The 111016-nt window shown below is 58.3% G+C and carries 120 protein-coding genes and 1 tRNA gene (2 of these 121 cut by a window edge); 67 read left to right on the forward strand and 54 right to left on the reverse strand.

All coding sequences use genetic code 11. The features are described 5' to 3' along the window. From mutS to sppA, 9 genes are all read right to left on the reverse strand, one after another. Positions 1-1183: the beginning of a DNA mismatch repair protein MutS gene (mutS, locus tag ACQZ5Y_RS04175; RefSeq protein ID WP_236762823.1), read on the reverse strand. 1469 nt of this gene lie to the left of the window's left edge; only the first 1183 of its 2652 coding nucleotides appear in the window; it begins with the start codon at positions 1181-1183; the stop codon falls past the left edge of the window. A gap of 190 nt (positions 1184-1373) precedes the next feature. After that, the gene (gene olsB / locus ACQZ5Y_RS04180) at positions 1374-2255 is read right to left on the reverse strand and encodes a l-ornithine N(alpha)-acyltransferase (protein WP_080799664.1); all 882 of its coding nucleotides are present in this window, start codon (positions 2253-2255) and stop codon (positions 1374-1376) included. Between the two features lie 96 nt (positions 2256-2351). Continuing rightward, positions 2352-4583 (reverse strand): hybrid sensor histidine kinase/response regulator, encoded by a 2232-nt coding sequence (locus ACQZ5Y_RS04185; RefSeq protein ID WP_174049150.1) that lies wholly within the window; start codon positions 4581-4583, stop codon positions 2352-2354. A gap of 55 nt (positions 4584-4638) precedes the next feature. Beyond that, entirely contained in the window at positions 4639-5127 is a 489-nt protein-coding gene (gene lspA / locus ACQZ5Y_RS04190; RefSeq protein ID WP_003514769.1) for a signal peptidase II, read from the reverse strand. Then, on the reverse strand, positions 5127-5987 hold the full coding sequence (locus tag ACQZ5Y_RS04195) for a TrmH family RNA methyltransferase (RefSeq protein ID WP_003514768.1): 861 nt from the start codon (positions 5985-5987) through the stop codon (positions 5127-5129). Before ACQZ5Y_RS04195 ends, lspA begins: the two co-directional genes overlap by 1 nt. After that, positions 5984-7117 (reverse strand): class I SAM-dependent methyltransferase, encoded by a 1134-nt coding sequence (locus ACQZ5Y_RS04200; RefSeq protein WP_174049149.1) that lies wholly within the window; start codon positions 7115-7117, stop codon positions 5984-5986. Before ACQZ5Y_RS04200 ends, ACQZ5Y_RS04195 begins: the two co-directional genes overlap by 4 nt. 93 nt (positions 7118-7210) lie before the next feature. Continuing rightward, complete coding sequence (locus ACQZ5Y_RS04205; protein WP_003514766.1) at positions 7211-7552, reverse strand: LapA family protein; 342 nt, start codon at positions 7550-7552, stop codon at positions 7211-7213. A 65-nt stretch (positions 7553-7617) separates the two neighbouring features. Then, positions 7618-7944 (reverse strand): integration host factor subunit beta, encoded by a 327-nt coding sequence (locus tag ACQZ5Y_RS04210; protein WP_219256707.1) that lies wholly within the window; start codon positions 7942-7944, stop codon positions 7618-7620. A 2-nt stretch (positions 7945-7946) separates the two neighbouring features. Further along, the gene (gene sppA, locus ACQZ5Y_RS04215) at positions 7947-8900 is read right to left on the reverse strand and encodes a signal peptide peptidase SppA (RefSeq protein ID WP_013635364.1); all 954 of its coding nucleotides are present in this window, start codon (positions 8898-8900) and stop codon (positions 7947-7949) included. Positions 8901-9149: 249 nt separating this feature from the next. Between sppA and lptC the strand changes: the two genes are divergently transcribed. The 6 genes from lptC to ptsN all read left to right on the forward strand — a co-directional run bounded on the left by lptC (position 9150) and on the right by ptsN (position 14278). Next, entirely contained in the window at positions 9150-9815 is a 666-nt protein-coding gene (lptC, locus tag ACQZ5Y_RS04220) for an LPS export ABC transporter periplasmic protein LptC (RefSeq protein WP_003514764.1), read from the forward strand. Between the two features lie 13 nt (positions 9816-9828). Further along, positions 9829-10395, forward strand: coding sequence for an LptA/OstA family protein (locus ACQZ5Y_RS04225; RefSeq protein WP_003514763.1), 567 nt, complete (start codon positions 9829-9831; stop codon positions 10393-10395). A gap of 9 nt (positions 10396-10404) precedes the next feature. Then, on the forward strand, positions 10405-11214 hold the full coding sequence (gene lptB / locus ACQZ5Y_RS04230) for an LPS export ABC transporter ATP-binding protein (RefSeq protein ID WP_003514762.1): 810 nt from the start codon (positions 10405-10407) through the stop codon (positions 11212-11214). A gap of 153 nt (positions 11215-11367) precedes the next feature. Next, positions 11368-12918: an RNA polymerase factor sigma-54 gene (gene rpoN / locus ACQZ5Y_RS04235; RefSeq protein WP_026330653.1), complete on the forward strand. Its 1551-nt coding sequence runs from the start codon at positions 11368-11370 to the stop codon at positions 12916-12918. A 234-nt stretch (positions 12919-13152) separates the two neighbouring features. Beyond that, entirely contained in the window at positions 13153-13734 is a 582-nt protein-coding gene (gene hpf / locus ACQZ5Y_RS04240; protein ID WP_003514759.1) for a ribosome hibernation-promoting factor, HPF/YfiA family, read from the forward strand. 82 nt (positions 13735-13816) lie between these two features. Continuing rightward, positions 13817-14278, forward strand: a complete 462-nt coding sequence (gene ptsN, locus ACQZ5Y_RS04245; protein WP_003493488.1) for a PTS IIA-like nitrogen regulatory protein PtsN — start codon at positions 13817-13819, stop codon at positions 14276-14278. Positions 14279-14408: 130 nt separating this feature from the next. On the opposite strand, the gene grpE is transcribed toward ptsN, so the two are convergent. Continuing rightward, positions 14409-15044 carry a nucleotide exchange factor GrpE gene (gene grpE / locus ACQZ5Y_RS04250; protein ID WP_003514756.1) on the reverse strand — a complete coding sequence of 212 codons (636 nt, stop codon included), beginning with the start codon at positions 15042-15044 and terminating at the stop codon, positions 14409-14411. A gap of 113 nt (positions 15045-15157) precedes the next feature. Next, a complete protein-coding gene (hrcA, locus tag ACQZ5Y_RS04255) occupies positions 15158-16249 on the reverse strand; it encodes a heat-inducible transcriptional repressor HrcA (RefSeq protein WP_003514754.1) in 1092 nt (363 codons plus the stop codon). A gap of 136 nt (positions 16250-16385) precedes the next feature. Between hrcA and rph the strand changes: the two genes are divergently transcribed. From rph to hemW, 3 genes are read left to right on the forward strand one after another with little or no spacing between them, the layout of a single operon-like run. Continuing rightward, complete coding sequence (gene rph, locus ACQZ5Y_RS04260; RefSeq protein WP_003514752.1) at positions 16386-17102, forward strand: ribonuclease PH; 717 nt, start codon at positions 16386-16388, stop codon at positions 17100-17102. Between the two features lie 17 nt (positions 17103-17119). Beyond that, positions 17120-17764, forward strand: coding sequence for an RdgB/HAM1 family non-canonical purine NTP pyrophosphatase (gene rdgB, locus ACQZ5Y_RS04265; RefSeq protein ID WP_003514751.1), 645 nt, complete (start codon positions 17120-17122; stop codon positions 17762-17764). 5 nt (positions 17765-17769) lie between these two features. Further along, positions 17770-18969 carry a radical SAM family heme chaperone HemW gene (gene hemW / locus ACQZ5Y_RS04270; RefSeq protein WP_174049354.1) on the forward strand — a complete coding sequence of 400 codons (1200 nt, stop codon included), beginning with the start codon at positions 17770-17772 and terminating at the stop codon, positions 18967-18969. Positions 18970-19042: 73 nt separating this feature from the next. Here the strand turns inward: hemW and dnaA are convergent, their stop codons facing one another. From dnaA to mutM, 4 genes are all read right to left on the reverse strand, one after another. Continuing rightward, complete coding sequence (gene dnaA, locus ACQZ5Y_RS04275) at positions 19043-20506, reverse strand: chromosomal replication initiator protein DnaA (RefSeq protein WP_003514748.1); 1464 nt, start codon at positions 20504-20506, stop codon at positions 19043-19045. An 871-nt stretch (positions 20507-21377) separates the two neighbouring features. Continuing rightward, positions 21378-21644, reverse strand: coding sequence for a 30S ribosomal protein S20 (gene rpsT, locus ACQZ5Y_RS04280; protein ID WP_003493474.1), 267 nt, complete (start codon positions 21642-21644; stop codon positions 21378-21380). A 194-nt stretch (positions 21645-21838) separates the two neighbouring features. After that, positions 21839-22612: an enoyl-CoA hydratase gene (locus ACQZ5Y_RS04285; protein ID WP_174049148.1), complete on the reverse strand. Its 774-nt coding sequence runs from the start codon at positions 22610-22612 to the stop codon at positions 21839-21841. Positions 22613-22643: 31 nt separating this feature from the next. Beyond that, a complete protein-coding gene (mutM, locus tag ACQZ5Y_RS04290) occupies positions 22644-23546 on the reverse strand; it encodes a bifunctional DNA-formamidopyrimidine glycosylase/DNA-(apurinic or apyrimidinic site) lyase (RefSeq protein ID WP_111782858.1) in 903 nt (300 codons plus the stop codon). Positions 23547-23689: 143 nt separating this feature from the next. On the opposite strand from mutM, the gene ubiE reads away from it, so the two are divergent. From ubiE to olsE, 3 genes are all read left to right on the forward strand, one after another. Next, positions 23690-24466 carry a bifunctional demethylmenaquinone methyltransferase/2-methoxy-6-polyprenyl-1,4-benzoquinol methylase UbiE gene (ubiE, locus tag ACQZ5Y_RS04295; protein ID WP_080799684.1) on the forward strand — a complete coding sequence of 259 codons (777 nt, stop codon included), beginning with the start codon at positions 23690-23692 and terminating at the stop codon, positions 24464-24466. A gap of 36 nt (positions 24467-24502) precedes the next feature. Next, complete coding sequence (ubiB, locus tag ACQZ5Y_RS04300) at positions 24503-26077, forward strand: 2-polyprenylphenol 6-hydroxylase (RefSeq protein ID WP_003514736.1); 1575 nt, start codon at positions 24503-24505, stop codon at positions 26075-26077. 163 nt (positions 26078-26240) lie between these two features. Beyond that, positions 26241-27155 (forward strand): ornithine lipid hydroxylase OlsE, encoded by a 915-nt coding sequence (gene olsE / locus ACQZ5Y_RS04305; RefSeq protein WP_111795115.1) that lies wholly within the window; start codon positions 26241-26243, stop codon positions 27153-27155. A 23-nt stretch (positions 27156-27178) separates the two neighbouring features. Here olsE and ACQZ5Y_RS04310 read toward each other — a convergent pair whose 3' ends face one another. From ACQZ5Y_RS04310 to ACQZ5Y_RS04320, 3 genes are all read right to left on the reverse strand, one after another. Beyond that, positions 27179-27538, reverse strand: a complete 360-nt coding sequence (locus ACQZ5Y_RS04310; RefSeq protein WP_019564441.1) for an MmcQ/YjbR family DNA-binding protein — start codon at positions 27536-27538, stop codon at positions 27179-27181. Then, on the reverse strand, positions 27535-28740 hold the full coding sequence (gene coaBC / locus ACQZ5Y_RS04315) for a bifunctional phosphopantothenoylcysteine decarboxylase/phosphopantothenate--cysteine ligase CoaBC (protein ID WP_065659814.1): 1206 nt from the start codon (positions 28738-28740) through the stop codon (positions 27535-27537). Before coaBC ends, ACQZ5Y_RS04310 begins: the two co-directional genes overlap by 4 nt. Positions 28741-28810: 70 nt before the next feature. Next, a complete protein-coding gene (locus ACQZ5Y_RS04320; protein WP_003514729.1) occupies positions 28811-30394 on the reverse strand; it encodes a peptide chain release factor 3 in 1584 nt (527 codons plus the stop codon). Between the two features lie 90 nt (positions 30395-30484). Between ACQZ5Y_RS04320 and dut the strand changes: the two genes are divergently transcribed. The 3 genes from dut to cysK all read left to right on the forward strand — a co-directional run bounded on the left by dut (position 30485) and on the right by cysK (position 32774). Next, the gene (gene dut, locus ACQZ5Y_RS04325) at positions 30485-30955 is read left to right on the forward strand and encodes a dUTP diphosphatase (RefSeq protein WP_038489632.1); all 471 of its coding nucleotides are present in this window, start codon (positions 30485-30487) and stop codon (positions 30953-30955) included. Positions 30956-31031: 76 nt separating this feature from the next. After that, positions 31032-31649, forward strand: coding sequence for a LysE family translocator (locus tag ACQZ5Y_RS04330; protein WP_019564444.1), 618 nt, complete (start codon positions 31032-31034; stop codon positions 31647-31649). A gap of 156 nt (positions 31650-31805) precedes the next feature. Further along, positions 31806-32774: a cysteine synthase A gene (cysK, locus tag ACQZ5Y_RS04335; RefSeq protein WP_003514725.1), complete on the forward strand. Its 969-nt coding sequence runs from the start codon at positions 31806-31808 to the stop codon at positions 32772-32774. Between the two features lie 116 nt (positions 32775-32890). Here the strand turns inward: cysK and ACQZ5Y_RS04340 are convergent, their stop codons facing one another. The 10 genes from ACQZ5Y_RS04340 to rsmI all read right to left on the reverse strand — a co-directional run bounded on the left by ACQZ5Y_RS04340 (position 32891) and on the right by rsmI (position 42765). After that, the gene (locus tag ACQZ5Y_RS04340; protein WP_174049147.1) at positions 32891-34423 is read right to left on the reverse strand and encodes a YifB family Mg chelatase-like AAA ATPase; all 1533 of its coding nucleotides are present in this window, start codon (positions 34421-34423) and stop codon (positions 32891-32893) included. Between the two features lie 185 nt (positions 34424-34608). Further along, positions 34609-35568, reverse strand: a complete 960-nt coding sequence (gene gshB, locus ACQZ5Y_RS04345; protein ID WP_003514721.1) for a glutathione synthase — start codon at positions 35566-35568, stop codon at positions 34609-34611. A gap of 244 nt (positions 35569-35812) precedes the next feature. Next, positions 35813-36325 (reverse strand): cupin domain-containing protein, encoded by a 513-nt coding sequence (locus ACQZ5Y_RS04350; protein WP_174049146.1) that lies wholly within the window; start codon positions 36323-36325, stop codon positions 35813-35815. A gap of 110 nt (positions 36326-36435) precedes the next feature. Further along, on the reverse strand, positions 36436-37536 hold the full coding sequence (locus tag ACQZ5Y_RS04355; protein ID WP_174049145.1) for a sn-glycerol-3-phosphate import ATP-binding protein UgpC: 1101 nt from the start codon (positions 37534-37536) through the stop codon (positions 36436-36438). Between the two features lie 11 nt (positions 37537-37547). Next, positions 37548-38390, reverse strand: coding sequence for a sn-glycerol-3-phosphate ABC transporter permease UgpE (gene ugpE, locus ACQZ5Y_RS04360; protein WP_174049144.1), 843 nt, complete (start codon positions 38388-38390; stop codon positions 37548-37550). An 11-nt stretch (positions 38391-38401) separates the two neighbouring features. Next, positions 38402-39376 (reverse strand): ABC transporter permease subunit, encoded by a 975-nt coding sequence (locus ACQZ5Y_RS04365; RefSeq protein WP_174049143.1) that lies wholly within the window; start codon positions 39374-39376, stop codon positions 38402-38404. 84 nt (positions 39377-39460) lie between these two features. Then, a complete protein-coding gene (locus ACQZ5Y_RS04370) occupies positions 39461-40759 on the reverse strand; it encodes an extracellular solute-binding protein (RefSeq protein ID WP_003514712.1) in 1299 nt (432 codons plus the stop codon). Between the two features lie 133 nt (positions 40760-40892). After that, positions 40893-41453, reverse strand: a complete 561-nt coding sequence (locus ACQZ5Y_RS04375; RefSeq protein ID WP_174049142.1) for a sugar O-acetyltransferase — start codon at positions 41451-41453, stop codon at positions 40893-40895. Between the two features lie 12 nt (positions 41454-41465). Beyond that, the gene (locus ACQZ5Y_RS04380) at positions 41466-41834 is read right to left on the reverse strand and encodes a YraN family protein (protein WP_003514708.1); all 369 of its coding nucleotides are present in this window, start codon (positions 41832-41834) and stop codon (positions 41466-41468) included. Further along, the gene (gene rsmI, locus ACQZ5Y_RS04385; protein WP_174049141.1) at positions 41824-42765 is read right to left on the reverse strand and encodes a 16S rRNA (cytidine(1402)-2'-O)-methyltransferase; all 942 of its coding nucleotides are present in this window, start codon (positions 42763-42765) and stop codon (positions 41824-41826) included. The genes ACQZ5Y_RS04380 and rsmI overlap by 11 nt, the downstream gene beginning before the upstream one ends. A gap of 267 nt (positions 42766-43032) precedes the next feature. Between rsmI and dnaN the strand changes: the two genes are divergently transcribed. From dnaN to ACQZ5Y_RS04415, 6 genes are all read left to right on the forward strand, one after another. After that, a complete protein-coding gene (gene dnaN, locus ACQZ5Y_RS04390) occupies positions 43033-44151 on the forward strand; it encodes a DNA polymerase III subunit beta (protein WP_003514704.1) in 1119 nt (372 codons plus the stop codon). A 197-nt stretch (positions 44152-44348) separates the two neighbouring features. Next, positions 44349-44942: a phospholipid N-methyltransferase PmtA gene (gene pmtA / locus ACQZ5Y_RS04395; protein ID WP_174049140.1), complete on the forward strand. Its 594-nt coding sequence runs from the start codon at positions 44349-44351 to the stop codon at positions 44940-44942. 95 nt (positions 44943-45037) lie between these two features. Then, positions 45038-45634: a histidine phosphatase family protein gene (locus ACQZ5Y_RS04400; protein ID WP_174049139.1), complete on the forward strand. Its 597-nt coding sequence runs from the start codon at positions 45038-45040 to the stop codon at positions 45632-45634. Between the two features lie 4 nt (positions 45635-45638). Then, a complete protein-coding gene (pyrF, locus tag ACQZ5Y_RS04405) occupies positions 45639-46346 on the forward strand; it encodes an orotidine-5'-phosphate decarboxylase (RefSeq protein ID WP_065659807.1) in 708 nt (235 codons plus the stop codon). A gap of 20 nt (positions 46347-46366) precedes the next feature. Beyond that, positions 46367-46654: a DUF1330 domain-containing protein gene (locus tag ACQZ5Y_RS04410; protein WP_003514697.1), complete on the forward strand. Its 288-nt coding sequence runs from the start codon at positions 46367-46369 to the stop codon at positions 46652-46654. Positions 46655-46775: 121 nt separating this feature from the next. Then, positions 46776-47756: a complex I NDUFA9 subunit family protein gene (locus ACQZ5Y_RS04415; RefSeq protein WP_174049138.1), complete on the forward strand. Its 981-nt coding sequence runs from the start codon at positions 46776-46778 to the stop codon at positions 47754-47756. Positions 47757-48364: 608 nt separating this feature from the next. On the opposite strand, the gene ACQZ5Y_RS04420 is transcribed toward ACQZ5Y_RS04415, so the two are convergent. Next, positions 48365-49171, reverse strand: coding sequence for an undecaprenyl-diphosphate phosphatase (locus tag ACQZ5Y_RS04420; protein ID WP_174049137.1), 807 nt, complete (start codon positions 49169-49171; stop codon positions 48365-48367). A gap of 157 nt (positions 49172-49328) precedes the next feature. Here ACQZ5Y_RS04420 and ACQZ5Y_RS04425 point away from each other — a divergent pair, with 157 nt between their 5' ends. From ACQZ5Y_RS04425 to ACQZ5Y_RS04490, 14 genes are all read left to right on the forward strand, one after another. Then, a complete protein-coding gene (locus tag ACQZ5Y_RS04425; RefSeq protein ID WP_003514689.1) occupies positions 49329-50021 on the forward strand; it encodes a glutathione S-transferase family protein in 693 nt (230 codons plus the stop codon). Between the two features lie 79 nt (positions 50022-50100). Continuing rightward, positions 50101-51252: a tRNA epoxyqueuosine(34) reductase QueG gene (gene queG, locus ACQZ5Y_RS04430; RefSeq protein WP_035252005.1), complete on the forward strand. Its 1152-nt coding sequence runs from the start codon at positions 50101-50103 to the stop codon at positions 51250-51252. A gap of 3 nt (positions 51253-51255) precedes the next feature. Then, a complete protein-coding gene (locus ACQZ5Y_RS04435) occupies positions 51256-52128 on the forward strand; it encodes an SDR family oxidoreductase (protein WP_145166448.1) in 873 nt (290 codons plus the stop codon). Between the two features lie 427 nt (positions 52129-52555). Beyond that, positions 52556-52924 carry a septal ring lytic transglycosylase RlpA family protein gene (locus ACQZ5Y_RS04440; RefSeq protein ID WP_013635343.1) on the forward strand — a complete coding sequence of 123 codons (369 nt, stop codon included), beginning with the start codon at positions 52556-52558 and terminating at the stop codon, positions 52922-52924. 61 nt (positions 52925-52985) lie between these two features. Then, positions 52986-54275 (forward strand): RsmB/NOP family class I SAM-dependent RNA methyltransferase, encoded by a 1290-nt coding sequence (locus ACQZ5Y_RS04445; RefSeq protein ID WP_112290956.1) that lies wholly within the window; start codon positions 52986-52988, stop codon positions 54273-54275. Between the two features lie 155 nt (positions 54276-54430). Continuing rightward, positions 54431-55708, forward strand: a complete 1278-nt coding sequence (locus ACQZ5Y_RS04450; RefSeq protein WP_003514680.1) for an imelysin family protein — start codon at positions 54431-54433, stop codon at positions 55706-55708. 41 nt (positions 55709-55749) lie between these two features. Further along, positions 55750-57282 (forward strand): di-heme oxidoreductase family protein, encoded by a 1533-nt coding sequence (locus tag ACQZ5Y_RS04455; protein ID WP_174049136.1) that lies wholly within the window; start codon positions 55750-55752, stop codon positions 57280-57282. Continuing rightward, positions 57282-58403 carry an imelysin family protein gene (locus ACQZ5Y_RS04460; protein ID WP_174049135.1) on the forward strand — a complete coding sequence of 374 codons (1122 nt, stop codon included), beginning with the start codon at positions 57282-57284 and terminating at the stop codon, positions 58401-58403. Before ACQZ5Y_RS04455 ends, ACQZ5Y_RS04460 begins: the two co-directional genes overlap by 1 nt. Before the next feature lie 4 nt (positions 58404-58407). Beyond that, positions 58408-59502, forward strand: coding sequence for a DUF1513 domain-containing protein (locus ACQZ5Y_RS04465; RefSeq protein ID WP_174049134.1), 1095 nt, complete (start codon positions 58408-58410; stop codon positions 59500-59502). Between the two features lie 51 nt (positions 59503-59553). Next, complete coding sequence (locus ACQZ5Y_RS04470) at positions 59554-60006, forward strand: TspO/MBR family protein (protein ID WP_003514671.1); 453 nt, start codon at positions 59554-59556, stop codon at positions 60004-60006. 80 nt (positions 60007-60086) lie between these two features. Next, entirely contained in the window at positions 60087-60536 is a 450-nt protein-coding gene (locus tag ACQZ5Y_RS04475; protein ID WP_003514669.1) for a PaaI family thioesterase, read from the forward strand. Then, a complete protein-coding gene (locus tag ACQZ5Y_RS04480; RefSeq protein WP_174049133.1) occupies positions 60533-61171 on the forward strand; it encodes a 5'-methylthioadenosine/S-adenosylhomocysteine nucleosidase in 639 nt (212 codons plus the stop codon). The genes ACQZ5Y_RS04475 and ACQZ5Y_RS04480 overlap by 4 nt, the downstream gene beginning before the upstream one ends. A gap of 82 nt (positions 61172-61253) precedes the next feature. After that, positions 61254-62831 carry a glutamine-hydrolyzing GMP synthase gene (guaA, locus tag ACQZ5Y_RS04485; RefSeq protein ID WP_003514664.1) on the forward strand — a complete coding sequence of 526 codons (1578 nt, stop codon included), beginning with the start codon at positions 61254-61256 and terminating at the stop codon, positions 62829-62831. Positions 62832-62935: 104 nt separating this feature from the next. Further along, complete coding sequence (locus ACQZ5Y_RS04490) at positions 62936-63652, forward strand: 2'-5' RNA ligase family protein (protein WP_174049132.1); 717 nt, start codon at positions 62936-62938, stop codon at positions 63650-63652. Positions 63653-63712: 60 nt separating this feature from the next. Here ACQZ5Y_RS04490 and ACQZ5Y_RS04495 read toward each other — a convergent pair whose 3' ends face one another. Then, positions 63713-63880, reverse strand: coding sequence for a hypothetical protein (locus tag ACQZ5Y_RS04495; RefSeq protein WP_003503889.1), 168 nt, complete (start codon positions 63878-63880; stop codon positions 63713-63715). Between the two features lie 211 nt (positions 63881-64091). On the opposite strand from ACQZ5Y_RS04495, the gene ACQZ5Y_RS04500 reads away from it, so the two are divergent. The 3 genes from ACQZ5Y_RS04500 (at position 64092) to ACQZ5Y_RS04510 (ending at position 66254) form a co-directional block, all read left to right on the forward strand. Next, the gene (locus tag ACQZ5Y_RS04500) at positions 64092-64439 is read left to right on the forward strand and encodes an ArsC family reductase (protein WP_025592205.1); all 348 of its coding nucleotides are present in this window, start codon (positions 64092-64094) and stop codon (positions 64437-64439) included. A 12-nt stretch (positions 64440-64451) separates the two neighbouring features. Further along, positions 64452-64928: a Cys-tRNA(Pro) deacylase gene (gene ybaK, locus ACQZ5Y_RS04505; protein ID WP_111795057.1), complete on the forward strand. Its 477-nt coding sequence runs from the start codon at positions 64452-64454 to the stop codon at positions 64926-64928. Positions 64929-65015: 87 nt separating this feature from the next. Beyond that, positions 65016-66254 carry an aminopeptidase gene (locus ACQZ5Y_RS04510; RefSeq protein ID WP_003514657.1) on the forward strand — a complete coding sequence of 413 codons (1239 nt, stop codon included), beginning with the start codon at positions 65016-65018 and terminating at the stop codon, positions 66252-66254. 1 nt (position 66255) lies between these two features. Here the strand turns inward: ACQZ5Y_RS04510 and ACQZ5Y_RS04515 are convergent, their stop codons facing one another. Next, complete coding sequence (locus ACQZ5Y_RS04515) at positions 66256-67122, reverse strand: EamA family transporter (protein ID WP_174049131.1); 867 nt, start codon at positions 67120-67122, stop codon at positions 66256-66258. 81 nt (positions 67123-67203) lie between these two features. Between ACQZ5Y_RS04515 and ACQZ5Y_RS04520 the strand changes: the two genes are divergently transcribed. The 3 genes from ACQZ5Y_RS04520 (at position 67204) to ACQZ5Y_RS04530 (ending at position 69782) form a co-directional block, all read left to right on the forward strand. Next, complete coding sequence (locus ACQZ5Y_RS04520; protein ID WP_019564468.1) at positions 67204-67704, forward strand: MarR family winged helix-turn-helix transcriptional regulator; 501 nt, start codon at positions 67204-67206, stop codon at positions 67702-67704. A 113-nt stretch (positions 67705-67817) separates the two neighbouring features. Beyond that, positions 67818-68525: a FadR/GntR family transcriptional regulator gene (locus tag ACQZ5Y_RS04525; protein WP_174049130.1), complete on the forward strand. Its 708-nt coding sequence runs from the start codon at positions 67818-67820 to the stop codon at positions 68523-68525. Positions 68526-68579: 54 nt separating this feature from the next. After that, positions 68580-69782: a mandelate racemase/muconate lactonizing enzyme family protein gene (locus ACQZ5Y_RS04530; protein WP_003514648.1), complete on the forward strand. Its 1203-nt coding sequence runs from the start codon at positions 68580-68582 to the stop codon at positions 69780-69782. On the opposite strand, the gene xseA is transcribed toward ACQZ5Y_RS04530, so the two are convergent. Then, positions 69783-71387 carry an exodeoxyribonuclease VII large subunit gene (gene xseA / locus ACQZ5Y_RS04535; RefSeq protein WP_013635328.1) on the reverse strand — a complete coding sequence of 535 codons (1605 nt, stop codon included), beginning with the start codon at positions 71385-71387 and terminating at the stop codon, positions 69783-69785. A gap of 190 nt (positions 71388-71577) precedes the next feature. On the opposite strand from xseA, the gene ACQZ5Y_RS04540 reads away from it, so the two are divergent. Continuing rightward, on the forward strand, positions 71578-71820 hold the full coding sequence (locus ACQZ5Y_RS04540) for a hypothetical protein (RefSeq protein WP_003514644.1): 243 nt from the start codon (positions 71578-71580) through the stop codon (positions 71818-71820). Positions 71821-71831: 11 nt separating this feature from the next. Continuing rightward, positions 71832-72203, forward strand: coding sequence for a hypothetical protein (locus tag ACQZ5Y_RS04545; RefSeq protein ID WP_174042086.1), 372 nt, complete (start codon positions 71832-71834; stop codon positions 72201-72203). Here ACQZ5Y_RS04545 and ACQZ5Y_RS04550 read toward each other — a convergent pair. Beyond that, complete coding sequence (locus tag ACQZ5Y_RS04550) at positions 72200-73183, reverse strand: Gfo/Idh/MocA family protein (protein WP_003514640.1); 984 nt, start codon at positions 73181-73183, stop codon at positions 72200-72202. The two genes, ACQZ5Y_RS04545 and ACQZ5Y_RS04550, sit on opposite strands and share 4 nt — an antisense overlap. A 180-nt stretch (positions 73184-73363) precedes the next feature. On the opposite strand from ACQZ5Y_RS04550, the gene ACQZ5Y_RS04555 reads away from it, so the two are divergent. The 4 genes from ACQZ5Y_RS04555 (at position 73364) to ACQZ5Y_RS04570 (ending at position 76414) form a co-directional block, all read left to right on the forward strand. After that, the gene (locus ACQZ5Y_RS04555) at positions 73364-73924 is read left to right on the forward strand and encodes an isochorismatase family protein (protein WP_174049129.1); all 561 of its coding nucleotides are present in this window, start codon (positions 73364-73366) and stop codon (positions 73922-73924) included. After that, entirely contained in the window at positions 73924-74907 is a 984-nt protein-coding gene (locus ACQZ5Y_RS04560; protein ID WP_174049128.1) for a GlxA family transcriptional regulator, read from the forward strand. The genes ACQZ5Y_RS04555 and ACQZ5Y_RS04560 overlap by 1 nt, the downstream gene beginning before the upstream one ends. Before the next feature lie 111 nt (positions 74908-75018). Further along, positions 75019-75969 (forward strand): aldo/keto reductase, encoded by a 951-nt coding sequence (locus ACQZ5Y_RS04565; RefSeq protein ID WP_038492642.1) that lies wholly within the window; start codon positions 75019-75021, stop codon positions 75967-75969. Position 75970: 1 nt separating this feature from the next. Continuing rightward, positions 75971-76414, forward strand: coding sequence for a GNAT family N-acetyltransferase (locus ACQZ5Y_RS04570; protein ID WP_003514632.1), 444 nt, complete (start codon positions 75971-75973; stop codon positions 76412-76414). Here the strand turns inward: ACQZ5Y_RS04570 and ACQZ5Y_RS04575 are convergent, their stop codons facing one another. Continuing rightward, entirely contained in the window at positions 76415-77305 is an 891-nt protein-coding gene (locus ACQZ5Y_RS04575) for a LysR family transcriptional regulator (protein WP_111782880.1), read from the reverse strand. It lies immediately after the preceding gene. 117 nt (positions 77306-77422) lie between these two features. Here ACQZ5Y_RS04575 and ACQZ5Y_RS04580 point away from each other — a divergent pair, with 117 nt between their 5' ends. Continuing rightward, positions 77423-78424: an aldo/keto reductase gene (locus ACQZ5Y_RS04580; RefSeq protein WP_174002569.1), complete on the forward strand. Its 1002-nt coding sequence runs from the start codon at positions 77423-77425 to the stop codon at positions 78422-78424. 55 nt (positions 78425-78479) lie between these two features. Here ACQZ5Y_RS04580 and pheT read toward each other — a convergent pair whose 3' ends face one another. The 6 genes from pheT to infC form a co-directional block, all read right to left on the reverse strand. Then, the gene (pheT, locus tag ACQZ5Y_RS04585; RefSeq protein ID WP_174049127.1) at positions 78480-80903 is read right to left on the reverse strand and encodes a phenylalanine--tRNA ligase subunit beta; all 2424 of its coding nucleotides are present in this window, start codon (positions 80901-80903) and stop codon (positions 78480-78482) included. A 24-nt stretch (positions 80904-80927) separates the two neighbouring features. Next, the gene (gene pheS, locus ACQZ5Y_RS04590; RefSeq protein WP_003514626.1) at positions 80928-82010 is read right to left on the reverse strand and encodes a phenylalanine--tRNA ligase subunit alpha; all 1083 of its coding nucleotides are present in this window, start codon (positions 82008-82010) and stop codon (positions 80928-80930) included. After that, positions 82003-82881, reverse strand: coding sequence for a lipopolysaccharide kinase InaA family protein (locus ACQZ5Y_RS04595; RefSeq protein WP_111782883.1), 879 nt, complete (start codon positions 82879-82881; stop codon positions 82003-82005). The genes pheS and ACQZ5Y_RS04595 overlap by 8 nt, the downstream gene beginning before the upstream one ends. A 165-nt stretch (positions 82882-83046) precedes the next feature. After that, positions 83047-83451, reverse strand: a complete 405-nt coding sequence (rplT, locus tag ACQZ5Y_RS04600; RefSeq protein ID WP_003514622.1) for a 50S ribosomal protein L20 — start codon at positions 83449-83451, stop codon at positions 83047-83049. Between the two features lie 40 nt (positions 83452-83491). Then, positions 83492-83695, reverse strand: coding sequence for a 50S ribosomal protein L35 (gene rpmI, locus ACQZ5Y_RS04605; RefSeq protein ID WP_003493355.1), 204 nt, complete (start codon positions 83693-83695; stop codon positions 83492-83494). A gap of 194 nt (positions 83696-83889) precedes the next feature. Then, positions 83890-84426: a translation initiation factor IF-3 gene (gene infC / locus ACQZ5Y_RS04610; protein ID WP_060641871.1), complete on the reverse strand. Its 537-nt coding sequence runs from the start codon at positions 84424-84426 to the stop codon at positions 83890-83892. 187 nt (positions 84427-84613) lie between these two features. Between infC and ACQZ5Y_RS04615 the strand changes: the two genes are divergently transcribed. Further along, the gene (locus ACQZ5Y_RS04615; RefSeq protein ID WP_174049126.1) at positions 84614-85402 is read left to right on the forward strand and encodes an alpha/beta hydrolase; all 789 of its coding nucleotides are present in this window, start codon (positions 84614-84616) and stop codon (positions 85400-85402) included. A gap of 118 nt (positions 85403-85520) precedes the next feature. Then, positions 85521-86135 (forward strand): transglutaminase-like cysteine peptidase, encoded by a 615-nt coding sequence (locus tag ACQZ5Y_RS04620; RefSeq protein ID WP_003514617.1) that lies wholly within the window; start codon positions 85521-85523, stop codon positions 86133-86135. Positions 86136-86198: 63 nt separating this feature from the next. Here ACQZ5Y_RS04620 and mbfA read toward each other — a convergent pair whose 3' ends face one another. Next, positions 86199-87182 carry an iron exporter MbfA gene (mbfA, locus tag ACQZ5Y_RS04625; RefSeq protein WP_003514615.1) on the reverse strand — a complete coding sequence of 328 codons (984 nt, stop codon included), beginning with the start codon at positions 87180-87182 and terminating at the stop codon, positions 86199-86201. A 140-nt stretch (positions 87183-87322) separates the two neighbouring features. On the opposite strand from mbfA, the gene ACQZ5Y_RS04630 reads away from it, so the two are divergent. Then, a complete protein-coding gene (locus ACQZ5Y_RS04630) occupies positions 87323-87796 on the forward strand; it encodes a group III truncated hemoglobin (RefSeq protein WP_065661469.1) in 474 nt (157 codons plus the stop codon). A 138-nt stretch (positions 87797-87934) separates the two neighbouring features. Beyond that, positions 87935-89038 (forward strand): TRAP transporter substrate-binding protein, encoded by a 1104-nt coding sequence (locus ACQZ5Y_RS04635; protein WP_013635316.1) that lies wholly within the window; start codon positions 87935-87937, stop codon positions 89036-89038. Positions 89039-89041: 3 nt separating this feature from the next. Here ACQZ5Y_RS04635 and ACQZ5Y_RS04640 read toward each other — a convergent pair whose 3' ends face one another. After that, entirely contained in the window at positions 89042-90130 is a 1089-nt protein-coding gene (locus tag ACQZ5Y_RS04640) for a helix-turn-helix transcriptional regulator (protein WP_162696533.1), read from the reverse strand. 143 nt (positions 90131-90273) lie between these two features. Here ACQZ5Y_RS04640 and ACQZ5Y_RS04645 point away from each other — a divergent pair, with 143 nt between their 5' ends. Continuing rightward, entirely contained in the window at positions 90274-91350 is a 1077-nt protein-coding gene (locus ACQZ5Y_RS04645; protein WP_174049125.1) for an alpha/beta hydrolase family protein, read from the forward strand. Positions 91351-91359: 9 nt separating this feature from the next. Here the strand turns inward: ACQZ5Y_RS04645 and ACQZ5Y_RS04650 are convergent, their stop codons facing one another. The 3 genes from ACQZ5Y_RS04650 to ACQZ5Y_RS04660 form a co-directional block, all read right to left on the reverse strand. After that, positions 91360-91878, reverse strand: a complete 519-nt coding sequence (locus tag ACQZ5Y_RS04650; protein ID WP_174049353.1) for a GNAT family N-acetyltransferase — start codon at positions 91876-91878, stop codon at positions 91360-91362. 22 nt (positions 91879-91900) lie between these two features. Then, positions 91901-92482, reverse strand: a complete 582-nt coding sequence (locus ACQZ5Y_RS04655) for a helix-turn-helix domain-containing protein (RefSeq protein ID WP_065661473.1) — start codon at positions 92480-92482, stop codon at positions 91901-91903. A 94-nt stretch (positions 92483-92576) separates the two neighbouring features. Continuing rightward, positions 92577-92978, reverse strand: a complete 402-nt coding sequence (locus ACQZ5Y_RS04660; protein WP_003514602.1) for a ketosteroid isomerase-related protein — start codon at positions 92976-92978, stop codon at positions 92577-92579. Between the two features lie 73 nt (positions 92979-93051). Between ACQZ5Y_RS04660 and ACQZ5Y_RS04665 the strand changes: the two genes are divergently transcribed. The 3 genes from ACQZ5Y_RS04665 to lepA all read left to right on the forward strand — a co-directional run bounded on the left by ACQZ5Y_RS04665 (position 93052) and on the right by lepA (position 96426). Beyond that, entirely contained in the window at positions 93052-93660 is a 609-nt protein-coding gene (locus ACQZ5Y_RS04665) for a hypothetical protein (protein WP_003514600.1), read from the forward strand. Next, positions 93657-94526 carry a carbon-nitrogen hydrolase family protein gene (locus ACQZ5Y_RS04670; protein WP_003514598.1) on the forward strand — a complete coding sequence of 290 codons (870 nt, stop codon included), beginning with the start codon at positions 93657-93659 and terminating at the stop codon, positions 94524-94526. Before ACQZ5Y_RS04665 ends, ACQZ5Y_RS04670 begins: the two co-directional genes overlap by 4 nt. Before the next feature lie 61 nt (positions 94527-94587). Continuing rightward, complete coding sequence (gene lepA / locus ACQZ5Y_RS04675) at positions 94588-96426, forward strand: translation elongation factor 4 (protein ID WP_025592156.1); 1839 nt, start codon at positions 94588-94590, stop codon at positions 96424-96426. Positions 96427-96497: 71 nt separating this feature from the next. Here the strand turns inward: lepA and ACQZ5Y_RS04680 are convergent, their stop codons facing one another. Then, positions 96498-96905 (reverse strand): DUF2000 family protein, encoded by a 408-nt coding sequence (locus ACQZ5Y_RS04680; RefSeq protein ID WP_003514594.1) that lies wholly within the window; start codon positions 96903-96905, stop codon positions 96498-96500. 94 nt (positions 96906-96999) lie between these two features. On the opposite strand from ACQZ5Y_RS04680, the gene ACQZ5Y_RS04685 reads away from it, so the two are divergent. After that, positions 97000-97782: an AraC family ligand binding domain-containing protein gene (locus tag ACQZ5Y_RS04685; protein WP_174049351.1), complete on the forward strand. Its 783-nt coding sequence runs from the start codon at positions 97000-97002 to the stop codon at positions 97780-97782. On the opposite strand, the gene ACQZ5Y_RS04690 is transcribed toward ACQZ5Y_RS04685, so the two are convergent. Further along, complete coding sequence (locus ACQZ5Y_RS04690; protein WP_174049124.1) at positions 97783-98670, reverse strand: NAD(P)/FAD-dependent oxidoreductase; 888 nt, start codon at positions 98668-98670, stop codon at positions 97783-97785. It lies immediately after the preceding gene. Between the two features lie 150 nt (positions 98671-98820). On the opposite strand from ACQZ5Y_RS04690, the gene ACQZ5Y_RS04695 reads away from it, so the two are divergent. After that, positions 98821-99279 (forward strand): Rrf2 family transcriptional regulator, encoded by a 459-nt coding sequence (locus tag ACQZ5Y_RS04695; RefSeq protein ID WP_174049123.1) that lies wholly within the window; start codon positions 98821-98823, stop codon positions 99277-99279. Positions 99280-99349: 70 nt separating this feature from the next. On the opposite strand, the gene ACQZ5Y_RS04700 is transcribed toward ACQZ5Y_RS04695, so the two are convergent. Both ACQZ5Y_RS04700 and ACQZ5Y_RS04705 read right to left on the reverse strand, forming a co-directional pair. Further along, positions 99350-99667: a hypothetical protein gene (locus tag ACQZ5Y_RS04700; protein WP_003514590.1), complete on the reverse strand. Its 318-nt coding sequence runs from the start codon at positions 99665-99667 to the stop codon at positions 99350-99352. 88 nt (positions 99668-99755) lie between these two features. Beyond that, complete coding sequence (locus ACQZ5Y_RS04705; RefSeq protein ID WP_174049122.1) at positions 99756-101153, reverse strand: aminotransferase class I/II-fold pyridoxal phosphate-dependent enzyme; 1398 nt, start codon at positions 101151-101153, stop codon at positions 99756-99758. Between the two features lie 116 nt (positions 101154-101269). Between ACQZ5Y_RS04705 and ACQZ5Y_RS04710 the strand changes: the two genes are divergently transcribed. Then, a complete protein-coding gene (locus ACQZ5Y_RS04710; RefSeq protein WP_174059791.1) occupies positions 101270-102145 on the forward strand; it encodes a DMT family transporter in 876 nt (291 codons plus the stop codon). 11 nt (positions 102146-102156) lie between these two features. Here ACQZ5Y_RS04710 and ACQZ5Y_RS04715 read toward each other — a convergent pair whose 3' ends face one another. From ACQZ5Y_RS04715 to ACQZ5Y_RS04730, 4 genes are all read right to left on the reverse strand, one after another. Continuing rightward, entirely contained in the window at positions 102157-103254 is a 1098-nt protein-coding gene (locus tag ACQZ5Y_RS04715; RefSeq protein WP_174049120.1) for a glycoside hydrolase family 25 protein, read from the reverse strand. A gap of 177 nt (positions 103255-103431) precedes the next feature. After that, entirely contained in the window at positions 103432-103620 is a 189-nt protein-coding gene (locus ACQZ5Y_RS04720; RefSeq protein WP_003514584.1) for a YegP family protein, read from the reverse strand. 86 nt (positions 103621-103706) lie between these two features. Further along, complete coding sequence (locus tag ACQZ5Y_RS04725) at positions 103707-104405, reverse strand: type 1 glutamine amidotransferase (protein ID WP_174059790.1); 699 nt, start codon at positions 104403-104405, stop codon at positions 103707-103709. A gap of 138 nt (positions 104406-104543) precedes the next feature. After that, positions 104544-104993, reverse strand: coding sequence for a DoxX family protein (locus ACQZ5Y_RS04730; RefSeq protein ID WP_003514571.1), 450 nt, complete (start codon positions 104991-104993; stop codon positions 104544-104546). Between the two features lie 145 nt (positions 104994-105138). On the opposite strand from ACQZ5Y_RS04730, the gene ACQZ5Y_RS04735 reads away from it, so the two are divergent. Both ACQZ5Y_RS04735 and ACQZ5Y_RS04740 read left to right on the forward strand, forming a co-directional pair. Continuing rightward, positions 105139-105444 carry an Rdx family protein gene (locus ACQZ5Y_RS04735; RefSeq protein ID WP_174049118.1) on the forward strand — a complete coding sequence of 102 codons (306 nt, stop codon included), beginning with the start codon at positions 105139-105141 and terminating at the stop codon, positions 105442-105444. Positions 105445-105564: 120 nt separating this feature from the next. Further along, positions 105565-105651: transfer RNA gene (locus ACQZ5Y_RS04740), tRNA-Leu, on the forward strand. Positions 105652-105892: 241 nt separating this feature from the next. Here the strand turns inward: ACQZ5Y_RS04740 and ACQZ5Y_RS04745 are convergent. After that, positions 105893-106276 (reverse strand): pilus assembly protein N-terminal domain-containing protein, encoded by a 384-nt coding sequence (locus tag ACQZ5Y_RS04745; protein ID WP_046205577.1) that lies wholly within the window; start codon positions 106274-106276, stop codon positions 105893-105895. 445 nt (positions 106277-106721) lie between these two features. Between ACQZ5Y_RS04745 and ACQZ5Y_RS04750 the strand changes: the two genes are divergently transcribed. The 6 genes from ACQZ5Y_RS04750 to ACQZ5Y_RS04775 all read left to right on the forward strand — a co-directional run. Next, positions 106722-106913: a Flp family type IVb pilin gene (locus ACQZ5Y_RS04750; protein ID WP_065703655.1), complete on the forward strand. Its 192-nt coding sequence runs from the start codon at positions 106722-106724 to the stop codon at positions 106911-106913. Positions 106914-107008: 95 nt separating this feature from the next. Continuing rightward, positions 107009-107521 carry an A24 family peptidase gene (locus ACQZ5Y_RS04755; protein ID WP_065703653.1) on the forward strand — a complete coding sequence of 171 codons (513 nt, stop codon included), beginning with the start codon at positions 107009-107011 and terminating at the stop codon, positions 107519-107521. 125 nt (positions 107522-107646) lie between these two features. After that, positions 107647-108453: a Flp pilus assembly protein CpaB gene (gene cpaB, locus ACQZ5Y_RS04760; RefSeq protein ID WP_003514566.1), complete on the forward strand. Its 807-nt coding sequence runs from the start codon at positions 107647-107649 to the stop codon at positions 108451-108453. Continuing rightward, positions 108450-110033 (forward strand): type II and III secretion system protein family protein, encoded by a 1584-nt coding sequence (locus ACQZ5Y_RS04765; protein ID WP_111799235.1) that lies wholly within the window; start codon positions 108450-108452, stop codon positions 110031-110033. The genes cpaB and ACQZ5Y_RS04765 overlap by 4 nt, the downstream gene beginning before the upstream one ends. A gap of 56 nt (positions 110034-110089) precedes the next feature. Further along, on the forward strand, positions 110090-110782 hold the full coding sequence (locus ACQZ5Y_RS04770) for a CpaD family pilus assembly protein (RefSeq protein ID WP_065688422.1): 693 nt from the start codon (positions 110090-110092) through the stop codon (positions 110780-110782). Between the two features lie 34 nt (positions 110783-110816). Continuing rightward, a protein-coding gene (locus ACQZ5Y_RS04775) for an AAA family ATPase (RefSeq protein ID WP_003514563.1) crosses the window boundary here: on the forward strand, positions 110817-111016 show its start. The gene runs 1087 nt beyond the window's last position; only the first 200 of its 1287 coding nucleotides appear in the window; the start codon lies at positions 110817-110819; its stop codon lies beyond the right edge, outside the window.

Below are 111016 nucleotides of genomic sequence, written 5' to 3' on the forward strand. Positions count from 1 at the left end.
CAAGCTCCTGCGGCAATAGTCCCTGATCGAGAATGGCGGCAATTCTCTCGGCCGACGCCAGGCCCTGCCTGATCGCCCCGAGATCGCGCGGGCCACCGCGCTCCAGCGCAAGACGGGAGAGCGCGCGCGGCATATCGGCAACCTGTTTCAAGGCATCGCGCAGGCCATCGCAAAGGGAGACGTCATCAATGAGATAGGCGACCGCATCGAGACGGGCATTAACCCTTTCCGGATCGGTCAAGGGAGACATCAGCCGCTCGGCCAGAAGCCGCGCACCGCCGCCCGTGATCGTGCGGTTGAGGGCATGCAGGAGCGATCCGTCCCTTTCGCCCGATAGCGTCTTCACCAACTCCAGATTGGCGCGCGTCGCGGGATCGATGAACAGTGTGGAGGCAGCGCTTTCGCGTTCGGGCGCACCAAGCGGCGGGCGCTCGGCAATCTGAGTCTTTTCAACATAGGCAACCGCGGCAGCGGCAGCGGCCATTTCCACGCGCGAAAATGTGCCGAAACCATCGAGGGTCGAGACGTTGAAGTAACGCGCGATCCGCCCTTCCGCCGTAGCGCTGTCGAACAGAATGGCCGGCTGCGGCACGGCGACACGGCCAAGCATATCGAAAACCGGTCGCAACTCTTCGTCATGGAACAGACTGTCGGCAACGATCAGCTCGCGCGGATCGATGCGCCAGATATCAGCGAGGAGCCGCGTCAGCGTGGTTTCCGCCAAGCGGAAGACGCCGGTGGAAATATCAATCCAGGCAAGCGCAAACTGTGCCTCCGCACTGCCGCGAATACGAGCGAGCGCCATAAGATAGTTGGATTCCGTCGGCGACAGCAGCTTTTCTTCGGTGAGCGTGCCAGGCGTGACAAGCCGCACCACATCACGCTTCACCACGGATTTCGATCCGCGCTTCTTCGCCTCGGCCGGGTCCTCCACCTGCTCGCAGACGGCGACGCGATAACCGCGCAGGATGAGCTTCTGGAGATAATCATCGGCGGCGTGAACGGGAACGCCGCACATGGGAATATCCTGCCCCATATGCTGGCCGCGTTTCGTCAGCGTGATGCCGAGCGACCGCGAGGCTTCCACCGCATCGTCAAAGAACAATTCATAAAAATCGCCCATGCGGTAAAACAGCAGCGAACCGGGGTTGTTCGCCTTGATCTCGATATATTGCTCCATCATCGGAGTGGCCGTAGCGCGGCTCTCTTCCGAGATCAGGGAAGCGGTGGTCAAAACGTCCGTCAATGGCTTGCCGATGTCATATCGTGTTGCGGAAAGGGAGCGCCGACACTAGCGGCAATGGACGCACCAAGACAACACACACGGGACCGCTGCCCACAGGAACATCCCGCTAGATCCGAGTTAAAACCGGTCAGCCGTTGATGCGCTCGGTCTCGCCGCCGTAATAGCTGATGTAGCGGCCGGCGATAGAGGAAACCGGCAGGACCACGAGAACATCTGTCGTGTTGAAGGCATGGTCCACCACGGCGCCGGAGCCGAACATGGCGCCGAGACGCATATAGCCCTTGATCAGCGGCGGCATGGCGTTCAGCGCCTTGCGGGCGTTCAGCGCCTCAACCGGTACCAGGTCCATCTCGTGATAAAGCTCGGGAAGAGCGGAAGCCGCCCACTCGCCCTTTGCAACGCAATTGTGATGCAGGAAGGACAGAGCAAGCGCGTGGGCTTCCGGCTGCACGCCGGGGAACGAAGCGCAACCGATCATGGCATCCATGCGGTGTTTCACGGCATAGGCCCAGTTGCCCTGCCACAAAAGCTCAACCGTGCGCTTGGTGCGATATTCCGGCAGCACGCAGGAGCGGCCAAGCTCCATGAAGCGCTTGCCCGGATGGCGCGCTACCAGCCCGGCGATGTCGAATTCGCTTGCGGAATAAAAACCGTTATTCGCGAGTGCAGTTTCCTGACGTAACAAACGGTAGGTACCGACGATCTGGTCCTCGCTGTCGCCTTCAATCGCCTTGTCGAGCACGAGCAGATGGTCGCAGACACTGTCCCAGGCGTCGATGTCGCGCTTGCGGCGCATCGCGTCTGCGGGAAGGCGCGCCTTCATTTCATCAACGAAAACCCGGTAACGCACGGACTGCGCCGCGTCGATCTCCCGCTCGTTTCTTGCGAGCCGTGTTTCCAGCGAGCCGATACGGCCGAAAAGCCCCTCATTGTCCTGAGCGGTGTCTGGACGAGGATGAATAACAACTTTGTTTTCACAAATGTCGTGACTGTAGATTTCGGCAACCATGGGGAATCGCTCCGCCACCAAAAAGATTTTTCCTGTCATAAATCACTAATTGACGACAGAATAGTGACAAAATGCAGCCATTGCGAGTCTCTCAAGTCATGATGGAAACAGGCGTTTCGCCTCCAGCAAGCGGCGGATTTCCTCGACGAGTCGTCTCGGGTCGGCAGGCTTGGTCAAAACCTTGGCCGCACCGGCATTCAGCAGGATTTCGGCGGTTTCAACGCTCGCATCGCCGCTGAGCACGATGAGCGGAATATTTCTTCCGCCCTTCAGCGTGCCGAGAAGCTCCGGCAGCACCTCAAGCCCCTCGCCGCCCGGCATATTGAGATCGGATATGATGAGGTGCGGCAGGCGGGTTGTGCCGGGCGCCACGGCTTGCTGCAGGGCCTGAAAATCGTCGACACTGCGCACGATGTAACCGCTTTTTTCCAGAACGGCCCGGATGATGCGCGCATTGACGGCGTCGTCCTCGGCCACGAGGATATCGATGCCGCTTACCCCCTCCGTCACCCGTGACGAAAACCCCACATCCGGGTGGTTGTCGTTGATGGCATCGCGCCGTTCTATGCCGCGCAGACGGCCGCAGAGGACGTCAATCAGGGACTTTTCGCGCAGCGGCCGGATCAACCAGGCGTCGAAGGACGCATGCATGGTCGACGCCCGCTCTTCGGGACTGACCAGCAACGTGCGACGGACATTCTGTTGCGGCCAATCCCTTAGCGCGTCTCTGAACAGAGGCGAAATACGCCTGTCGACAATGATATCGGTGAGATCGACAACTGTACCGTGCAGCCTTTCCAAATCCTCCGGTTCGTGGATAAGAGCGCATTTACCGCCGAAAGCCTCGATCGCCTCCATCGTCACCGTTGCTGCCACGCCCCTCGGCGCGACCAGCAGGACATTGGTATGCTGCAGGCAATGGTGCCGGTCCGGGTCCGGCGTGCCGGTGGACGAACTGCCCGGACGGAATGCCAGCTTGAAGGTGCTGCCCTCACCCTTGCGGCTGAAGACCGTGAGGCTGCCACCGAATTCCCGCACGATGCGGGCGGAAATCGCGAGCCCAAGCCCTGTTCCCCCACTTTGTTGCGACATCGGGCCTGCCTGTTCGAATTCGCCAAAGATACGGGCCTGTTCCGCTTGGCTCATGCCGGGGCCGGTGTCCTCGACGGTGATATGCAATTCGCCTTCAACCATGCGCGCCCGGATGACGACCCCGCCCACCTGCGTGAATTTGACGGCATTGCCGAGTAGGTTGAACAGAACCTGACGCAGCCTTGCCGGATCGAAATCCAGATAATCAGGCACATCCGGCGTGACGAAGGAGGTGATTTCGATGCCCTTTTCGTGGGCGCGATGCGCCAGCATCTCGACAATGCTCTCGATCAGCCGGCGCAGGTTTTCCGCACGCGGATTGAGTTTGAAACGGCCCGCCTCCATGGTCGAATAATCCAGCAGGTCCTCGACCAACTGTACCAGCGACTGACCGGACTGCTTCATGCCGTCGAGATAATTACGTTGCTCTTCATTGAGCTTCGTCTGCGACAGAAGATGGTTCATGCCGAGCATGCCGGAAAGCGGCAGACGGATCTCGTGGCTAACAGTTGCCAGCAGCCTTGCCTTTTCGGCATCGGCCTTTTCCGCGCGTAACCGGGCGTTTTCCCGCTCGCCGAGTGCCAGCCGCTCCTCGGTGACATCTCTCGCGATGCTGCTGATGAGAAGACGACTGCTTGCCAGATCGCGGGTGACGACATCGTGCCAGGAGAAAATGCGCTGACCGAACGGGGTCGCGATTTCCACATCATAAGCGTGGGCCTTGTCGCCTGGTCGGAAAGCGATGCCGATTTCCTCACAGCTCAGCCCTTCGGGGGCCGAGCAGCCCGTCACTTCACGAAAAACCGCATTCGCCTCGACGATGCGCCGATCCATATTGCGGATGACGATGATATCGCCCATGGCCTCCTGGATCTCGGCAATCAGCGATCGGTTTTGAGTTTGGCGTAGCCGTACATCCAAATCATCTGCAGATAGTTTGCCGGTATACTGGAAGGATTTGCCGAACATGGCGTAGGACAGGAGACCGACCAGCACCGCACCGAAGAAGGATGCCAAGGCGACGGTGACCGAATAAGGCACCGCAAGCGCGATCAAGGCCGCGGAGAAGGCACCCACCGACAATGACGCGGCAACGTATAGCGTGATCGATCTGACATCTATCCCGCGCCCCGCACCACCATGGTGAGATGTCGTGTCGACGCGATCAGCCGGCTGCGCCGGGGTGGCGGCGAGGCCATCTGAAACTTTTTCCCGCAGTCGTGCCAGTTCGCTCATGCACAACCGCTACCACGGCAGCGGTTTTGATATGTTTGGCTCAAACGCTAAAATTTTACTTTTTAGCCGCCCGGGCGTGCAGAAACTCATCGAGAATGACGCAACCGGCACCGATTGTTATGAAAGTGTCGGCCAGATTGAAGACCGCGAACGACCATGTATCGGTGTGAAACAGGATGTAGTCGATGACGTGACCGTAGAAAAAGCGGTCGAGAAGATTGCCAGCCGCTCCAGCGATGATGAAGGCGAAGCCAAGATGGGCAAAAGTCCGATCCGCCGCCGTCTTGCGCCAGAGCCACAGAACGAAGACCACGATGACGAGCCGCATGCTGACGATGAACCAGCCGTGCATGTCCGCCAGCATCGAAAACGCCACACCGAGATTATAGGTGCGGTAAAGCGCCAGGAACGGAATGACCGGCACCATCTCCTGCAACGGCAGATAGGTCTCGACCAGTTGCTTGACGACCTGGTCCAGCACAAGGGCAGCAACGATAAGCGCGAAAGCCGGGCCAAATTTCGAAAACAACGCCGCTTTGGCCATTACTTCACCGGTGCCAGTTCGAGGAGATGTCGCCGCGCCTCGAAAAGCATGACAGCGGTTGCGATGGCGAGATTGAGACTATCGGCACGGCCCTGTTGGGGAATGCGCGCCAGTTGGTCTGCCTTGCCGGCCAGTTCAGGCGGCAGGCCGGATTGTTCGTTGCCCATCAAAAGCACGACGGGCTTTCCGGCGTAATCGATTTTTCGATAGTCCACCGACCCGGCAAGATGAGTGGCAACGACACTGACATTGGCTGATTTTTTCCATGAGAGGAATTCCTCAACCGAGGCGCGGGCAACGGGCGTAGCGAAGACCGAACCCATGGTCGCACGCACCGTTTCCAGCGAAAACGGATCGGTGCAATCGCCGACCAGAATGACACCTGAGGCACCCGCCGCATCCGCCGTGCGGATGATGGTGCCGAGATTGCCGGGATCACGCACCCGATCGAGCGCGATATAGGTCTCGCCTTTTTCCGGACGGATATCCTTCAATGGCTTCCATCTCTGGTCAAAGATGCCAACGACCATTTGCGGATTGTCGCGTCGGGTGATCGAGGCGATGACTTTTTCGCTGACTTCGAGCACCAGCCCGCCCGAAGCGACCGTCTTTACGGCCGCCTGCTCCACCAGCGGCTTGCCCTTGGCCGCCTTGGCGTAAACCAGGGTGCGGATGGTCCAGCCCAGTTCGAGCGCGTCGATAACCAGCTTCAGGCCTTCCGCCATGAAGGTGCCGGTCTCTTCCCTGCCCTTTTTCTGGGTAAGCGCCTTGATATCCTTGATGATGGGATTGGCAAGGCTGGTGACTTCCTTGACCTGGCCAACCCGGCGCGTCGTGTTTTCGCGCATGTCGTTCGTCATTTCGGCTCCCAGCGGCTGAACAGCGATGTGGAAAGCACCCGGCCCGGCGTCTTGCCATCAAGCCCGGCCTCGCGAATGACGAGCTCGCCGGATGCAACGACGCCACCGGCGCCGCGCATGATTTCGCGCATCAATTCATGCATCGAATAGAAGCTGGCCCTGATAGAATAGGCCGTCAGCACCAGACCGAGCGCTTTGGGCGACAGGATTTCCCGGCAGATATCGAGCATCAACGGAAGATGGTCGAACAATTGCCAGATTTCACCATGGGTGCCGCGGCCGAATTTCGGCGGGTCGGTGAGAATGATGTCGTAGGTGCTGCCGCGACGCTCCTCGCGCTGGATGAACTTCATCGCGTCTTCGCAAATCCAGCGTATCGGCGCCTGTTCGAGCCCGGCAAGCGCCTGGTTCTCCTTTGCCCAGCCGATCGCTTTCTTGGAGGCGTCGACATGGGTTACTTCAGCGCCTGCGGCAGCGGCGACCAAAGAAGCGACGCCGGTGTAACCAAACAGGTTCAGGACTTTCAGCGGCCGGTCAGCCGTTTCAACGGCATTTTTCAGCCATTCCCAGTGGACAATCTGCTCCGGGAAGACGCCGACATGCCGGAAGGCCGTGAAACGGCCGAGAAATTCGACGCCGAGCAGCGACAGGGGCCAGGTTTCGCCAAGTGCTGCCTTTGGAAAACGCCAACGGCCCATGCCGTCTTCATCCGTGTCGCCGGTAAAAATGGCGTCGGCATTCTGCCATACGCGGTCGGGAACCGACGGCTGCCAGAGAGCCTGCGCCTCGGGACGGACGACGCGATATTCGCCGTATTGTTCAAGCTTCAGGCCATTGCCGCTGTCGATGATATGAAAATCACCCGCGCCACTCGATTCCAGAATAACCGGAACCTGTTCTGCGGGACGTTCGCCGGTGCGATGCTTGAGGGGCCGCGCAGGCACCTGCTCAACGGCCGGTACTGGGGCTATCTTTTCCCTCGGCGCAGATTGGGGCGCGCTGCGCACCGCGTCCGGCTCGCGCTTTTTCGGTGCCGCGTCCATTCGCCGTGCCGGCTTTGCGGCAGGAACCTGTTTTTTCTCGCTCCCGGCACGCACGCGATTGCCCGACCGGCTGTCTTTTTTCTTCAATGGAAATCTTTCCGCTTCTGCCCGCGTCTTATCGCGCCAGCAAATAGCATTCCAAGCGTCGCTCGACTAGAGCCGCAACGAATGTCGGCACCATCACTTTGCCGGGAGTTGGCCCGCATTCGGAAGCTGCGCGGCTGTTGCCGCTTTGTGCCGGTTCGCCTCGTCATGCCAGCGAACGGCTTCCTTCGCCTCGATCCGGGCGCGCTTGCGATGCTTGCCCTGCGCAAACCATGTGGCGGAAGATCCCAGAAGCACACCGAAAATGACGGCCAGAAACAGGAACACGAAAAACGGCGCGGTGAAGGAAAGTACACCATCCTCCGGCCGGAACGGATTGAGCGCGAGCGTCACGGACTGACGATTGGCCACGCACAGGATGACGAGGATAATCGCCAGCGGAAGCAGGATGATGAGGTTGATGATTTTTTTCGACATCCGACATTACTCCATCGCGGCATGCATTCCGTCGGCTCCGTTTCCGAGGCGGCGGGTGAGAACGATCAATCGTCCTCTTCGTCACCCATACCGGGGTTCAGGCGCTCACGCAGTTCCTTGCCCGTCTTGAAGAAAGGCACCCATTTTTCCTCGACGAAAACCGATTCACCCGTGCGCGGGTTCCGACCGGATCGCGAAGGACGGTTCTTCACCGAAAATGCGCCGAAACCACGAAGCTCGACACGATTTCCCGCTGCCAAGGCATCGGTGATTTCATCCAGCACCGCATTGACGATATTTTCCACGTCACGGTGATAAAGGTGCGGGTTACGCGCAGCAACGATCTGCACCAGTTCAGACTTGATCACGGTTGCCCCCTGAAAGAATTGGATTTTTAATGCGGCTCAACCTGCCAAACGGAAACAAGACCGTCAAGAAACAACTTGTCCGCACCGAGCTGACCGGAGCCCGCAAACGGTATTAAATCGTCATATCCCAGAAGCTTCGCTATTTGCGCAACACTGAAAAGCGAAAAAGGCGAACTGGAAGACGGTGCGCGCCATTCCACGATCGGCAGATCCTTGGCAACACCGCGCGTTTCGAAATAGCCGCGAATTTCCTTTTCGCCGCCAAGCGTGTCGACCAGCTTGTTGGCGAGCGCCTGTCTGCCCGTGAAAATCGATCCGTCCGCCAGTTTCAACACATCCTCGCGCGGCAATTTGCGGCGATCGGCCACAAGATCGACGAACCAGCCGTAGCTGTCCATCACCATGGAACGGATCATCGTCTTCGCCTCTTCGGGCGCCTCATGGAACGGCGAAGGCTCCGCCTTCATCGGAGAGGACTTTATTTCCTGCAGCGAGACGCCGAGCTTATCCATCAGCTGGCCGATCTGGGGATATTGAAAGATCACGCCGATGGAGCCGGTGATCGAGGTTTCGCCAGCGACGATGACGTCACCTGCAGATGCGATCATATATCCAGCGGAGGCGGCAAGCGTGCGGACATCGGAGACCACCGGCTTCTTTTCCGCAACGCCGCGAATGGCCTTGAAGATGCGCTCGCCGCCATAGGTGGTGCCACCGGGCGATGAAATCGACACGATCAGCCCTTTGACATTGTCGCTCTTGGCAATCTTGTCCAGCCGCTCCAGAAGTTCGGTATTGTCCTGGATCAGCCCGGAGATCTGGACACGGGCAATATGGGGTCTCTCGCTTTGCTGCGGGGTGGCCCATAGAAACCGGTAGAGGCCGAAAATGCCGGCGACAAACAGAAAAACAGCGGCAATCCGCCAGAAAGTCAGCTTGCGGCGCAATCGTCTGCGATCCGCTATCGCCATATTATCCATCGAAAACCCCTGCCTTCCGGCATTTGAAGCGTAATGTAAGCGTCATGGCCATATGGTTCTTCTAGCGCGAAGCCGCAAGGAAACAATAAGGAAACCAGAATTACGATTAAATTCGCATTTCCCTTGCACCTTTCCAGACAAAAACCATATTGGCAGGACACAGCACTCATGCCAAAGACATCAAGATAAACATATAAGCTTCAGTTGCGCGCCAAAGTGGCGCCCAGGAAGTTTTCCGGACCCACTCTTATGCTCGAAAGACTCCGCCAACCCGCGCCAGCGTTTCCGCTGCCCAATGACCAGAACGGCGCTTACGAGCGCGCGCTGAGGCATTCCGCGCGCGTGAAGCGGCTGAAAATCATTCTGCCGCTCGGTGCGGCGATCATCTCGTTTGCCTTCGTCGCCGTTTCGCTCATTCGCACCTGGGCGCCCGAAGAGGTTTCGCTTGAAAGCGCAAGGATCGAAGACGGCAAGATCGTGATGGAAAAGCCGGCCGTTGCGGGCCGCAACGAGAAGGGGATCGACTACTCCATGAACGCAGACCGTGCGTTGCAGGATATCGCCAACCCCAACCTCATGACGCTCGAAAGGGTTCTGGCCGCGGTGCCTGTGAACGACAGCGTCGCCCAGGTGATCGCCAAGGAAGGCATTTTCGACCGGGCCACCAACACGCTGAAGATGACCGCCCCTTTTGACATCAATCTCAGCAATGGCATACAAGCGAAGTTCCAATCTGCGGATGTCGATCTGAAGGCTGGAAAAATGAGCAGCAAAGAGCCGGTTTCGATCAAAACAAACGACGGCGCCATTGTTGCGCAATCGATTGATATCGCGGATAATGGCAAAACTATTACATTTTCGGGGCAGGTACGCGCACGTATCGCTGCATCCAATATCAAGAATGAAGGCAAGTGAGAGCCCGGTCCAGATGATGCAAATTTCCCGTCCCGTTTCCCTTGGCAAATCCGCAGGCGTTACAGCCGCAGCTTTTGCTTTTTCCTGTCTTGCAACCGTGGCTTTCGCTCAGAACACCACCAGCAACATGACAGGCGTCAAGCTCTCCGGCGACCAGCCGATCGCTATCGAAAGCGATCAGCTCGAGATTCGGGACCAGGAGCGCAAGGCCTATTTCACCGGTAACGTGAAAGTTGTGCAGGGCACCACCACCCTTCAGGCCGGCAAGATGACGGTCAATTACAAGGGTGAAGGTTCCTCGCTCACCAGCGGTGACGCCAACATCGAAAAAATCTTCGTCGACAATAACGTCTACCTGACGTCCGAGACGCAGAAGGCCACGGCCGATCACGGCGAATTCGACATGGCGGCGCAGACCTTCATTCTGACCGGCAAGCAGGTTGTGCTGTCCGAGGGCGCGAATGTTTTCACCGGCTGCAAGCTCACTGTTCTGATGAATTCGGGGCAGGCAAAGCTTGAAAGCTGCGGCGGCCCTGTCCGGATCATGCTCGATCCGAAATCGCAGCAGAAGAAACAGTAGTCTCACCTCGTGAAGATAGCCTCGATCTCAAAAATATTTGGCGGTGGGCGCGACCGACCTGTGGACGCTGCGTCGCAGGCCGACAAGGCTCGCTATGACGGAACCCTGATTGCGCATGGTCTGACGAAGACCTATAATACACGACGCGTCGTCAACGGCGTCTCGCTGGTCGTGCGCCGTGGTGAAGCCGTGGGGCTGCTTGGCCCGAACGGCGCGGGCAAAACCACCTGTTTCTACATGATCACGGGCCTTGTACCCGTCGATAGCGGCAAGATCGCCATCAACGGCAACGACGTCACCACCATGCCGATGTACAGGCGTGCCCGCCTCGGTGTCGGCTACCTGCCGCAGGAAGCCTCCATTTTCCGCGGACTGACAGTCGAGGAAAACATCCGCGCCGTGCTGGAAGTGCACGAACCTGACAGCGCCAAGCGCAGCCGCAAGCTCGATGAGTTGCTGGAAGAGTTCCACATTGCGCAGCTGCGCAAATCGCCCGCTGTCGCGCTGTCGGGCGGCGAACGTCGCCGTCTGGAAATCGCCCGTGCTCTGGCGACCGATCCGACCTTCATGCTTCTGGACGAACCTTTTGCCGGCGTCGATCCGATCTCCGTCAGCGACATTCAGAACCTTGTCAGACATTTGACCGCACGCGGGATCGGCGTTCTCATCACCGACCACAATGTCCGCGAAACGCTCGGCCTCATCGACCGCGCCTATATCATCCATGCCGGTGAGGTTCTGACCCATGGCCGTGCGGACGATATCGTCAACAATCCGGATGTGCGCCGGCTCTATCTCGGCAATAATTTTAGCCTTTAAGCTCCCGGGCGCGAAAGATTCTTCATCGCGCCCCGCAGTGACGCTTGACCAAACATAATAAAAAAGCAATTTTTGGGCCAAGTTTCGTTGCCTGCGCAAAATTTATGAAATTTGTGGCGACGAAGAAGCTGTAAGGGGAGTTTCGCGTCCGCCATGGCATTATCTGCCAGCCTTTTGCTGCGTCAAAACCAGTCTCTCGTGATGACACCGCAACTGATGCAGTCCATCCAGCTGCTTCAGATGACGCATTTCGAACTGACGCAGTTCATCGCGCAGGAGGTGGAGCGCAATCCTTTGCTTGAAATTGCGGCAAACGACGGGGATTTGAGCAGCGATAGCCCTGTTGATGCGGAGAATTTCGGCGATGCCGACAGCGAAGGGTCCGACAAGTCCGCGCCGGTAACGGCCGACAGCGACGACTGGTACGGCGATCGCGCGGCAAATCTCGGCGAACAGCTCGACACCAGCTTCGAAAATGTCTTTCCCGACGATACCGAACCCAGAAAGCCCGACGCACCCGAACTGGCGGGGCAGTGGAAATCCATGCCCGGGCAGGAGTCAGGCGAGAGTTACGATCTCGACGACTTCGTTGCCGCGAAACAGACCCTCAGCGACCATCTCAATCAGCAATTGCCTCTCGCCATATCCTCTGTGGAAGACAGGATGATCGCCGATGCGCTGATCGGCCAGCTCGACGAGACCGGATATATCGCCGTAGATGCTGTCGAAGACGTCGCTGAACGGCTGGGGGCGGCGCCTTCGGCAGTGGAGCGAATTCTGGAGACGCTTCAGGGCTTTGATCCTCCCGGCGTGTTTTCCCGCTCGCTGAGCGAATGTCTGGCGATCCAGCTTGCCCAGAAGGACAGGCTTGATCCGGCAATGCGGGCTTTTATCGACAATCTGGAGCTTCTGGCGAAACGGGATTTCGCTTCTCTAAAAAAACTCTGCGGCGTGGATGAGGAAGACCTTCTCGACATGCTGGCGGAAATTCGCACGCTCAATCCGCGTCCGGGCGCTGGTTACGATTCGACCGTTTCCGAGACAATCGTTCCTGATATCATCATTCGCCCCTCCTCTGCCGGCGGCTGGCTTGTGGAAATCAACCCCGAGACCCTGCCGCGCGTGCTCATCAACCAGACCTATTTCGCAGAGGTTTCAAGGCACAAGTCGCGTGAGGGAGAGGATCAGGATTTCCTTTCCGAATGCATGCAGACGGCCCATTGGCTGACCCGCAGCCTCGACCAGCGCGCCAGAACGATCATGAAGGTGGCGACCGAAATCGTGCGCCAGCAGGACGCCTTTCTCGTCAATGGCGTGGACCACCTGCGCCCGCTGAACCTCAAGACGGTGGCCGACGCCATCAAGATGCACGAATCCACCGTCAGCCGGGTGACGTCGAAAAAATACATGCTGACGCCGCGCGGCCTGTTTGAGCTGAAATATTTCTTCAGTGTTTCCATCAGCTCGGTGGAAGGCGGTGACAGCCATTCGGCAGAAGCGGTGCGTCACCGCATCAAGGCGATGATCGCGCAGGAGGCCGCCGACGCAGTGCTTTCCGATGACGATATCGTCGATAATCTGAAAAAGAGTGGTATCGATCTTGCCCGCCGGACCGTGGCCAAATATCGCGAGGCGATGAACATCCCATCCTCCGTTCAGAGACGGCGTGAGAAGAAGGCCCTGGCCAGACTGTCGGCGTTCTGAGCGGTGGCGCTGGTCACGTTTTCAGGGCTTTCCAGCCGCACCATTGACTCTTGCTACGGCAAGGGCTAGAAGCCCGCCGCACACGTAAGCAAGGTCATTTGTAACGGATTCATCTCCACCGTCCATGGGCGTAAAATTCGAATGGGGGCTTTTAAAGGCCTTCGAAACGCTTGGATGCGCGCGCGGCTTGACGTAAGCTGGTACTCGCAAATCACTACAAAAAGGAAATTTTCCATGAGTGTGCGTGTATCTGGTAAACATATGGAGATCGGCGAATCTTTCCGGCAGCGGATTGAGGACAATATAGGTCTGGCAGTTACCAAATACTTCGATGGGGGGTATTCAGGCCAAGTGACCGTAGAGAAGTCCGGATCGCGTTTTGCAGCCGATTGCAAACTGCATCTCGATACGGGCGTTGTATTGCATGCGGCGGGTCAGGCAAATGATCCGCAAGCGAGTTTCGATGCCGCCGCCGAGCGTATCGAGAAGCGCCTGCGTCGCTACAAACGGAAGCTGAAGGACCATCACCACAATGGTTCTGCGGCGAACGGCGCGATGTCGGAAATCGCCTATACGGTAATGGATGCTGTCCCCGATGAGGACCACGAGGTTCCGGAAGACTACGCACCCACGATCGTTGCGGAAAGTTCGAAACAGATAAAGACGATGTCCGTCGCCAGCGCCGTGATGGCGCTCGACATGACGGACGAACCGGTTCTGCTGTTCCGCAGCCCCGGCAAGGAATATCTCAACATCGTCTACCGACGACATGACGGCAATATTGGCTGGATCGACGCGGAAACGATCAAGAGCTGAACAGTCTGACAAGACATGGGAGGCAGAGCGCGAAAGCGTATCTGCCTCCTGCATCGTCTCGATGGCATGAAGGAAAAAGAGAATGGCGTTGGCAGATTTGCTGCAACAAGATGCGATTATTCCCGCCCTCAAGGTGAATTCCAAAAAGCAATTGCTTCAGGAGCTGGCCGCAAAGGCAGCCAGAATTACCGGAGTCTCGGAACGGGAAGTTTTCGACGTCATCCTCCAGCGTGAGAAACTCGGCTCCACCGGTGTGGGGCACGGCATTGCCATTCCGCATGGCAAGCTGAGCAGCATCCATCAGATCACCGGCGTCTTCGCACGTCTTGAAACACCTGTTGATTTCGAGGCGCTGGATGACCAGCCGGTCGATCTGGTCTTCCTGCTGCTTGCACCCGAAGGCGCCGGCGCGGATCATCTGAAGGCGCTGTCGAGAATTGCCCGAGCTTTGCGCGACCCCGAGCTGGTGGCCAAGCTGCGTGCCACCGATTCCGACACGGCAATCTACGCCTTCCTCAATCAGGAGCAGGCGACCGCTGCCTGATCAAAGGCTGCCGACGGTCCTTTCCATGGACAAAAAAACGCGCCCTTGAGGCGCGTTTTTTATTGGAGCATTTCAAACAAAAGCGCGTCCCGGTTTTTATATCCGGACGCGCTTTAGATGAGGGAATGCCTCACGCATCCTTCTCGTTGACGGAGGCGGTGCCCGGCTCGGGCGCTGCGGCGGTCTCCACCTTCGGGCCACCCTTTGAGACGCCAACCATGGCGGGGCGCAGCACCCGGTCACCGATGGTGAAACCGGCCTGAACCACCTGCAGTACCGTGTTGTTCGGAACTGCCGTGTTCGGAATTTCGAACATCGCCTGGTGGAAATTCGGATCGAATTTCTGGCCTTCCGCATCGATCTTTTTGACGCCATGGCGCTCCAGCGTCGAGAGCATCGAGCGCTCCGTCATCTCGACACCTTCGATCAGGCCGTTGAGACCGGCTTCGCCATTGGTCTTGAGTTCGTCCGGAATGGCTTCAAGAGCGCGGCGAAGATTGTCGGAAACGGCAAGCATGTCGCGCGCGAAAGCGGCGAGAGAATAGGCCTTCGCATCCTTGACTTCGCGTTCGGTGCGGCGACGAAGATTGTCCATTTCTGCTGCAAGACGCAGGAACTTGTCGCGCAGATCGGCATTTTCGGCCCTGAGCAGTTCGATCGGATCGGGCTCGGCAGCTTCCGCCGTCTCTTCCCCTGTAAATGCGGGTTCGACAAACTCTTCGGCGACGTCCGCGTCAGGTCCGGGCTTTTTCGTATCGTCGGTCATGACGTTCTCCAGATTTGAATATTGTTGGTTGCGCCCGATATCGAGGTTTGAAGGGCAAAAATCAAGGCTTGCGGCGAAAAGCTTGCCGCATTCTCTAACCTTGCGGGCTTGTCCTATCTCTGCTTTCGGGAAAGGCGGGCCATAATTTGTGCAGTGTAGTCCACCATAGGCACGATACGGGCGTAATTTAGCCTCGTGGGACCGATGACGCCGACGGCACCCACAACGCGATTTTCCTCATCCCGATAAGGTGCCACGATCAGTGACGAGCCTGACAGCGAGAAGAGCTTGTTTTCCGAGCCGATGAAAATCCTGACGCCTGAGCCACTTTCTGCAAGGTTGAGGATCTCGATGAGGTTTTCCTTGCGTTCCAGATCGTCGAACAGCAGGCGCACACGATCGATATCTTCCTCACCGGCCAGACCTTCCAGCAGGTTGGAGCGTCCGCGGACGATGAGGCGGCCGAGCTTGCCCTCTTCATTGTCGCCCGCCCATATGGCGAGACCACGTTCAATGAGGTCCTGCGCGAGCGTGCCGAGTTCCGACTGCAATTCGGCACGCTGCGTCTGAAACTGGCCCCGCAGTTCCTGCAGCGTCTGCCCGGAAAGATGGGCATTGATGAAATTTGCCGCCTCTGTCAATTGCGATGACGAAATGCCGACCGGCAATTCGATGATACGGTTTTCGACCTGATTGTGGTCCCCTACCAGCACGGCAAGCGCCTTGGTGGGCTCCAGCCGGATGAATTCAACGTGCTTGAGAATGACGTCGCTCTTGGCCGTCAGCACCAGGCCGGCACCGCGCGACATGCCTGAAAGCATGCGGCTTGCCTCCGTCAGCAACCCTTCCAGCGATTGCTCGTGGCCGGCGACTGGACCGATCTGGCGGTCGATACTGGCTCTCTCATCGGCGGGTAGATCGCCCACCTGCATGAATGCGTCCACGAAGAAGCGCAGCCCCGTCTGGGTGGGCAGTCGCCCGGCGCTGATATGCGGCGAATAGATGAGACCCAGTTCCTCGAGATCGCTCATGACGTTGCGAACGGAGGCCGGTGAAAGCGACATCGGCAACAGCCGCGACAGGCTGCGCGACCCCAAGGGTTCGCCGGTGTCGAGATAGCCTTCGACGATGCGCCGGAAAATCTCCCGCGACCGTTCATCCAGCAACGATGCCTGATCTTTTGAAAGCGGTGCGGAAAAGCCCATATCATCCGTTCTTTATCGTCAAAACTCTGTCCGTACCAATATAATGCGTTGCACCGCTGCGGCAAAATGGAAATTGGCTTTGCAAAACCCCGGGGCGCGCCTTAGAAGGCAGGAACCAACATGGAGAGTGGATCATATGCGGCCTTCAGGCAGAAAAACCGATCAGATGCGCAAGGTTTCCTTCGAGCGCAATTTCTCGAAACATGCCGAAGGTTCCTGTCTGGTCAAATTCGGTGATACGCATGTGCTCGTCACCGCAAGCCTTGAGGAAAAGACGCCACCGTGGCTGCGCAACAGCGGCAAGGGCTGGGTCACCGCCGAATACGGCATGCTGCCGCGTTCCACCCATGAGCGGATGAAGCGCGAGGCCTCGGCCGGCAAGCAGGGCGGACGCACGCAGGAAATCCAGCGCCTTATCGGCCGCTCGCTGCGCGCAGTGGTCGACCTGCAGGCGCTTGGCGAGCGCCAGATCAGCATCGACTGCGACGTCATTCAGGCCGATGGCGGCACGCGCACGGCTTCCATCACCGGCGCATGGATCGCCTTGCATGATTGCCTGAAGTGGATGGAAACCCGCAACATGATCAAGGTCGAGAAGGTCCTGAAAGACCATATCGCCGCGATCTCCTGCGGCATCTTTGCAAAACAGCCGGTCATCGATCTCGATTATCTCGAGGATTCCTCCGCCGAGACCGATGCGAATTTCGTCATCACCGGCTCCGGCGGCATCGTCGAGGTGCAGGGAACCGCGGAAGGTGCCCCCTTCTCCGAAGAGGAATTCCTGACGCTGCTCGGTCTTGCAAAGGCCGGATGCAGCGAACTGGTCGCCCTTCAGAAACAGGCAATCGCCTGAGCCGACAGGAAAACGTCATGCGCAAGCTCGATACCAGAACGATCGTCGTCGCCAGCCACAACAAGGGCAAGATCGCCGAAATCGCCGACCTGATCGGGCCTTTCGGCTTTTCAGCCAAATCGGCTGCGGAGCTGAACTTCGTGGAGCCGGACGAGACAGGCACCACCTTTGAGGAAAATGCTGCCATCAAGGCGCTTGCGTCTGCGAAGGCATCCGGCCTGCCGGCTCTGTCTGACGATTCCGGTCTGGTCATCGATGCGCTGGATGGCGCGCCGGGCGTTTACACCGCCAATTGGGCAGAAACGGCTGACGGTACGCGCGACTTCGCCATGGCCATGCAGAAGGTCGAGGATGCGCTTGCCGAACGCGGTGCAACGAAGCCGGAAGACCGCACGGGCCGATTCGTCAGCGTGCTGTGCCTTGCCTGGCCGGACGGGCATGTCGAATATTTTCGCGGTGAGGTGGAAGGCACGGTGGCGTGGCCCCCGCGCGGAACGAGCGGTTTCGGCTATGACCCGATCTTCAAACCTGAAGGTTACGACACCACATTCGGTGAAATGACCGCAGACGAAAAACACGGCTGGAAGCACGGCGATGCGTTTGCGCTCTCCCATCGTGCCCGCGCGTTCAAAAAATTCGTCGAAACCTGTCTGGAGGCATGAACCCGATGACCGGGGAGCACCAACTTTCTTCCCCCGGCGCGTCGCTTCTGCCGGATACGGGCGATCCCGGTTTCGGGATCTATCTGCACTGGCCCTTCTGTGCGGCCAAATGCCCCTATTGCGATTTCAACAGCCATGTCCGCCACCGCCCGGTGGATCAGGAACGGTTCACTGCGGCGTTCCTCAGCGAAATGGCAAAGATGCGGGCGCTCAGCGGTCCGCGTGTCGTTACCAGCATTTTCATGGGCGGCGGCACACCTTCGCTGATGGACCCGCAGACCGTAGGCGCGCTTCTTGATGGCGTTTCGCGCTTCTGGCATGTGCCTGATGGTATCGAGATCACCATGGAGGCTAATCCTTCAAGCGTCGAGGCGGAGCGGTTTCGCGGTTACCGGGCAGCCGGCGTCAATCGCGTCTCGCTCGGCGTCCAGGCGCTGAACGACCGGGACCTGAAGTTCCTTGGCCGTCTGCATGATGTTGCCGATGCGCTTAAAGCCATCCGTCTGGCGCGGGAGATTTTTCCGCGCATGTCCTTCGATCTGATTTACGCCCGCCCGAACCAGACTGTGGCCGAATGGGACGCTGAGCTGAAGGAAGCCGTCTCCTACGCCGTCGACCATCTGTCGCTCTATCAGCTCACTATCGAGGAAGGCACGCCGTTCTACGGGCTGCACAAGGCTGGCAAGCTGATCGTACCGGATGGCGAGCATTCGGCGGTGCTTTATGAAGCGACGCAGGAAATCACCGAGCGTTACGGCATGCCGGCGTACGAGGTTTCCAATCACGCCCGCCCCGGTGCGGAAAGCCGCCATAACCTGACCTACTGGCGTTATGGCGATTATGCCGGTATTGGACCCGGTGCGCATGGACGCCTGACCAATGGCGCCTCCAAGCTCGCCACCGTCACCGAGCGCCATCCCGAAACCTGGCTCGAGACCGTAGAGCGTGAAGGCCACGGCATGGTCGATCAGGAGCTTCTCGGCGTCGACGAACAGGCAGACGAATTGCTGCTGATGGGCCTTCGCCTGCGCGAAGGCATTGATCTTGCTCGCTGGAGCGATCTCTCCGGCCGCGAGCTCGACCCTGAGAAAGAGGAATTCCTGCTGCAACACGGCTTCGTGGAACGAATCGGCAATTCCCGCCTGCGCTGCACCCCTTCCGGCATGCTTATTCTGGATGCCGTGGTCGCCGATCTCGCCTGCTGACCGGCAGCCTGCCTGGTCCTGAGCCAATGAACAACCGAGAAACCAATAAAAAAGCGGCCCGAAGGCCGCTTTTTCATGCGTTGTTTTCGTTGATCAGGCGCTTCAGCAGCTCAACCTCGTGGCCGAGCTTGGTGTCGCCGGAAATCAGATCCTCGATCTTGCGCACCGCGTGAAGAACCGTGGTGTGGTCGCGACCGCCGAAACGGCGACCGATCTCGGGAAATGAGCGTGGTGTCAGCATCTTGGCCAGATACATGGCGATCTGGCGCGGCTTGACGATGACGCGGGTGCGACGGTTGGAAACCAGCTCCTGCCGCGACACATTATAATGCCTGGCGACGATGCGCTGAATATCCTCGATACGGACGCGCTTGGCCTCCCCACTGCCGACGAGGTGCGACAGCAGCTCATCGACACGGTCAACCGAGAGGTTCGGCTCGAAAGAGCGCCGGAACATCAGCTGGTTGAAGGCGCCTTCAAGCTCGCGTCCGCTCGCCGTCACGCTTTTGGCCACGTGGGTCAGGATTTCGTCCGAAATCTCGAAAGACGGATCGTCCTGACGCGCAGAACCCATGCGACGGTTGAGCATTTCGTAGCGCATGTCGTAATCGGGACCTTCGATCTCGATAGCCATGCCACCCTGAAGGCGCGAACGGACACGCGGATCAAGCGATTCCAGCTCCCACGGCGCGCGGTCAGCGGCCACGACAACCTGCTTGGCGCTGTCGAGCAGCATGTTCAACAGGTGGCAGAATTCGTGCTGGATCATCTTGCCCTGCAGGAACTGCATGTCGTCGATGACAAGAAGGTCGATATTGCGCAGGGTGTCCTTCAGCGTCAGCGCATCATTGTCGCGGATCGCGGTCGCAAAACGCCACATGAAATATTCGGCCGTCAGATAGACCACACGCGGGTTGCGCGGGCTGTCGATGGCGGCATTGGCAATCGCCTGCAGAAGGTGTGTCTTGCCAAGTCCGACACCCGCATGAATGAACAGCGGATTGAAGCGCACAGCACCGGCACCCGCTTCAGCGATCGTCTTTGCCGCCGCAAGCGCGACGCGGTTGGACGAGCCCTCGACAAAAGTGTCAAAGGTGAAACGTGTATCGAGCGGCGAACCGAACAGCGGCCCGGAGCTACCCTGCCGCAGCGTCGCCTGCGCCGCCGCAGGCTGTGCAGAAGGTGCTGTCGCCGGCTGCGACGGAATGAAGGACTTGTTGCGCGCAACCGCGCCCATGTCCTGAACGGGCTGCACCCGTTCCTCGACCTGCGCGGGGCGGGCCGGGCGGCTGGCGGAGCGGACAAGAATTTCCACCTTCAGCACGTCCGGATCCTCGCTTTGGACGAGACTGGTGATCAGATCCATATAACGGTTGTTGATCCAAGACTTCAGAAAGGTCGTCGGAACGGTAAAACGGACGACGCTTTTCGAAACGGTGTGGAGTTTGAGCCGTGCAAACCAGCTTGCATAGACCTCGGGACCAACCTGTGCCTTCAGCCGCGCGCTAAAACGTTCAAACAGCGCATCGTGCTTCATTGCCGATTTATCCCCTGCCGCTTCTGAGCAAGCTGCATCACGAGCCTGTGGTGCGCGGTCCCCATCGGCCACCGCACCCATCGCCAAATTCAATTGCATATTGCCGCCTTTCAAATTGCCAATCATAGCCTGACGATCAAAAAACGATCGCCAGAGATCCCCCTCGTATTATTTCCCGCCTCCAGCACTCCCCTCGAAAGAGCGTCAAAGACTACTACTTGTTTGCGAGCCGGTTATCCCATTTCCCTCCCCTTCATGGAGAGGCCTGCGACACGCTAAAAACGCTCCTTTCGCTACAACTGTAAGGCGCATTCTTAAGGACAAAAAGCTCCAGCCCGTTCCGAGACCGAAACGGCACAAAAAGCTCAATGACCTGAGAAAACGGACCTCGAAAGGCCCGCCAGCAAGAAGGTGAATATCGTCGATACGATCATCGAGATAATCTGTGGACTGAGATCCGCACCCCTTGTTGAAATGCATTTAGGCAGGATCGTGGGGAGAGATCAATGGCGTTTTTTCTGCAAAAACTCAGATCGACCATTGACTCGCAATGGTCGTTTTGCATCACCGGCAAGGTCCGAAGCAGAATCGCTTATGAATCAATGAGATTCAATTTTGGCATTTTTCGATAGCCCGTTTTGGCAAAAAAATAAAAATCTTCTTGACTCAAAACTGGCTGCGACTTCCGTAGAGAAAGCTTCCCATTTTTCGGGAGACCTCCGGCAATCCATTGTTTTTATTCAGTTTTTCTTGTCGCTCATCTGACACGCGTTTGTCACGTTACGGCAGGAATGATTAACGTAGGGTTAGAATCACAAAAAGCCCGGTCAAAAGACCAGGCTTTTTGAATAGTTAATTGTGATTAGCCGGATTAGGCGGAAAGAGCCTTAACGCGCTGGGCAAGACGCGACACCTTACGGGATGCCGTGTTGCCATGCAGAACGCCACGCGTCGCTGCGCGCTGGATCTCAGGCTGAGCTGCCTTCAGAGCTTCGGTGGCTACTGCCAGATCGCCCGAAGCGATAGCTTCCTCGACCTTGCGGATGAAGCCGCGAACGCGCGAACGGCGAGCCTTGTTGACTGCGGTACGGCGAGCGATCTTGCGGGTCGCCTTTTTCGCCGAAGTTGTATTGGCCATGTATGCCTCTCTTCGAATTCAAACCAAATTCCGCAACCAGAGGATCGGGTCGTTCGAAGACCTCACTTAACCCAAGAATGCGGGAGTAATTTCGGACAAGCCGGATGGCTTTCCTTAACCGTGGGCGGGCATATACCGCTAAAGCGTACGCCCGTCAACGCGCAAATGGCGGAAAACGCCGATATTCCGAATCCTTAGCGATTCCGGAAAGCGGGTTTGCGCTTTTCAACGAAGGCCGCCATGCCCTCCTTCTGATCCGCTGTTGCAAAGAGCGACTGAAAGGATCGCCTTTCATATCTCAGCCCTTCCGAAAGAGGAACCTCGAAGGAGCGATTGACGCTTTCCTTGGCCATGAGAACGGAAGCGCGAGACAGCGAGGCGATGCGCGTGGCGGCATCCACCGCCTCATCCATGAGATTTGCCGCGGGGACGATCCGCGAAACGAGGCCGGCGCGCTCTGCCTCGGCCGCATCCATCATGCGGCCGGTCAGAACCAGATCCATCGCCTTCGCCTTGCCCACCGCCCGCGTCAGCCGCTGCGAGCCGCCCATGCCGGGAATGACGCCAAGCGTGATTTCCGGCTGGCCGAATTTCGCGGTGTCCGAAGCGATGATGAAATCGCACATCATTGCCAGCTCACACCCGCCGCCCAGCGCAAAGCCGGAGACTGCGGCAATGACCGGCTTGCGGGTCGATGCGACCTCGTCCCAGCCGCCGAGAAAGTCGCCGACATAGGCATCGACAAAATCCAGCCCCTGCATTTCCTTGATGTCCGCGCCAGCGGCAAATGCCTTTTCCGACCCCGTTATAATGATCGCGCCGATGGAATCGTCAGCAGAGAACGAGGAGAGAATGTGCCGCAGCTCCTTCAGAAGCACCGAATTGAGGGCGTTGAGCGCCTTGGGCCGGTTTAGCGTGATGACGCCCACCTCTTCGCGTTTCTCGACCAGTATCGTTTCATAATCCACGGCAGTCTCCCTCGCCATTATTCCGCCTCAGCTACTTCTGGCAGGCCGCGCAATAAAAGGTCGAACGACCGGCCTGCACTATCCTTTCAACCGTACCCCCGCAGCCGGGTGTACGGCAAGGCTGGCCTTCCTGATCGTAGACTGAAAAGGAATGCTGGAAATAACCGAGCGTTCCGTCCGTCTGTATATGGTCGCGCAAGGAAGAGCCACCGGCGGCGATTGCGTCCGCGATCACGTCCCGGATCTTCTCCGTGAGGTTGATGAGCTGCGGCTTCGGCTCTCCGGTTTTGGTCACCAGCGTTCCCGCCGCCCGCAAAGGCGAGAGATGGGCACGCCACAGCGCCTCACAGACATAGATATTGCCGAGGCCCGCAATCACCTTCTGGTCCAGCAGCGTGCTTTTTAACGGCTGGCTTTTACCCTGGAACCGGCTCGCGAGATAATCCGCGCTCAGCGCGTTGCCGGTCGGTTCCGGTCCCAGCTCCGCAAAAGCGGGGTAGAGGTCGAGCTTGTTGCGCTCCACCAGATGCATGAAGCCGAAGCGGCGCGGGTCATTATAGATGACGCAGATGCGCTCTTCGCCCTTATCCAGATGAAAGACGACATGATCGTGCTTGCCGTCCTTCGAGCGGGCATAATGAAACGCGCCGGGCGCGTTCCTATTCCCTGCCTCATCTGCCGCCGCCTCGATACGGAACGAGCCGGACATTCCAAGATGGGCAACGATCGTCAGCCCGTCTTCCAGCTCTATCAAGAGATACTTCGCCCTGCGCCCGAGCGATATGATTGTCCTGCCCTCGATCAGGCCCGCGAAGTCCTCCGGGAACGGAAAGCGCAGATCGGGACGGCCAAGATGGAGCTTGCGGATTCTTGCCCCTTCCATGGTGGGCGCGAGGCCGCGTCTAACGGTTTCGACTTCTGGCAATTCTGGCATCTGGCTTATCCGGCAGTTTATCGTTAGGACCATGTGGTCTATACAATGCACGCGAAATGTCGCGCCCAGGCGATGCGGCAACAGATAGCGTCGCCATGGCGTTTCCGCTATGGTCCGCCATGCAATTAATATGGAGACAGACGATGACCGACGCCCGTACCACTGCCCAAGGCGGCATGGAAACGTCCTATGGCTTCCACAAAGTGGACGAAGGCAAAAAGCAGGGGCTGGTCAACGATGTCTTCCACAAGGTGGCCAAGCGCTACGACATTATGAACGACGTGATGTCGGCCGGCCTGCACCGGCTGTGGAAGGACGCTATGGTGTCCTCGCTTTCACCGCGCAAGGACGCCTCTTATAAGGTGCTTGACGTAGCTGGTGGCACCGGCGATATCGCCTTCCGCATCGTGGAAGCCTCCAACCGTCTGGCGCATGCCACGGTTCTCGATATCAACGGCTCGATGCTTGCCGTTGGCGAGGAGCGCGCGGCAAAACGAAAGCTCTCCGACAATCTGACCTTCGTTGAAGCAAATGCCGAGGAGCTGCCCTTCGAGGCGAATACCTTCGACGCCTATACGGTCGCCTTCGGCATTCGCAACGTACCGCGCATCGACGTTGCGCTGAAAGAAGCCTACCGCGTGCTGAAACGTGGCGGGCGACTGCTGGTGCTGGAATTTTCCGAAGTGGAAATGCCGCTACTCGACCGCGTCTATGATGCATGGTCGTTCAACGCCATTCCGCAATTCGGCAAGATGATCACCGGGGATGCCGAGCCCTATCAATATCTGGTCGAGTCTATCCGCAAATTCCCCAATCAGGAGGATTTCGCGACGATGATCCGTACCGCCGGCTTTTCGCGCGTGACCTATACAAATTACACCGGCGGTATCGCCGCCCTGCATTCCGGCTGGAAGCTTTAAGACCATGCCCGGCAAAAGCAGGAGACAAGCATAAGCATGAGCACTTTGGGCGCATATTTCCGCCTCGCAAGGGTTGGCTGGGTTCTCGTGCGCGAAGGCGTCGTGCTGGCCTTGCCATCCGATGACCTTCCTGCCTCCGCGCAAGTGATGAAGGCATTGCTGAAGCCATTCGCCCGCAGCAAGGCCAAGCGGGCGCAGCGTAGCGACCGGCTAGCGGTAGCTGTCGAGCGGCTTGGCCCGTCCTATGTGAAGATGGGACAGTTTCTGGCCACAAGGCCGGATGTGGTCGGCGCCGACTTCGCCGACGATCTTGCGAGCCTGCAGGACCGCATGGCATTTTTCCCCGCAGCCGCGGCCAAGGCTAATATTGAAGGTTCGCTCGGGCGTTCTGTTTCGGAACTCTACAGGGAATTTGGCGATCCGATCGCCGCCGCTTCCATCGCCCAGGTTCACCCGGCGATAGTGGATACGCCGAAAGGGCCGCGCAAGGTCGCCGTCAAGGTCATTCGCCCCGGCGTTCGCCAGCGCTTCCAGAACGATCTGGAGGCGATGTATCTGATCGCCGACCTGCAACAGCGTTTCGTCCGCTCTGCCCGCCGCCTGCGGCCGGTGGAAGTCACTCGCACGCTGGAACAGACAACCAAGATCGAGATGGATCTGCGGCTTGAGGCCGCCGCCCTTTCCGAACTTGCCGAAAATACCAAAGAAGACCCCGGATTCCGCGTTCCGGAGGTAGATTGGGAACGCACCGGCCGCGATGTCGTCACCATGGAATGGATCGACGGCGTCAAGATGTCGGATATTGAGGGGCTGAAGGCTGCCGGCCACGATCTGAACAAGCTGGCTGATACCCTCATCCAGTCCTTCCTGCGGCACACGTTGCGCGACGGCTTTTTCCATGCCGACATGCACCCCGGCAATCTCTTTGTCGATCCGCAGGGCATGATCGTAGCCGTGGATATGGGCATTGCCGGGCGGCTGGGCAAAAAAGAACGCAGGTTCCTTGCCGAAATCCTCTACGGCTTCATCACCCGCGATTACATGCGCGTCGCGGAAGTGCATTTCGAGGCCGGTTATGTGCCGGGCCATCACGACAAAGCCAGCTTTGCGCAGGCGATCCGCGCCATCGGCGAACCGATCCACGGCCAGCCGGCCGAGACGATCTCCATGGGCAAGTTGCTGACGCTGCTGTTCGAAGTTACCGAGCTCTTCGACATGGAAACGCGCCCGGAACTGGTGATGCTGCAAAAGACCATGGTGGTGGTGGAAGGCGTATCCCGCATGCTCAATCCGCGTTTCAACATGTGGAAAGCGGCCGATCCGGTCGTCAGCGGCTGGATAAGGGACAATCTTGGCCCGAAACGCATTGTCACCGATCTGAAGGACGGCGTGAAGGCGGCTCTCAAGCTTGCGGAAGCGGCACCCGAGATCGCTGCCAAGACGGAGAAGCTGCATTCCGACCTGGTGTATATGAGCGAGAACGGCCTGCGTTTCGACGCCCAGACCGCGGAAGCGATCGGCAAGGCGGAAGCGCGCCACACCAGATGGGGACGGGCGGCGCTCTGGGTGATTGCGCTCACGCTTCTCTATATCGCGATCAGGATCAGCTAAACGATATTCAAACTCGGCGCTCACGCCGGTGCGGCACACTTTCGAACCGAAAATCGCCGGTCTTCCAGTTCGATAGATGCGTACCATACTGCTGCAACATATCGAGGATAATGACCTGATCTTGGTTGAAAGTTAAATGATTGCCGGACGGGAATTGAGATTGATGGCAAAAAATGAAGCCGTAAAACGGATCCTTACCTATTGCTCTTGGCCCATGGTGTTTTTTCTCGGTCTTACCGGGGCTTATTTCGCTTTTTCGAGTGAGCATCCAATCGCCACATTCCTCGCCGTCTACGCGGGTGCGGTGGCCAGCCTGTTTCTTCTTGAGCGTTACATTCCCTATGAGACGGAATGGCTTCAATCTGATGGTGAAACCGTCAACAATATCGCCCACACGCTCTTGACCAAGGGGCTTGTTCAGCTTGCTGCCACGGCAGCGGTGCTCTTTCCAATGCTGACCGCCATTTTTCTGCAACCTTTGGCGGCCATGAAATTCGACCTGTGGCCTTCTCAGTTGCCGATGGTTGTTCAGGTCACGCTCGCCCTGATGATCGCTGAATTCGGTCTCTATTGGGCGCACCGTATCGCCCATGAAACGGTGTTCTTCTGGCGTTTCCACGCGCTTCATCACAGCGTTGTCCGCCTTTGGGTCGTCAATACGGGCCGTTTTCATGTGGCCGACTCGCTGTTCAAGATCGCGCTCAGCCAGATTCCGCTTTATCTCATGGGCGCGCCGTTGCAGGTGTTTTGGTGGCTCGCGGCTGTGACCGCCTTCATCGGCATTCTGACCCATTGCAATGTGGATATGAAAACCGGGCCGCTGGACTACGTGTTCAGCACGCCCCGGCTGCACCGATGGCACCACTCCAAAGAGCTGCCTGAGGGAAATACCAATTATGGTGAGAACCTTGTCATTTTCGACCAGTTGTTCGGCAGCTATTTCAATCCCGATCGCCCTTCCTCGACCAACATCGGCATCAAGGGAGAAATTGCAAAGGGCTTTCTGCCACAGCTTTTTCAGCCTTTTACAAAAGAAGGGGTTCGCCAGATCATCGGGCGAAACACGAAAGAAAATTGAAGGGATTGGCGGTAATGCCGCCTTCAGGCCCGGAGAATTCCCAGTTCGACCCGCAGCTTCTTCGTCAGCCCTGCGGCAACGAGTTCATAGGAGCGGCGGACATAGTGTTCCAGCTCCTCTTGCTCCAGCGGCGAATGATCGGAGATCGATATCCATTTGCGCTTGGCGAAATAAGGTGCCTGGTGGATGCCTTCCAGCGAGGTGAGGATTTCGAAGCTCTCCTCCGAACATTTCACCACAAGCCGCCAGTCGTCACGCTCACCCAAAACGGAAAAGACCTTGTCTCCGACCTTGGCAACGTGGGAATCCCACTGATCGACGAAACGGACGCCCGGCCATTCTCCGAGAACCCTGTCGAATGTCTTGCGATCGAAAAGGCTCATGCGAGTTTCTCCGCAATGAGGGCCGCCAGACGTTTGGCGACTTCGGCCTTGTCCATATCAGGCCAGGCCTCGATACCCTCATTCGAAATGATCTTCACGCTGTTGCGGTCTCCGCCCATGATGCCGGTTTCCGCCGAAACATCATTTGCAACGATATAATCGGCGCCCTTGCGCTCCAGTTTGGCTCGGCCGTTTTTCTCGACATCCTGCGTCTCGGCGGCGAAACCCACCACCAGCTTCGGGCGCTTTTCGTGGTGGCCGACGGTTTTGAGAATATCGGGGTTTTCCATAAGTTGCAGCGCAGGCGGGGCATCGCCCGGCTGCTTTTTGATCTTCTGCTCCGAAGAACCCGCCACCCGCCAGTCGGCGACAGCGGCAACCATGACGGCGATATCCACCGGCAGCCTTGAAATCACCGCATCGCGCATCTCCTCGGCACGCTCGACATGGACCGTTGCAACGCCCGCCGGATCGGCAATCGTGACGGGACCCGAGACCAGCGTTACCTCCGCACCCAATTCCGCAAGCGCAGCTGCGATGGCATGGCCCTGCTTGCCAGAGGAGCGGTTGGCGATGTAACGCACCGGATCGATCGGCTCATGGGTTGGGCCGGAGGTAACGATCGCCGTTCTGCCTTTTAAAGGCTTCGGACCGCCATCCAGCAAAGCCTCGACGCCTTGGACGATCTGCAAAGGCTCCGCCATACGACCAAGACCAGCCTCGCCCTTTTCCGCCATTTCGCCTGCCATAGGGCCGATGAAAAACACGCCGTCTTTTTTCAGCGTTTCGACATTGCGCATCGTTGGCTTTGCCGACCACATTTTTGGGTTCATGGCAGGTGCGACCAGCACCTTCCGATCGGTCGCCAGAAGGATCGTGGAGGCAAGATCATCAGCCAAACCATTCGCCATCTTCGCCATCAGATCAGCGGTGGCGGGCGCGACCAGCACGAGGTCGCATTCGCGCGCGAGCCGGATATGCCCGACATCCTGCTCGTCCTGCCTCGAAAAAAGCTCGGTGAAGACGTGGGTTGCGGACAGTGCGCCAACAGCAAGCGGAGTGACGAATTCCTGTGCGCCCTTCGTCATGACTGGCGTCACCTTGGCGCCGCGGTCTTTCAGACGGCGGATGAGGTCGAGGCTCTTATAGGCCGCGATGCCGCCGGAGATGATGAGGAGAATATGTTTGCCTGAAAGCGTCATGATGCCGGACCAGTTTCCCGTTTAACCGGGAAACTAAGCCCTTGGCATTCAAAGTGCAATCCGGCTGATATCACGCCGCCTTGGCGACGTGATATTCCTTGATCGCGACCATCTTGATCGCCGGAAACCGCTCGGATTCATACCGCAGCGAGAAGGCATCCTGCGCCAGAAACACCGGATCGCCATCCAGATCGCGAGCGATATCGCCGCGCTTGACGTTGAGGAACTTGTCCATTTCCGCCGGCTGATCGGACGAGATCCAGCGGCAGACGGAAAAGCGAGACATTTCAAACGAGACCGGCAGGCCATATTCGCCCATCAGCCGTTCCTTCAACACATCGAGCTGCAGCGCGCCGACAACGCCGACGATGGCGGGCGAGCCGTCTTCTGGTGAAAAGAGCTGCACGACACCTTCTTCCGCCATCTGCTGCAAAGCTTCCTTCAGCTTCTTCGCCTTCATCGCGTCTTCCAAGCGCACGCGGCGCAGGATTTCCGGCGAGAAGTTCGGCACGCCCTGGAATACGAGGTTTTCACCTTCGGTCAGCGTATCACCGATGCGCAGCGTGCCGTGGTTGGGAATGCCGACCACATCGCCCGCAAAGGCGGTATCGGCCAGCTGGCGCTGTGACGCGAAGAAGAATTGCGGTGCGGTCAGCCCCATGAGCTTGCCGGTGCGCGACAGCCGCGCCTTCATGCCGCGCTCCAGCTTGCCGGAGCAGATGCGGGCAAAGGCGATGCGGTCGCGATGGTTGGGATCCATATTGGCCTGAATCTTGAACACGAAGGCCGTCATCTTGTCTTCCGCCGCATGCACGGTGCGGGTATCCGCCACCTGATCGCGCGGCGGCGGGGCGAAATCACCCAGCGCATTGATGAGGTCGCGCACACCGAAATTGCGCAGCGCCGAACCGAAGAATACCGGCGTCATGTGACCTTCCAGGAACGCCTGACGGTCAAAGGGGCGGCAGGCTTCCAGAGCCAGTTCCGTTTCCTCGATAAAGACCTTGCGCTCATTTTCCGGCAGACGATCGGCGACAGCCTGAGGGCCGTTGACCGAAAGGCCATCCACCTGCGTGTCGTTGCCACGAAAGGTGTTTTCAGCAAGATTGTAAGCGCCACAGAAGCTCTTCGCCCGGCCGACCGGCCAGGTGATCGGCGCGGTATCGAGCGCCAGCTTTTCCTCGACCTCATCCAGAATCTCGAAGGGATCGCGGCTTTCGCGGTCCATCTTGTTGATGAAGGTGATGATCGGAATATCGCGCATGCGGCAAACTTCGAAAAGCTTCAGCGTGCGCGGCTCGATACCCTTGGCGGCATCGATGACCATGATCGCCGCATCCACCGCCGTCAGCGTGCGGTAGGTGTCATCGGCAAAGTCTTCGTGGCCGGGCGTATCGAGGATGTTGAAGACGCGGTCGTTATATTCGAAGGTCATGACCGAAGTGACGACCGAAATGCCGCGCTCGCGCTCGATCTTCATCCAGTCCGAACGGGTCTGGATGCGATCCTTCTTCGCCTTCACCTCGCCGGCAAGCTGGATCGCTCCGCCGAACAGCAGCAGTTTTTCCGTAAGCGTGGTCTTACCCGCGTCCGGGTGCGCAATAATAGCAAAGGTGCGGCGGCGGGAGACCGCCTCGGCAAGTGTTTCGGCCATCTGACAAATCCTGTGGAATTGCGGGGTATCTAGCGTTTCAGGCCCGCATTTGCAATTGACCTTGCCGCGATCTCGGCAAACTAATGCCGCATGACCGTTCAAAATGATAATCGACCCCTCCTCCGGCTTGTGCGTCTCGCCAATGGCGCAGACCTCGAATTGCCTTCCTATGAAACCCGTGGCGCCGCCGGAATGGACCTGCGCGCCGCAGTGCCGGCCGATGAACCGCTGACTTTGCAGCCGGGCGAACGGGCGCTGGTGCCGACCGGTTTCGTCTTCGAGGTTCCGCAAGGCTATGAGGCGCAAATCCGTCCGCGCTCCGGCCTCGCCATCAAGAACGGCATCACCTGCCTCAATTCCCCCGGCACGGTGGACAGCGACTATCGCGGCGAAGTGAAGGTCATTCTCGCCAATCTGGGGCAGGCCGATTTTGTCATCGAGCGCGGCATGCGCATCGCACAGATGGTGATTGCACCAGTTACGCAGGTGACAGTCAGCGAAGTGACCGAAACATCCGAGACGGCACGCGGTGCCGGTGGTTTCGGCTCCACGGGGCTTTGACCAGCCCCCTTTATGGGCGATTGTTTTCACCCCTGATTTTCGCTATTGATCTGGCGGATTTTCGGGGAAAATGACCATGACGCTGACGACCCTTCTTGCATATGCCACCGCACTCTTCATCGCCGCTGCCATTCCCGGCCCCGGCATGACGGCGATCGTGGCGCGGGCGCTTGGATCGGGGTTTCGGGAAACCTTCTTCATGGGCCTCGGGCTGGTGCTGGGCGACATGATCTACCTGACGGGCGTGATCCTCGGCCTAGCCTTCGTGGCGCAGACTTTTCAGGAGGCCTTCATGGTCCTGAAGTTTGCCGGCGCAGCCTATCTTCTCTATATCGCATGGAAGCTCTGGACCGCCGGCCTCTTGCCGCAGGACCTGAAGGCGAAAAAAAGCACCAGCATTCCCATGTCGTTTCTGTCCGGCCTGCTGATCACGCTGGGTAATCCAAAAACCATGCTGTTTTATGTGGCGCTGGTGCCGACGCTGATCGACATCCGCATGATCGGCCCATCGGAATATGCGACACTTCTGGCGCTGACCTTCGTCGTGTTGATGGCCGTTCTCCTGCCTTACATCCTGCTTGCTGCCAAGGCGCGCAACCTCCTGAAACGGCCAAGTGCGTTGACGATCCTCAACCGCACCGCGGCGGGAATTCTGGCGGGAACGGCGACCATGATCGCGATCCGCAGCACCTGAAACGATTTCGTGCATTTGCCTGATTTATCGTGAATTTTTTCCGGTAATCAGACGATATTAGGACGAACGTTCGCTGGCCTGACAAGACTATTGCTCCTATTCTGCCGCTGAAATCTTGCGGCCACACATCGTGTGGCCTTCATACAGGAGAGCATCATGCCCGAAGCCAGAAAGCCCGGACGCGGACGCGTCTATTCCTCCATCACCGAAACAATCGGCGATACGCCGATCGTGCGGCTGGACAAGCTGGCGAGGGAAAAGGGCGTGAAGGCCAATCTTCTCGCCAAGCTGGAGTTCTTCAACCCCATCGCCTCCGTGAAAGACCGCATTGGCGTTGCCATGATCGAAGCGCTGGAAGCCCAGGGCAAGATCACCCCCGGCAAAACGACGCTGGTTGAGCCGACCTCCGGCAACACGGGCATTGCGCTAGCCTTTGCCGCCGCCGCCAAGGGTTACAAGCTGATCTTGACCATGCCGGAAACGATGTCGGTCGAACGCCGGAAAATGCTCGCCTTGCTGGGCGCGGAACTGGTGTTGACCGAAGGCCCGAAGGGCATGAAGGGCGCCATCGCCAAGGCACAGGAACTGGCCGAAACCCTGCCAGACGCGATTATTCCCCAGCAGTTCGAAAACCCCGCAAACCCGGATATTCATCGCAAGACGACAGCGGAAGAAATCTGGAACGATACCGAGGGTGCTGTCGATATTTTTGTTTCGGGCATCGGCACGGGTGGCACTATCACCGGTACGGGCCAGGTGTTGAAATCCCGCAAGCCGGAGGTGAAGGTCATTGCCGTCGAGCCAGCCGACAGCCCAGTTCTTTCCGGTGGAAACCCCGGTCCGCACAAGATCCAGGGCATCGGCGCCGGTTTTGCACCCGCGATCCTCGACACTGGAATCTATGACGAAATCGTCACCGTGACCAATGACGACGCTTTTGAAATCGCCCGTCTGGTGGCGAAGCTGGAAGGCGTACCCGTCGGCATCTCCTCGGGCGCGGCACTCGCAGCGGCAATCAAGGTCGGCGCACGTGAGGAAAATGCCGGCAAGAATATCGTCGTCATCATTCCCTCCTTCGCGGAACGTTACCTTTCGACCGCCCTTTTCGAAGGGCTTGGGCTTTAAGCCATTCCTCTTCGGGCAGGCCGCAAACGCACGCCTGACCGCAATGACCGATTGTGCCGCCGGCCATCCGCCAGCGGCACAATTGTTTTAGCCGGTAAAGGGCGAAGGAAGGCCTCTTATGCCGCCGCCGTCAGTCTTTCACCGGCAATGCGGTATGAAATGGCTTCCGCCACATGGATACGCCCGACAGTTTGTTTGCCGTCCAAATCAGCCAATGTGCGGGCGACCTTGAGAATGCGATGATAACCGCGTGCGGAGAACTTCAACCGTTCGGCAGCATCGCGCAGCAATTGCAGCCCGGAAGCATCGGGCTCCGCATATTTTTCGATCAGCGTTGTCGTGCAGCGAGCGTTGGTGCGAATGCCTGAAGAGCCCGCCGCCGCATAACGCTCCTGCTGCGCAAGGCGGGCGCGAGCGACACGGGCGGCCACCACCGAACTCGGTTCGGCAGTCATGGGACGGATGAGGTCAGTGGCGGAGACGGCGGGAACGTCGATGCGAATATCGATGCGATCCATCAGCGGGCCGGAAATGCGGGCCTGATAATCTGTCATGCAACGTGGCCCTCTGGCGCAAGTGAAACCCGGCTCCCCCGCTCTGCCGCACCGGCAGGGGTTCATCGCAGCGACAAGCTGGATTTCCGCCGGATAAGTGACGCGGTGATTGGCACGGGCAACGATGCATTCGCCCGTTTCCAGCGGCTGGCGCAGCGCATCCAGCACCTGAGGCGCAAATTCCGGGAACTCATCGAGGAAAAGAACGCCGTGGTGGGCAAGTGAAGCCTCACCCGGCTTGGCACGCAGCCCTCCGCCGATAAGCGCGGCCATGGTGGCGGAATGGTGTGGCGTGCGAAACGGTCTGCGGTCCGACAGCTTGCCGCCGGACAATTGGCCGGCGATGGAATGGACCATGGACACTTCCAGCAATTCCGCAGCCTCGAGCGGTGGCAGAATTGAGGGCAAGCGCGCGGCGAGCATGGATTTACCGGAGCCGGGCGGACCAACCATCAGCAGATTATGGCCACCGGCAGCTGCCACCTCCAACGCGCGCCGGGCCGTCTCCTGCCCCTTGATATCGGCCAGATCCGGCAAATTGACCGGATTGGCGCGGATGGCGGGCATCGGGCGGGAGAGAAGCTGGGTGCCGCGAAAATGGTTGGCAAGCGCAATAAGGCTGCGTGGGGCGAGAATATCGATGCCAGCCCCGGCCCAGGCTGCTTCGGGCCCGCTATCAGCCGGGCAAATCAAACCCTTCCCGAGCGCATTGGCACCGATGGCCGCGGGCAGAGCGCCCGAAACCGTGCCGATGGTGCCATCGAGATTGAGTTCGCCGAGAACCACATATTGCCCGAGCGCTTCCGCCGGGATCGCTCCCAACGCGGCCATGAGACCCAAAGCGATCGGAAGATCGAAATGCGATCCTTCCTTGGGCAAATCCGCAGGCGCAAGATTGACCGTGACTTTTTTTGCCGGCAGCGCCAGACCGGAGGCGTGGAGCGCGGCCTGCACACGCTCCCGGCTTTCCGCCACCGCCTTGTCCGGCAGGCCGACGATCTGGATGCCAACTTTTCCGGGTGCGACCATCACCTGCACCTCGACCGGCACACCCTCTATTCCCTGAAATGCAACCGTATTGACCCGTGCCACCATGGCCTGCCCCCGCAAACCGGCCACAACATCAAAGCATTATGCCCCGATGGCGGCCACTCTCAAGTAACCTGCCATAGAGCGAAGAATAAAACAAGAACATTAAGCGAACAATTTCGCGCGAACGGTGTATTTCAGTTGTATAGAGTTGTGCACGCGGAACAAACGCAGGTGGCGAGGAAATTGCCTCAGAAATCCTGTGCTTCGCGCTTTTTCTCGATCGCATCCCACAACAGGCTTGCCACATCGGCACCGCCGAATTTCTGCACTTCACGAATGCCTGTCGGTGAGGTGACGTTGATTTCCGTGAGGTAATCGCCGATCACATCGATGCCAACGAACAGGAAACCGCGCTCGCGCAGGGCGGGGCCGATGCGGCGGCAGATTTCCTTCTCACGCGCGGTAAGTTCCGTTGGCTCCGGGCGGCCGCCGGCATGCATGTTGGAGCGGGCATCATTTTCCGCCGGCACGCGATTGATCGCGCCCACGGGCTCGCCATCCACCAGAAGGATACGCTTGTCGCCCTTGCGAACATCCGGCAAGTATTCCTGGGCGATATAGGGTTCGCGGAACATCTGGCCGAACATTTCCAGCAGCGATGAGAAATTGCGGTCGTCCCGCGCGGAATGGAAGACGCCTGCACCACCATTGCCATAAAGCGGCTTGAGGATGATATCGCCCATTTCATTGCGGAAGCGGGCGATTTCAGAGACATCCTTGGTGATCAGCGTCTTCGGCATCAGATCGGCGAATTCGGTGACGAAAATCTTTTCCGGCGAGTTGCGGACCCAGGCGGGATCGTTGACAACAAGCGTTTTGGGATGAATGCGCTCGAGCAAATGGGTCGATGTGATGTAGGCCATGTCGAATGGCGGATCCTGTCGCAGATGAATGACATCCATGGTCGAGAGATCGACCCGCTCCGGCTCCGAGAGCGAAAAATGGTCGCCCTTGATATCGCGCAGCTCCATCTGTTCGACGGTCGCGTAGATCTTGCCATCGCGCATGGAGAGGCGTTCGGGCGTATAGTGAAACAGCCGGTATCCACGTGCCTGCGCCTCAAGGCTCATGGCGAAGGTGGAGTCGCCGGCGATATTTATGCCGGAGACATGATCCATCTGGATCGCGACGTTCTTGATCTTCGCCATGCGCATCTTCCTCTTGCAGCATGCGGACGCTTCGCGGTTCCGCCGTGCCCATTGCCTCGTCTGTTCGCGATTCCCCGCAGGACCGGAAGAGACCCGGAAATGCTTCAGAAAACCCTGAAGATGTAGGGCAGCGACCATTCAAACGCAACTGCTGCGAGGGGTGCTTTTTGTGAGTTTTATTGAACCTTCAGAATTCCGCAGGTGGCGCTGCGCAGAGCCCCACCTGCCGGAGTGTTTTACCAGTTCAGGCCGCCAGCTTGTAGGAACGACCGGCAAACAGCTTGTTCTTGACCCGGTAGGCCAGAGCCAGCGCCGTGGGGAAAGGACGGCGCATGAAGGCAACCTTGCGGACATACTCATCCACGCGCCAGGTGGCCCATGTACCCGCGCGGAAATAAGCGACGTCACCCACCCGCAGGATACTGACTGTGCCGTCTTCCGCCTTCACATGCACCTCACCCTCAAGGATATAGACGGTCTCGTCCCAACCGAAGAACCAGCGGAACTCGCCCGCCGTACAATCCCACATGGCTGTGCTGGAGGCGCGGTCTCCGCTTCTGGAATGATCCGCCGCACGCGCCTGAGGATCGCCGGAAATTATCCAGTCGGGGTTGATGGGGGCCGGCTGCAGCCGCAAATCGGTGCAGGACGCGCTAACCACGCTCTCGTCTTTTGCCCGGCGCAAAGAGGCGGGCAATATCGGCACCGTGCGGATGGCCATGGTCGCAGCCGCCGCGAACATCATCTTTAAAGGCATATTAGAAAACCCCCGTGAAATATTGGAGATCTTCTATCATCGGGATCGTAACGAAGCGGTTTTGACAATCGGCGCAATTTTAGTTATCGCGCCGATTTCTTATCGTCCACTCAGGCCGTTGCCAACTGCACGGGCTGCGCCACACCCTGTTCCGCCTTGCTCGCTATGCGCTTGCCGGTCTCGCTGGAGAAGAAGTGCAGCTTGTCCGGAGATATGGCGACCGACAAGGTAGCCGGAATCTCGACCTCCGGCGAAAACGCCACAGTCAGGTTCTGGTCGCCGATCATGCCGTGGATAAGACGCTGCGAGCCGAGTTCCTCGATATACTCGACGCGTAGCGAAAAACCGGGCTCACCTGCCACCGCCAGGCGGAAATCTTCCGCCCGCATGCCCACAGTAACCGGGCCGGAGGTGGGGGCGAAACCGTTGAGCGCGATCAGCGACGGCCCGACCGCAAGGCTATCCTTATGCAACTCGCCGTTCAGCAGGTTCATGGCGGGAGAACCGATGAAGCTTGCGACAAAGGTGGAAGCGGGGGTGTGATAGACCTCAAGCGGTGCGCCGATCTGTTCGATGCGGCCGCCGTTCAGCACCACCAGACGATCTGCCAGCGTCATGGCTTCCAGCTGATCGTGCGTGACGTAGATCGAAGTGGTGCCGAGGCGCTTTTGCAGGCGCTTGATCTCCCCGCGCATGGAAACGCGCAGTTTGGCATCAAGGTTGGACAGGGGCTCATCAAACAGGAAGGCCGCCGGTTTGCGCACGATGGCGCGGCCCATGGCGACTCGCTGACGCTGGCCGCCGGAAAGGGCGCGCGGCTTGCGCTCCAGATAGGGTTCGAGCTGGAGCATGCGTGCGGCCTCGGCCACGCGCGCATCGATCTCCGCCTTCGGCGTCTTGCGGTTCTTCAACCCGTATTCCAGGTTCTGGCGCACCGACATATGCGGATAGAGCGCATAGTTCTGGAACACCATGGCGATATCCCGGTCAGCCGGATCTACTTGGTTGACCACCCGGTCACCGATCTTCACCGTGCCTTCGGAAATATCCTCAAGTCCGGCCACCATACGCAGGAGCGTGGACTTGCCGCAGCCGGAAGGACCGACGAGAACAATGAACTCGCCGTCCCTGATGTCGATATCGACGTGATGCACGGCACGCACGCCGCCGTGATAATCCTTGCAGACCTGACTGATTTCTATCGCGGCCATTTTCGGTTTCCTTATTTGTCGCTTTCCGTCAGGCCCTTGATGAACCAGCGCTGGAAGATCACGACGATCATCACAGGCGGCAGCATGGCCAGAACGGCAAGCGCGAAAGCTTCGTTGTAATCGGGGATTTGCGAACCGACCCAGACTTGCAGGATCGACTTGATGCCGCGCATCAGGGTGAAGAAACTCTCGTCCGTGGTCATCAGCATGGGCCAGAGGTACTGGTTCCAGCCGTAAACGAACATGATGATGAAGATCGCCGCCATCATGGTACGGGAAAGCGGGATGATCACATCAATGAAGAACTTGACCGGGCCCGCACCGTCTATGCGAGCAGCTTCCAGCAATTCCTCAGGAATGGATTTGAAGAACTGCCGGAAATAGAAGGTGCCCGTCGCAGACGCCAGAAGCGGCACGATCAGACCGGTATGGGAGTTCAAGAGGCCGAGTTTGCTCATCACCTCATAGGACGGCATGATGCGTACTTCGAGCGGCAGCAGCAGCGTGGTGAAGATGATCCAGAAGGCAAGCGTTGCAAACCGGAACCGGAAATAGACGATCGCATAGGCTGCCATCATCGACAGGACGATCTTGCCGACGGCAAAACCGATGCCGAGGATCAGCGAGTTGAGCACCATGTTGAGACCGGTGATCTGCCCGGTAAAGCCGCCCTTCTGCGTCAGGACCTTTTCATAGGTCCCGACGAAATTGTCGCCCGGAACGAGTGTCAGGCCGCTGCGGTGGATTTCCGCCGCCGTATGGGTGGACGTCATGAATGCCACGACGACAGGCAATATCAGGAACAGTGCGCCGATGATCAGCACCAGATGGTCGAGGGGTTTTGTCTTGTACATTGTCTTTTCCCTCAATTGTAATGAATGCGTTTTTCGATGAAGCGGAACTGGATGATGGTCAGTACGAAGACGACCAGCATCAGGATGACGGACTGGGCAGAAGAACCGCCGATGTCATTGCCGCGGAAACCGTCGAGAAAGACCTTGTAGACCAGCGTAATCGGATTGTTGGCGGCCTTGTCCTTCACCATCACGTCGATAATGCCGAACGTATCGAACAGCGAATAGGTGATGTTGATGATCAGCAGGAAGAAGGCAGTCGGTGCCAGAAGCGGCATGATGACCGTCCAGAACCGGCGCACGCTCGATCGGCAATCTATGGCGGCAGCCTCGCGCACGGCGACGGATACGCCCTGCAATCCGGACAGGAAGAAGATGAAATTATAAGGGATCTGCTTCCAGACCGCGACGGCAATCATGGCGAAGGCTGTATCGAAGTAGTTGAGGCCAACCTTCATATCCCAGCCCAAAAACGCAGCCATCTTGACGAAAGGCCCGATATGCTGGTCGAAAAACATCATGCCGATGAGACCCGCAACCGGCGGCGCGATGGCGTAAACGGAGATCAGCAACGTCTTGTAGGCGGAACTACCGCGAACGACCGCATCGGCCTTGACCGCAAGCAAAAGACCGAGCGCCAGCGAAAAGAAAGTAACCAGCACGGTGAAGACAACCGTGAATTTGGCGATGTTTAGATATTCCGGATTGAAGATGGCATCGGAATAATTGGCGAAGCCCACGAACGTTGCACCGAACCCGAAAGGGTCTTCGATAAAGAACGACGATTGCACGGCCTGGACGGAGGGCCAGTAGAAGAAAATGAAAATCACCGCCAGTTGCGGCGCCAGAAACAGATAGGGCACGTAGGACGAGGAGAACTGCACGCGCTTCATGCTGGCTTCTGCGGCCTTCGCCGCTTTTCCGGTTTTTGCAGACCGGCCGGATAGAAACCGGGCCAGACGCGGTTGAGACGATGTATAGGCCACGCTTGCGCCTCCTTAATCCAAGAGCGAGCCTCCTTTCCGGCGGAAAGGAGGCTCGACAACTATCGTTGGTTTCGAAAAGGGAGATCAGCCAGCCGTTTTAGCGAAACGGGCGAGAAGATCGTTGCCTTCCTTTTCGATGATGTCGAAGGCGTCCTTCGGCGTTACTTCGCCGGAGAAGATGCGGTTGTATTCGCGTTCCATGATGGAGCGGATTTGCGGGTAGAAACCGAGGCGGTAGCCCTTGGACCATTCGCCTGAAGGCAGCGACAGCTGCTGGATACCGACTTCGGCGGCAGGCTTTTCCTTGTAGAAGCCTTCAGCCTTGGCCTTTTCGTAAGCAGCCGTGGTGATAGCGACGTAACCGGTTGCCTTGTGGTAGAAGACCTGGATTTCCGGCGAAGTCAGGAACTGGAAGAAGTCAGCCACGCACTTGTTTTCGGCTTCAGACTTGCCCGACATTGCAAAGAGGGCAGCGCCGCCGATGAAGGAGTTGGTGCCAGCGCCCTTGATGGAGCCCCAGTACGGAAGGAAGGTTGCCGAGAACGGCATGGACGCCGTCTTCTGCAGGCCACCGAACGAACCCGAGGAACCGATCCAGAGGGCAACCTTGCCTTCTTCGAAGGGCTTCTGGTTGTCGTTCCAGCCGGCGCCGTAGTAGGCGAACAGACCCTTGTCTTTCCAGTCCTTCAGCTTGTCGAACATCATGACGAGGTTCGGATCGGTAACCTTCAGCTTGGTGTCAGTGACGCTGTCGTAACCATTGTTGTTGGTTGCGAACTGGATGTTGTTGCGGGAGAAGAAGTTCTCCGTGAACTGCCAGGTGAGCTGCGACTGGACGAGCGGGATGTAACCGGCTTCCTTCAGCTTCGGTGCGACCTTTTCAAAATCTTCCCAGGTCTTCGGAGCTTCGACGCCGGCCTTCTTCAGGGCTTCGTCGTTGACATACATGATCGGCGCGGAAGTGTTGAAAGGCATGCCGACGAACTTGCCGTCAGCGGCAGCGTAGAAATAGCGGACGCCGTTGATGAAGGCTTCGCGGTCGAACTTGTAACCGGCCTTGTTGATGAGGTCTTCCGCAGGAATGACAGCGCCCTTGGCGTTGATGATGGTGGCAGCGCCAGCATCGAAAACCTGAAGAATGTTCGGCTGTTCGCCCGAACGGAAAGCAGCGATGCCGCTTGCAAGCGCTTCTTCGTATGAGCCCTTGGAAACCGGCGTCAGAGCGCATTCCTTCTGGGCTTCGTTGAACTTCTGCGAAACTTCGTTGATGACTTCGCCGTTACGGCCGCCCATGCCGTGCCACCAGGTGATGTTGGTCGCAGCCATGGAAGACGTTGCCGAAATGCTGACCGCCACTGCGGCCATGGAAATCTTCTTCAACATTACTAAATCCTCTCCACCATTTATTGGGATGAGGATGCGAATAGAGACGTTCCATGACGCCTCTTTAACGGTTTTATGTCAGATTTATTACAGTCCCTGCGATAGGGACTCCATTCTTCCAGAAACGGATGTCTCAAGCGTCCTTGCGCTTTATCGGGCGAGCCGGATTTCCGACCACCGTCGTCCCGGCCAAGACATCCCGCGTCACCACCGAACCGGCCCCGACGATCGCGCCATCGCCAATCGTGATGCCGGCCAGAAGGATCGCGCCGCCGCCGATCCAGACATCGCGGCCGATCGTGACCGGCTTTGCGATTTCGATGCCTTGCGAACGCGGAGCCGGGTCCAGGTGATGTTCGGCGCAATAGATCTGCACGGCCGGCCCCAACATCGCGCCATCGCCAATCCGCACGGGCGCAGAATCAAGAATGACGCAGCCGGTATTGAGATAGACGTTCGCACCCAACGTAATGTTGAAGCCGTAGGCGCAATGAAACGGTGCTTCGATAAAGGCTCCTTCCGCAACGGAGGCAAAGAGCGCCCGCAGCAAAGGCGACATGGCCCCGCGCTCATCCGGCGGCGCGGTGTTGTGCTGGTGAACGGCACGGCGGGCGCGGGCGCGCAGCACGTCCAGTTCGGCATCCATGCAACAGTACCATTCGCCCGCAGCCATTTTTTCCCGCTCAGTGGACATTGCCTCCCCCCCTCAAAAAGCGTCGATGAAATGCTGCGGCAGGCGTCGTGGCAGGACTGCGACGATATCGAAACGCAACGAAAACCGCGCGGCATCCTTGCGGCGGGAGAGCCAAATATCGGCAGCCGCCCGAATGCGCTGTTGCGAACGGAAGCCGACCGCATCGACAGCCCCGGCACCGGAAGGCCGCGCCTTGACCTCGACGATGGCGACGACATCCTTCTTGCGGGCAATGAGATCGATTTCCCCCAGTCGGGTTCGATAACGAATGGCGAGGATGCGGTATCCCCGAAACAGCAGATAGAGTGCTGCCCAGTATTCCGCAGCGTGGCCGCGTCGCTCGGCCTTTCGTCTCTTGTTCGTTTGCCCGTCAGCGGCCATCCGCATCCTTCATATCCAGCAGCCGTTGATAAAGCTCCTTGCGTGGCAGGCCCGTCAGCTTTGCCGCCTCGGCTGCGGCCCTCGCGGCAGGCATGGTTTTGACGAGATCCTTCAGGAGTCTCTCGACATCCTCGATATCGGGAATTTCGTCATAGGAGGGCGGCTCTATCAGGAGCACGATCTCGCCCTTCACCACACGGTCCTCGTCGTAATATTCCGCAAGCTCGCCCAGCGTGCCGCGCCGGAACTCCTCGAAAGTCTTGGTCAGCTCGCGGCACACAACAGCGCGGCGATCGCGGCCAAGGACTTCCGATGCCACCTTTACGGAGGTGCCAATGCGGCGTGGCGATTCAAAAAACATGAGGGTGGCCGGAATTTTCGCAAGTTCGGCAAAACGGTCGCGCTTGCCGCGATCCTTTACGGGCAGAAAGCCCGCGAACAGAAAGGCGTCACTCGGCATGCCAGAACCAACAAGCGCAGCAAGCGGCGCAGATGCTCCCGGCACCGGCACGACGCGATGACCGGCCTCCAAAGCGAGCTGACCAAGGCGATAACCGGGATCGGAGACGAGTGGCGTTCCGGCATCCGACACCAGCGCCACGGATTTTCCGGCCTCCAAAGCGGCGATGAGTTTTGGTCCCGCTTCCTGCGCATTATGCTCGTGATAGGAGAGCGGACGTGTGCGGATACCGTAACGCTCGAGCAAAATGCGGGTGACGCGGGTATCCTCGCAGGCAAGGACGTCAGCCGAAGCCAGCGTTTCCAGCGCCCGGATGGTGATGTCGCCGAGATTGCCGATGGGGGTGGCCACGAGATAGAGCGCCGGCTCCAACGGCCGCGCCGGAATAGTGGCCGTGCCGATCCTGAAGCTCTTGGTCGCCTGTCCGGCGTCGCTGTTCGATATTTCTTCCGTCACACGGCTTCCAATCATTCTGGCCGATCATTCCCGGCCGGTCGCTCCAGTTTTACCCCTTTATGGGCAATAGAAAACCGGCGAACAAGGTCCACGGGCGGTCACAGGCTGTGGATCATGCTGTATAGCAGCAAAATGACCGGCGGCAGATGCACTCGGCTCTTGCATTTTCTGCAATAACTCTGCCATTTTGCCCGTCCACATTATCCGGCGTTCCGGCCGGTCAAGACTCTTCTTACCGATCCGGCGGTGGCCGGGTCGCAACGGTTGAAAGCGGTAGCGTCCATGCGTATTACTCTTGAGCGGTCGAACCTTCTTAAATCGCTGAACCACGTCCACAGGGTCGTCGAGCGTCGTAACACGATCCCGATCCTGTCCAACGTTCTGCTGCGCGCATCTGGCGCCAATCTGGATATGAAGGCGACCGACCTCGACCTCGAAATCACCGAAGCGACGCCGGCCATGGTGGAGCAGGCGGGCGCGACCACCGTGCCGGCGCATCTGCTTTATGAAATCGTGCGCAAGCTGCCGGATGGTTCCGAAGTGCTTCTGGCCACCAATCCGGATGGCTCCACAATGACGGTGGCTTCCGGCCGTTCGAAATTCTCGCTGCAATGCCTTCCAGAAACCGATTTCCCGGATCTGACCGCCGGTACCTTCAGCCACACCTTCAAACTGAAGGCGACCGACCTGAAGATGCTGATCGACCGGACGCAATTTGCGATTTCGACCGAAGAGACACGCTATTATCTGAACGGCATCTTCTTCCACACCATCGAAAGCAACGGCGACCTCAAGCTGCGCGCAGTCGCGACGGACGGTCACCGCCTTGCGCGCGCCGATGTGGATGCGCCTTCCGGCTCCGAAGGCATGCCGGGCATCATCATTCCGCGCAAGACCGTCGGCGAATTGCAGAAGCTGATGGACAATCCCGAACTTGATGTCACCGTCGAGGTATCGGACGCGAAAATCCGCCTGACCATCGGCTCGGTCGTTTTGACCTCGAAGCTGATCGACGGCACCTTCCCGGATTACCAGCGCGTCATCCCCACCGGCAACGACAAGGAAATGCGCGTCGATTGCCAGACCTTCGCCCGTGCGGTCGATCGCGTGTCGACCATCTCTTCCGAGCGTGGCCGCGCCGTGAAGCTGGCGTTGACCAACGGCCAGCTGACGCTGACCGTCAACAATCCGGATTCAGGCAGTGCGACGGAAGAAGTGGCTGTCGGTTACGACAATGATTCGATGGAAATCGGCTTCAATGCCAAATATCTCCTCGACATCACCTCGCAGCTTTCCGGTGAAGACGCGATTTTCCTTCTGGCGGATGCGGGCTCGCCAACGCTCGTTCGCGACACCGCCGGCGACGATGCGCTTTATGTTCTGATGCCGATGCGCGTTTAAAGTGGACTTTTTTTCTTCAAATCAATCAAAAAACGCCGGTGGATCGCTCCACCGGCGTTTTTTGATTCGAAGCAGACAGATTTCTAACGCTAAACGAATTTTTCCAATTACGACATTTTGCCTTGTTTTAGCGCCAAATGAGATCAACAGTGCGTAACATTTTTTTGACAATGACCAAAATACATCCGAGGGGAATTATGGCACTCAACCTGAAGCAACGCTTTGAAAGAAAATTTGAGGAAGAAATCCGCTTTTTCAAAGGCATGGTCAGCCAGCCGAAAAAGGTCGGAGCCATCGTCCCGACATCCTCCATCACGGCAAGAAAAATGGCGAGTGTCATCGACCCGCATTCCGACTTGCCCGTTCTCGAACTCGGCCCCGGCACCGGTGTCATCACCAAGGCCATTCTGGCACGCGGCATCAAGCCGGAGCGCCTGACGGCCATCGAATATTCGACCGATTTCTACAATCAGCTTCTCAGAAGCTATCCAGGCGTCAACTTCATCAATGGCGATGCCTTCGATCTGAATGCGACACTTGGCGAGCACCAGGGCCAGATGTTCGACAGCGTCATTTCCGCCGTACCGATGCTGAATTTTCCGATGGCCGCCCGCATCAAGCTTCTCGACGAATTGCTGAAATGCGTGCCGCATGGTCGCCCCGTCATACAGATATCCTACGGTCCGATTTCCCCGATCGTTGCGCAGCCGCATCTCTACCACATCCGCCATTTTGATTTCATCGTGCGCAACATTCCTCCGGCGCAATTGTGGACCTATACCCGCGCCTGATCACACGGCAGAGTGGGCAAGGGCCGTCATTTCCCGGTCGTGACAGATGGTTAGGGTCCTGATTTGCCCTTCCATCGCCATTGAGGACCGTTCCCATGCATGCCCTTTACATTACCCATCCCCAGGTCCGGATCGATCCGGCGGTTCCGGTTCCGGAATGGGGACTTTCGGACTTGGGTGCACGGCGGGCGTTTGAGGCAAGCCGCCTGCCATGGGCACGCGCATTGCGCCGGATCGTGTCGAGCGCGGAAACCAAAGCCATCGAAACCGCCCGAATCCTTGCTGAGACATCCGGCGCGGATATTGAAATCATCGAGGCGATGCATGAGAACGACCGGTCGGCCACAGGCTTCCTGACGCCGCCGGAATTCGAAAAGGCTGCCGACTGGTTTTTTGCCCATCCGCGAGAAAGCTTTCACGGCTGGGAACGGGCAATCGATGCGCAGGCGCGAATTGTTAACGCCGTCACGGCCGTTCTAGGCCGGCACGACCCGCAACAGCCGATTGCCTTTGTCGGCCATGGCGGCGTCGGCACGCTTTTGAAATGCCATATCGAAGGCGTCGGCATCAGTCGCAGCAAGGACCAGCCACCCGGCGGCGGCAATCTTTTCCGGTTCCCAATCGCCGAATTTTCACTTGCAGCTCAGCGCCCCACATGCGACTGGACGGCAATGGAAACATGGCAGGGATAAGACAATGACCGCGCGCGAAAAACTGATCGTCGGGCTCGATGTTCCGACTGTGCAACAAGCTGAAGACATCGTGTCGAAGATTGGCGATGAGGTTCTGTTCTACAAGATCGGCTATCAGCTGGTATTTGCCGGTGGTCTCGAATTCGCCCGCGACCTTGCCCAGAGCGGCAAGAAAGTCTTTCTCGACATGAAACTGCTCGACATCGACAACACCGTCGCCTCTGGTGTCGAAAACATCGCCCGCATGGGCATGTCGATGCTGACCCTGCATGCCTACCCGAAAGCCATGCGCGCCGCAGTCAAGGCAGCCGAAGGCTCTGGCCTCTGCTTGCTTGGTGTCACCGTGCTAACCTCGATGGATGATGCCGATCTTGCGGAAGCCGGCTATGCATCGGATGCCCGTTCGCTGGTGCTGCGCCGTGCGGAACAGGCGCGCGAGGCGGGCATGGGCGGCATCGTCTGTTCGGCAGAGGAATCGACGGCGGTGCGTGAAATCTTGGGCCCCGAACTTGCCGTCGTCACCCCTGGTATTCGCCCGGCCGGTGCCGAGGCGGGAGACCAGAAGCGCGTGATGACGCCTTTTGACGCCATCAAGGCCGGTTCGAGCCATCTGGTTGTCGGCCGCCCCATCGTCAGAGCAGAAGATCCGAAAGCAGCAGCCCGCGCCATTCTTGACGACATGCTGCGCGCCAGCTTTCCGGCAAATCAATAAGGACCATCGGAGGAGACGAAATGGCAAAGGGTTACTGGATCGCGCGCGTGGATGTACGCGACAACGAACGCTACAAGGACTACGTGTCGACTGCGAAGCCCGCTTTCGAGCGGTTCGGCGCCAACTTTCTCGCCCGCGGCGGTGCGTTGACCGAACTTGAGGGCAAGGCACGCGCACGCAACGTCATCATCGAATTCCCCTCGGTGCAGCACGCGATCGATTGCTACAACTCGCCCGAATACCAGGCGGCGGCCAAAATCCGTCAGGAAGTCGCCGACGCGGAGATGATGATTGTCGAAGGAATTTGACGGTCGTCAACCGCATTTCCGAAACTAGTCCCGGGCCTTGTGACAACGTCTCTTCACGCGCGCACGGCTTTGGGCTAAGAGACTGAAAAACGCTTTATCGACAGCTTCTGAGGAGCCTCCCATGACCTTGGCCAACCTTCCACCCCTCGTCACCGTTTTCGGCGGTTCGGGTTTCGTCGGGCGGCATGTCGTGCGGATGCTCGCCAAGCGCGGTTACCGCATCCGCGTGGCCGTGCGCCGTCCCGATCTTGCTGGTTTCCTGCAGCCGCTCGGCAATGTCGGCCAGATCTCGTTTGCCCAGGCGAACCTGCGGTATCGCGACTCCATCGTCAAAGCCATCGAAGACGCCGACCACGTGGTCAATTGCGTTGGCATTCTGGCCGAAAGCGGCCGCAACACCTTTGACGCCGTGCAGGAATTCGGCGCGAAAGCCATTGCCGAGGCAGCCCGCAACGCCGGTGCAACGCTGACGCACATCTCCGCCATCGGTGCCGATGCCAATTCGTCGACCGGCTACGGCCGCACAAAGGGCCGCGCCGAGGCAGCAATCCATTCCGTTCTGCCCGGCGCCGTAATCCTGCGTCCTTCGATCATCTTTGGACCGGAAGACGACTTCTTCAATAAATTCGCCAAGATGGCCCGCAGCCTGCCGTTCCTGCCGCTGATCGGCGGCGGAAAAACCAAGTTTCAGCCGGTCTATGTCGAAGATGTAGCAGAAGCCGTTGCCCGCAACGTGGATGGCAAGCTGAAGCCCGGCGCCATCTATGAACTGGGTGGCCAGGACGTCATGACGTTCCGCGACTGTCTTGAGGCGGTTCTTGCCGCAACCTACCGTCAGCGTCCTTTCGTCAACCTGCCTTTCGGCGTCGCCTCAATGATCGGAAAAATCGCTTCGCTGGTGCCGCTGATTACGCCGCCGCTGACTGTCGATCAGGTGACCATGCTGAAAAAGGATAATGTCGTTTCCGCTGACGCGGAAAAGAACGGCCTGACCTTGGAAGGCATCGGCATTACGCCCGTTCGCGTTGCTTCCGTCCTGCCGTCCTACATGGTGCACTATCGCCCGCACGGACAGTTCTCGAACGCCGGAAAAGCAGCATAAGCCTACCGTCGCGCATTAACGATCTGAACGAAAGCGGGAACCATTCCCGCTTTTTGTTTTTGCGCAATTCAATCGCAACCAAACCGCTATTGGCGCATTTCCCCCTCAACTGCAGGGGAGGTGCACTATCGACTGAAGCTGTTTTGAACAGCCGGGTAAAAGTTAACGGCCAAGTGGCCTCCACAGCCAAGCGTGGCACAAGCGCAACTGTGGAAAAGACTTCGCATTAACCCGGTATTCAGCAAGCCGCTTTATTGATAATGGCCACATTCCTAACATATCCAGAACCCTCACTTCACACACGGCGGCGTAATCCGCGCGAACGAACGTCTGAAAGGCAATAATAAAATGGGCAGATCTATCGCACTCTTTTTTGCGTGTGCGGCTTTGGTGGTTCTGGCGGGTTCTTTCATGGCGCCGGGCACGGTTGCAGCGGGCAAGAGCGGTTGCGCTCCCGCCTACGGTGTCGACCCTTGCGCAACGGCTTCGATCAGCACGAACTGATCAGCTTTCACAAGTCTCAAATAAAAAAAGCGCCTCCGGATTCTCCGGGGCGCTTTTTTATTTTGTCCGTGCATTGGACACGAACGGCTATTTTAAAGCTCGGCTCAACGGTAGAGCAGAAGTGCCGCCAGACCCAGCGAGCCGATGACGATGCGCCACCAGGCAAAGGGTGCAAAACCGCGTCGCGAGACGAAGTCCAGCAGCGAGCGCACGACGAACAGGCCGGAGACGAAAGCGGCGATGAAGCCTACGGCAATCAGCGCACTGTCATCGAAGCTCAGCGCATCGCGGTTCTTGTAGAGATCGAGCACAAACGCGCCGAGCATGGTCGGCATCGCCAGGAAAAACGAGAATTCGGCGGCGGAGCGCTTGTCCGTGCCCATCAACAGCGCGCCAACAATGGTAGCGCCGGACCGGGAGGTGCCCGGAACCATCGCAAGGCACTGGAACAGACCGATCTTGAAGGCAAGCGACGGCGGATAATCCATAATGTCGGTATATCTGGGCTTCAGCGGCATTCGGTCGACGGCCAGCAATATGACGCCGCCTATAACCAGCACGATACAGATGAGGATGGGTGTTTCGAATAGCACCGTCTTGATGAAGTCATGCGCCAGAGCGCCGATCACCGCCGCTGGCAGGAAGGCGACAGCGACGGCCAGCACGAAGCGGCGCGCCTTGGGACTTGTTGGCATCGCCATGGCGATCGACACAAGCTTCTGAAAATAAACAAGAAGTATAGCAATGATCGCGCCGAGCTGAATGAGAACGGCAAAGGTGTTGCCCGGCGATTTAAAGCCGAGAAAATGCCCGGCCAGCAGCACATGCGCCGTTGAGGAAACGGGAATGAACTCCGTAAGACCCTCGATAATGCCCAGCAAAAGCGCGCTGATGATCGATTGGTCACCCATGAGGTATCCTTTTTTCAGGGGGAAGCGGGAATGGAAAGCAATTGCGTTAAACTTGTTTTAAAGTAGCCAAGCTCTTATAGCGTCTTGATGAAGCGAAACTGAAAAAGTTTTCCGGCAATTGTCGATCATGACAACCAATCGTAAAAATTGAGTACCGATGCCAACTCTCTATCACTCTCCCATGTCGACCGCATCGCGGTTCGTTCGTCTGATCCTTTCGGAATACGGGTTCCAGACCGATCTCGTGGAGGAGCAGCCGTGGGAAAGAAGGCGGGAGTTTCTGGCGCTGAATCCGGCGGGCACCCTGCCGGTCTATCTCGATGACAATATGCGCTCTCTCAGCGGTCCCTACGTGCTCGCCGAGTTTCTCGACGAAACGCACGGGGTTTTGAAGCGTGACCGGCGATTGCTGGCGGAAGACCCGTTTCAGCGGGCGGAAATCCGCCGCTTGACCGAGTGGTTCCTGCAGAAGATGGAAAACGATGTGACCCGACCGCTGGTGCGGGAGCGGGTTTATAAATTGCAGATGACGGCGGCGCAGGGTGGTGGCCCCCCGGATTCCAAGCTTCTGCGCACCGCGCGTAACAATGTTCGTCAGCACATCAAATATCTGGAATGGCTGGCGGGTTCGCGCACTTGGCTCGCCGGCGACCGATTGAGTTATGCCGATCTGGCCGCGGCTGCTTCTGTTTCGGTGCTGGATTATCTCGGCGAAATCAACTGGCTTGAAGCGCCCATTGCCAAGGAGTGGTATCAGCGGCTGAAATCGCGCCCGTCCTTCCGGCCGTTCCTCAGCGAGCGCATTCCGCGCCTTGCCCCCTCCTCTCACTACGCCGATCTGGATTTCTAAGTTCCGGCCTCCCGGTTATTTGCTGCGGCGTGTAGCTACGCATATATATGTCGCAGAGTAACCCGCAGGAGAAACAACCATCGACGTTGCCAGCGACAAGCAGCGGATACGCGCTCGCAAACTGACGGACTTCGTTCGTCAGGAGGCGCTTTCGCTCGGCTTCGATCTCTGTCGTATCACCGCGCCGGACAGCATTCCGCTGGCACCGGGACGGTTGAGGCAGTTTCTGGATAAGGGCTATCATGGCACGATGGCGTGGATGGAGGAGACCGAGGCCCGTCGCGCCGAGCCGAAAACGCTGTGGGGCGACGTGCGCTCCATTGTCATGTTCGGGCTGAATTACGGGCCTGAGGAAGATCCTCGCGGCGTTCTTTCCAAAGCCGACAAGGCAGCCATTTCGGTCTATGCCCGCAACCGCGACTATCACGACGTCATAAAAGGGCGACTGAAAGAAATCGCCACCCGTTTTGCCGCGCGCGCCGGCGAGGACGTGAAGGTCTTCGTTGACACCGCGCCGGTGATGGAAAAACCGCTTGCCGCAGCCGCGGGTCTCGGCTGGCAGGGCAAACACACCAATCTGGTCAGCCGCACCCATGGTTCCTGGCTGTTTCTCGGCAGCATGTTCACCACCGCCGAGCTTTGTCTTGATGAGGCCGAGAAGGACCATTGCGGCTCCTGTCGCGCCTGTCTCGATGCCTGTCCGACGGCCGCCTTCCCCGCCCCCTACCAGCTAGACGCCCGCCGCTGCATCTCCTACCTCACCATTGAGCACAAAGGCGTCATCCCGCACGAGTTCCGGCCGATGATAGGCAACCGCATCTATGGCTGCGACGATTGCCTTGCCGCCTGTCCCTGGAACAAATTCGCGGCCAGCGCCTCCGAGATGAAGCTGCAGGCGCGCGAGGATTTGAAGGAACCTTCCATCGCCTTCCTGCTGACGCTGGACGACGCTGCCTTCCGCAGCTTCTTCAGCGGCTCACCAGTCAAGCGCATCGGGCGTAACCGCTTCATCCGCAATGTGCTGATAGCGGCTGGAAACTCGCGCGACCAGCAATTCGTGCAGCAATGCAAGTCTCTCGCCGAAAAAGACCCGGCACCGGAGGTGCGCGGCATGGCCGCATGGGCTTTGTCGCAGCTTATGGACAGCGAGGAATTCCGTGCATACTCTGCCGGCCGCGCCCCGGAGCCTGATCCAGAGGCGGAAATGGAATGGCAACTGGCAGAGGCGTGACCCATGCATGTGATGATTTTCGGCGCAGGATATTCGGGCAAGGCCATCGCAAACGCGCTGAAAACTGAAGCTGCAACGATATCGGGCACCACGCGCAGCACAGACAAGTTCGCAAGCCTTTGTGCAACTGGCATGACACCCTTCCTGTTCGACGGTGCCCATCTTAATGACGATCTCATCGCCACAATGGCCAATGTCACGCATCTCGTGCAGTCCATCGCGCCGGGGAAGGATGGAGATCCACTGCTTGCGCTTTTGGGCGACGACCTGAAACGGCTTCTGCCCAAGCTTGAATGGATCGCTTATCTTTCCACCGTTGGCGTCTATGGCGACCATGACGGCGCATGGGTGGATGAGGAAACCCCGTGCCGCCCGGTTTCCGCCCGGTCCGTGGAACGCGTTGCTGCCGAAACCGCCTGGGCTGCGGCTGCTGAAAAAGCGGGGGTGCCGCTTGCCATCTTGCGCCTTTCGGGAATTTACGGCCCCGGACGCAATAGTTTCATGAATTTCGAAAAGGGAACGGCGCGCAGGCTGGTAAAGAAAGACCAGGTGTTCAACCGCATCCGGGTTGAGGATATTGGTGCGGCCCACGCCTTTCTGGCGCGGAGAAATGAACGCGGCGTCTTCAACGTGACGGATGACGAACCCGCCCCGCCGCAGGATGTGGTGAGCTTCGCCGCCACGTTGATGGGCCTCGAGCCGCCGCCCGAACAGGCATTCGAGACCGCGGATCTGACGCCGATGGCACGCTCCTTCTACGGCGAGAACAAGCGTGTTTCCAACGCCAGGATACGTGGCCTCGGTTTCGATTTCAGCTTCCCGGAGTACAAAATCTCCCTGACACAATTGTGGGAAAGCGGCCTCTGGCGGGGCTAAAAATCCCCCATTTAAAAGCGATGAAAAATCCTTCCAAACCCGTTTTCGAGGATGGTTTTGGTGGTTTTTCAGTCAATTTGGCTTTTATTAACCATGCAAAAATCGCTAAAATCGTAGCCATTAGAAAAATATTTCACTCACATTTCGTGAACTGGATTCACGAAGGCGTGACTTGTAACAGCATTTCCATTGAGCATTGATTCTGCGTCATTTTTTCCACTTTTCAACAATAAGGCACCGACGACACCTTTCCGGCTAACGATCACGAATGTTACAGTCTGTAACACTTCGTGATTTGAGATCAGCTTTTTTTCGCCATTTTTCCCTCGCCCTACAATCTCGCATTCAAACGCGTTCAGGCCAGACAATGGCCGTTTAGCAAGGGCACAATCAATCGGCGCGGGGCCGATTTTCAGGGAAGCACAGTTTGTTGAATATCCGTCGTATAACTTTCACCGTCGCAACTATAGCCGCCTGTTCCATCATTGCGCCTCTTCAGGCGAATGCGGCAAATGGTTGTGGAGGGGCATCGTGGTATGCGTTGAGCTCCAAGACTGCTTCGGGCGAGCGTATGAACGCCGCCAACATGACCGCCGCTCACCGCTCGCTGCGGTTCGGCACCAAGGTCAAGGTTACCAATGCCCGTAACGGCAAGGCCGTTGTGGTGCGCATCAATGACCGCGGTCCGTTCATCAAGGGTCGCGTTCTCGATCTTTCCAAGGCCGCTGCCAAAAACATCGGCATGATCAGTTCCGGCACCGCCAAGGTATGCTACGAGGTCGTCAGCGCCGATTGAGCCTTGCCCTTGCCGCCATTCGCGTCTACCAACCGGGCTAATCAGCAAAATGAGGTAGACAATGCGTTTGGGCGGGCGTTTGGCCGGAGCAATCGAAGTATTGGCGGATATTGAGGGACGCAGGCGTCCCGTTGCCGATGCTCTGAAGGACTGGGGACTTGCCCATCGTTTCGCAGGTTCGGGTGACAGGGCCGCGATCGGCAACATCGTCTATGACGCGCTGCGCATGAAACTGTCACACGCCTGGCTGATGGATGACGACAGCGCCGCCTCGCTTGGTTATGCAGTTCTGCTGCGCCAATGGGGCAAGAGCTTTTCGGAACTTGCGGCGGAATTCGACGGCGACAAATTTGCCCCTGCCGCGCCTGATGAAGAAAAGCAGAAAGCCTTTCTCTCCCGTTCTCTCGCCGATGCACCAGCCCATATTCAGGGCGACATTCCCGAATGGGTTCAAGCATCCTTCGAGAAGGCGTTTGGAGAGGGCTGGCTTGCCGAGGCGCAGGCGCTGAACCAGCGCCCGACACTTGATCTGCGGGCCAACACGCTGAAGGCCACTCGCGACAAGGTGCTGAAGGCGCTGGAAGAGAGCGGTGCGGAAGCAACTCATATAGCCCGTCAGGGTGTCCGCATCCCCGCCGGCGAAGGCCCTTCCCGCCTGCCGAATGTGACCGCAGAACTGTCCTTCCAGAAAGGCTGGTTCGAAGTGCAGGACGAGGGATCGCAGATCGTTGCCGATCTTGCCGGCGCGCATGAAGGCGAACAGATCCTCGATTATTGCGCCGGTGGCGGCGGCAAGACGCTGGCCATGGCCGCCAGCATGAACAACAAGGGTCAGGTTCACGCCTTCGACGCCGATCGCAAGCGCCTCGCGCCAATCATCGAGCGGCTGAAACGAGCCGGCACGCGCAATGTGCAGGTTCATGACCGCGCAGCCGGACTTGTCCCGTTTCATGAAAAATTCGATCGCGTTCTGGTGGACGCCCCCTGCACTGGCACCGGAACATGGCGCCGGCGGCCTGACACCAAATGGCGGCTGACGACACGCAATCTGGAAGAACGGGTACAGCAGCAGGGCGAGGCCCTTTCGCAGGCCAAGGGTTTTGTACGCCCCGGCGGCGAGCTGCTTTATGTCACCTGCTCGGTTCTGCCCGAGGAAAACGAGCAGCAGGTCACGCGCTTCTGCGAAGAAAATCCGCAATTCTATATCGGTTCGGCACTGGATCGCTGGCAGACGACTTTTGGCGGCAATGCAAACAAACCGCATTCCTCTGACGGCAAGACAGTGACGCTGACGCCTGCAACTACAGATACGGATGGTTTCTTCTTCTGCGTAATGAAACGCAAAGCGTGAAACAGGTTTTGCACGCGCTGATTTTACTTCGAAAAATACCGAGTAGCTTGTTTCAAAGCATTCTAAACTAGAATATTTGACACAAGTTTGCGATTGGGTCAGAACTCGCTTGCCGCAGCGTGAAGTTATTTCACGCCTGCCCAAGGAGAGGGATCATGATCCGCAAAACCATTCTCAGCGCGTCTTTCGCGCTTCTGGCCGCATCCGCGACCTTCACCGCGCTTCCCGCCCGCGCTGCGACCGACGCCGCCGCTGTCGTCAAGCATTACGCCGACGTCGCGCATGCGAAATACGAGGATTCGCTGACCACGGCGAAGGCGCTGGACAAGGCAATCGACGCGCTGATCGCAACACCGAGCGAAGGAACGCTGAAAGCTGCACGTGAAGCGTGGATCAAGGCGCGCGTTCCCTACCAGCAATCGGAAGTCTATCGTTTCGGCAACCCTGTGGTCGACGCCTGGGAAGGCAAGGTAAATGCCTGGCCGCTGGATGAAGGCCTGATCGACTATGTCGACGGTTCCTACGGCACCGAGAGCGACGAGAACGAGCTTTACGTCGCAAACATCATCGCCAATCCGAAGATCAAGATCAGCGGCGAAGATGTCGATACCTCGAAGATCACCCCCGAACTGATCGAAAGCCTGCACGAGGCGGGCGATGTCGAAGCCAATGTGACGACCGGTTACCACGCCATCGAATTCCTGCTCTGGGGCCAGGACCTGAACGGCACCGGACCGGGTGCGGGCAACCGCCCCTATACCGACTACGACAAGAAGAATTGCACGAACGGCAATTGCGACCGCCGCGCCGATTACCTGAAGTCCGCCTCCACCCTGCTGATCAAGGATCTTCAGGAAATGGTGGACGCCTGGGCGCCGGAAGGCGAAGCCACCAAGACAGTGGAAGCCGACCCGAAAGCCGGCCTGACCGCCATTCTCACCGGCATGGGCTCTCTTTCCTATGGCGAGCTGGCAGGGGAGCGCATGAAGCTCGGCCTTCTGCTGCACGATCCGGAAGAGGAGCATGATTGCTTCTCCGACAATACCTATAATTCGCATCTTAACGACGCCATCGGCATCGCATCTGCCTATACCGGCGAATATACCCGTGTGGATGGAACGAAGATGACCGGCGCCTCGCTGTCGGAGCTGGTCGGCGCCAAGGACAAGGCGCTGAACGACGAGATGACGGCGAAGCTGAACAAGACGCTCGACGCCATGCATGCCATGGAAAAGCGTGCCCAGACGGTCGAGGCCTACGACCAGATGATCGGCGAAGGCAACAAGGAAGGCAACGCCGTGGTTCAGGCTGCCATCGACGGCCTTCTCGACCAGACGAAAACCGTCGAACGCGTGATTGCGGCACTCGATCTCGGCAAGATCGAACTTGAAGGTTCCGCCAGCCTCGATAATCCGAACGCCGTCTTCAAATAAGAGCCAATGCGGGCCGCAGATCGCTGCGGCCCGCCATTCCCATGCTTTCCATGAACTCGTCGCTGCCGCGGATCCGCAAGCCGTTCTTCTTCGCCGGGGCAGCCTGCCTTGTGGCATCGATGGTGCTTGCCGCGCCGCTTCGTGACGATCTGACGGAAAAAGACCAAAACCGCGTTCAAGCTGTCACTGCGCCGACGATGGATTTTACCATGCCGGAGCCCTTCGAGGCCATGTCCGGCGGGGCAACGACCAGCACCCATAAAGCCGATAGCGGCGCGTTTTCGCATCCATCCGCAACAATGCCGTTTGAGCGAAAACAGGATTTCAAGCTCGGCAATGCGCTGTTCCAGAAGCTCTGGGTGTCTTCCCCCTCCTCCACGCAAGCCTCGGACGGGTTAGGGCCGCTCTATAACGCCCGATCCTGCCAGGCCTGCCATGTGAAGGACGGCAGAGGCCGACCGCCACTTGCCGGCGAAGATGCCGTCTCCCTGTTTCTGCGGCTGGCCCGGCCTGCCCGCAACGAGGCGGAACGGGCAGCGATTGCGCGCCACGAGGTGTTGAATTTTCCCGACGAGACCTATGGCCGGCAGCTTCAGAACCTGGCTATTCCCGGCCTCGCTGCAGAGGGCAAACCTGTCGTCACCTATATCGAGAAACCCGTGCGGCTGGCCGACGGCGAGGTGGTGATGCTGCGCAAGCCAGACTATGCCGTGGCAGGCCTGCACTATGGCCCCCTGGGCGTCGATACGACTTTGTCGGCGCGGATTGCAATGCCAACCCTTGGGCTTGGGCTGATCGAGGCCATTGCCGATGCCGATATTCTGGCCGGCGCCGATCCGGATGACAAAAATGGCGACGGCATTTCCGGGCGCCCTGCTTTTGTACGGGATCACCGGACCGGCGAAGTGAAGCTCGGCCGATTTGGCTGGAAAGCCCAGAACGCCAGCGTCCGCGACCAGAGCGCCAGCGCCTTCTCCCACGATATCGGCATTTCCACGCCGGATGCACAAAACGCCTATGGTGATTGCACCGACGTTCAGAAAGACTGTCTTGCCATGCCGACCGGCGTGCAGCCACGGCTTGGGCCAGTGGAGGCGCCAGACCCCATTCTCGATCTCGTGACCTTTTACACCGAAAACCTTGCAGTGCCGCAGCGCCGCGATGTGGGTGATCCCACCGTGTTGCGGGGAAAGCAGCTTTTTTACGCATCCGGCTGCACATCCTGCCATACACCGAAATTCGTCACCCGCCGTGACGCTGCCGACCCCATGCAGTCTTTCCAGCTGATCTGGCCCTATTCGGATTTTTTGCTGCACGACATGGGAGAGGAGCTTGCCGACGGCCAGCAGGTGGGCGAAGCAAGCGGGCAGGAATGGCGAACCCAGCCGCTCTGGGGTATCGGTCTGACGCGAAGCGTGAATGGCAACGGTTTTTACCTGCATGACGGGCGGGCGCGCAGCCTGACAGAAGCGATATTATGGCACGGCGGCGAAGCGCAAAAAGCGCGCGATGCCTTTGCCGCCTTGCAAAAATCCGACCGGCAGGCTTTGCTGGCTTTTCTGGAGTCCCTTTGATGAAAAATGCCATGCGAAAAATACCCGGTCTCATCTCCGTGCTGCTGCTTTTGGGCATGCGGCCCGCAATGGCGCAGGATGTGGAGCTGATGCCGCCGCCACCGCTCGACGCCGTACAGGTACGGGGCGTGATGGAAAAAGCGGTGAACGGTTTCATCCGTCCCGGCTATGACCAGTTCCGGCAATCGGCAGAGAAGCTGGAAGGCAGCATGAAGGCGTTCTGCGCCGCCCCTTCCAAAACGACGGATGAGGCGGCCAAAGCGGCCTTTGCCGATACGGTCTCCAGTTGGTCAACCATCGAGATCGTTCGGGTCGGTCCGGTGATCGAGCACAACCGCTTCGAACGTGTGCTCTATTACCCAGACAAGAAGGGTCTTGGCCTGAAACAGGTACAGCGTTACCTTGCAGAAAAGGACGAAAGCGTCACCAGCGCCGAGAGCCTGAAGGGCAAGAGTGTCGCAGTGCAGGGCCTAGGCGCGCTGGAATTCGTGCTCTATGGCGCCGGAGCGGGTGATCTGTTCGACAAGAAGGGCGATTTCCGTTGCCGTTATGGCGCGGCGATTGCCGGCAACGTTGCCAATGTGGCGGCGGAGCTTTCCGACAGCTGGAACGCACCTGATGGAGCGCAGAAAAACTGGACGCAGCCCGGCGCGAATAATCCCGTTTTTCGCGATGAGCGTGAGGCGCTGGTTGCCCTGCTTGGCATTCTCGTGCACGGCGCCGAAGCAATCCGCGACCAGCGCATAGAGACGTTCTACAAGGGGCCGGACAAGGCGAAGTTTCCCCGCACGGCGATCTACTGGCGGTCCGGCCTGACGTGGAAAAGCATTGCCGCAAACATCAAGGCCGTTCAAACCCTCCTGCACACGGCCGATATGGTCGAACTCGTGCCACCCGACCAGCGCTCCATCGTCAACTCCATCGATTTCATCGCCAAATCGATGATCCGCATTGCCGGAACGATTGATACCAACGTGGAAAAGGCCCTTGATGACGACCAGCAACGCGCCAAGGTGGATTACCTGCTGCTGAACGGCAAAGACCTGATCTACCGCCTCAACGACCAGTATGGCGGCGCAATCGGTCTCAGCTCCGGCTTTTCCTTCGCCGACGGAGACTGAGGCGGTGATATCATGCAAAAAGCCGACGCTGATAGACAGGCGCAGCTTCATCAAGGCGGCGGGCATTCCGTTCCTAGCGACGCTCGCTCCCGGCTCGCTGCATGCGCTTGAACGCGCCGACGCTGTCTTCGCTTCCGCTTTTCGCGCTCATGACGGTTCCTACGGCATTGCGACTGTGAGCGAACGCGGCGAGATCATCGACCGCGTTGCGCTCCCAGCCCGCGCCCATGGAATGGCAACGAGCCGTGCGACCGGCATGACAGTGGCCTTTGCGCGCCGGCCCGGCACCTTCTTCATGGCCTTTGACCCCGCGCGACGCCGCGAACCTGTCGTGATGCACACGCCGGAAAACCGCCACTTCTACGGCCACGGACAATTTTCTCCCGACGGTGCGATCCTCTACGCCAGCGAAAACGACTTCGATGGCAATCGCGGTGTTATCGGGCTTTACGATGCCCGCAACGGATTTGCCCGCATCGGTGAATACGACGCCCACGGCATTGGCACCCATGACATGACCGTGAGCGACGATGGCAGGCTGATCGTGATCGCCAATGGCGGCATCGAGACCCACCCGGATTTCGGCCGAACCAAACTCAATGTCGACAGCATGCAGCCGTCGCTCGTGCTTCTGGACGCCGCCAGCGGCCAGTTGATCCAGAAACATACGATGCCAGACCAGTTACGACAGCTTTCCACCCGCCATGTCGATCTCGGCGATGACGGGCGTGTCTGGTTCGCCTGCCAATATGAGGGACCGCGCAACGATCTTCCGCCGCTTGTTGGCCATTTCTCGAAGGGCGAGGACCTTGCCTTCGTCGATCTACCAGAGCAAACGACGGTGCGCCTTGCCAATTATGTCGGTGCCATCGCCGTCAACCGGCGCGATGGACTGGTGGGCCTGACCTCACCCAATGGCAACGCGGCCGTGACGCTGGATGCGAAAACCGGGCGTGTTGTATCCGAGACGACCGTGCGGGAGGCTGCGGGCGTTGCCCCCGCCATAAAGGGCATTGCGGTTTCTTCCTATGACGGATTTTTCGAGGCTATTCGCAGCGACGTGGCGTGGGACCAGCATATCGTGCGTATTTCAGGCTAAAATACTGAAAATGCACTGGAACAAAAAAGACCAAAAAGCATTTGAGGCGTCATGAAAAACCTGTCCGTGTATATCATTTTCGTGGTTGTGGTTGTTGCGCTGGGTGCGCTCATCGGCATCAACAACGTGCCGGGCGAATGGTACCAGTCGCTTCAGAAGCCGCCCTTCAACCCGCCCAACTGGATATTCGGCCCCGTTTGGACAACGCTCTACGTGATGATCGGCATTGCAGGCGCGCGAACATGGATCGTGAGACCGGCGGGCACGCGCATGCGTCTCTGGTTCACGCAGTTGGTGCTGAATTTCCTATGGTCGCCTATCTTTTTCGGCATGCAAAGCCCGACAGGTGCGCTCGTCATCATCGTGCCGATGCTGATCTGCATTCTGGCTTTCATTGCGCTCACCTATAGTCGTGACCGCATCTCCATGTGGCTTTTCGTGCCCTACGCCCTTTGGGTCGCCTTTGCCACGCTGCTGAATGCCAGCATCGCCGTGCTGAACTAATTGCTCCTGCGGCACTTGCCTTGCCCGCCGCCACACGCCATGTCAGTTTGCGGTGAGGACAAAAGCAGGCAGGTAAGCCAATGGAGATCACGGATCCCGGCGATTTTCGTCAGCGGATAGAAAGAAGCTTTGCGCGGCAGGGTGTGGTGCAGGCAATCGGTGCGCAGATAAGCCGCATCGAACACCGTCTGGTGGAAATCGAGCTGCCGTTTCATGAAAAGCTGACACAGCAGCACGGCATATTGCATGCCGGTGTCATTGCCGCCGGCCTGGATACCGCCTGCACCTATGCCGCCTATACGATCATAGAACCGGAAGCCTCGCTGCTGACAATCGAGTTCAAGGTCAACCTCATGTCGCCCGGGCGCGGCGAGCGGTTCCTGTTTCGTGGCGAAATCATCAAGCCGGGCAACAACCTGATCGTTGCCGATGGCCGCGCTTACGCCCTTTCCGACGGGCCGGCGAAGCTCATCGCCTCCATGACAGGCACTATGATGGTGGTGAAGGGCCGCGAGGATATTACCGGATGAGCTACCGGCTTTTGCATGTTGCGGACAAATCCATTCTTTTCGTCATGGCGGCTTCCGCCGAATACGGCTCCCACCTGCAGGCGCGCATCGCGCCCTTGATGACCGGCGTCGGCCCGGTCGAGGCAGCGATTTCGGTCACGGCAATTCTTGCTGGTCTCGATGCGGCGGGTCATCTGCCTGACCTTGTCGTTTCGCTCGGCTCCGCCGGCTCGCGGACGCTCGACCAGACTGGCATCTATCAGGCTATTTCTGTTGCCTATCGCGACATGGATGCCTCAGCCTTCGGTTTTGAAAAGGGTCGCACGCCGTTTCTCGATCTGCCGGCCGAGGTGGCCTTGCCCCTGCGCATACCCGATATTGCCGAGGCGCGGCTTTCCACGGGCGCCAACGTCGTCTCTGCTGCCGCCTATGGGTCGATCAATGCCGATATGGTGGAAATGGAAACCTATGCCGTGCTACGGGCCTGCCAGCGCTTCGGCGTGCCGCTCATCGGCCTGCGCGGTATTTCCGATGGCAGGGAAGATGTGAACCATGTGGACGACTGGACGGAATACCTTGATATCATCGATGAAAAGCTCGCAGACGCCGTCGACAGGCTTTGCCGCGCTATCGAAGACGGTGCGATCACCCTTTGAACCTCGCGATTTTAGTAAATTTCCGCTGTTAGATGCCCGCTTCCGGGTTGCCTAAAGCCGCCATTTTCTTTAAAGGCTCGCCATGACCCAGATAGCCCATCCCGACAGCATTCTCATCATCGATTTCGGCAGCCAGGTGACGCAGCTGATTGCGCGCCGCATCCGCGAAGCCGGGGTCTATTGCGAAATCCACCCGTTTCAGAATGCCGCAGAGGCGTTTGAGAAGCTCCAGCCCAAGGGCGTGATCTTCTCCGGCGGCCCCGCATCTGTAACGGCGGAAGGCAGCCCGCGTGCGCCGCAGGCGGTGTTCGACAGCAAGGTTCCGATCCTCGGCATCTGCTACGGCCAGCAGACGCTCTGCACCCAGCTTGGCGGCGTTGTCGAGGGCGGTCACGCGGCGGAATTCGGGCGCGCCGATATCGACATCAAAAAGGCAAGCCCTCTGTTCGACGGTTTCTGGGAACAGGGCAAGAGCTATCCCGTCTGGATGAGCCACGGCGACCGCGTGACGAAACTGCCGGAGGGTTTCGAGGTTATCGCAACCTCTGAGAACGCACCCTTCGCCATAGCTGCCGACGAGACACGCCATTATTACACCACCATGTTCCACCCGGAAGTGGTGCATACGCCAGATGGTGGCAAGCTGCTCTCCAACTTCGTGCACAAGATCGTCGGTCTTAAATCCGATTGGACGATGGCAGCCTATCGCGCCGAGATGATCCGCAAGATCCGCGATCAGGTCGGTACCGGGCGCGTGCTCTGCGCACTCTCCGGCGGCGTCGATTCCTCGGTTGCGGCGATCCTCATCCATGAGGCGATCGGTGACCAGCTGACCTGCGTTTACGTTGATCATGGCCTGATGCGGCTTGGCGAAAGCGAGCAGGTCGTCGGCATGTTCCGCGACCATTACAATATTCCGCTGGTACATGTGGATGCCGCAGACATGTTCCTGGGCCAGCTTTCTGGCGTCTCCGACCCGGAAGTGAAGCGCAAGACTATCGGCCGTTTGTTCATCGAGGTCTTCGAGGCGGAAGCTGCCAAGATCGCAGCAGACGGCAAGGGTGCTCCGAATTTCCTCGCGCAGGGCACGCTTTACCCTGACGTCATCGAGAGCGTTTCCTTCTCCGGCGGTCCTTCCGTCACCATCAAGAGCCACCACAATGTCGGTGGCCTTCCCGAGCGCATGAACATGCAGCTGGTGGAGCCGCTGCGCGAGCTCTTCAAGGACGAGGTGCGTGCGCTTGGCCGTGAACTTGGCCTGCCGGAAAGCTTCATCGGGCGCCATCCCTTCCCCGGCCCGGGTCTGGCGATCCGTTGCCCCGGTGCGGTCACCCGCGAGAAGCTCGATATTCTGCGCAAGGCAGATGCAATCTATCTCGACGAAATCCGCAAGGCGGGTCTTTACGACACCATATGGCAGGCCTTCGCAGTGCTGCTGCCGGTGCAGACCGTGGGCGTCATGGGTGACTACCGCACCTATGACTTCGTCTGTGCGCTCCGCGCTGTGACGTCCGTGGATGGCATGACGGCGGATTTCTACCCCTACGACATGAATTTCCTCGGCCGCGCCGCGACCCGCATCATCAACGAAGTCCGCGGCATCAACCGTGTCGTCTATGACGTGACGAGCAAGCCGCCCGGCACGATCGAGTGGGAATAAAACGAAGGCGGAGCAATTCCGCCTTTTGTTCCTCTTTTGTTCTTTATTTTATCACCGCGCAATGATAGGTTTCCGGCCTTGGTATAAGGCTGTGGAGCATCGTCATGGAGTGCGAGTTGGCGGACGAAAGAGCCTTAAGGCAGCTTTGTTTTGATGGGCTGGAGCCGCAGAAAATACGGCGCATCAATCCGCGCTTTCGAAACAAGCTCCTGCTACTGCTGAAGCCACCACGGCAATTGGCGGAAAGAATTTTTGTCGATGCGTCGCATCATGCCAAGGGTCGGACAACCCGCGAGGCATATCCCGCCGAGCTTCTGCACATAACCCTGCTGTGTTTGGGATGTTTCGAGACAATCCCTCACGGACTGACAAGCAGGCTGGAGGCGGCAATGGGTGCGGTAAACGCGCGGCCTGTTCCAGTCACCCTGGACGCAAGCGCGCTTTTCGGCAATCGCAATAGTCTGGTGCTGCGAAACGGTGGTGATCTGCCGGAGATCAACGCTCTGGTGAAGCTGCTGCAACGCGCGCTTCGACAGGCAAACCTTCCCTATATCGCGGCACCATCTTACACGCCGCATATCACGATGATTTATGGCTGCGGGAAGATAGAGCCGATGCCGGCCGGAAAACCCTATAGCTGGCTTGCGGGTAATTTCGAGCTTGTTTTTAGCCATAATGGCGAAACGCGACATGAGTCCCTTGGACGCTTCGCACTCTCCGCAAAAGCAGATCGTTATGAGCCGCTCGAAAGCCAGCTGCATTTACCGGATAAACTGATCGGTCCGAGAAAACGGCCGAACCGAAAGCAGGCGGAACGCTAAGGCCCGCCAACATATACGCACGAGCGAGGCGATGTCGCCTCGCTGCAAACGATAATCAGCTTAGAGCTGAACCTTGTCGAAAGCCTTGCCGTCGATGCCAAGCGCTTCGAGGTCGGCGCGGGCCGGCTTGCGATGCGCGCGGACAGCGGCCGAAACCGAAAGTGCGGCACCAAGAACGGCGAAAGTTTCGCCAAAGAAGTTACGCGATGTCTTTGCAACCTGACGCATTTTTCTCTCCATCTTTGATGCCCAGATAATGGGCATTTTTGTCCTCTGCTACAACTCATGATGTAGCAGGGAAGCCATGCAGCTTTGCTCGCGCTCGTTTGGATGTCAGACACTGCATTTTTGCATGGCTCGAATTCCGTGCTTCAGGCTGCGGGTTGAATACGGCGCATTATTTGTTATGCCGGAAGTTCAAGACAAAGAGGCAGGTAACATGACGGTCACCATTTACGGCATCAAGAACTGCGACACGATGAAAAAGGCCAGAAGCTGGCTGGAAGCCAACGGTGTCGACTATTCTTTCCATGACTACAAGACGGCAGGTATCGACCAGGCCCATCTCGAAACATGGTGCGATGCCGCGGGCTGGGAAACGGTTCTGAACCGGGCCGGCACTACCTTCAAAAAACTGGACGATAGCCAGAAAGCCGATCTTACCCGCGAAAAGGCCATTGGCCTGATGCTGGAGCAGCCCTCCATGATCAAGCGACCGGTGCTGGAGGCAAAGGAGACGATAACCGTCGGCTTCAAGCCGGAAACCTATCAGTCCCTCTTTGCGTGAGCGCAGGCCACCATGTCCAAGACAACCCGCGCTACGCAGATGCTGACCAAGGCCGGTGTGAACTTCACCACAGTTACCTATGACTACGACCCGAATGCCGACCGGATCGGCCTGCAGGCGGCCGAAGCTATCGGCGAACCGCCACATCTGGTTCTGAAAACACTGATGGCTGAGCTGGATGGCAAGCCGGTCTGCGTCGTCGTCCCGTCCGACCGGGAAGTGAGCATGAAGAAGCTTGCCGCCGCCTTCGGGGGAAAATCTGCCAGCATGATGAAGCCCGCCGATGCGGAGCGGGCAACGGGTTATCATGTGGGCGGCATCAGCCCTTTTGGACAGAAGAAACAGGTTCCGACCGCCATAGAGGCTGGGGCCATGACCTATTCCTATGTCTACATGAATGGTGGCCAGCGCGGTTTGCAGGTAAGGCTTTCCCCCGGCGACGCGCAGGCGGCGCTGAAAGCCATTGTCGCACCTTTGGTGGCCGATTGACGTCTCGACACAGCTTTGAAAGCATTTGGCTTTCGAAGCGAATGGGCTATGGTCGGCGCCTCCGATTGAAATATACGAAGGCAGATCATGACTGTTTCCCCCATCGATCCCGTCAAACTCGAGAAACTGGCTGAAGTCGCCGTCAAGGTCGGCCTGCAATTGCAGAAGGATCAGGATCTGGTGATCACCGCTCCGCTGGCGGCGTTGCCGCTGGTGCGGTTTTTGACCAAACACGCCTATCTTGCCGGCGGCGGGCTGGTCACCACCTTCTACTCCGACGAAGAAACCACGCTTTCCCGCTACCGCCACGCCAGCGACGCCAATTTCGACCGGGCTTCCGGCTGGCTCTATGACGGCATGGCCAAGGCCTATGCCAATGGCGCGGCGCGGCTTGCGATTGCCGGTGACAACCCCATGCTGCTGGCCGAACAGGATCCCGCCAAGGTGGCGCGCGCCAACAAGGCCAATTCCACGGCCTATAAGCCGGCGCTTGAGAAGATTTCCAACTTCGATATCAACTGGAACATCATCTCCTATCCAAACCCGTCCTGGGCAAAACAGGTCTTTCCCGGTGTGACGGAAGACGAAGCGGTTCGCAAGCTCGCGGACGCCATCTTCGCCGCTTCGCGGGTAGATCTCGCCGATCCGGTCGCGGCATGGGCGGAGCATAACGCCAATCTCGCCAAGCGTTCGGCATGGCTGAACGGTGAACGTTTCTCGTCGCTGCATTTCACCGGTCCCGGCACGGACGTGAAAATCGGCCTGGCGGACGGCCACGAATGGCATGGGGGCGCCTCAACCGCCAAGAACGGTGTGACCTGCAACCCGAACATTCCGACGGAAGAAGTGTTCACCACACCGCATGCGCTGCGCGTGGATGGTTACGTGTCCAGCACCAAGCCGCTTTCACATCAGGGAACGCTGATAGACGATATCCAGGTGAAGTTCGAAGGCGGCCGCATCGTGGAAGCCAAGGCTTCGAAGGGCGAAGCCGTGCTGAACAAGGTGCTCGATACCGACGAGGGTGCGCGGCGTCTGGGTGAAGTGGCACTGGTGCCGCATTCCTCGCCGATTTCGGCAAGTGGCATCCTGTTCTACAACACGCTGTTCGACGAAAACGCCTCCTGCCACATTGCGCTCGGCCAATGCTATTCGAAATGCTTCGTTGATGGTGCTTCGTTGTCGCAGGATCAGATCAAGGCGCAAGGCGGCAATTCCAGCCTGATCCACATCGACTGGATGATCGGTTCCGATAAGGTGGATATCGATGGCGTGAAGCCGGATGGCTCCACAGTTCCAGTGATGCGCAAGGGCGAATGGGCCTGAGCTATTTCGGCAGCTGGCTCCGCTGACTGAGCCAGATGCTGAAAAGCACTGCAACGAAGCCGACGATTTGCACTGGCGTGAGGCTTTGGCCGAGCGCCAGCCAGCCGAGCAGGGTCGCAACGACGGGGCTTAGGAAACCGAGCGAGGCTGCAGCCGAGGGTTCGATGCGGGCGAGACCCCGGAACCACAGAAAATAGGTCAAGGCGGCACCAATAATGCCGAGATAGGCCATGCCGAGAATATTGGCAGCGGTAGGTGCAGGCAGGGCCGGTTCCAGGAAATATGCGACCGGCAGAAGCAGAATGCCTCCAGCCGTCAATTGCCAGGCCGTAAAGGTGAGGTTCGATACCGGCGGTCGCCATTTGCGGGTGAGCACGGTTCCAAAGGCCATGGATACGGCGCCTGCAAGACCCGCAGCCACGCCGACGGCATCCAGCGCGGCAGCACCCGGCGCCAAAACCAGAAGTGCGACGCCTAAAATACCCAGAAGACCAGCGACAATGGCCAGCGGCCGGACCGGCGCGGCGAGAAACAGCCGCGAAAGGCCGATGACGATCAGGGGTTGGATCGCACCCACAGTCGCGGCTACACCACCCGGCAGCCGGTAAGCCGAAACGAAAAGCATCGCCCAGAAAAACGAGAAATTCAGCGCACCTAGAATAAGGCTGCGAGACCACCAGATGCCCTCCGGTAGTTTTCTGACCAGAAGCAACAACAATACTCCGGCCGGCAAGGCGCGCAGCATCGCAACATGGAATGGATATCCATGTGGCAGGAATTCGGTGGTGACGAAGTAGGTCGTTCCCCAGATGGCGGGGGCAAGTGCCATCACCAGCACATCGGCGGCATAGGTGGTATTTTTCTTCATTTCAAGAATCTCTACATCAAGATAAATACAACTTAGCCAATTTTATCTTGACGTCAAGATATCAGTTGTTATGCCTTGGTAATGAACAAAGAACCGAATGATCACGTCGATCACATTCTGGCGCAATGGCGCAAGGAGAGGCCCGATCTCGATGTCGAGCCAATGGGGCTGCTTGGGCGCTTGAAACGGCTAACCACGCATCTCGGTCGCGAGGTGGAGGCGGTGCTGCTGAAACACGGCCTCTCCTCTTCCGCTTTTGATGTGCTGGCGACATTACGGCGCGCGGGCGCGCCCTACCGGCTTTCGCCCGGTGATCTGCTGGCCATGACAATGGTAAGCTCCGGCACAATGACCAACCGGATCGACCAGCTGGAAAAAGCGGGTCTGGTGGAGCGCATCCACAACCCGCAGGATCGGCGCAGCGTGTTGATATCATTGACGGAGCGGGGATTTGCCATTGTCGAGGACGCGGTCAGCGCCCATGTCGAGAACCAGCAACGGCTGGTCGCACAGCTCAGCGAAGAAGAACGCACGGCGCTGAACAAGCTTGTGAAGCGGTTTCTACAGGGGTTTGAAGCTTAGTTCCCTAAAAAGCGGACAGGAACCAGCAATCGCGCAGGTGATGGCGCTTGTTTTGGCGCTAAGAATCCTATAAGCAATTTTCCGTTAACCTGTCCTACAGGTTGGAGGAACGATTGTATAAGCCCATTTCGCAGGAAACCGATCTCGTCAGCAGCGCGATTGGCGCAATCACGCGCCACATTCGCGAAAACGAACTTGCCCCCGGAGCGAAGCTGCCCAGCGAGCTTTCGCTTTCGCAGCAGCTCGGTGTCTCGCGCACCGTGGTTCGCGAGGCTTTCCGGTCCTTGTCGGCCATGCGGCTGATCGATGTCAGCGTCGGCAAGCGCGCCACGGTGGCGACGCTGGATCATGGCGCGATGTCGCTGATGTTCGAACATGGCATTCACACCGAGCAGATCAACATCCAGCAGATTTACGACGTGCGCCGCACCATCGAAGTCAGAACCGTGACATTGGCGGCGCTGCGGCGAACGGATCTGGAGGCGCTCACCATTCTCGACCACGCCAACAATATGGAGCGGGACTTTGGTAATAGTGACAGGGTCATGGAACACGACCTTGCCTTTCACCTTGCCGTTGCCAGAGCCTCCAAGAACCCGGTTTTCGAACTCATTCTCGGCGCCTTTCAGAATGTGACGCGCCAGACATGGCCGATCGGCTGGAAGAGCCGCAAATCCGACGCGCAGCGTCATGCCGCGACTGAACTTCATATCGCCATCGGACAGGCCATTGCCGCGGGCGACCCGCAAACGGCCTCAACACTTATGGCGCGGCATTTCGATGAAAGCGTGCATGCGCTTCTGGCCGCCGGCATCGCCTGATTTTTCAAACGCAGTTCCAGACCGAAAACTGCCTGCCTCTGGAGGAGACACTTCATGAAAATTACGAAACTCGAAACCGTCCGCGTGGCGGAACGGGCAAACCTGCTCTGGGTTCTGGTCCACACGGATGAGGGCATTACCGGACTTGGTGAAACCTTCTACGGCGCCGAGACGGTTGAAACCTATGTGCACGAATATATCGCACCCCGCGTGATCGGCCGCGATCCGCTGCAGATCGACCTTCTGGCACAGGATCTCGTCGGTTATCTCGGCTTCCGTTCATCGGGTGCGGAAGTACGCGGCAATTCGGCCTTCGATATCGCGCTTTGGGATATTTTTGGCAAGGCTACCAACCAGCCCATTGCGCAATTGCTTGGCGGCTTCAGCCGCAGGGAAATCCGCACCTACAATACCTGCGCGGGCACGGAATATATCAAGAAGGCGACCGGCCAGCAGACGGCCAACTACGGCCTGTCCGGCGGCAAGGATTATGACGATCTGAACGGCTTCCTGCACCGGGCCGACGAGCTTGCCCATTCGCTGCTGGAAGACGGCATCACGGCCATGAAGATCTGGCCTTTCGATGCGGCGGCGGAAAAGACGCGCGGCCAATATATCTCGATGCCTGACCTGAAAAGCGCGCTCGAGCCGTTCGAGAAAATTCGTAAGGCAGTCGGCGACAAGATGGATATCATGGTGGAGTTTCACTCCATGTGGCAGCTTCTGCCCGCCATGCAGATCGCCAAGGCGCTCACCCCTTACCAGACCTTCTGGCACGAAGATCCGATCAAGATGGACAGCCTTTCCAGCCTGACGCGTTATGCTGCCGTTTCACCCGCGCCGATTTCCGCATCGGAGACGCTCGGCTCACGATGGGCTTTCCGAGATCTCCTGGAAACTGGCGCCGCCGGTGTGGTGATGCTTGACATCAGCTGGTGTGGTGGACTTTCCGAAGCGCGCAAGATCGCTTCCATGGCCGAAGCCTGGCATCTGCCCGTTGCGCCGCATGATTGCACCGGCCCGGTGGTACTCTGCGCCTCCACGCATCTGTCGCTCAACGCACCGAATGCGCTGGTGCAGGAAAGCGTGCGCGCCTTCTACAAGACGTGGTACCGCGATCTCGTTACCGCATTGCCAGAAGTCAAAAACGGCATGATCACCGTGCCGCCGGGTGCCGGCCTTGGCATGGAGCTGCATCCCGATATTGAAAAGACCTTCACCGTCAGCCGTCGTTTTTCAGATGCGGCGTCTATCTAATCAGAACAGACTGCCCTGATTTCCCGGGTCGGAAGAGGCCGGTTTCACCGGCTTCTTTTTGGGAGCGGCAGGCGTCTGAACGTCAGATGATGGAGTAGCCTCGCCTGTCGTCAGGGCGGCCACGCGACCGTCGGCAAACTCCATCGACACCACAGCGCCGGACGCGATGGCAGCAGCCCGGGTCAGGGGCCGGTTCTCTTCGTCGCGGATGACAGCATAACCGCGGTTCAACACATTCTTGTAGGACAGCGACTGCAGGATGCGGTCATGGGCAGCAAGGCCCGAGCGGTTCTGCGCCATGCGGTGAAGCACAGCGGTATCGGCACGTCGCGTTGCGGTGACGACCCGTTCCTTCTGCCTCTCCAACTGGCCGAGCAAGCGGGCTGGCAGCGAACGCAGCGCGGAATCGGTCGAGGAAATTCTCGACTGTGCCTGCAACAGGCGGCGCTCCACAAGCGCCTCGGCCCTCTGCATGCGTTCCGTAACACGCTGGCGATGCTGCCGCAGACCATTCAGCAGGATTTCCGGCCTCAGACCCGAAGCAGAGCGTTCGAACGCGCGGCGCTTGTTCAGCGTCGTCATTTCAAGCCCGCGACCCAAACCGCTTGCGGCCTCGTCGAAACGACGGCGCGGCAGAGCCAGAAGCTGGTCAAGCGATGGCAGCGCACGCACCAGAGCACGCACGCCCTGTCGGCGATTGTCCATTTGGCGTGATACCGAGCCGGAAAGGCGCGCCGCAAGGCCGGAGAGCTGCGCCTCCAGTTCCGCACGCACCGGCACGGCCATTTCGGCGGCACCCGTCGGTGTCGGTGCGCGCACGTCGGCGGCGTAGTCGATCAGGGTCGTATCCGTCTCATGCCCCACAGCGGAAATCAGCGGGATTTCGCTCTCGGCAGCGGCGCGCACGACGATTTCGTCGTTGAAGCTCCAGAGATCTTCCAGACTGCCGCCTCCACGGGCGACGATCAGCACGTCGGGGCGTGCAATCTCACCGCCGGGCTGAAGCGCATTGAAACCGCGAATGGCGTTCGCCACTTCCTCACCCGAGCCTTCCCCCTGCACCTTGACCGGCCAGACGACGACATGGACCGGAAAACGATCCGAAATCCGGTGGAGAATATCGCGAATGACTGCGCCCGTGGGCGATGTGACAACACCGATGACACGCGGCATGAACGGCAGGCGGCGTTTGCGTTCCGCATCGAACAGCCCCTCCGCCGCCAGACGCCGGCGGCGGTCCTCCAGCAAAGCCATCAGCGCGCCCGCGCCGGCCGGCTCCAGGCTTTCTATGACGATCTGATATTTCGAGGAGCCGGGAAAGGTGGTGACCTTGCCGGTGGCGATGACCTCCATGCCCTCTTCCGGGCGGAACTTCAGCCGCGAGAAAGTACCCTTCCAGATAACCGCATCGATGCGGGCGCGATCGTCCTTCAGGGAGAAATAGGCGTGACCCGAAGAATGCGGACCCCGGTAGCCGGAAATCTCGCCGCGCACCCTCACCTGATCGAAAGCCGTCTCCACCGTTCGCTTGATGGAACCCGACAGTTCGGAAACCGAGAACTCGGCAAGATTGCTCAATGCGGCATTGGAGAAAATATCGCTCATGCCCGTTTGTAACCAAAACCCGTCGATTCGGAAATGCCGGTACTGGCCGGGTCTATTTTAACGGCGGTGAAACCATATCCTCAACTAACGAGTTAGGAAAATGGGTGAGGGAGGAGAAAACAAGGGTTCGTTAGGGAAGAGGACGCTACGTCTTATCCCAGACCCGGCAACCAAAGAGGAGGCGGCATTCATGATTTTTCTTACCGCCACATTGCTCGGCGTAACCGCAGTTGCGTTGCGTTCGGTATTCAGCATCATTTTCATCTGCTTGATGGTTATCGGCGCCTATGGTGTCGCGATGGCGATTTCTGCAACCGCCGTGCCGCTGATGTCGCTGCTCCTGGCGCTTGCCGGTTATAATTTCGGCGTTGTGAGTGTGGTCATCGGCCTTCTCGTGCTGCAACGTCCGCGCTCCACCCAGCCGACGCTTTAAAGCACACGGCCTTGCGGCTTCGCCACTTCGCCCTGACCGAGGTTTACGGACTGGCTGTAGACCTTTCCATCTCTTTTCTGCTGATTTTTTATATCGGCATCGACCCGCTTGCCGCCCGTCTTCCGGGCGCTTTGGCAGGGCTTGCGACGAGTTGGAGGCTAAACCATTCGAATGGCGATGGCCCCAATGAGCTGAACGGCTTTCTGTTGAACGCCGTTACGCTTATCTCCCGCATGGTTGGCGTCGGGCTGTTCGCCCTGCTGCAATGGCGCAATCCACTGGTGCAGCCGCTGGTCCCGCTCGCCTTTTCCGCACTCGCGGCACTGGTGCTGGCGCTTTACGGCTATAGGCGGCTTCAAAAGCAGCGTGCGGATCAGGATTAAACCGTCTCCCAACCGTCCTTTTCCGCCGCACGGTAGATGGCATCGATGAAAAGCTGGTTCTTCCTCGAGCTTTCCAGGGTGACGACCTCGCCCTCACCTTTCACCGCGCGGGCGAAGGCCTCCGCCTCCAGCTTGTACTGGCGACTATCCTGAAACCGGAAGACTTGCGACTGGTTATGGCCCTGGTTGGTCAACTCGATTTCCTCCGCACCCCAGCGATTTGCATTGAAGGGAGACTTGATCTCGATGTACCCGTCCGTACCGTGGAAAACCATCAGCTGGCGAGCGGCAAGCTGCGTCGCCAGATAAAAGCTCAGTTCGAAGCCGCCGAAATCGGCCCTGACGCTTGAATAGATATCGGTGCCGAATTCCTTATCACGCTCGACGCTCGCCTGTACGCGCTTCGGCTCGGCACCCGTGGCAAAACGGGTGACGATGGTCGGGTAGACGCCGATATCCGGCAAGGCCCCGCCGCCCAGTTCGGGAATATTGCGCATATTGCCGGGATCGCGGTTGAAGTAGCTGAAAGCGCCCTGCACATGCTTCAGCGTTCCGATTGCACCTGATGCCAGCAATTCCTTCACCTTGGCCCAAACAGGAGAATAGGTGACCATGAAAGCCTCCGACACGACAACGCCATTGTCGTCCCGCGCCGCGATGATGGCGTCGATCTCTTCAGCCTTGAGTGCGATCGGCTTTTCACACAGCACGTGTTTGCCGGCATTGGCAGCTTTTATGGTCCATTCCACATGTTGCGAGGTTGGAAGCGGAATATAGACGGCATCGATCACATCGGATGCAAGCATTTCCTCATAGGAGCCGAAGGCATGCGGGACGGAAAAACGATCTGCAACCGCACGCGCCTTGGCATGATCGCGGCTGGCGATGGCGCTGACCACACAGTTCCGCGCATCCTGAATCGCCGGAATGACGTGATCCTGAGCGATTTTCGCCGTTGAAATTATTCCGAAGCGCAGCATCTCATTCTCCCACTCTGTAATTCCGGGAAACTTACCATTGTCGCGACGCCTGGCAAGTCGCACGAAACGTAACTGCAAACGCTATGGCCGGATTCGTCCTTCCTTTGTCGGTTTCCATGCTTTTATCCAGCCTTTCAACGGTGAATTATGCTATGCATGAACCTAATGGAGAATCATGAAATGTCCTCTTCTCACACAGCACTCCTTGTCATCGACGTTCAGGAATCCTTCCGGCACACCCCCTATTTCGAGGAAAGCGAACTTCCCGCCTATCTGGAAAAACAGCAGGCACTGATCGACGGCGCCAAGGCGTCGGGCATTCCAGTCGTGCAAATCTTTCATGTCGATGGCGACCGGGCCTTTGCAGAAGAGAGCGGCTATATTCGCGCGCTGGAAGGTGTGAGCATTACCCCTGACGTCACCTTTCGCAAGAACCGCCACTCTGCTTTCGCCGGCACCGGCCTCGATATCTGGCTGACGCAAAAGGGTATCAACCGGCTGATCGTATCCGGCATCCGCACCGAACAGTGCTGCGAAACGACCACACGGCATGCATCGGACCTCGGTTACACAGTCGATTACGTCACCGAGGCGACGCTTACCTTTCCAATGACGCACGCCTCGGGCACCGTGTTCAGCCCTGATGATATTCGCACCCGAACCGAGCTGGTGCTGGCCGGTCGCTTTGCGCGCATCGCAACCGTCGGCGACGTTCTCGAAACGGTACGAAAGGCCGCCTGATGGACAATGGCGGCACGCGGACCATTCCCTTTTATACGCTTGTGCCGCCACACGCGCTGTTGCTCGATATTGCCGGCCCGCTGGAGGTGATCCGTTATGCCAACGCAGAACAGCGGGACATCCATTTCGACTGCCGTTACATCGCGGAACATGACCAGCAGCAATCCTCCATCGGCCTTGGGCTTTGCGGGCTGGAGGCTTTGCCCGAGAGCCTGCCGGACAATGCTTTCCTGCTGATTTCCGGCAGCATCTCCCGATTCGACAACGCGCCGGAGATGCGACGGGAGCGGCAGGCGCTGATAGCATGGTTGCGCCGCGCAGTGCGCGCGGACACCACAGTCATTTCCATTTGCTCCGGCGCACTGCTGGCGGGCGAAGCAGGACTTTTCGACGGGCGGAGCTGTACGACACATGCGGATTGCATCGAAGCGCTGCGCCGCACCGCACCGCTGTCGCAGGTGGCCGAGAACCGTCTTTTCGTGGAGGATGGCAACCGCTTCTCCAGCGCCGGTATTTCCACCGGCACCGACCTGATGCTGCATGTCGTTTCCCGACTGACATCGCCTGCGGTCGCGGCGCGCATTGCCAAAAACATGGTCGTTTATCTCAGGCGCAGCGGCAATGATCCGCAAATCTCCCCCTGGCTTACCGGCCGCAACCACATTCACCCCGCCATTCACCGGGTGCAGGACCGGGTGATGACTGAACCGGCTCAGGACTGGTCGCTGGAACGGCTGGCCGATATTGCCGCACTCAGCGAGAGGCACCTGTCCCGCCTGTTTCGCGAGCATACCGGCATCAGCGTCATCGACTACGTCAACCTGATGCGGGTCAATCTTGCCCGCGACATCCTTACAAACAGCCGTCTGGATATGGAGACAATTGCGGAGCGGGCGGGCTTTGCCTCCGCCCGGCATTTGCGGCGCGTGTGGCAACAGCACAATCACCTCCCGCCCAGCCATTATCGCGGCTTTCCGGCCTGATCTCACCCGCTTTTGCCCGTTGCCCGATGAATGCCATCAAAGGAATTGAATGGTTATGCCGGCAAGCAGTTGATAACCTTGCCGCCAAAGACAGCAACAGGAGCATTCCCCGTGGAAAAACGAAGCCTTGGCCGCACCGGCCTCTCCATCGCCCCGATCGTCTTCGGCGGCAACGTGTTCGGCTGGACAGCGGACGAGAAGACTTCCTTTGCCCTGCTCGATGCATTTTTCGACGCCGGGTTCAACGCCATCGACACGGCAGACGTCTATTCCGCCTGGGTGGACGGGCATGAGGGCGGAGAGTCGGAAGCCATCATCGGAAAATGGCTGAAACAGTCGAGCGTCAAGCGTGAGGACGCGGTGATCGTTACCAAGGTCGGTTTCGACAATCGCGGTCAGAAGACAGGCCTCAGCGCCAAATGGATCGCAGAGGCTGTCGACGCCTCGTTGAAGCGGCTGCAAACCGACTATATCGATCTCTACCTCGCCCATAAGCCGGACGCGGATGTGCCGCTGGAGGAAACGCTTGCAGCCTTTGCAAAGCTGAAGGAACAGGGAAAGATACGCGCCATCGGGTGCTCCAACTATTCGGTGAGCCAGCTTCAGGAAGCGCTGGACACGGCCGCGAAGAACGATCTGCCCCGTTACGATGTGCTGCAGCCCGAATATAATCTCTACAACCGTGCGGATTTCGAAGGCCCGCTTGCCGATCTTTGCGTCGCCCAGGAAATTGGTGTCATCAATTATTATAGCCTCGCGGCCGGGTTCCTCACCGGGAAATATCGCGCCAAGGCGGATACCGAGGGCGTCGCCCGCAGCTACCGGGTGGGTGAATATGTCAACGCCCGCGGCCTTGCCGTTCTGGGCGCCATGGATGCGGTTGCCGTGGAAACCGGAGCCAAGCTTGCCGATATCGCGCTGGCGTGGCTATTGCGGAAGAAGGCCGTGACGGCACCGATTGCCAGCGCCACCAGCCTGTCGCAACTCGAAAGCTTCAAACGCGCCGTCAATCTCAAGCTGACGGATGAGATGATGACGCTGCTCGACAAGGCGGGCGCGTGACATGGATCTTGTAATTCGCGACGCGGAGCCGGAAGACCGGGCAGAATGGCTGCGCCTGTGGAACGACTATCTCGCCTTCTATAACGTACACCTTGCCGAGGAAGTTACGGACCATACATGGGCGCGTATCCTCGATCCGGCATCACGCGTTTCCATGCGCGTGGCTCTTCTGGGCGACAGGATGGCCGGTTTCGCCATCCATCACTTCCATGATTCCACCTGGGTGAAAACGCCCGACTGCTATCTGGAAGACCTGTTCGTTGACGGCGCGATCCGCGGCAAGGGAACAGGCCGGGCGCTGATGGATGACCTCATTGCCATATGCAAGGAAAAGGGCTGGTCCCGGCTTTACTGGAACACGGACGAGCACAATCACCGTGCCCAGAAGCTTTACGACAGCTACGTCAAAAGCGACGGCCATATCCGCTATCGCATCAAGTTCTGATCACCCTCTGAAGCGGAAGAAATCCACGAAAGCCCTTAGCGCCGGGCGCATCTGCCGGCGCGAGGGGTAATAGATATAAAAACCATCAAAGGGCGCGCACCAGTCCTCCAGCACCCGGACCAGCCTGCCTTCCTTGATGTCGTCTTCTACGCGCTGTTCGAAAACGAAAGCCAGACCCGCGCCGTCAATCGCCGCCCGGCGAATAAGGCTCTGGTCCGACAGGATGAGCGGCCCCTGCACATCGACCACCAAAGGTCTGCCGTCCTTTTCCAGCTCCCAGCGGTAGAGCAGACCGCTGGAGAAGCGACGGAGAATACAGCGATGCCGCATCAAATCCCTCGGCTCACGGGGAGGGGGATTTTCTGCGAAATAGGTGGGCGCGCCGACAATCGCGCCACGCCATGGGCCGCTCGCCTTCACGGCAATCATATCCGCTTCAAGATTCTCGCCGAGCCGCAGGCCGGCATCGAAACCTTTTGCGACAATATCCTCGAAGCGGTCATCGGTCGAAATCTCCAGCGAGATATCTGGATATAGCCGCAGGAACTCGCCAAGCCGAGGCATGATCAGGTCCTCCGCCGCAAGTCTCGGCAGGGTTATCCGCAACGGTCCGGCCGGCCTTCCGCCATGCTCGGCAAGCGTATCGATGACGGCATCGATTTCAGCAAGGGCCGGCCCAAGCGTCTCGAGAAGCCGCCTACCCTCCTCTGTCGGCGAAACGCTGCGGGTGGTACGATGCAGCAGGCGCAGGCCAAGGCTCGCTTCGAGCGACGATACTGCATGGCTGACGGCGGAAGGCGCAATGGCAAGTTCGGCGGCAGCTTTACGAAAGCTGCGGCCTTCGGCAACGGCAGCGAGGACAGCGAGTTGAGAGAGTTGCACACGGTTCATTGTTCTAAATAATAGAACAACCCGCAACGATTTGCAGCGATTATTTTTGCCGTCTTAGGGCGCTATCTTCTCACCACGCCCCTGACAAAGGGCGGTTCCTCATGGAAGGACGAACAGATGAAAAAAAGAACTCTCGGAAACAACCTTTCCGTTTCGGCGCTTGGCCTCGGCTGCATGGGCATGACCCATGCCTATAGCCCGACCGGCGACGAAAATAGTGCAATAGCGACGCTGCACCGCGCCGTCGAACTCGGTGTCACTTTTTTTGACACGGCAGAGGTCTATGGGCCTTACAACAACGAAATCCTCGTCGGCAAGGGTTTGAAGCCCTATCGCGACAATGTGGTCATAGCTACCAAGTTCGGTTTCAAAATCGACGCCAGCAAACCCGCAGGCCAGATGATGGTGGGTACCGACAGCCGCCCGGAAAATGTGCGCGCCGTCGCCGAAGCCTCTCTCAAACGCCTAGGCGTCGACACCATCGACTTGTTCTATCAGCATCGCGTCGATCCGGATGTTCCAATCGAAGATACGGTCGGCGCCATGGCGGAACTGGTGCGGCAGGGCAAGGTGAAACATCTAGGCCTTTCGGAAGCGAGTGCCGAAACACTTCGCAAGGCGCATTCCACTCACCCGATCGCTGCCATACAGAGCGAATATTCGTTGTGGACCCGCGATGTGGAGGAAAACGGCGTGCTGGAAACCTGCCGGGAACTCGGTATCGGTTTCGTCCCCTTCAGCCCGCTCGGGCGTGGTGCCCTGACGGGCGCGCTGAAGTCGCTCGACGGACTTGCATCCGACGATTTCCGCCGCGGCCTGCCGCGCTTCCAAAGTGAAAACTTCGATGCCAATCTGGCGCTCATCAAGCTTCTGGAAGACATGGCTGCCGAAAAGGGTGTTACCGCCGGGCAACTGGCGCTGGCCTGGGTTCTGGCGCAGGGTGACTTTATCGTTCCGATCCCCGGTACGACGAAAATCGCCAATCTTGAGACAAACGTGGCGGCAGCGGACGTATCGCTGACGGCAGAAGAAGTCGCCAGCCTTGGCGCGTTGCTTTCTCCAGCAAAGGTTGCCGGCCAACGATATCCCGAGCGTATGTCCCAGATGGCGAACCGCTAAAAACAAAAAAGCCGAGGCGACTGCCTCGGCTTTTTCAATTCATGGAGACAGAGCTTTACGCTCTCAGCACGCCGCCCGTCGATTTCTCGACATTACCGACGATCTTTGCGGTCAGCGCCTCGAAATCCTCGTCCGTCAGCGTCTTGTCGACCGGCTGGATCTGAACTTCAATGGCGATGGACTTTCGGCTTTCACCAAGCGATGCACCTTCGAAGACGTCAAAGACATTGACGCCGGTGATCAGCTTGCGATCAGCGCTTGTTGCAGCCTTGATGATGGCGCCTGCCTCGACCGACTTGTCGACCACGAAGGCGAAGTCGCGCTTGACCGCCTGGAAGGGCGAAAGCTCAAGGGCCGGCTTTGTGCGGGTCGCCTTCTTCTTCGGCTCCGGCATGGCGTCGAGATAGATCTCGAAACCGCTATAGACACCGGAAACATCCAGCTCTGACAGAGTCTTCGGGTGGAATTCACCGAAATAGCCGAGCACGACCTTCGGACCCATCTTGATGGTGCCGGAGCGGCCAGGGTGATACCAGCCGGGAGCGCCGGCCTCGATCTGCACATTGGCCATCGGCAGGCCACAGGCTTCGAGCACCGAAAGCGCATCGGCCTTGGCGTCATAGACATCCACCGGCTTGCCGCCGCCCTTTGCGGCATTGGACCACATGCGGCCGCTGCCTGCGAGCGAGGCCGTGCCACGGCGTACACCGCCCGCAACACGGCGCTGGGTGTCTGGCGTGTCACCCTCATAGGTGCCGGAGACCTCGAAGATTGCCACATCACCATGGCCCTTGTCGGCATTGCGCTGTGCTGCGGTCAGAAGGCCCGGCAGAAGCGAAGGACGCATATCCGACATATCGGCCGCGATGGGGTTGGCCAGTTTCAGAGCGGGCGAACCGCCACCGAAAAGCTTCGCGTGAGCTTCAGGGATGAAGGACCACGTGACGGCCTCCAGCATGCCACGGCTGGCAAGCGCACGGCGCGCGGTGCGGGTGCGCACCTGCAGCGTCGTCAAGATGCGGCCGTTGACGGCACCGAAGCTCTCCAGCGGTTCCGGCTTGATGTTGTCGACGCCATGAATGCGCATGACCTCTTCCACCAGATCGGCCTTGCCGTCGACATCCGGGCGCCAGGACGGCACGGTGACGGAAACACGCTCGCCCGTTCCCTCGATGCCGAAACCGAGACCCTTTAGAATGGCCAGGCTTTCTTCCGCCGAAACTTCTAGGCCGGTCAGACGCTTCACTTCCGAGAGCGGAAAATCCACGACCTTGGGCTGATGCCCCTTGTAACCGACGACCTTGGCTTCGCCGGCAACGCCGCCGCAGAGTTCCAGAACCAGTTCGGTGGTGCGTTCCAGACCCGGAACCATATATTCCGGATCGACGCCGCGCTCGAAGCGATAACGGGCATCGGTGATGATGCCGAGCGAACGGCCGGTCTTGGCGATGTTGATCGGATCCCAGAGAGCGGACTCGATCAACACGTCAACGGTGTTTTCATCACAGCCGGAGTGTTCACCGCCCATGACGCCGCCGATGGACTCGAGGCCCTTTTCGTCGGCGATGACGACATTGTTCGGGCCGAGCTTGTATTCGCGCTGATCAAGCGCGAGGATCGTCTCACCCTCTTTCGCACGGCGGACCGTCAGGTCGCCCTTGACCTTGGCGGCATCGAAGACGTGCATCGGCCGGCCCTGATCGAAAGTCATGTAGTTGGTGATGTCCACGAGCGCATTGATGGGACGCAGGCCGATCGCCATCAGACGCTGCTGCATCCACTTCGGGCTCGGGCCGTTCTTCACACCGCGCACGATGCGCAGCGAAAAGCCGGGGCAGAGCGCCGCGTCATCCAGCTCCAGCTTCACGTCGACCGGGGTTGAGCCTTCGACCTTGAAGGACGGCGCTGGCTTGGTCTTGAGCTTGCCGAGACCGGAAGCGGCGAGATCGCGGGCGATGCCATAGATCGAGGTGCAATCCGGGCGGTTTGGCGTCAGATTGATCTCGATGACCGGATCGTCAAGTCCGGCATAGGTCGCGAAAGAAGTGCCGACCGGCGCGTCTTCCGGCAGATCGATGATGCCGTCGTGATCGTCGGAAATGTTCAGCTCTTTTTCGGAGCACATCATGCCGTGGCTTTCGACACCGCGTATCTTGCCGACGGCAAGCGTGACATCGATGCCCGGAACGTAAACGCCAGGACGCGCCAGCGCACCGACAAGGCCGGCGCGCGCATTCGGTGCGCCGCAGACGATCTGCACCGGCTTGCCGTCACCGGCATCCACCATCAACACCTTGAGGCGGTCGGCCTCGGGATGTTTTTCGGCGGAGACGACCTTGGCAATGACGAAAGGCTTATAGGCCGCCTTGTCGTCGACGTCCTCGACCTCAAGCCCGATCGCCGTCAACCGTTCGCAAATCTCGTCCAGCGTCGCATCCGTTTCTAGATGCTCTTTCAGCCAGGAAAGAGTGAATTTCATGTCTTTGCTCCTTGGCTAACCGGATTAAACGCTCAAACCGCCGAACAGCGTCGGCATGTCGAGCGGGCGGAAGCCGTAGTGGTTCATCCAGCGGACATCGGCGTTGAAGAAATCACGCAGGTCCGGCATGCCGTATTTCAGCATGGCGATGCGGTCGAGGCCCATGCCCCAGGCAAAGCCCTGATATTCATCCGGGTCCAGACCGCCGGCGCGCAGCACATTCGGGTGCACCATGCCGCAGCCAAGGATTTCCATCCAGTCGTTGCCTTCGCCGAACTTGACGATCGGGCCGGAGCGGTCGCACTGAATATCCACCTCGAAGCTCGGCTCCGTGAAGGGGAAGAACGACGGGCGGAAGCGCATGACAACGCTATCCACCTCAAAGAAGGTCTTGCAGAACTCTTCAAGTACCCAGCGCAGATTGCCAACATGCGCCTTCTTGTCGATCACCAGACCTTCGACCTGATGGAACATCGGCGAATGGGTGGCATCGGAATCCTGACGATAGGTCTTGCCCGGAATGACGATGCGGATCGGTGGCTTCTGGCTTTCCATGGTGCGGATCTGCACCGGCGAGGTGTGCGTGCGCAGCACCTTGCGCTCGCCGTTTTCATCCGGCTGGAAGAAGAAGGTGTCATGCATTTCGCGGGCCGGATGGCCTTCAGGGAAATTCAGCGCCGTGAAGTTGTAATAGTCCGTTTCGATATCCGGACCTTCGGCGATCGAGAAGCCCATATCCGCAAAGATCGCGGTGATTTCATCGACGATCTGGCTGATCGGATGAATGCGGCCGCGCTCGGTCGGAGACTGGCGGACCGGCAGGCTGACATCTAGCGTTTCCGCCTTCAGGCGGGCGGCAATCGCGGCATCTTTCAGGCCACTCTTGCGTTCACCGATCAGGTCGGTGATTTCAGTCTTGAGCTGGTTGATGGCAGCGCCTCGGGTCTGGCGCTCTTCCGGCGTCATCGACCCCAGCGTCTTCAGAAGCTCCGAAACCGAGCCCTTCTTGCCAAGCGCGGAGACGCGCACGGCTTCGATGGCCGGCTCATCGGCGGCGGCGGCGATCTCCGACATCAGTTGCGATTTCAAGGTATCAAGTTCAGTCATCTTTTCCTGCCTTGCCGGTATTTTTAACAGCGGCTTCGGGGTTCACAGCATTCATCAGATAGTCGGTCGCCATGATAAAGCGTCGCAGATCACTACCCATCCGCACGCGCCCGATCAACCGGGCAAGCGGTAAAAATCGCCCCAGAATGCCGATCAGACGGCACAATTCTTCAAGCGCCCGCGGCGGGGCGTTTTCACGCCAGCGGGCAAAGGCGGCGTCGCAGGTTTTAGGCGCATCGCAGGCGCGGGTCGCGACCTGCAAAAACAGCAGCCAGATATCGCGCGCCTGCGCCGTCTCCAGCGGCATGACCTCCTGAGGGCGCTCCTCGAAATCCATGAAACCGATACGGTCGTCTTTTAAAAAGAAGTCACGCACATGCGGGCGGCCGTGGCAGAGGCCCGCCGCATGCAGCTCGCCAAGCGCTTCTGCGGATTTCACAAGCAAGGCGTCATGTCGCACCGGATCGGACGCCTTTAGCGCATCCATCCGCTCCATGAGCGTCGGACCGACATCTCCCAGCACCATTGCTGTGCGCGACGAGTAGATCAGCGGCGGAACCGGGAAACCGCCTTGCTGGAACTGCTGCAACGTTTCCAGCTCTCGCTGCATGAGGCCCGCGCCGTCCAGCGGTTCAGAAGGGCGAAGAAAAGCATAAGGCAGAAGTTTTGACAGCAGCTTCTGCATTTTCATCCACCAGGTCACACGTTCCGTGCCCTGCCGTTTGATCCAAACCGTCAATTGCGAGAGCTCGACCTTTTGAATGCGCCGGTCACTTTTCAGGAGGACGCGCATCAGGGTTGCGATGTCGTCATCGTCGAGATGAACGCGAAAGCCTTCTGCTTCCACAACCTGAATTTTATTGACCAGCATTTCCGTCCACCAAGGATTTCGCTTCAAACGGCGTGAATACTCCAACTCTTCTAAATTTCTAAATTAAAAAACGCCGATAGAGCTGTATCAGAAACTGAAAACGAAAAACCCGCGCCGGAGGACCGGCGCGGGTTTCAAATGAACAACAGATTGTCCGCGCCGTAATTACTTTACAGCGGTTTCAAACTCGTTGGTCGTACCAGCTTCCTTGAGGTACTCAAGAGCCTTCTTCGCGGTCTCGACGAGCACGCCGAATGCTGCCGGCTCATGGATAGCCATGTCGGACAGAACCTTGCGGTCAACTTCGATGCCAGCCTTGTTCAGGCCGTCGATGAAGCGGCCGTAGGTCAGGCCGAATTCGCGAACAGCAGCGTTGATACGCTGGATCCACAGAGCGCGGAAGTTGCGCTTGTTGACCTTGCGGTCGCGGTAAGCGTACTGCTTGGAACGATCCACGGCAGCCTTAGCTGCGCGGATGGTGTTCTTGCGGCGGCCGTAGAAGCCCTTGGCTGCCTTGAGTGTCTTGGTGTGCTTGGCGCGGGAAGTTACGCCACGTTTTACGCGTGCCATGTCATGATCTCCTTAAAGTGTCCAAAAGTGCGGAAAAGTCTCAGAGACCGTTCGGCAGGTAGTTCTTGACGACTTTTTTGCCGTCAGCTTCGGCGAGAACCATGGTTCCACGCGCGTCGCGAATGAACTTGTTGGTACGCTTGATCATGCCGTGGCGCTTACCGGCGGCGGCTGCAACAACCTTGCCGGTGGCGGTGATCTTGAACCGCTTTTTTGCAGCGGACTTCGTCTTCATCTTGGGCATTTTGCTACTCCGTGTTTTTGTATCGAAACAGGCAGACGAGGCCTATTTCAAGCTATTCAGGAACGGCCTCGGCATGCCCTGCCGGACCGTTCGGACGCGCGCTTATAACCGCAGTCGGTTAAAAGCGCAACGGGGAATACGAACTTCCCCTTGCGGTGGTGCTTCATGCCGCCCGGGCGGCGTGCGCGAAAGAGTTATTTCGGCGCGAGAACCATCATCATCTGACGGCCTTCCAGCTTCGGCTCGGCTTCAACCTTGGCAATCGCCTGGGTATCTTCCTTCACCTGGAGGAGAAGCTTCATGCCGAGTTCCTGGTGGGCCATTTCGCGGCCGCGGAACTTCAGCGTCACCTTCACCTTGTCACCTTCGTCAAAGAAACGGTTCATCGCCTTCATCTTCACGTCATAGTCATGCGTGTCGATGTTGGGGCGCATCTTGATTTCCTTGACCTCGACGATCTTCTGTTTCTTGCGCGCTTCAGCGGCTTTTTTCTGGGTCGAGTATTTAAGCTTGCCGAGATCGAGGATCTTGCATACCGGCGGTTCAGCGTTCGGCGAAATCTCAACGAGATCGAGACCGGCATCCTCCGCCATTTTCAAAGCCTGGTCCGTCGGCATGCTACCGAGGTTCTGGCCCTCTTCATCAATAAGCTGAACTCTGGGAACCCGGATTTCCCGGTTGGAGCGCGGGCCCTCCTTGACGGGGGCATCGGCTTTGAAAGGTCTGCGAATGGTCGTATTCTCCTGATCTGTTTCTGGATCACATCGGCAAAAAACAGCTTGTTTGGTACAAGCGGCGGAAATGTCGTTATTGCCGTGGCGAAGTCAATAGCATATCTGCCCGAAAAGATCACCTGTTGTCACGGTTTTTGCAAATACGCCGCCTTTGTTGCGCGAAATTCAGGAGAATTGCATATACATGACTGAACAAGCCGCTGAATTCCTGCGTGTAGGCATGGGCGACGACGCCCGCGACATCGCCGTCCTTCATCGCCCGGCAACTTCAAGAGAAGATACACCCACGCTTGTCTGGCTCGGCGGTTACCGTTCCGACATGACGGGAACCAAGGCGGTGGAACTCGACCGCTTTGCAGCGGAAAACGGCATTGCGTGCCTGCGGCTCGATTATTCCGGGCACGGCGCTTCCGGCGGTGACTTCAAAAAGGGCACGATTTCAAGATGGCTGGAAGAGGCACTTGCCGTCGTGCGCGAAAAGGCGCCATCGCGCGTCGTCCTTATCGGTTCGTCGATGGGTGGATGGATAGCGCTGCGCATGGTCGAGGAACTGCGCAAGGCCGGCGGCACGCCGTCCGTCGCTGGTCTGGTCCTCATTGCGCCAGCCCCCGATTTCACGGTGGACCTGATAGAGCCGAGCCTCACGGATGCGGAAAAACGGTCGCTTGAAGAAAAAGGTTATTTCGAGGAACATTCGGAATACAGCCCCGAGCCAAACATCTTTACGCGCGCGCTGATGGAAGACGGGCAGCAGAACCGCGTCCTCACCGGCATCATTACCACGGGCTGCCCGGTTCACATCCTGCAGGGAATGCGCGATCCCGATGTTCCCTATCAGCATGCGCTGAAGCTCCTCGAACATCTTCCTGCTGACGACGTCGTCTTGACGCTGATCCGCGATGGCGACCACCGGCTGTCCCGGCCGCAGGATATCGACAGGATGCTGGCTGCCGTCAAAGCCCTTGCAAGATAGGCATTTGCGCAACGATCTTAACCATATTTAACGAGTCTTGCGCGCCGCCGATGGCTAGTGATTGACTCCTGCCCCCCAACCCTCTTAACTTTTCATTAAGAATTAAGGGACGGGTTTCATGATGAACGCACCGCTGGCGCGTGCGCTGCTGTTTGCAGTTGCCGCCGGGCTATTGACTGCTGCCTCCGCCGTGGCGGAAACCAAGGGAAGCCCTTCCATGGTGACGGGCGGGATCACATCCCAGCCGATCGGCCATTATGAGTTCTGTCAGAAATACGCGAGCGAGTGCAACATTCGAAGCAAGCTGACGCCGCCGCCACGCGTCACCGAGTATGGCTGGGGTGTTGTTCGCGAGATCAACACATCCGTCAACACCTCGATCGTCGCCATGACCGACATGGAAATCTACGGCAAGGAAGAAGTCTGGGAATATCCCACGACCGCTGGCGATTGTGAGGACTTCGTGCTGCTGAAGCGCAAGAAGCTGATCGAGCGTGGGTTTTCCGTTGCTGACCTGCTGATCACTGTCGTGCGCAAGCCTGATGGCGAGGGCCACGCCGTGCTGACGCTCCGCACCACCGATGGCGATTATATTCTCGACAATCTCACCGACGACGTGAAGCTCTGGACCGACACCAACTACACTTATCTGAAGCGGCAGGCGTCCTTCAATTCGGGCCGTTGGGTTTCCATCGAGGATGGCCGCGACGTTCTGGTCGGCGCATTGCGCTGATCGGCAGATATTATAGGCTCAATGCAGAAAGCCCGCAGCAAACGCTGCGGGCTTTATTATTCACTAGGCGTTGCCGATGATGATACCGGCGGCCAGCACCAGCGAACCGCCGAGCACTACCTGAAACACTGCCCGCAGGAACGGCGTTTCCATGAAACGGTTCTGAATAAAGGCGATGGCCCAGAGTTCCACGAAGACGACGACCGCGGCGATGGCCGTTGCTGTCCAGAAATGCGGAATGAGATAGGGCAGCGCATGGCCAAGGCCACCAACGGCCGTCATGATGCCTGAGGCGAGACCGCGCTTTACCGGAGAGCCACGACCGGAAAGCTTGCCATCATCATGGGCCGCCTCGGTGAAGCCCATGGAAATACCCGCGCCAACGGAGGCCGAAAGGCCGATCAGGAAGGTTTGCCACGTATCCTGCGTGGCGAAGGCGGCTGCGAAGATCGGCGCCAGCGTCGATACGGAACCATCCATCAGTCCCGCAAGACCCGGCTGCACAAAGGTCAGAAGAAATTGCCGCTTTGCGGTTTCCGCCTCTTCTGTCTTGCCGTTTTCGTCGAGATGTTTCTCTTCCAGCATCTGCGCGATGTCTTCGTGACCACGCTCCGCCTCGGCCAGATCGCCGAGCAGCTTGCGGGTCGAGGCATCGCTGGTGCGCTTGACAGCCTCGTCGTAAAAACGGATCGCCTGGGCCTCCATCAATTCCGCCTGCGCACGAATTTTGTCAAGCGACAGGTTCTTCACCAGCCAGTCCGGCGTGCGCTCGTAAAAGCCACGCACATGCTCACGGCGGATCAGGGGGATCGTTTCCCCAAATCGCCTGCGGTGCATGTCGATCAGCACGTTTCGATGCTGCTGCTCCACCTCGGCCATATCATCGAAGATTTTTGCGGATTGCGGATATTGCGCGCGCAGATGATCGGCATAGGAGCGGTAGATGCGGGAATCGTCTTCTTCGGACGAGATGGCAAGTGCGAGGATTTCCTGTTCGCCAAGCGAGGAGAACGGGCGTTTGGACAGGGAAAAAAGACTGCGGAACATGGCTGGAACCTCTTTAGAATAATTCTAAATACATCCTGATCACGTCACAATCAAGCCTTTTAGAATTATTCTAATATGCCAAAGGGTCGCATTGCGGAGTGTCGAAGAGCCACGTAGGTTCTGCCGCAAAAGGAAGCACAATGCAGGACCAGACCGCGGCAAAGGCCGCCCACAACGCGGAAATTCAGAACAGGGCGGAAGAGGCCATGGCGGCTATCGGCATCGACGTAGGTTTCGTCGACCTGCTGGTCGAAACATTTTACGGCCGCGTTCTGGAACATCCCACGCTGGGCCCTGTCTTCGATGCGCGGCTTTCCGGGCGCTGGCCGGAGCATATGGCCAGGATGAAACAGTTCTGGGCCGCCGTCGCCTTCAAGAATGGCGGCTACGGCGGCAAGCCGGTGCAGGCGCATCTTGGCGTAAAAGGCATGTCGGCGGAACTGTTCCCGCAATGGCTGGCGCTTTTTTCGGCTACCCTTGACGATATCGCGCCGAGCCCACAAGCCCATAGCTGGTTCATGGAAACTGCGGAACGCATCGCAAAAAGCCTGACGCTTTCGCTGTTTTATAATCCTGCAATGGATGATCCGGCGTTAAGACGCATGCATCCGTAGCCCCATCCGGGCGATGATAGCAGGCCCGGCAAGTCCAAATATTCCCCTTGATGGCCGCAAGGATAAATGTTTAGTAGCCAGTGGGAGGCGTACCGTACGGTTCGCCTGTAATATGCAGACATATCAGGGCTTATCGACATGGATCGCAGATCATTTATTCGCAAGGCGGGCGCTGTTGGTGCCGGTGTTACCGCAACCGTGCTGGCCGCTCCGGCCATTGCGCAGGAAAACCCCAAAATCACCTGGCGCATGACGTCGTCATTCACCAAGGGCCTCGACATTCTATTCGGTGCCGGCCAGATCGTCGCCGATCATGTCAAGGAAGCATCGGGCGGCAACTTCGTCATCCAGCATTTCGCCGGTGGCGAAATCGTGCCGGCGCTGCAGGCAGCGGATGCGGTGACGGCTGGAACCGTCGAAATGGCGCATACCTGCTCATACTACTATGTCGGCAAGGACCCGACCTTCGCGCTCGGGACCTCGGTTCCCTTCGGTCTCAATGCACGCCAGACGAATGCATGGTTCAACCAGGCGGGCGGCAACGAGTTGCTCAATGAGTTTCTTGCCCAGCACAATATCTACTCGATCCTGCTCGGCAACACCGGCGCCCAGATGGGCGGCTGGTTCCGCAAGGAAATCAACACCATCGATGACCTTAAGGGCTTGAAAATGCGCATTGCCGGCCTAACCGGCCAGGTGATGCAGAAGGTTGGCGTGACACCGCAGCAGATCGCCGGCGGCGATGTTTACGCCGCTCTCGAAAAGGGCACCATCGATGCAACCGAATTCGTCGGTCCCTATGACGACCAGAAGCTCGGCTTCTACAAGGTTGCGAAATATTACTACTACCCCGCATGGTGGGAAGGTGGCCCAGCCGTTCATGCTTTCGTGAACCTGCAGAAGTTCAACGAGTTGCCGGAGAACTACAAGCGTATTCTGAAAGATGCCTGCGCCGCCGGCAGCGCCAGCATGCTGGAGCGTTATGACGCACGCAATCCGAAGGCTCTGAAGGAACTCGTGGCGCAGGGCGCCATCTTGCGGCCGTTCAGCCAGGAAATCCTCGACGTCTGCCACAAGGCGGCGCAGGACACCTATGCCGAGATTTCGGCCAAGAACGAGAGCTTCAAGAAGATCTACGATAGCCAGCAGGCGTTCAAGAAGGACGCCTATCTCTGGGCACAGATCGCCGAATATACCTATGACACCTATATGATGATCCAGCAGCGCAACGGCACGCTCTGATCCTCATTTCAGTATCTTCAAACGGCCATCCGGCATCTGCCGGGTGGCCGTTTTTGTATTCGATACCAGCTTCCACACCTCGCGTTCACGCCAGTCCATCGGGCTCATGCCGGTGACGCGGCGAAATTCCCGGTTGAAGTTGGATTTGGTCTGAAAGCCGGAAGACAGCATGATCGCAGTGACCGACTGATCCCTCTCCTCCAGCAGCCGGCAGGCTTCGCGGATGCGCAGCTGGTTGACATATTGCGAGACGTTAACGCCGAGCGAGCGATTGATCGCGCCGGAGATTTGCCGGCTCGGCAGACCGAGACGTTTTGCGAGCCGTGACAGGTTTAGATTCTCATCGCGGTAGAGCGTGTGGGTCTCCATCAAGCGATCAAGCCTTTCGACAACGTCCCGGTCCTGTTGTGAAGGCGCCGGCAAAGACAACTCCGCAGCAGGCTGGGCAGCCGTTTGCGGCGCTTTGCTTTTGCCGGCAAGTGCAGCCATGAGACCGATCAGCAGAAGCCCGAGAAGATTGGCATTGCTGACAAGTGCGGCGACATTTTCTCCATGCGCCCACTCGAAATCGAAAAACACCAGAAGATCGAAGAACGCGGAAACGCAGAGAGCGACCGCGGCGACAATAAGCGCCTTATGCGCAGATGCGACGCTGGCAAATTGCGCCTCGTCCAGCCCATCCGGCCCTTTTCTTGCCAAAAGAAGCAAGGCAATGGCGTGCCCGACAAAAATCACGATCAGCGCAAAATCGATCGCAACGGGAAGGACGAACTCCAGAAAGACGACGAATAAAGGTGAAAGCACAAGACTGGCAAACATCGCTCTCCTGCTTTCAACTCCAACGCCCATCAGTCCGCGAAAGGCGATGTAGACGAGAGGCGGCAGGCAGGCAGCCAGAACAGGCAAAACATAACGCGCTTCGCTCACACCATATCCCCAGCGCAAGCCGACAAGAACGGACTGCACGGCGCAAAGCGCGATGAGCGCCAGAAACGCCCGGTTGGTTCGCATATCCTCTCCGCCTCGAAAGAAGACGATGAACATGACGACCAGCAGAAGTGCGACGACAAAAGGCAAGGGAATGAAAAGCACGGATAACGATCCCGAAGCGATGAATTACCACCCATTCATGGACCAGATCGCGTTTCGGCACGACCTTTAACGCGATCAAGGACGCATTTATTCGCCCTAAAAGGAAAACGGGAGCATCCACCTTGTCAAACGGAGAGGCTCTCATGACACTGAAAAACACCCTTGTCGCACTTCTTATGTGCGCGGCTTTTTCCCCGCAGGCATTTGCCGCAGAGGATGTCGGGCTTACAAGCATCCCTGTTCCTTCCAAGGCCCGCAACACAAACCTTGACGTTACGATCTGGTATCCGGCCAAAGGCGGAGACGGCACACCGGCGCTTTCCTCCGAGAACCGTATCTTTCAGGGAACGGCGGTTCGGAAGGACGCGACCATCAAAGACGGCCATTTCCCCCTCGTGTTGATTTCGCACGGGTCCGGCTCGCGCGCTGAAGGCATGGCCTGGATCGCAGCGAAACTCGCCAGCGAAGGTTTCATCGTCGCCGGAACCAATCATCCCGGCACGACCAGTGGTGACTCGACGCCTGCCGACACGCCGAAAATCTGGGAGCGGACGAACGATCTAACCACAATCGTCACGGCCTTGACGACGGACGGCACGTGGTCAGGTGCGATCGACGGGCAACGCATCGGTGTTCTCGGCTTTTCGCTGGGCGGCAGCGCGGCGATGGAGATTGCAGGTGCACGAGCCGATCTTGACGCCTATGTGCGCTATTGTGAAGAGAATGCAGCAATGATGGATTGCCAGTGGTTTGCCGGCGGCCGGGCCTATGTCAATAACGAGCCGGTCAGCGTACCGAAGCTCGATCTCAGAACCATCGACAAGGCCCGTTTCGAGCAGCAGAACCGCGATCCACGCATCCGTTCCGCCGTGTTGGTCGATCCGGGTCTGGCGCTGGCGTTCCAGCCGGACAGCCTGAGACAAATCGATATTCCGCTGACCTTCATCAATCTTGGCAGCGAAGGTAAAATACCGCCCGCTGTCCTTGCCGACGAGCTTGCAGCACAAGTGCCTGCCTCTACTTACCGACAGGTCGACGAGGCCAACCATTTCAGCTTCCTGCCCCTTTGCAAGCCTGATGCCGACGCGTTTCTCAAATCCGTTGGCGAGCGCGATCCGATCTGCGAACCGGCCGGGCCCCGCGACCGTAAGGATATTCATGCACAGCTGGAAACGATGATCGTCAACGCCTTCAACCGCACGCTGAAACCGGGTCAATAACAATAAGAACTAGCCGATCCTTTTATAAAACAGGGTCGTGCCGCAATAACGCCCGTCGGGAAAAAGCGCATAGTCGGGGATGACGCCGACGCGTTCCCAACCAAGACGGGGATAAATTGCCTCCGCATCGCCACCCGTGGCCGTATCCAGCACCAAAAGGGTACGGCCACGTTTTACCGCTTCCTGCTCCACCTTTTCCATGAGCTTTCGTGCAAGTCCCAGCCCGCGTGCCGATCGATGCACAAGAAGCTTCATCAGATCACCGCGATGTGGCTGGTTGGGCTTGGAGGCCAGACCGACCTGCACCGTGCCCACCACTTTATCGTTTACTTCCGCCACCACATGAATGGTGCTGCCTGCTTCCACGGCATCGGCTACATCCTGCCAGAACGGCTCGGCATCTTTTGGGGAGAAAGGCAGCATGAAACCGACAGACGCGCCGCCATTAACGCAGTCGGCGATAACGTCACAAAGTTCGGGCAAGGCATTGATCGTCTCTGCCCGGTTCAATACGCGGATGGTGGCCATTAATAACTCCTGTCGGGGAAAATCAGCGCTGTCTTTGATCCAGCACGACGGCATAACGGGCAGGTTTTTCTGAGGGATTGTGGAAGACATGTCCCTCACCCACCGGCATGAAAAGGCAATCGCCGGGTTCCAGCCGGTGCACGTCTCCACCGCTCGTCATCTCCAGCACACCGTCAAAAAGCCAGACATATTGCGTCATTCCGCGGCTTGCCGCATGCGGCGGGAAACCGACACGTGCGCCCGCCGGGAACTCGACCTCGACAATATCGACATCGGAACCGACGCGTGGCGGGGAGATGGCACGGCGCACATAACCGGTCTCCGGGTCTTTCCAGAGCTGCTGGTCACGCTTTTTCACCAGCGGTGAAACAGCCTCTTCGTCTTCGGCGAAAAAGCCGGAGAGCGACAGGCCTAGCGCTGCGCAGATGCGGGCAAGAAGCGAGGCCGTGGGGCTCGCCTCGCCACGTTCGATGCGGGAAATCATGGCGCGGCTGACGCCGGATTCGGCGGCGAGCCGGTCCAGGGTCAAACCATTTTCAGCGCGCAACGTCTTGATGCGGTCGCCGATAGAGCGTTCGAGAATATGATCTTCGTTTTCCATCATGCGAGAATACATTCTCACATGATGGAGTCAATATCTACTATAATGGAAATTGCGATCGCTTGTTACCGCGGATTCTGCGCGCGGCAAAGATGCATCAGGCACCGACCTGGGCGATCCAATCGTTCAGGTTATAGTAGTTCGTTACTCGACTAACTTTTCCATCCTTCAGGTCAAAGAATGCACCAGCCGGCAGGACGTATGTCTGGCCATCGGCTTCCGGCAGGCCTTCATCGGTTGCGAGATATTCGCCGTTCACGATGAATTCCGCAGAGGCGCGCTTACCGTCCTCGCTCGCCATGATGACCATGTCGGTGAGGTTTTCCTTATAGCAGCGGTTCATGTGCTGCATGAAGGACGCAAAAGCCGGCTTTCCGGTCTGACGCTCGCCCTGATTGATGTCATGTACCACCTCGTCGTGAAGAAGCGCCAGAAAGGCATCCATGTCCTGACGGTTGAAGGCATCGTAATAGGCGCGGATGGTCTCAGTGGCGGTCATTGTCTTCTCCGTTCAATGCTTGCGCAGGGTTTCCATGACGGTATAACCAGTGCAACCGAAAGTGAAAATGCCCATGACCGTCGAAATCAAGTCTCTTTCCGGCATCGAGGCCGCGCCCTATTTCGATGACCTTGCGCGCCTCCGGATCGAAGTGTTTCGCGCCTTTCCCTATCTCTATGACGGATCGCTGGATTACGAGCGCAAATATCTCGCCACCTATGCCGACACGAAAGGCGCGGTTTTCGTGCTGGCGCTGGATGGCGCACACGTGGTGGGCATGTCCACCGGCATGCCGATGGCGGCCGAGACCGACGAGGTGAAGGCGCCCTTCCTGAAGGCGGGTTACGATCCGGACCGGATATTTTACTTCGGCGAAAGCGTGCTTCTGCCCAGCTATCGCGGGCATGGCATCGGGGTGCGGTTCTTTGTGGAGCGAGAGGCGCATGCGAGCAAGCTCGGCTTCAACTGCTGCACCTTCTGCGCGGTCGAGCGCCCCGCCGACCACCCGCGCCGGCCATTGGATTACGTGCCGCTGAATACCTTCTGGGAAAAACGCGGCTATCGCCATCACCCGGAATTGCACACCAGCTTCACCTGGCGGGATCTAGACGAGAGCACCGAAAGCCCAAAGCCCCTGTCGTTCTGGATGAAGACCATTGCTGCCGGAGAGGAAAACAGATGACGAAACTCGCCGCCAGCCAATATGCCATCGAACTCATCGAGACATGGGAAGGCTATGCCGCCCATCTTTCCGCCATCGTGCGCGAGGCGAAAGAAAAAGGCGCCGAGCTGCTGCTGTTGCCGGAATATTCGGCCATGACGCTGACCGGGCAGTTGCCGCCGGATGCGCGCTCGGACCTGCACCGCTCCATCGAAGAGATACAGCCGCTCATCCCCTCATGGGTCGAGCTTTGCGAAGAGCTGGCGCGGCAACATCAAATCCTGTTTCAGCCGGGCAGCGCGCCAGTGAAAGACAAGGACGGCAAGTTCCGCAACCGCGCATGGCTGTTCGGCCCCAACGGACTGATCGGGTATCAGGACAAGCAGATCATGACGCGCTTCGAGCGGGAGCAATGGAACATCCATGCCGGCATCGAGGGCCTGAAAGCCTTCGAGACGCCGATCGGCAGGCTCGGCATCCTCATCTGTTACGACAACGAGTTCCCGATGCTTGGCCGGAAGCTGGCCGAGCTTGGCGTCGAACTGGTTCTCGCTCCCAGTTGCACCGATACGCTGGCCGGCGCCTACCGGGTGCGCATCGGCGCGCAGGCGCGGGCGCTGGAAAACCAATATGCCGTCCTTTCCTCCCCCACGGCGGGTGAGGCTCCATGGTCTCCCGCCGTCGATGAAAATCGTGGCCGCGCAGCACTTTACGTGCCATCCGACTATGGCATGCCGGCATCGGGTATCGTCGCGGAAAGCGAAAGCGATGCGGTGACACACAGCACGTTGCTGATCGCCGATATCGACCTTGCTGCCGTGGCCAAGCTTAGAACCGAAGGACAAGTGGCCACCCGCCGCGACTGGCCGGAGCAGTTTGCGATCTGAAAAGCCCATTTTAAAGGGCTTTTAACCAAATTCCCGCTTTGCGGCATGAGAAGCCCCTGCTATAGCGCGGGGCATGAGCACAAATTCGACCCGCACGCCCCTGGACCATATCCGCAACTTCTCGATCGTTGCCCACATCGATCACGGCAAATCGACGCTGGCCGACCGGTTGATCCAGTCGACAGGCGGCCTTGCCGAGCGCGATATGTCGGAACAGGTTCTCGATTCGATGGATATCGAACGCGAGCGCGGCATCACCATCAAGGCCCAGACCGTGCGCCTGCACTACAAGGCGAATAACGGCGAAACCTATGTGCTGAACCTCATCGACACGCCCGGCCACGTCGACTTTGCCTACGAAGTGTCCCGCTCGCTTTCGGCCTGCGAAGGTTCGCTGCTGGTGGTGGACGCATCTCAGGGTGTGGAAGCCCAGACGCTGGCCAACGTTTATCAGGCGATCGACAATAATCACGAGCTGGTGACGGTCTTGAACAAGATCGACTTGCCGGCCGCGGAGCCCGACCGCATCAAGGAACAGATTGAGGAAGTAATCGGCATCGATGCTTCCGAAGCTGTGTTGATTTCGGCCAAGACCGGGCTTGGCATCCCCGATGTTCTCGAAGCCATCGTCAACCGCCTGCCACCGCCGAAGAGCGAAGTCGGCGAGAACGGGCCGCTCAAGGCACTGCTCGTCGACAGCTGGTACGACACCTATTTGGGCGTCATGGTTCTCGTGCGCGTCATCGACGGCGTGCTGACCAAGGGCCAGCAGATCCGCATGATGGGTTCCGGCGCGAAATACGGCGTCGAGCGCGTTGGCGTACTTACCCCGAAGATGGTCAATGTCGACAGCCTCGGCCCCGGCGAGATCGGTTTCATCACCGCCTCGATCAAGGAAGTCGCCGATACGCGTGTTGGCGATACCATTACCGACGACAAGCGCCCGACGGCGCAGGCTCTGCCCGGCTTCAAGCCAGCGCAGCCCGTGGTTTTCTGCGGCCTCTTCCCCGTTGATGCAGCCGACTTCGAAGATCTGCGCGCGGCAGTGGGCAAGCTTCGCCTCAACGACGCCTCCTTCTCCTTCGAAATGGAATCGTCTGCCGCTCTCGGCTTTGGTTTCCGTTGCGGCTTCCTCGGTCTGCTGCATCTTGAAATCATTCAGGAACGCCTCGAGCGTGAGTTCAATCTCGATCTCGTCGCCACAGCACCTTCGGTCGTCTATGAAATGACGCTGACGGATGGCACCGAGAAAGAGCTGCACAACCCGGCTGATATGCCTGATGTCGTGAAGATCAAGGAAATCCGCGAACCGTGGATCAAGGCGACGATCCTGACGCCCGACGAATATCTCGGTGGTATCCTGAAACTCTGTCAGGACCGGCGCGGCCTGCAGACGGAGCTGACCTATGTCGGCAACCGCGCGATGATCACCTATGAATTGCCGCTCAACGAAGTGGTGTTCGATTTCTACGACCGCCTGAAATCCATCTCGAAGGGTTACGCCTCGTTCGACTACAACATCATCGACTATCGCGAAGGCGATCTCGTCAAGATGTCGATCCTCGTGAACGGCGACCCGGTGGACGCACTCTCCATGCTGGTCCACCGCTCGGCGGCTGACCGGCGCGGACGCGGCATGTGCGAAAAGCTGAAGGAACTCATTCCGCCGCACATGTTCCAGATCCCGATCCAGGCGGCCATTGGCGGCAAGGTCATCGCCCGCGAAACCGTGCGCGCGTTGCGCAAGGACGTGACGGCGAAGTGCTACGGTGGCGATGCGACGCGTAAACGCAAACTTCTGGACAAGCAGAAGGAAGGCAAAAAGCGCATGCGCCAGTTCGGCAAGGTGGAGATTCCGCAGGAAGCTTTCATCGCTGCGCTGAAGATGAACGACGAATAAGCGGCCGCTAAATCGTCGCTGATTTGACAAGGGAGGCTCACGGCCTCCCTTTTTACATTCACGGCAGCTGCTCAGGCATGCAGCTTCGCGCCCTTGGTAATCTTGTCTACGATTTTCTTGTCCGCCCTAAGCGCCATGCCGACGACCTTTGCATTGTCGGGAGAAAATTCCGAAAACACCTGGCGGTTGGCAACATCATGACCGGTTGCGAACATTTCCTCGATATAGAGCGATGTCGTGACCTCGCGTTCCAGGGATCGCTGATGGATTTTGCGCAGTGCCTCCTGATCCGTGGCCATGACGACTATCGGCTGGACGGACAGGGGATTGTAGACGTTACCCGCCCCGTCGCGGTATGGTTCCCCGATGATCTCTCTGGTCTGGGCGACGATGCCGGACATGAGAAATGCGGTGACGTTCAGTTTTTGCCACACGGCAAGGTCATCACGAAGGATGACGGCGATCTTGGTATCAAACATGCGAACTCAATCTGGCTGTGGTTACGAAAGAGAAGCGACCCTAGTCCCTCAGGGTACGAGCGATCTTGAACGTTCGTGCAAATTCGAGGGGATCGTGCAGGCCCCTTCCAGCGAAGGGATCGAGCGCATCGAAGCGCGCTTTCACGGCAACGCCTATGCACCCCATCGCCATGACACCTATGCTCTGGGTGTGACGCTTTCTGGCGTCCAGACCTTTTCCTATCGTGGCACATCGCATTTCAGCACGCCCGGAAAGGTTATCGTGCTGCATCCGGACGAAGTTCACGATGGTGGTGCCGGCACCGACGAAGGTCTGCGCTACCGTATGCTCTACCTTCCGCCGGAAAAAACCATGGAGGTGGCGACCGGATTTCACGCGCTGCCATTTGCAAAAAATCCCGTCATCGAAGACGGTGAGTTCCGGCAATGCCTGATAGAGGCTCTCGGCAATCTCGAAGGCGAGCCGGACAATCTGCTCCTGACCGACTGGCAATCGAGACTGTCGGATCTGCTCTGGAAGCATTCGAACGGAAACCAGAGAACAATCAAGCGGCTTGACCCTATCGCCGTTTTCCGTTGCCGGGATTACCTGCTGGAGAACAGCGCGCTTGCCGTCAGCTCAGAGAAGCTGGAGCAAATAAGCGGGCTTGATCGCTTCACGCTCTTTCGGCATTTCCGCTCCCTGTTTGGCACGAGCCCGCACCGTTATCTCATCATGCGACGTCTGCAAAAATGCAAGGACATGATGCGGGCGGGTGCGGGTCTTGCGGAAACGGCGTTTGCCTGCGGCTTTGCAGATCAGGCGCATTTTACCCGCCACTTCAAGAATGCCTTCGGAATGCCTCCGGGGCGCTGGCTAAGCCTTGTTTCGCACTGATCATTCCGGAAACATGATCGACCTGTGAGCCGCAGTCCCTGCCATGGCGCCATCGCCCACGGAAAGAGCGACCGAGCCGGCGGGCCTTGCCACATCACCGCATGCGAAGATTCCGCGCACTGTCGTCTGTTTCATGGCATCCGTCACGATGCTTGACCCCATCGGCCCTTCTTCCACGGTGCAGCCGAGCTTTTCGATCCAATCCGAGGCAATCCGCAATTTCGGTTGCGTGAAAAGACCGGCCAAAGCAATGCTGCGCCCATCCGCAAGAACGACATCCGCATGCCCTGCGATCTCTCTGATACGCTCTTTTTCCACCCGAACGCCCCGGGCTGACAAAAGCGCATTCTGTTCAGCATCCGGCACGAATATACCGTTGGTAAAAAAGGTCGTTTCACCCCAGTCCGGAAGCATCAGTGCATGGTGGATGGCCAGCGGTGAGGCCGCGATGACGCCGATCCTGCGCTGATCCAGTTCGTATCCGTGGCAATAGGGGCAATGGAAAACGGCGCTGCCCCAGCGTTCCTTCAGCCCGGCTATATCAGGCAGTTCATCCGTAACGCCTGTGGCAAGGATTAGTCTGGCCGCCCTTTCGCGGCGATTGCCATCGATCTCGATAACGAAGTCATCGAATGATCCTTCGGCATTCGTTACCCTGCCCTTTGCCCAGTGTATCGTCGGGTAGCGCTCGATCTGGCGGCGTGCCTCGGCGATGATGTCGCCCGGCGCCTTGCCGTCCTGTGCGAGAAAACCGTGGGAATGGCTGGCGAAGCGATTTCTCCGCTCACCCGCATCCACCACCAGGATGTTTTTTCTCGCGCGCCCGAGCTGCAGGGCGGCGGACAGGCCCGCATAGCTGCCGCCGATGATGATGACGTCGTATTTCATGATGCACCTATCGTTCACCGAGCCGGAAGCGCCCGTTCGTTTCACGATACTTATATTGTTACATGAATTTTAGAGTCAATAGTCACGCAACTTATATTGTTACGTCATATGCTAACTGGTAATGTCGCGAAAAACAGGCGGATTTCACCGATGAGACACGACACGCGCCTTTCACGGGTGCTGCATATTCTGATCCATATGGAGAAACGCGAGGGGGCGGCGACCTCTGAAAGCATCGCGGCGATGTTGCAGACGAACCCGGTGGTGGTGCGCAGAACCATGGCGGGCTTGCGGGAGCACGGTTACGTGTCGTCGGAAAAAGGCCATGGCGGTGGCTGGGTTCTGGCGCGACCGCTCAGCGAAATCACGCTGCTCGATATTTACCGGGCGCTTGGCGCGCCGGAATTGTTCTCGATTGGGCTGGCAGGAGATAATCCTAACTGCGTCATAGAGCAGGCCGTCAATGCTGCCCTTTTCGACGCCATGAACGAGGCGGAGACCATTCTCCTGTCCCGCTTCGGAAACATTACGCTTTCGGTGCTGGCGGAGGAATCGATGAGCCGCTGGTCCAGATTGTCCAACCACCCCTCCGCGATGGATCAGCTCTAACGCCGCAGAGTTGGCGCAATAAAAAACCGCCTGCCGGAAAGCAGGCGGTTTTGTCAGATGATCTAACCCATTACGGCTGCGTCTGCGTGCCGCCGGTATTCGGGCTTGCCGGTGCTGCATTGTTGGCAGGCGGTGTTGCCGGGACAGTCGGAGTCACGGGCGCCGGTGCCTGTTGCGTTGCCGCAGGTGGCATTGTCGAGGATGTCGTGGCCGGATCGGTGTTCGGGCCGCTCATCTGCGACCAGGCGAAAACGCCTACCAATGCGACAACGAGAATCGCCAGCCATGGCATCCAGGACGGAGACTTGCGGGCAAGCGGTTCATTGCTGATATTCAGTTCCGGACGAAGATCACGGTCCGGGCGCGGATTGTTTGGATCGAATGTCATGGTATTTCCTCCTCTTCATTCTGAGAAGGAAACGGCGTTCACGGGATTTTGTTCCGATTCTCCTCGGCCAGCACACTATGGGCGACAATTACACGCTCTGCCTGAGGGCATCTGCCAGCACCGCCATGACCTGAGGAGCGGCCATTTGCGATACATTGAAACGCATGAAAGCGGATGCGTTCTGCGCGGAGCTGAAAACATTGCCGGGTGCCAGCACCACCTGTTGCACCAGTGCCCGGCGTGCAACATCGGCGGCGTCGACCCCCTCCGGCAGGCGGCACCATAAGAACATGCCCGCCTGCGGTTCGATCCACGGCATACATCCAAGCGCTTTCAAACGCGCCGCCGCCTCAGGCACCGCCGCCGCGAGACGCTGTCGAAGAGCCTCGACATGCTTGCGATAACTGCCGTCAGTCAAAAGCGACAGGATCAATGCAGCCGAAAAATTTGCTCCACCAAAAGCAGTGGCAATCTTGAGATCGGTCAGGGCTTCCACCCATGCCGGAGGCGCTGCGATGAAACCGCACCGAACGGAAGCAGACAGGGTTTTAGAAAAACTGCCGATCTGGACGACCCGGTTCAGACCATCGAAAGCAGCCAGCCGTGGTGCCGCCTGCGTTTCAAAATCGGCAAAAATATCATCCTCGATGATGGTGAGGCCCGCCTGTTCGGCCAGCATCAGCAGGCGATGAGCGGAAACGGCGGAAAGCCTTGCGCCTGTCGGATTATGGATCGCGGAATTGGTGATGTAAAGGCGCGGCTGATGCTCTTTCAGTGCCTGCTCGAAAAGCGGCAGGTCCGGTCCAGCCGGCGTATAGGGCACACCAACGATTTTCACCCGATGCGCGCGCAAGAGAGCGCGGAAGTTAAAATAGCAGGGATCATCGACAATCACCGTATCCCCCGGCTGCAGCAGGAAACGACACAGGAGATCGATCGCCTGCGTGCCGGAATCGGTGAGCATGATCTGGCTGGCGCCCGCCTGGACGCCATGTTCGGCAAGTCTGCGGGACAAAAGCTGGCGTAGCGGCAAGAGCCCCATCGGGCTCGCATAATCCGTCAGCAAGGAAGCATCCGCGCGGGCAAGCCCCCTCATCGCCCGCCGTAGCGCTTGCTCCGGCATCCATGACGCTGGAAGCCAGCCGCAGCCGGGCTTGGCAAGTGCCGCCCCCTCGTCCAGCGCCTGGCGCGACACCCAGAGCGGATCCACCGCCCTGTCCAGCCGAGGCTCGATATCGGCCAGAGACAGGGGCGCTAGCGGACCCGCCACATAAAATCCCGAACCCGGTCGCGAGCTTATGGTGCCATCGGCAACCAGCCGGTCATACGCCTCGACGACGGTTGAAGTTGAGACCTGCATGGCCTTCGCAAGCGCTCGAACGGATGGCAATCTGGCGCCGGGAACGAGGCTTCGCGAAGCGATGCGTTGCCGCATGCTGGCCATCACCTGTTCTATGCGCGTTCCCGTCGCGAGGTGTCCGTCCACATTTCTCTCCAACCGTACCGTCCAAACAACCATAACAGTTTCTTGAAATTGTATATGATTGTCGCTGTTTTCACCAGCCGTTCCAGATCAAGAAAGGGAAATTGCAGGAGACGGTCATGGACAAGACGACAAGCGGTTGGCTAAGCGGCCTTATCGGCGTGGTGATATTCAGCGGCTCGCTGCCCGCCACGCGGGTTGCGGTAACGGGTTTCGATCCGGTGTTCCTGACCCTCGCCCGCGCCAGCATAGCCGGCCTTCTGGCGCTCGCTTTGCTTTTTGTGTTCCGGCAAAAACGCCCGGCGCGCGATGATCTGGCATCGCTTTTCATCGTATCCTTCGGCGTGGTGGTTGGCTTCCCGCTGTTGACTGCTCTCGCCTTGCGGCACATCACCTCGGCCCACTCCATCGTCTTTGTCGGGCTTTTGCCGCTCGCAACCGCGGTTTTTGCCGTGCTGCGTGGGGGAGAACGCCCGCGGCCCGCCTTCTGGTTCTTTTCCTGCCTGGGCAGCGTCCTCGTTGCCGGCTTTTCATTGTCGAATTCGCTGGCCTCCGGGCTCGGAGTCTCACTTGCCGGCGATCTCTTGATGCTGGGCGCGATTATCGTCTGTGGGCTGGGATATGCCGAGGGTGCTGCCCTTTCCCGCAAACTGGGGGGCTGGCAGGTCATCTCATGGGCATTGGTCCTCTCCCTGCCTCTGATGCTGCCGCTTGCCTTTTTCACAGGGCCGCAAACCCTCGCAGGCATCGACCCGCAGGCCTGGGGCGGCCTCGCCTATGTCTCGCTGTTCAGCATGCTGATCGGCTTCATCTTCTGGTATCGCGGGCTGGCGCTTGGCGGCATTGCCGCGGTGGGCCAGCTGCAATTGCTGCAGCCGTTCTTCGGGCTGGTGCTTGCAGCAACCCTGCTTCACGAAGAGGTCAGCCCTGCGATGATCGGCATCACGCTCGTGGTCGTGCTCTGCGTTGCCGGCGCGCGAAAATTCTCGCGCTGACGCCCGCCCCGTCAACTCGAGCGGCGGTCTACCCAGCGATGCCAGGCATCCTCGCTGCCGTTGAAGACATTGAGATCGATGCGGCCATCGACACCATGCGACAGGCCGGAGCCGGAATATTGCCAGAACAACCACTTGCGGCCGGGATAGACCACGGACGGATGCTGGGCAACGGCGCGCAGCCAGAAGGGATAGTCCTGGAACTCGCCGGTCAGATTGTCCTTATAAAAATCGGGCGCCGTATAGATAATCGGACGCTGGCCGTAATGGCGCTCCAGCTTGTCCATGAACACGCGCATCTTTTCCAGAATACGCTCACGGGAATGGCGCACCTTGCAGCTCGATTCGCCGTTATATTCCACGTCGATCACCGGCGGCAGCGCATCCGGATCGCGCGGTACGTTGCGAATGAACCAATCCGCCTGCTCGCCGGCCGACCGGCACCAGTAGAAGAAATGGTAGGCGCCACGACGGATGCCCGCTTCCTTTGCACGCTGCCAGTTGGTGCGGAACATCGGGTCAAGATGATCGCCGCCATCCGTCGCCTTGATGAAGGCGAAGTTGGCGCCGCGTGTGCGCAGCTGCGGCCAGTCTATATTGGCCTGCCAGCGCGAGACATCCACCCCGTGGACCTGAAAATGGCGCGGCTGGACCCTGCCGAAATTGATGGGTTTGGCATCGCTGAAGCTGGAGCGGAAAATGCGCGAACGGATCTGCGCACCGGCACTGGCCGCCGGGGCTGCAGCCATGGCCAATTGTACCGGACGCTCCATCGGACGCTCTGCCGGTCGTACCATTCCAGCCTGTGACGGTGAGGGCAAACGGGTTTCAAGCGCGTTCTGCGGCACGGGCGCTCGTGGGGTAACGGCTGAAAAGGCCTTTGGCTCTTCGGGCACCGGCCCGCCCCATGCCAGAACTTCCTGTCGCGGCTGGGCCGTGATGGGTTGGCTGCCCACGCTTGCCTGCGGCACCGGCGCGGATGGCGTAACCGAGCTCGTGGTTTCCTTCGACGGCAGGCCGGCCATCAGGCTTTCCGGCCCGGAACTGGACGTACAGCCACCAAGCAGAAGGCAACCGAAGAGAAGTGCTGGCACAGCCGATGAACGCATGAGAACCCGTACGCAAAACAATCCAGGGGCACTCTGACGCCGCCCGGGAACCTCGAAATACAATTGCTAACGGAAGATTATCAAAAAAGACTGAATCTTATCTTTACGCCGACACCTTCCAACGCGCCCGTCATTTCTGGCAGGAGAATGCCTCGAGGTTTCGCGAAACGGAGAGCTTCAGGCGGTCATCGTGCTCAGATCGACCGTATCGGCGCCGGGGGAATTTTTCTTGATCGATTCGATGGCATGGATGGCCGATGCCTTGGCCTTGTATCCTTCTGACGAAAACATCGTTTCCCCGTTGGATGCTTTGAAGCGGAAGCGATATTCCCCGGCCCTGTCCTGATAGATTTCGAACTTATACATGATCTTGGTGCCTCCTTGGCAAACGTCGGTGAAACACACTCAATTCTGAGCGGCCTTGGCCATATTCGCAACCGATAATTGCCAGATCAGACAAGCCGTACCCAGGCACGGGCAATTTCCAGACCGGTCGCATCGGCCACATCTGCACGCCCCCCACGGTGATCGCGGTAATTGTTCATCCAGCCGGGCGCCATTTTTTCGACGGAAGCCGGGAATGCCTCACACCATCCGTCTACCACGGCCGTGGATGCCTCAAAATGAAATTGCGTGCCATAGGCGGCCCGGCCAACGCGAAAAGCCTGATTTCGCGTTGCACCATTGGTCGCAAGTCTCGTCGCCGCTGGAGGAAGTGTGAATGTGTCGCAATGCCACTGAAAAATGGGAAATGTCTTGTCGAGCCCCGCCAATAGCGGATCGGACACGCCCTCTTCCGTGAGGGATACGTCTTCCCAGCCGAATTCGGGCGGGCCGGCCAAAATATTCTCTCCGCCATAGGCGCGCGCCAGCAACTGGCTACCGAGACAGACGCCCATCACGGCCTTGTCCGCATCGCCAAACGCTTTCATCAAAAGTGCGAGGTCTGGAAGATAGGGATAAAGCACGTCGTCAAGAGCGTTCTGCTCCCCGCCCAAAACGACGAGTGCATCGTGTGCAGCTGCATCGAGAGGAAGAGGCTCACCCGCATAGGCGCGGATGACATGCACGTCAGCCCCTGCCTCTTCCAGAGCGACGCCGATCTGTCCATGCGGCGTGCCCGCCATGTTTTCGATAATTGCAACGCGCATGGGGCCTCTTGCCGACAACGGGGAATACGATCGGCCGGTATCGCCGATCGAATTCAGCTTCACCACGAGAAAAACGGATTTTCAAGAGGCGCAATATCGTCAGCAAGGCAATAAGCGGACAAGCCGGCCTTGGGCATCTTAAAATTCCCGCGACAGCTTCGCGTCGACGGAATGCCGGTTGCCGCCGCGGACAGCGAAGAATAGGAAAATGGCTGCCCAGAGAACTGATTTTTCCGCGCCACCCAGACCTTCCGCCTTTACGATACCGTGAAAATAGACCGTTACTAAAAGCACGATCATTGCGGCAAAGGATGCCGGCCGCGTGAACAGCCCAATGGCCACGAGAATTCCACCGAAAAATTCGGTGGCAGCCAGGAGAGGTGACCAGAATACACCCGGATAAAAGCCGAGGCTCTCCACCATGCCGACAGCCCCGAACGGATTGGCGATCTTGCCGAAGCCGTGGGTGACAAGAAGAAGCCCGGCCACGACGCGCAGAACGGTCTCCACCAGATCATGTGTCGAATTATAAAGAGGTGCGACCGCCGGAACGAAAAGACGCTGACGATTATTGTCGAACTGGGCCATGGGATCTCCGCGTTTTAGCCTTCGATGGCTTATCTGTTCGCAAAGCAGCATGATAAGAACAAGCATGCCGCAGGTAAAAACATGAGTGTCATAGTTGACATTATCGTGAGCATTATTGTCATCGGGCGCTGAAGGAGACGTGATCATGGCCGAGACCAAGCCCCGCATAACCATCCGCTACTGCACACAATGCAACTGGCTGCTTCGTGCGGGATGGATGGCGCAGGAGATTTTGCAAACCTTCGCTTCTGATATCGGCGAAGTCAGCCTCATTCCCTCAACGGGTGGCCTGTTCGAGATCACTGTTGATGGTGAAACCATATGGGAGCGCAAGCGCGATGGCGGTTTCCCCGGTCCAAAAGAGCTCAAACAGAGAATCCGCGATGTCATCGACCCGGAACGGGACCTAGGTCACGTCGACAGGACGACGCATGAAGGGCTCGACAATTAACGCGGCAACATGTTTCAACAGCGTCTAACCAAGTTTTTTCCCTTTAAAATCAATGATCGTCATAAAAGTTCAAAAAGTCTGTTGACACCGGGCGGCTGCCCTCGTACATCGCTCTCCGTCGCCCAGATGGCGGAATTGGTAGACGCGCCAGCTTCAGGTGCTGGTACTCGCAAGGGTGTGGAGGTTCGAGTCCTCTTCTGGGCACCATTCCATTTTTTGATCTTAGCCAGATCAAACACTTAGACGAAAAAACAGCAACATTCAGTCCTCCTGCAAAACGCAGGGGAACATGTTGCGGTTTTTCGTTTTGCTGGCGATCAACCCCGATCTTTCCCGTAAAAATGCTACCCAGGACGAGCGCTAAGCCTTTGTCACTTTGACAAAATGCCAGCCATTCCCGCGCGCGGAATTCCGATATATTCAGACCTGGTATTGGGTTGCAGTTCGCTTAAGGCTGGGCGTCTTTGTCGCCACTGTTTTGCGAATGCTGTTCGCAATTCGGCGTACAGGAAAGCACGGTCCGTTCCGTTTGTCGAAAAACGCGAACCGTATTGCCCTCATCGATGGAGACGAGAATGCGCTCATCGACGATTGGATTACCCTCGGCATCGAGAAGAACAAGATTCGTCGTACCGAAACTGCGCCCGGTCAGCACGATCGTGGTGGCATCGGCAACCGTCGCATCGGCGACTTTCGAGTTGCCGACAATAACCTTGCTCACGGGGCGGTCGAGGCGAAGGACACGGGCGTGGTTCATCGAAACGCGCAATATGTCTTCCTGAGCAAAAACAGGCTGTAACGAACCCGATAGGATGACGGACAAGCCGACCACGATTTTCGCCAGTTTTCCGGATGACACGCGTTTCGCCCCTGCTCACTACCCGCACTTACTGTGCAGCAGAATGCGGGTTTTTAGTGAATGAAGCGTTAAATGATAGAGGCCCCTAATGTGAACGGTAACCATGCCTGACATGGCAATATTTTCGAGGCTCTCGCTGTCCCGCACCAAAACTGAACATCTATGTCTCACCGGAAGGACACTTTGCCGGAAATAAGAAACTGACAGTCTCTGGAATATATTTGTTTATCAGCAACTATAAAAATAGAGGCAATACTTTTTTGTTTTGTTTACCAAGAGAAACTCATCCTGTCGTTTACTTTGGATTAATCCTCTTCTTTAAGCGCTTGGAAATCGCTCACCTGTAATTTGAACGCAACCGAACAACGGAAAACAGTTGTCGGCGTGCTGAACACAACACAAGAGTTAGGAGAGACCCATGACCAAGATTTTCGCTCGCTTCCTGAAGGATGAGTCCGGCGCAACGGCAATTGAATACGGCCTGATTGCTGCGCTTATTTCTGTCGCTATCGTTGGCGGCGCCACAACCGTTGGCAGCAAACTCAAGACGACCTTTGATTACATCAGTACTCAGTTTACGAATTCCAAGGCTTCTACCGGCGGCGTTTGATTTTACTGATAGTACAATACAGGTGATGATCCGCTGGGACATCACCTGTATTTTCTTGGATTGAACCAAAACCGAATCGCAAGGGAATTCTACTTATGGTTATCGCAGCGATTTTCCTCATCGTTCCGCTTTGCCTGAGTTTTGCTGCCCTTAACGATCTCTTCAGCATGACGATTCCCAACGTGATAGCTGTCGTGCTTTTGCTTTCTTTCGCTTTCGTCGCGCCACTGGCGGGAATGAATTTACACACTTTCGGCTTGAGTCTTGCTGCCGGATTGGCCGTTTTTCTTGGCTGTTTCACCCTATTCGCTGCAAATGTTATGGGCGGGGGCGACGCCAAACTGTTGACGGGAGCGGCAGTGTGGTACGGCTTCAACATTTCTCTCGTAGACTTTCTACTTGCAGTGACATTGATCGGCGGCGTGTTGACGCTTGGAATCCTACTTTTGCGATCGCGCTCGCAGGAAATCATGGCGGCTGGCATTCCCATTCCGGATTCCTTGCTGGTTGCGAAGAAAATCCCCTATGGCATAGGCATAGCTATTGCCGGGCTTTTGACCTATGGCGAAACACCAATTGTGAAAGCCGCCATCGCAAGTCTTTCCTGAGAAATCTGCGTTCACTGCAGGTTAAAGGCCTGTTAACCAGAAATCCAAGCATAATATTAACCATAATTATACCAATGACGGGCCATCCTGACGGGAGAAGAATCTGATTCCCTCAAGGATCGAGCATGAAACCGTCGCGTATCGTCATTCTGTCCGTTGCCCTGGTCGCCGCCGGTCTTGCCGGCATCGTTGCCATGCAGATTTCCGGCGCGAAGCAGGTCATCGAAAAAGCGGAAACGATCATAGAGAAGGAACCGACGGTTAACGTTCTCGTTTCCTCGGTCAACCTACCCGTTGGCAGCCGCCTGAACGATAGTTCAGTACACTGGACGCCCTGGCCCACTGGTAACGTCATCGACAGCTTCATAACGGAAGCGAAAAACCCGAACGCCATAACCGAACTATCCGGCGCTGTCGTGCGGCTGCCTTTGTTTCAGGGCGAGCCTGTAAGGCCTGAAAAAGTGGTCGATTCCAGCACCCGCATCATGTCCTCGCTTTTGCCGGCCGGCAAACGCGCCGTCGCCACGGAAATTTCCGTCTCGACAGGTGCTGGCGGTTTCGTGCTGCCGAATGACCGGGTCGATGTCATCATGGTCCGCAAGGGCGATTCAGGTCATTTTTTAACTGAAAATGTTTTGAACAATGTCCGTGTTCTGGCGATCGACCAGCAGATCAAGGAAGGCGAGGACGGCACCTCAGCCGTCGTGGGTGCAACCGCAACGCTCGAACTCACACCCGAACAGGCCAAAATCATCACCGTGGCGCAACAGATGGCGGATCGCCTTACGCTGGCTTTGCGCTCAGTCGCCGATGCGCAGGAAAATGACACGCTTTCAGCAGGTTACCTTCTCAACGGCGGCTCCGGGCAGCCGGAGATTCAGGTGATCAAATCCGGTTCGATCGTCAAAGCCGGACAGGGAGCATCGCAATGACCGGGGGTTCCATGGCAAAGCGCATTAAACAACACCTGCGTTCCTCAATGGCGGGCAGCCTGGCATTTTGCCTGGCTTTTTCAGGTATTCCGGGTCAGCACTCACCCGCGTTTTTGCGTATCAGCGAAGCCGAGGCTCAAAGCGCGAGCATCGTGCGGATCACCGAGAGCGGTACTGGCATTCGCAAGCGCCTGAAGCTCGGTCTCAACAAGGCACTGGTCATCGATCTGCCGGAGGATGCCCATGATATTCTCGTCGCCGATCCGAGCCTTGCAGATGCCGTAACGCGCACGTCCAAGCGCATCTATCTGTTCGGAAAAACGGTGGGCCAGACCAATATCTTCATTTTCGGAGATGGTGGGCGCGAAATCGTCAGTCTTGATCTTGAGGTCGAGCGCGATATCTCCGGGCTTGAGGCCAATATCCGCCGTTTCATTCCCGAATCGGACATCAAGGTAGAGATCGTTTCGGACAACATCGTTCTCACTGGGTCAGTGCGCACGCCGCAGGATTCTGCACGCGCTGTCCAGCTTGCCGAAGCATTCCTGAAAGGCGGCGAAGCCACTACCCGCAACATATCGCTGACGGGCGGCAATAACGGCGGTGACGCTGCGATTTTTGCCGAAAACCGCCAGACATCGCAGATCGTCAATATGCTGACGATTGAGGGCGAAGATCAGGTGACGCTGAAAGTCACCGTTGCTGAAGTCAGCCGGCAGGTGCTGAAACAGCTTGGCTTCAATGGTTCCATCAGCAGCTCGACAAGCAATAACGGTTTCGAATTTTCAAATCCGTCCAATCTCGGAAATGCAATTAGCGGTGCGTCGCGAATAGCCAGTGGCGCGATTGGCTCCGGCTCGCTCAACTTTGCTTCCTATCTCAACGCCATGGAACAGGCGGGTGTCGTGCGCACTCTGGCCGAACCGAGTCTTACCGCCATCTCCGGCGAACAGGCCAAGTTCTACGTGGGGGGTGATTTCCGTCTGCCTGCAGAGCAGGAAGTTACCATCGACAAGGAAACGGGCCAGCCAACCATAACGCGTACCACCAACACGGTCGACTACGGCATCACGTTGAACTTCAGGCCCGTCGTGCTTTCACCGGGACGGATCAGCCTTAAAATCGAGACCAATGTTTCCGAGCCGACATATGAAGGCAACGTTGTAACCGGAAATGCGGGCCGCACCATCCCAGGTTCTACCTACATGTCGATCCGCAAACGCGAGACATCGACAACAGTCGAACTTCCGTCCGGCGGCTCGATTGTGATCGCAGGTCTGGTCCAGGACAATATTCGTCAGGCCATGTCAGGACTTCCCGGCATTTCCAAAGTCCCGATCTTCGGCACGCTTTTCCGCAGCAAGGATTTCATCCGCAACGAGACGGAGCTTGTCATCATAGCAACGCCCTATCTGGTACGTCCCGTTGCGCGCAACCAGATCGCCCGGCCGGATGACAACTTCAACCCGGAAAACGATGCCGCCATGTATTTCATGAACCGTGTCAACAAGGTCTATGGCCGCAAGGACCAGGTTCAGGCGGCTCCCTATCAGGGATCAGTGGGGTTCATCTACAAATGACGACACGCGCACGAAATCCCCTTTTCACAGCAAGCCCGGTCCGGGCAGGAAACGCCATGCAGGAAAACCCTTCCTCCTTTTCCTCAAGCCTGCCGGGCAGACGGGCAGGTCTCGTCGCCATGGTCGCGCTTGCCGCCGGCCTGTTGCAGGGTTGCGCACGCGACCCGATGACGACCAACGCCATTCCTGACGACTACCGCACGCGCCATCCGATCACCCTGTCGGAAGCCGAGCATTCGCTGGATATTCCGGTATCAGCAGGCGATAGCCGGCTGACCACGGCAATGGCGGATAATGTCCGTGGTTTCGCCCAGAATTACGCCTCGATGTCGACCGGTATCGTCAATATCCAGATGCCATCGGGATCAGCCAACTCGGCAGCGGCTTTAAAAATGGCGAGACAAATCCGCTCCGCGCTTTCCGGCGCTGGTGTGCCTTCTGGCAAGATCATGGAAACACGTTACGCTGCATCCCCGAATGGCGACGCCGCCCCCATTCGACTGAGTTATGTGGCCGTTACCGCCATGACCGGGCAATGCGGCCAATGGCCCGAAGACCTTTCCGACAATACCTTTGCCAACAAGAACTGGTACAATTTCGGATGTGCCTCCCAGAGCAATCTCGCGGCACAGGTTGCCAACCCCATGGATCTGGTTGGCCCGCGTGGCATGAGTCCGATCGACGCGGAGCGCCGAGCGGTGGTGATTGACGCCTATCGCAGCGGCAAAAACACGGCGACGCCAAATTGACGCGGTTCCAACAATTGTCAGGGCAGGAAAGACAATGAGCGCTGTAGAATACGATATCAAGTCAAGCGGCGACGCGGAAGCCGAACAGCCGGCGCCGCGTGCCTCGGATATGGATCGCCTGCGGCCCCTGCCCCGCATATCCGTCCATGCCTTCTGCGTCAGCGAAAACATGCAGCGCGTGATGGATGCCTTGTCCAGTGACAGGCGGATGAGCAAGGTCACCCTGCGGGTAAC

It is taken from the genome of Agrobacterium sp. A3-95 (assembly GCF_053521785.1).

Bases quoted from the DNA above. Each gene is read 5' to 3' on its own strand.
- olsB (WP_080799664.1), bottom strand. From the start codon at position 2,255: ATGGTTGCCGAAATCTACAGTCACGACATTTGTGAAAACAAAGTTGTT.
- ACQZ5Y_RS04185 (WP_174049150.1), bottom strand. From the start codon at position 4,583: ATGAGCGAACTGGCACGACTGCGGGAAAAAGTTTCAGATGGCCTCGCC.
- lspA (WP_003514769.1), bottom strand. From the start codon at position 5,127: ATGGCCAAAGCGGCGTTGTTTTCGAAATTTGGCCCGGCTTTCGCGCTT.
- ACQZ5Y_RS04195 (WP_003514768.1), bottom strand. From the start codon at position 5,987: ATGACGAACGACATGCGCGAAAACACGACGCGCCGGGTTGGCCAGGTC.
- ACQZ5Y_RS04205 (WP_003514766.1), bottom strand. From the start codon at position 7,552: ATGTCGAAAAAAATCATCAACCTCATCATCCTGCTTCCGCTGGCGATT.
- sppA (WP_013635364.1), bottom strand. From the start codon at position 8,900: ATGGATAATATGGCGATAGCGGATCGCAGACGATTGCGCCGCAAGCTG.
- lptC (WP_003514764.1), top strand. From the start codon at position 9,150: ATGCTCGAAAGACTCCGCCAACCCGCGCCAGCGTTTCCGCTGCCCAAT.
- ACQZ5Y_RS04225 (WP_003514763.1), top strand. From the start codon at position 9,829: ATGATGCAAATTTCCCGTCCCGTTTCCCTTGGCAAATCCGCAGGCGTT.
- rpoN (WP_026330653.1), top strand. From the start codon at position 11,368: ATGGCATTATCTGCCAGCCTTTTGCTGCGTCAAAACCAGTCTCTCGTG.
- hpf (WP_003514759.1), top strand. From the start codon at position 13,153: ATGAGTGTGCGTGTATCTGGTAAACATATGGAGATCGGCGAATCTTTC.
- ptsN (WP_003493488.1), top strand. From the start codon at position 13,817: ATGGCGTTGGCAGATTTGCTGCAACAAGATGCGATTATTCCCGCCCTC.
- grpE (WP_003514756.1), bottom strand. From the start codon at position 15,044: ATGACCGACGATACGAAAAAGCCCGGACCTGACGCGGACGTCGCCGAA.
- hrcA (WP_003514754.1), bottom strand. From the start codon at position 16,249: ATGGGCTTTTCCGCACCGCTTTCAAAAGATCAGGCATCGTTGCTGGAT.
- rph (WP_003514752.1), top strand. From the start codon at position 16,386: ATGCGGCCTTCAGGCAGAAAAACCGATCAGATGCGCAAGGTTTCCTTC.
- rdgB (WP_003514751.1), top strand. From the start codon at position 17,120: ATGCGCAAGCTCGATACCAGAACGATCGTCGTCGCCAGCCACAACAAG.
- hemW (WP_174049354.1), top strand. From the start codon at position 17,770: ATGACCGGGGAGCACCAACTTTCTTCCCCCGGCGCGTCGCTTCTGCCG.
- dnaA (WP_003514748.1), bottom strand. From the start codon at position 20,506: ATGAAGCACGATGCGCTGTTTGAACGTTTTAGCGCGCGGCTGAAGGCA.
- rpsT (WP_003493474.1), bottom strand. From the start codon at position 21,644: ATGGCCAATACAACTTCGGCGAAAAAGGCGACCCGCAAGATCGCTCGC.
- mutM (WP_111782858.1), bottom strand. From the start codon at position 23,546: ATGCCAGAATTGCCAGAAGTCGAAACCGTTAGACGCGGCCTCGCGCCC.
- ubiE (WP_080799684.1), top strand. From the start codon at position 23,690: ATGACCGACGCCCGTACCACTGCCCAAGGCGGCATGGAAACGTCCTAT.
- ubiB (WP_003514736.1), top strand. From the start codon at position 24,503: ATGAGCACTTTGGGCGCATATTTCCGCCTCGCAAGGGTTGGCTGGGTT.
- olsE (WP_111795115.1), top strand. From the start codon at position 26,241: ATGGCAAAAAATGAAGCCGTAAAACGGATCCTTACCTATTGCTCTTGG.
- ACQZ5Y_RS04310 (WP_019564441.1), bottom strand. From the start codon at position 27,538: ATGAGCCTTTTCGATCGCAAGACATTCGACAGGGTTCTCGGAGAATGG.
- coaBC (WP_065659814.1), bottom strand. From the start codon at position 28,740: ATGACGCTTTCAGGCAAACATATTCTCCTCATCATCTCCGGCGGCATC.
- ACQZ5Y_RS04320 (WP_003514729.1), bottom strand. From the start codon at position 30,394: ATGGCCGAAACACTTGCCGAGGCGGTCTCCCGCCGCCGCACCTTTGCT.
- dut (WP_038489632.1), top strand. From the start codon at position 30,485: ATGACCGTTCAAAATGATAATCGACCCCTCCTCCGGCTTGTGCGTCTC.
- ACQZ5Y_RS04330 (WP_019564444.1), top strand. From the start codon at position 31,032: ATGACGCTGACGACCCTTCTTGCATATGCCACCGCACTCTTCATCGCC.
- cysK (WP_003514725.1), top strand. From the start codon at position 31,806: ATGCCCGAAGCCAGAAAGCCCGGACGCGGACGCGTCTATTCCTCCATC.
- ACQZ5Y_RS04340 (WP_174049147.1), bottom strand. From the start codon at position 34,423: ATGGTGGCACGGGTCAATACGGTTGCATTTCAGGGAATAGAGGGTGTG.
- gshB (WP_003514721.1), bottom strand. From the start codon at position 35,568: ATGGCGAAGATCAAGAACGTCGCGATCCAGATGGATCATGTCTCCGGC.
- ACQZ5Y_RS04350 (WP_174049146.1), bottom strand. From the start codon at position 36,325: ATGCCTTTAAAGATGATGTTCGCGGCGGCTGCGACCATGGCCATCCGC.
- ACQZ5Y_RS04355 (WP_174049145.1), bottom strand. From the start codon at position 37,536: ATGGCCGCGATAGAAATCAGTCAGGTCTGCAAGGATTATCACGGCGGC.
- ugpE (WP_174049144.1), bottom strand. From the start codon at position 38,390: ATGTACAAGACAAAACCCCTCGACCATCTGGTGCTGATCATCGGCGCA.
- ACQZ5Y_RS04370 (WP_003514712.1), bottom strand. From the start codon at position 40,759: ATGTTGAAGAAGATTTCCATGGCCGCAGTGGCGGTCAGCATTTCGGCA.
- ACQZ5Y_RS04375 (WP_174049142.1), bottom strand. From the start codon at position 41,453: ATGTCCACTGAGCGGGAAAAAATGGCTGCGGGCGAATGGTACTGTTGC.
- ACQZ5Y_RS04380 (WP_003514708.1), bottom strand. From the start codon at position 41,834: ATGGCCGCTGACGGGCAAACGAACAAGAGACGAAAGGCCGAGCGACGC.
- rsmI (WP_174049141.1), bottom strand. From the start codon at position 42,765: ATGATTGGAAGCCGTGTGACGGAAGAAATATCGAACAGCGACGCCGGA.
- dnaN (WP_003514704.1), top strand. From the start codon at position 43,033: ATGCGTATTACTCTTGAGCGGTCGAACCTTCTTAAATCGCTGAACCAC.
- pmtA (WP_174049140.1), top strand. From the start codon at position 44,349: ATGGCACTCAACCTGAAGCAACGCTTTGAAAGAAAATTTGAGGAAGAA.
- ACQZ5Y_RS04400 (WP_174049139.1), top strand. From the start codon at position 45,038: ATGCATGCCCTTTACATTACCCATCCCCAGGTCCGGATCGATCCGGCG.
- pyrF (WP_065659807.1), top strand. From the start codon at position 45,639: ATGACCGCGCGCGAAAAACTGATCGTCGGGCTCGATGTTCCGACTGTG.
- ACQZ5Y_RS04410 (WP_003514697.1), top strand. From the start codon at position 46,367: ATGGCAAAGGGTTACTGGATCGCGCGCGTGGATGTACGCGACAACGAA.
- ACQZ5Y_RS04415 (WP_174049138.1), top strand. From the start codon at position 46,776: ATGACCTTGGCCAACCTTCCACCCCTCGTCACCGTTTTCGGCGGTTCG.
- ACQZ5Y_RS04420 (WP_174049137.1), bottom strand. From the start codon at position 49,171: ATGGGTGACCAATCGATCATCAGCGCGCTTTTGCTGGGCATTATCGAG.
- ACQZ5Y_RS04425 (WP_003514689.1), top strand. From the start codon at position 49,329: ATGCCAACTCTCTATCACTCTCCCATGTCGACCGCATCGCGGTTCGTT.
- ACQZ5Y_RS04435 (WP_145166448.1), top strand. From the start codon at position 51,256: ATGCATGTGATGATTTTCGGCGCAGGATATTCGGGCAAGGCCATCGCA.
- ACQZ5Y_RS04445 (WP_112290956.1), top strand. From the start codon at position 52,986: ATGCGTTTGGGCGGGCGTTTGGCCGGAGCAATCGAAGTATTGGCGGAT.
- ACQZ5Y_RS04450 (WP_003514680.1), top strand. From the start codon at position 54,431: ATGATCCGCAAAACCATTCTCAGCGCGTCTTTCGCGCTTCTGGCCGCA.
- ACQZ5Y_RS04455 (WP_174049136.1), top strand. From the start codon at position 55,750: ATGCTTTCCATGAACTCGTCGCTGCCGCGGATCCGCAAGCCGTTCTTC.
- ACQZ5Y_RS04460 (WP_174049135.1), top strand. From the start codon at position 57,282: ATGAAAAATGCCATGCGAAAAATACCCGGTCTCATCTCCGTGCTGCTG.
- ACQZ5Y_RS04470 (WP_003514671.1), top strand. From the start codon at position 59,554: ATGAAAAACCTGTCCGTGTATATCATTTTCGTGGTTGTGGTTGTTGCG.
- ACQZ5Y_RS04475 (WP_003514669.1), top strand. From the start codon at position 60,087: ATGGAGATCACGGATCCCGGCGATTTTCGTCAGCGGATAGAAAGAAGC.
- ACQZ5Y_RS04480 (WP_174049133.1), top strand. From the start codon at position 60,533: ATGAGCTACCGGCTTTTGCATGTTGCGGACAAATCCATTCTTTTCGTC.
- guaA (WP_003514664.1), top strand. From the start codon at position 61,254: ATGACCCAGATAGCCCATCCCGACAGCATTCTCATCATCGATTTCGGC.
- ACQZ5Y_RS04490 (WP_174049132.1), top strand. From the start codon at position 62,936: ATGGAGTGCGAGTTGGCGGACGAAAGAGCCTTAAGGCAGCTTTGTTTT.
- ACQZ5Y_RS04495 (WP_003503889.1), bottom strand. From the start codon at position 63,880: ATGCGTCAGGTTGCAAAGACATCGCGTAACTTCTTTGGCGAAACTTTC.
- ACQZ5Y_RS04500 (WP_025592205.1), top strand. From the start codon at position 64,092: ATGACGGTCACCATTTACGGCATCAAGAACTGCGACACGATGAAAAAG.
- ybaK (WP_111795057.1), top strand. From the start codon at position 64,452: ATGTCCAAGACAACCCGCGCTACGCAGATGCTGACCAAGGCCGGTGTG.
- ACQZ5Y_RS04510 (WP_003514657.1), top strand. From the start codon at position 65,016: ATGACTGTTTCCCCCATCGATCCCGTCAAACTCGAGAAACTGGCTGAA.
- ACQZ5Y_RS04515 (WP_174049131.1), bottom strand. From the start codon at position 67,122: ATGAAGAAAAATACCACCTATGCCGCCGATGTGCTGGTGATGGCACTT.
- ACQZ5Y_RS04520 (WP_019564468.1), top strand. From the start codon at position 67,204: ATGAACAAAGAACCGAATGATCACGTCGATCACATTCTGGCGCAATGG.
- ACQZ5Y_RS04530 (WP_003514648.1), top strand. From the start codon at position 68,580: ATGAAAATTACGAAACTCGAAACCGTCCGCGTGGCGGAACGGGCAAAC.
- xseA (WP_013635328.1), bottom strand. From the start codon at position 71,387: ATGAGCGATATTTTCTCCAATGCCGCATTGAGCAATCTTGCCGAGTTC.
- ACQZ5Y_RS04540 (WP_003514644.1), top strand. From the start codon at position 71,578: ATGATTTTTCTTACCGCCACATTGCTCGGCGTAACCGCAGTTGCGTTG.
- ACQZ5Y_RS04550 (WP_003514640.1), bottom strand. From the start codon at position 73,183: ATGCTGCGCTTCGGAATAATTTCAACGGCGAAAATCGCTCAGGATCAC.
- ACQZ5Y_RS04555 (WP_174049129.1), top strand. From the start codon at position 73,364: ATGTCCTCTTCTCACACAGCACTCCTTGTCATCGACGTTCAGGAATCC.
- ACQZ5Y_RS04560 (WP_174049128.1), top strand. From the start codon at position 73,924: ATGGACAATGGCGGCACGCGGACCATTCCCTTTTATACGCTTGTGCCG.
- ACQZ5Y_RS04570 (WP_003514632.1), top strand. From the start codon at position 75,971: ATGGATCTTGTAATTCGCGACGCGGAGCCGGAAGACCGGGCAGAATGG.
- ACQZ5Y_RS04575 (WP_111782880.1), bottom strand. From the start codon at position 77,305: ATGAACCGTGTGCAACTCTCTCAACTCGCTGTCCTCGCTGCCGTTGCC.
- ACQZ5Y_RS04580 (WP_174002569.1), top strand. From the start codon at position 77,423: ATGAAAAAAAGAACTCTCGGAAACAACCTTTCCGTTTCGGCGCTTGGC.
- pheT (WP_174049127.1), bottom strand. From the start codon at position 80,903: ATGAAATTCACTCTTTCCTGGCTGAAAGAGCATCTAGAAACGGATGCG.
- pheS (WP_003514626.1), bottom strand. From the start codon at position 82,010: ATGACTGAACTTGATACCTTGAAATCGCAACTGATGTCGGAGATCGCC.
- ACQZ5Y_RS04595 (WP_111782883.1), bottom strand. From the start codon at position 82,881: ATGCTGGTCAATAAAATTCAGGTTGTGGAAGCAGAAGGCTTTCGCGTT.
- rplT (WP_003514622.1), bottom strand. From the start codon at position 83,451: ATGGCACGCGTAAAACGTGGCGTAACTTCCCGCGCCAAGCACACCAAG.
- rpmI (WP_003493355.1), bottom strand. From the start codon at position 83,695: ATGCCCAAGATGAAGACGAAGTCCGCTGCAAAAAAGCGGTTCAAGATC.
- ACQZ5Y_RS04615 (WP_174049126.1), top strand. From the start codon at position 84,614: ATGACTGAACAAGCCGCTGAATTCCTGCGTGTAGGCATGGGCGACGAC.
- ACQZ5Y_RS04620 (WP_003514617.1), top strand. From the start codon at position 85,521: ATGATGAACGCACCGCTGGCGCGTGCGCTGCTGTTTGCAGTTGCCGCC.
- mbfA (WP_003514615.1), bottom strand. From the start codon at position 87,182: ATGTTCCGCAGTCTTTTTTCCCTGTCCAAACGCCCGTTCTCCTCGCTT.
- ACQZ5Y_RS04630 (WP_065661469.1), top strand. From the start codon at position 87,323: ATGCAGGACCAGACCGCGGCAAAGGCCGCCCACAACGCGGAAATTCAG.
- ACQZ5Y_RS04635 (WP_013635316.1), top strand. From the start codon at position 87,935: ATGGATCGCAGATCATTTATTCGCAAGGCGGGCGCTGTTGGTGCCGGT.
- ACQZ5Y_RS04645 (WP_174049125.1), top strand. From the start codon at position 90,274: ATGACACTGAAAAACACCCTTGTCGCACTTCTTATGTGCGCGGCTTTT.
- ACQZ5Y_RS04650 (WP_174049353.1), bottom strand. From the start codon at position 91,878: ATGGCCACCATCCGCGTATTGAACCGGGCAGAGACGATCAATGCCTTG.
- ACQZ5Y_RS04655 (WP_065661473.1), bottom strand. From the start codon at position 92,482: ATGATGGAAAACGAAGATCATATTCTCGAACGCTCTATCGGCGACCGC.
- ACQZ5Y_RS04660 (WP_003514602.1), bottom strand. From the start codon at position 92,978: ATGACCGCCACTGAGACCATCCGCGCCTATTACGATGCCTTCAACCGT.
- ACQZ5Y_RS04665 (WP_003514600.1), top strand. From the start codon at position 93,052: ATGACCGTCGAAATCAAGTCTCTTTCCGGCATCGAGGCCGCGCCCTAT.
- ACQZ5Y_RS04670 (WP_003514598.1), top strand. From the start codon at position 93,657: ATGACGAAACTCGCCGCCAGCCAATATGCCATCGAACTCATCGAGACA.
- ACQZ5Y_RS04680 (WP_003514594.1), bottom strand. From the start codon at position 96,905: ATGTTTGATACCAAGATCGCCGTCATCCTTCGTGATGACCTTGCCGTG.
- ACQZ5Y_RS04690 (WP_174049124.1), bottom strand. From the start codon at position 98,670: ATGAAATACGACGTCATCATCATCGGCGGCAGCTATGCGGGCCTGTCC.
- ACQZ5Y_RS04695 (WP_174049123.1), top strand. From the start codon at position 98,821: ATGAGACACGACACGCGCCTTTCACGGGTGCTGCATATTCTGATCCAT.
- ACQZ5Y_RS04700 (WP_003514590.1), bottom strand. From the start codon at position 99,667: ATGACATTCGATCCAAACAATCCGCGCCCGGACCGTGATCTTCGTCCG.
- ACQZ5Y_RS04710 (WP_174059791.1), top strand. From the start codon at position 101,270: ATGGACAAGACGACAAGCGGTTGGCTAAGCGGCCTTATCGGCGTGGTG.
- ACQZ5Y_RS04715 (WP_174049120.1), bottom strand. From the start codon at position 103,254: ATGCGTTCATCGGCTGTGCCAGCACTTCTCTTCGGTTGCCTTCTGCTT.
- ACQZ5Y_RS04720 (WP_003514584.1), bottom strand. From the start codon at position 103,620: ATGTATAAGTTCGAAATCTATCAGGACAGGGCCGGGGAATATCGCTTC.
- ACQZ5Y_RS04725 (WP_174059790.1), bottom strand. From the start codon at position 104,405: ATGCGCGTTGCAATTATCGAAAACATGGCGGGCACGCCGCATGGACAG.
- ACQZ5Y_RS04730 (WP_003514571.1), bottom strand. From the start codon at position 104,993: ATGGCCCAGTTCGACAATAATCGTCAGCGTCTTTTCGTTCCGGCGGTC.
- ACQZ5Y_RS04735 (WP_174049118.1), top strand. From the start codon at position 105,139: ATGGCCGAGACCAAGCCCCGCATAACCATCCGCTACTGCACACAATGC.
- ACQZ5Y_RS04750 (WP_065703655.1), top strand. From the start codon at position 106,722: ATGACCAAGATTTTCGCTCGCTTCCTGAAGGATGAGTCCGGCGCAACG.
- ACQZ5Y_RS04755 (WP_065703653.1), top strand. From the start codon at position 107,009: ATGGTTATCGCAGCGATTTTCCTCATCGTTCCGCTTTGCCTGAGTTTT.
- cpaB (WP_003514566.1), top strand. From the start codon at position 107,647: ATGAAACCGTCGCGTATCGTCATTCTGTCCGTTGCCCTGGTCGCCGCC.
- ACQZ5Y_RS04765 (WP_111799235.1), top strand. From the start codon at position 108,450: ATGACCGGGGGTTCCATGGCAAAGCGCATTAAACAACACCTGCGTTCC.
- ACQZ5Y_RS04770 (WP_065688422.1), top strand. From the start codon at position 110,090: ATGCAGGAAAACCCTTCCTCCTTTTCCTCAAGCCTGCCGGGCAGACGG.